This is a genomic window from Bradyrhizobium sp. CCGB01, assembly GCF_024199795.1.
Classification (GTDB): domain Bacteria; phylum Pseudomonadota; class Alphaproteobacteria; order Rhizobiales; family Xanthobacteraceae; genus Bradyrhizobium.
In genome coordinates this window covers 1,649,350-1,764,692 of the sequence record NZ_JANADK010000001.1, presented here as the reverse complement: position 1 = coordinate 1,764,692, position 115,343 = coordinate 1,649,350, and the positions used below count along the sequence as shown (strand labels likewise).

The following is a 115,343-nucleotide window of genomic DNA, read 5'->3' as shown; positions in this document are numbered from 1 at the left end:
CGCGTCCCGTTGACGCGCGAGGAAGCAGAGATCGTTCTTGCCGCCTTCAAGGAAACCGAGGCTGATATGCTCGCCAATCCCGTCGCCATCCACGAGCGGTTTCGCATTGCTGCGATGATGAAGGCACGTGAAGAGGGGATCGAGTAGCAGGAGTAGTGTTGACTTTTGTCTGCAACTCGCAGCGTCATATATGCGTGGAGCTGGCTTCAAGCGCTCCAAGTGCAGAATCCCCCGCGTCATCGGGAATTTTCACAGATAGGCGCGGGGAAGACGGTGAGAAGCGCCAAGATCAAGTACCCGCGTCTAGAGCGCCATCTCCCGACGCTCAAGCAGGAATGTGCCGCACTCCTGGCGCACCGATGGCCGCACTCATGCAGCTTCTTGCGAAGCCGCAACCACACCAGCATGAGCGGTGCAGCTCATGCCGCGACGCGTAGAAGCGCCGTATAGTCGCCAGATTGAAACAGTTACGCCAGGTACTGGACGATTCCATCGGTGGGCGCCAGATTTTCGGCGCCATTTCGTGCCGCCAGTCGCATGGCCTGCGAACTTTCGCGCACTCCACCAACACTCGCCAGTTGGAAAATCGATCGCCAGAGGCAGCGCCTTGCGAAACGTCATCAGGCCCTCGGATCTATCAGCGCGCCCTTCAGCCGTGATGCGGCCCGGTGATAGTCCGCCATAAGGAGAGATCCGTCGGCCCCGTGCGTCCACGGTTCTCTCAAACGCGGATTCCGCGACGGTGGCTCGGCCGGCGCCGCATATCGGCAAGCCATCGCAGCGGATCGTAGATGCAACGAGCCACCGTTGGAAGGTTTCTGCAATCTAACTTTTTTGTATGCCGACCCGGCGTGTACGGAGACCGAAATTGAAGACTGATCAGTCTTTGAGGCTCTCGTGGCGCAGTTCATCGAGCTTGTCCGCAGCTTCGGAAAGGGCGCACCGCTGCGCGTCGGTCAGAGCCTGCCGCAGCGGTCTCGGAATACGTCCCGCGAGCAGATCGTCGACATAGCGGGCTGACGCGCGCGCCGAGCGCGCCCGCCGCAAGCTACATGAAGGTTAAGACGGCGATGGAGCGGGGTTCGGCGCCGCGCATAGCAGCATCAGGCGACCGTGTCTCCGGTGTCAACAGGTTGCTCCGCTGCAGAAGATCCAAGGGTCTTTACCGCTTCTCTGTTCGCGATGGTTAGCCTGAAGCAGCTGAAGTGTGGGTCTGGCAGTTGGTCGGACACACCCGGGCGCAGGCGCCGCAGCCGATGCACGCTCCGTTATCGTTTAGCACCATGACCTTCTTCTCGACCTCGTCATCATCGTCTTCGAGATCAATCATCTCGCCGTTCTCGTTCATGCCCTTCAGCATCATGACCTCGCGGCCACACACCTTGTAACACCGGCCGCAGCCGATGCACTTCTTTGGATCGATGGAAACCAGATACTTCGGATTCCAGACGCGGCCGTCGCGCGTTGCAAATGACATGGTCACGATCCGTATGCTTTTTCCCGCGCCTTAAGATCCTCGCGCTTACGCTCGAGCTCGTCGAAGGCGTCGTGGACCTTTTGGGCAACACTTAGGATCGAGGTCCAGTTGACCGGCAATTCCTCGGCGAAGTCGTGGAGATCCATCTTTGCCTGAGTGGCTTTGGCCGACAGCTTCTTGATCTCGGCCTTCAGTGCCTCAAGATCGCTCATTCGTCACCTCAGTAATTCGCGACTTCCGGAAAACTGCGGATCATCTCGATTCCGCTGTCGACATATGTGTCACCGTCCTTGATCAGCTTTGAGAGAGTGTCAAAGCCGAAACGATGCACATCGCGCAGTTGCTTGTTTACGACAATGAGCCGTCCACCGATTAACACTATGCGGCCAAAGCCCTCATGGTGCATTTTCAGCATCGGCGAGATCATGACGCCGGTACCCTTCTCAATAGACACTGCAACGGCGTTGAAGAACAATTCCAGCCGCCAGATCGTGTCCGGATCGGGATCGCCGACGATGGGTAAGGCACGGCGCTTCTCCCGGTCGAGAACATAGGGCTCAAGCAGCTCGAGATCCTTCTTGCCTTCCCAAGCGCCATGCCCGTCCTGGGCGCGCCAGATCTTGACGAGCTCCTTCACAAAGGGCGCCTCCGCCTCAGAGCCGGGTTGGATCAATTCAGCCGCTTCAGTCATGATTATCTTCCTCAGTCCTCGAAATCAAACGAGCGATCCCCTTCCGTAGCGAGCACTTTGCGCAACCAAGGTGGCGGCGAGCCTTTCAATACACCTTCAAGCTTGATGCAAAGATCGTCGATCGCTTCAGGCTGGCTCACCTTGATCGGATGGATATTACTTGCGACGACGCGAGCGGCGCCGGAGCCGCCGATAGCAGCAACGTAGAGGATGGCGCAGTCTTTGATGGCTTTGACCTTCGGCGCCAGCTTGTCCTCATTGCCATCTTCGTTGAGTTCACCATCGAACTGAATAACCTCGACCAAGCGGTGGCCCTCGGGTCTGACATCATAGATGGCGATGTTTTTGGCCCAACCAAAATGGGCATCGACGTGCTTCAGATCCTGGGTGGCGAATGCGACTTTCATCGGCGTATTCCTCTCTTCCGTCAATCCAGCCGCGGCAGAACGACATGCGGGCCGTTCTAAGTGGTGCGCCAGGTGTCCGGCGTCGGCTGGCGGTTGTCCTCGCGATCGGCAACGATGAGATTGGCGAGTGCAAAGATCAGCTCGCGCGTGCCGCGATAGCCGACCGTCATCTGGTAAGCTGCGCCAAGGCGATCGAACATCGGAAAGCCGGCTCGGAAGAACGGAATGTTCAACCGCGCCGCCGCCTGGCGACCGTGCGAATGGGAGATCAAGAGATCGCAGTCCCGCGCCTTGGCAAGGTCCTCCAGATCTTCCAGATCGCCGATGACGACTTCTCCGATCGCCACGCGTTCGAGCACAGAAGACGCTGTTGTCGTCACCGCGGCCGTCACCTGCACGCCCATCTCGTAGAGCATGCTGGAGACGTCGAATAAGAGGTCGGGCTCCGCCCCGATGGCGAGCTTTCGACCGCCGATATGGAAATGCGCATCCAGCATGGCGTCCGCGAGTTGGCCACGCTGCCGGCGATATTTCGCGGGCACGGGCCTGCCGCTGATTTCGCTCACAAAAGCGATGAATACATCGTTGGGGACGAGGCCACAGACACGCTCGAACAGCCGGAACGGCACGCCCGTCTTCGCCTGCATCGCCTCGGCTGCGCACCTCATCTGGGCTCCGATTGCGATGGTCCAAGCCGCCTGCCCCATGGTCGCGATCTCGTCGACCCCGATCCCACCGATCGTGGTCGACGTGAACTCGTCGGGGATGTGACCGTCGAGCGAACCGGCGATGTCTGGGAGGAATGACGGCCTTAGCCCGAAGTCCTCAACAATCGCCCGTAGCTCGTCAAGGTCGCCGGGGGTGAGATGGCAGCCAGGCAGGACATTAATGCGCGAGGGATCGCGCGGTGCGGCCGCGTCGACAGGTTCGACAAGCACCTCAACCATTCGCGCCACGGTCTTTTCCCAACCATCCTGAAACGCCTCCTTGAAATCCGGCGTCGATACGTAGACGAGCGGAAGTTTTTCAAGCTGCGGATGCTTCTGCCGAATGAGGCGAATGAAGGCTTCGACGTCGTCGCCCTTGGTCTCGGTGACACCGGTCGAATTGATGCCAATAATTTCGGGGTTGGTGCGGTTGTAGATGTTGAGAATAGCCTGCTCGACATTCTCGTATCCACCGAGCACGGTCGCAACCTCGCTCATTGCGGTAGTTTGCAGCGGCACCGCCTCCTTGAAATGGCGGACAAACAGGGTCAAGCCGAATGATGTGCAGCCTTGAGAGCCGTGTAGGAGTGGCATGGCACCCCGAAGCCCCAGGAAGGCAAAGGAGCCACCGATCGGCTGGCTCATCTTCAGCGGATTGATCGAACAAGCCTTGTTGGAACTGGTAACGATAGCCATGGCTTGGACTCAGCTTTGCCGCCCCTACTCCGCCGCCTGCGGCATGGACGCGCAATGGGCGGTAACGTCCTGGATGGTTTCCTTACTCGCGCGGCAGACGCTGGCCCCTGTGCGCGGCGCGGCTCCATCGACAATTGTCAAGCGGTGGGCGGCACCGGCGTCTTTGATGACGCGGCGACCCACGGCCTCGCAGGAGCAGGGTCTCTTGACGGGGCTGGCCTTTTCGACGCGGAGCGGCTTCGGAGCAACTTCCGCGGACCGGACATCCATCTGCGCAAGCGCCTTGGCATGCCAAGTGAGGTCGTCATCAATCCACGGCGCAGGATTACGGAGCTGATCCCATACCGGGTTGTGCAGCGCCTTATCGATCTCTTCGATCAGCTTCACGATGCCGACATACCCCATATAGGCGTAGCAGCGCTCCTGATTGATATCCAGCCATGGTGTCGTAGCCTTCAGGGCGACAAACTGTGACTTTCCGCCCGAGAGCATGATGTCGGCTTTTGCTTCTTTGAGCATCTTGTACATTTCACGCGGCGCCAGCTCCTCAATCATGTGTGCATCATGGCCCATCATTTTCTGGATGCGCTCCTTGTCCTCCCTGGTTGATTTTTTTACGGAAGTACCGACGATCTCGAGCCCGACCTCCTGCAAAGCCGCAACGACAGACCACGATTTCACGCCGCCGGTGACGAGCAGCACCTTCTTGCCAGCTAGGCGTGGCTTGAAACACTCGATCGCAGCTCTGGCCTTTGTTTCCTCGCGAGTGACTGCGGCCTCAGTTCGTTCCATCAACTCGGTCGCTGCGCCGCGCTCGATCAACATGTGCGCGATCTTGCGCAGCGATTCGCTTGAGTCCTGAATCCCGTAGAATGAGCCCTCGAAGAACGGGATCCCGTAGCGCTCCCTCATCTTGCTCGCAACATTGATCATGGATTTGGAGCACACCATCATTGCGGCGCGAGCCCGGTGCGAGCTGGCCACCTCACGATACTTCCCATCGCCGGATATGCAGGACAGGATGCGAATGCCGAGTTCGTCCAGCAGCGGCTTGATCTGCCAAAGCTCGCCGGACAAATTGTATTCGCCGATAAGATTGATATCGTAGGGCGTGACGAAATCTGGCTCCTGCGTACCGATCACGCATCCCAGCAGCGCTTCGCCGGCGAGCTTGTTGCCGAGATTCTTCGAACCAAGAAAGCCCGGCGAATTGACAGGAATCACGGGCTTGCCGAGCTTCGTCGCGGCCACCTTGCAAACCGCATTGATATCGTCGCCGATCATGGCTGGAACGCAGGTCTGGTAGACAAAAATCGCCGCCGGGTCGTACTTCGCGATGATTTCCTTTATGGCTTTGTACAGCCGCTTCTCGCCGCCGAATAGGACATCAATCTCTTGCATATCAGTCGTGAAGCTCCGCCGCCAGAGATCGGAGCCTGAGGAGGCAGAGCCGCGATTATCCCACGAGTTGCCTTCGCACGCGATCGGACCATGAACAAGATGAGCGACATCAGTAAACGGCTGCAGCGCAATCTTAGCGCCATCAAATGCGCATCCTCCGGCGGCTCCGCCCGGCTGCAGCTGCTTGGTACAGCCTTTCTTGCGCACAGCCTGCGATTTGTTGGTGTTCTTGGCACAGTCCGCCTGGTTGAAGACGTCTTGGATGGTAGCCGATAGCGAAGTCACAATTTCTCCTTCCGCGGACGCTTCTAGTCCGGCCAGGGTCGACAGGCCGGCTGATGGGCTGATGCCCTGCATTCCCACCTCACGACCGCGACAAGCTGCATGAGGCATAGACACGCTCACCTCAACGAATTATGTCGAAGCTGTAATCGGTTTTGCCCACAACGTTGGTGTTCCTGTCGATCTCTTCAAAGATCTTGTCGAGTATCTTCACCAGCACATTCATACCACCCTGATAACCCCATACCGGATAGCGGTGATGATGGTGCCGATCGAACACTGGAAAGCCGATGCGGATCAGCGGCGTGCCCGTGTCGCGTTCCAGGTACTTTCCGTAGGTGTTACCGATCAGAAAATCGACCGGCTCGGTGAACAGCAGCGAACGCATGTGCCAGAGGTCCTTACCCGGATAGGCATGACAGTCTTTGCCGAATTGCGAACTGGCGAAGAGCGCCTGCATCTTATCCTCCCAGCCCTTGTTGCCATTGGTTGAGAGGACGTGGGTCGGTTCGGAACCGAGCTCGAGCAGAAAGGCCGCCAATCCATAGCAAAGGTCGGGATCACCATAGATCGCGAACTTCTTACCGTGAATGTGCGCGCTGGAATCCGCCATGGCGTCGACCAGACGACCGCGTTCCCGTTCGAGGAGTTTCGGAATCGCCTTACCGGTTATCCGCGACAGCGTCATAAGGAAGTCGTCTGTCGCGCTGACGCCGACCGGATGGTTGAACGCAACGACTTGCTGACCATGGCTCGCGATGAACGGCAGCGTTCTCTCCGTACAATATTGCTGCATGGAGATGGTCGCCTTGGCGTGAATAGCATTCGCGGTGTCTTCCAGCGTGGTGCCGCCATCATACATCCGGAATTCACCGTCCGTTGGCGTATCGAACACGTCACTGTTATCCGCCAGGATCGTGTACCCAATCCCCATCAATTCGAAGATGCGCTTTACTTCGCGAATATTGCCTACGGTGTAGCCGTCGAAGCCGCCGATGAAGTTGATCTTCTCGTTCGGCTCGCGCTCCAGTTTTGGCTCAGCCCGGGCCTTACCGTCCCAGAAATGCTCGATAATGCCTTTCAGGGCGTTGTCATAGCCAGTGATATGGCTACCGACGAAGGCTGGCGTGTGAGCGAAGGGCACGTCGAACTCGGCCGGCACCGACCCCTTCTCCTTCGACGTCTTGATGAAGGCGTTGAGATCGTCGCCGATCACCTCCGCCATGCAGGTAGTCGAGACCGCGATCATCTTCGGTTTGTACATGTTGTAGCTGTTGGCGAGTCCGTCGATCATATTATTGAGACCGCCGAATACGGCTGCGTCTTCGGTCATCGACGAGGACACACATGAGGTCGGCTCCTTAAAGTGCCGCGACAGGTGGCTTCGGTAGTAGGCTACGCAGCCCTGTGAGCCATGGACAAAAGGCAACGTGCGCTCGAAGCCGACCGAAGCAAACACGGCGCCTAATGGCTGGCACGCCTTGGCCGGATTGATAGTGAGTTCCTCGCGTGCGAAGTTCTTTTCTCGATATTCGGGTGTCTTGGCCCACTCGCGGATACGCTCGATCTCCGCGGGATCATGCGCATTCTCGAAGAGCGCTCTCTTGTTAGCCAGCATCTGCTGGTATTCCGGACCTCGGAACAGCTCGAAATGATCGAGCACGTTTTCGGCGTTCTGTGGCATCGTGGCGTCCTTGTTGAATTCCTGTTCGAACGACTGGTCCGGCTTATTTATTCCGCAGCCATCAGGCTTGGACGCGGGGTGTCCTTCCAGGGCGCCCTGGTCTTCTTCCAGATCGGGGAATTGATTGCCATGTCCATGTCGCGGGCGAAGATCGCGAACCCATCGTATCCATGATAAGGACCCGAATAGTCCCAGGAGTGCATTTGCCGGAACGGCACGCCCATCTTCTGGAACACGTACTTCTCCTTAATGCCGGAGCCAACGATGTCGGGCTGCATCTTCTCGACGAAGCGCTCGAACTCGTAGCCAGTGACATCGTCATAAATCAGTGTACCATCCTTGACGTAATGCCGGGCGGTGCGCTGATAATCGTCGTTGTGACCGAACTCGTAGCCAGTCCCGATGACCTCCATACCGAGGTCTTCGTAGGCGCCTATCACGTGCCGAGGGCGCAGGCCACCAACGAAGAGCATCACGGACTTGCCTTCTAGGCGCGGCCGGTACTTGGCGGTGACGGCATCCATTAGCGGCTTGTATTTCACGATGACGCGTTCGGCCCCGTCCTTAATCTTGTCGTCGAAGAAGCTCGCGATCTTGCGCAGTGACTCCGCGATTTTTGATGGACCGAAGAAGTTGTACTCGCACCAGGGAATGCCGAACTTCTCCTCCATGTGGCGAGAGATGTAGTTCATCGAACGATAGCAGTGTAGGATGTTAAGCTTGGCCTTTGGCGTCGCCTCAAGTTCGGCGAGGCTGCCGTCGCCGGACCACTGCGCAATCACCCGCAGACCCATCTCCTCCAGGAGAATGCGAGAGGACCATGCGTCGCCGCCGATGTTGTAGTCGCCGATGATGGCGACGTCATAGGGTGTTGGTTCGAATCGAAGCTCCGCCTCTGAGGTGATCTTGTCAAATACCCAGTCGCGTACGGCGTCGTTGGCGATGTGGTGGCCAAGCGACTGCGATACGCCACGGAACCCTTCGCAGCGCACCGGCACGATTGTCTTGCCATCATACTCCTTCGACTTGGCCCTCGACACTGCCTCTATGTCATCGCCGATCAGACCGATGGGGCACTCCGATTGGACAGTGATTCCGCGGTTGAGCGGAAACAAGGTCTCAATTTCATCGATGACCTTGGCGAGCTTCTTGTCGCCGCCGAAGACGATGTCCTTTTCCTGAAAGTCGGAGGTGAACTGCATGGTTCCGAAGGCATCGATGCCGGTGGTACCAACATAATAGTTGCGCCGCGATCCCCAGGAATACTGACCGCAACCGACCGGACCGTGGCTGATATGGATCATGTCCTTTATCGGACCCCACACCACTCCTTTCGAGCCGGCATAGGCGCAGCCTCGAATGGTCATCACGCCCGGGATCGATTTGAGATTCGATTTGACACCACAGTCGGGCTTGCCAGCCTCGTGCACGTTGAGGTGCTTGGCACGTCGCTTGGCCGTCTTCTCCGGATAAACTTCCAAAACTTCGTCGATCAACTCCTTGTTGCGGGCCTTGATCTCTGCAACGCTCTGGGTGGATGCCAGGCTCATACGAGTATCCTTCTGATTGTCTCTGCGCTTTACGGACCGACGCTTCGTCGAAACTGCCGAATGTGAGGTCCGACCTCAAGCCGAGAGAGCAGCAAGCTCTGAAGCGGTTTTGCCGACCTGGCTTTCGTCGATCTGCTTCATGATGCCGTGCTCCATCAGCATGTCCTCAAGCTCGTCCATGCTGATCGGGGTCGGGATGATGCCATTGCCGCCATTGTTATGGATTTTGGTCGCGAGATTGCGATAGTGGTCAGCCTGCTTGCAGTCCGGTGCATATTCCAGCACCGTCATGCGGCGTAGCTCGGCGTGTTGGACGACGTTGTCACGGGGCACGAAGTGGATCAGCTGGGTGCCGAGCTTCTTGGCGAGTGCTTCTGCCAGCTCCAGCTCCTTGTCGGTCTGCCGCTCGTTACAGATCAAGCCGCCGAGCCGCACGCCGCCGGAATTGGCATACTTCAGAATGCCCTTGGAGATGTTGTTGGCAGCGTACATCGCCATCATCTCGCCGGACATGACGATGTAGATCTCTTGCGCCTTGTTCTCGCGTATCGGCATCGCAAAGCCGCCGCAGACGACGTCGCCGAGCACATCGTACGACACGTAGTCGATATCCTCATAGGCGCCGTTCTCTTCCAAGAAATTGATCGAGGTGATGACGCCCCGGCCGGCGCACCCCACTCCCGGCTCCGGACCACCGGATTCGACGCAGCGAATGTCTTTGTAACCGACCTTCAAGACGTCCTCGATCTCGAGGTCCTCGACGCTGCCGGCGCTTGCCGCGAGACTCAAGATCGTGTCCTGCGCCTTGGCGTGCAGGATCAAGCGGGTCGAGTCCGCCTTCGGATCGCAGCCGACGATCAGGATCTTGTGACCCATCTCGGCAAGGGCTGCGAGCGTGTTCTGCGATGTCGTCGATTTGCCGATACCGCCCTTGCCGTAAAACGCGATTTGTCTCAGTGAAGACATGCTGTTCTCCATCAACCGATTGCCGATATGCATAATGCGCTTCGTCGTGATCCCATCGCGCGGTTCGCCGCCTTTGCAGCTAATGGAGATACAAAGGCCGACAGCCGCGCCGCTTGAGCAATGACTTTTGCAACGAGCGTGCCAGTGCCTGCTCGCGAGGAAAAAGCGGTGTAAATGGAGATAGATACAGGCGCAGATGGGCTTTGTTGCAAGTCCTACATCGGCAAGTCTCAAGACGTGTGCGTCGCACTCGCCTGTCCGAAACACGGCAAACCTTGCTTTACCCGGCTAGCGAAATCGGCAGTTTTCCCTGCGCAAACGGCTAATCACATCACGGCCCAGAGCTTGCTTGATGCCTATCAATCAATGATATCGAGGATATCATGCAGCATACCGAGGTCTACGCGAGGACAGCCCGTCCGGCCGTCTTCCTGATCGAACCTGAGCAGGTGGTACGTTCCGCGCTCGAATATATCCTGCGCGAGCGCTATGGGACACATGCTTTTGCCTCCATGGATGAGGCAATGGCCTCGCCCATGAAAGCTCCCGCTGTGGTGCTGATCGGCATTGCCATCCTGCGCGACCGAGGCGAGGAGGTCCTGGCGGAACTGAGCACGGTGTTCGCGACGACCAAGATCTTGCTCGTAGCGGAACGGATTTGCGATCCTGTCGCGCAGGCTGGGCTTAAACAAGGCGCCCATGGAGTCATCAGTAATCCAATCTCCTTTGATTCTGTCTGCGATGCCGTCCGGGTCGTCTTGGGCGCACCGGACTTTCCCGGCGCGCCATCGCGTCTCGTTCGTGTCGCGTTCGGTTAGGCGCTTCTTACTCGGCTTTGAATGGCGCCGCCTGCACCAGTTCGGGGATGCTTGCGCTCAGCATGAAACTCCGCCTCTCCTTGAAGGTTCTGCCTGCGGACATTCGGTCGAAGGGCCGGTTCGCCCTGCCTTTTTCGCGCCGACGATCACCAGCGTCGTGGAGCTCGCACAGGGAACGCCCAGCTTCTCCCGCGTCTTCCGGATAGCCGACTTTCTCTTATCGAAATCACGAGATGGTCTTTTCGGCTCCGTGTAGTCTGTCCTGAGACGTGACTGTTGGAATAGTCGACGTGCGCCCGGGGCGACGGGTCATGGTCAGCCGGTAGCAACATATCTACGCCATTACATGCAACCGGGCGAGCTCGTTCCTGCGGTACATTCCTCAACCGTCCGACAGACCCTCTGTCAAGACCTCACACTATGCGATTGGTCAAAATCCTTCACGCTCTCACTTCGACGAATTTGCAGGCCGCGCGTGCATTGCTGCGCATGCGAACCAATGTATCGGCGCGATACTGCCTTCGTCTTCGGTGTTTATTGGCCCGGCGGCCCCGTGGCATTGAACGCAATTTCAAGGCTGTCCGCAAGCTGCGCACACGCTGCTCGACGATTCCGCGTGCATTACCGACAATCACCGACCTGTCAGCGGCGGAATGATCCGTTCGAAATCCTCAGGCCGGGACACATGTGTCTTCGACTGGACAGACCACCGCACACTGCGGTGTATCGCAGTGCCCCTCGCACTCTGTGCACTTTTTAGGATCTATCACATAGGTATCGCGCTTTAGACTGATCGCGCCGTTCGGACACTCGAACTCACATGCACCGCAAGCCGAGCATTGCGAGGCGACGATCTTGTAAGCCATGAATTGAGACTCCCAGGAGTAAACGATGTCGTTGTACTTCGACAGCTGCCCTTCAAACCTCGTGCCACATGCGAGAGATCGACCATTTGGCACCAATCTATGAGAGGCGTATCGTCGCGAGCCCATGGCACGCCACATCCGCGACGGTCCCATAACAACTATTTGGCCTAAGGCGTGTAGCCGTTCGGCCACGACTCCAACACGAGGAGAGTGCGGCCGTCCCATGTTCGGTTACGCCACACTCGTGCTCTCGCCATGGACCGTGGCTCATGCAATGAGCCTCAATTTCCTCAACTTCGCCACTCCGCTTTGTTGCGAGGCATGTGGAAGGTCATACTCAGCCTGTCTTCTTACTGACAGTCTCTTGTCGCCCTCGCCGGATTGTTCTCCCAGTTTACAACATTGGAATTGATGCTGCACGGCAGGCCAAGAGATCTTCCGCCTAAACCAGCACGATCCAAGGATCTCGTTTGCGACTGATCTGTCCGCCAATATCACACGTGCTGTCCGCCATTGATTGGCACTTCCGCACCGGTGACGTAGCTCGCAGCATTTGAGCAGAGAAAGAAAATAACCTTTGCGACCTCGTCCGGCGTACCAACACGATGAAGCGGTATAATTGGTGCCAGCTTCGCTTCGGTTTCCGGCGAGAGGATGTCGGTCTTGATCTCGCCTGGCGCGATCGCATTGACACGAATTCCGAACGGAGCGTAGTCATGAGCCATCTCCCGCGTGAGGCAGGCGAGCGCGGCCTTGGATGTCGCATAGGCAGTGCCGGCAAATGGATGCACCCGAGTGCCAACGATTGAGGTGACATTGACAATCGAGCCGGATGCCGCTTTCAATTCTTCGAACAAGCCTTGAGCAAGGAGAATCGGCGCGAGCAAATTGACGTGAAAGACGCTCATCCAAGTTCCGATGGACGTCGTCTGCGAATTCAGCCGACTACCATCCGGCGCCTTTGGAGAAATGCCAGCATTGTTGATCAGCGCGTGAAGCGGCTCTCCGTTGAGCCGCTTCTTAATCTCGACAATCGCACGCGGCAACGCGCGATGGTCGCTCAAGTCAACCTGCACGTGGTTACTGACGCCTAATTCCCAGGGACATCGACGGCTATCGAAAGGCTGTCGGGAACAGGAGATAATTCGCCAACCAGCTTCCGAGAACAGCTTACCCGTAGCGTGGCCAATGCCGCGCGAGGCGCCTGTCAGTACGAGTGTCTTCCTTCCGTCCCGCCTCGTGTGCGAGCTGACATCGTGAAAAGGACAGAGTGCATGATTTGGCGCAGAGGACGACTCAACTGCACCGTCTCCATCTAATCCGTGAATGGACAAGCGAGCTCCTTTAGGACATCCGACATCTTCGGCAGGACGTTTTGCGAAATCCGGGCCGAGGGCGGCAACTGCAGGATTGCCCCCTCTCTTCCGAATGTCGGCTTAAGACATCTTCGTTGATTCTCTGCAAAAGCTTGTGGCCTTTCAGAACTAACTGCGGTGCCGAGATCGGCACACGTAGCGACCGGAGCTGACAAGACGATGTATTCTCGGCAGCATTGGTTTGAAAGTCGGCTTTCTGTTTGAGGCCCCGCGACGTCACTCGCGAACCAGACAACGCAGCTGCGCCCAGTTGCAAGCTTTCACGCACTGGGTTCGCGATCAACCGAGGCGCCCGGCGCACTTTGCCGTCTTCGTACGTAAAATGCGCCGGGTCCCACCTCTGCACCATCAGTACATCCGTGATGATGCTATCCTGACAGAAGCGACTAGCGTGGCAAAACTGAGGCCCTGGCTCTGCAGAAGCGAAACATACTCCATGCGAGCACTTCGAAAGACATTAGAATCGCGCCTAACGTCAGCTTGCATGCTCTGTTTTCACGGCAAGACGACTGCCTTCGAGCAATGACGCAAACGCTGCTCATACTTTCGATCCACAGCAATTCCGGCAAGCTAGACCTTTTCCATTCTGAAGGCACAAATGGCTCGCTAGATTCTCTCTCGCGTGCGTTAATCGCCGATGGTCACAGCTTGAAGAGAACAGTGGTCAAGTATGGCGCGGCCTTTGTTTCACGCATTCTTATGTCGCTCAATGCTCTCGATGACCTGATCGGATCAATGTGCTGCCAAGATCGCGCACCGAGGCAACGTCGATACTCATGAGAACATAAACGCGGCACCTCTTGTACCTTATCTCGCACGCAGTTTATGCTGCGGAACTAGAGCGCGCTACTGAACGATAGGAGGCACCTTTGTTGCTTCTAGATCGATCCTTCGGATCATTAGCCGTCGGTGTTCCGCCCGCAAGAGTCCGGAGAACGGTCATGGGAGATCACATCAAACACGTAGAGTACATAGCCGTCACAATGACGAAAGCGCGATTCCAGCGCGGCATATGCGAGCCCGAAGCTAGCAAAGAAAATGGAGACCAAGATGAAAAGGAGAGCAACACTCTCCTCTCTTCCCCACATGCACAGTGAACACGCCATATAATCGAGCCACCTTTGGCTGTGTCGGAGACGCCTACGATGCGATCTACAACTTGACGCTACGTGCGATTCAAGCTCCGTCGGCCCTCTTGTGTAGAATTTTGCAGAGACAACACCCTTAACCGATTGGCCAGCCTCAGATTTGCCAGGTTGCTTGATTGATTTGAGGGAACATTGTCAGAATGCACTGACGATGTCTGGCGGACCCGGCGCGCTCTTCCTGACGAAGTGCGCCGGGGCGTTTCGTTTTCTTCTTGCGGCGTCCTCCCGCGCCCCAAGGAGTAAGATCTTGCGGCGCAGTGTTGCCCGATAAGAACTTGGAAATTGTCACGATCTGCAGGTTAATACGATCAGCTCGCTCGACATCCGGGCCGCGCCGTGCAATCATTCCCCGGATTTCCAGCAACGAAGAATTCGGGCCGCCTCAACTCACCGCGAGCACTGACCGAATAGGCTGACCTTTCTGTCATCGTCCGTCATACTCGGCCCAAGCGTCAGATGTTTCACGACTCGCACGACCTGCTGAATTTTTCGATGTAATCTTTCCCAGATCCACATGGAAATATTTTCTGCCATAGGGTTCTCCAGGCCCTCACCTCCATTCAGACATCAATGATCAAGTACACGTAACTATTTCGGCAAAGGACTTCCCAAGGTCAGAAACAACTACGACAAATTCTGTAACCGGATCTATCGGCCCACCGACCTGCAATTCAGTTCGATAGGATTGCCCATGCATGCGGCTGCACTTGTGTGTGGCCGGCGTCTCCGGGAGGCGGTGGGCCACCTCGAACCTGAACGCTTGCGATATCTTCATTCGCGCTCAGATGCTTCCCTGTCATATTTCCGATGCGAACACGTCCAACATGAGCTCAGGTAAGTTCCGCAATGAGGTTCGCCATCAGTCGATACTTGCTGCCTTGGCAACAGGTTTCGCGTGAAACGATCGGAATCGCACCTGCACGCGTCGGATACTCGAAGGTGCCGCCCGCTGAAGCGTAATCCTTACAAGTGCGACGCCCGAGAACGATGTCCATAGCCTCAATGTTGGGGATGTCGGTTTCGTGCAGCGCTGGCATCAAAGGCTTGCGGGCTAGTGCCGCCTCTTTGTAGGGTTCCAGTTCCTCTTGTTTGCGTCGGACGCGTTCGTTTTGCCGTTCTTTCAGCGCGGGCATGACCTCATCGGCAAACAGCTCGCGTGCTTCGCAGATATGTTCGCGCTTATTTACCCCACATTGCTGAATGAAGATCATCTGGTCGATACAGACATGCGCATAACTTATCAGATGGTCGCAGACGATCTGGGGGCGTCCGATGCTACCTGAGTCTGCTGTGTCCTTGATGTCGTCCTTAATAGCTTGGAAGCGTCGCCACAACTTCGTGCGTCCAGGACGATGTGCGCCACATACCGCATAATGTGCGAGCGAGTATCCGAAGAACTTGAAACCCTCGATTCCACGACGCATCGCCTCTTCTGCACTCTCATGAACCATCATACCGTTGAGTGTTGCAATATTGGCGTTGACCGAATGACCGATTGGCACACATTCGTCAGAATTGATCATCTCATAGTATTCGTCGCGCAAACCCAAAGACCAGCGCTCCCACCCTGTGACGCGCGGCTCGCAAAATGCTGTCGCGCCGTGAGCACGCCATCCAAAGCAGTGGATGCGGTTTCTGTATCGGTTTTGGCACAATGTTACGGGGCGGCATTGTGAAGAATTGCCGTTCGTATCCCGGATACGACACATCGTCATTATATTGGCGGCCTGTTCAACGCCTTCCCGCCACATGGCATTCTTCTGCTCAGGCTCTATCCTAAATCCATCTCAATTAGCGAGGCGGATTCTCCGGTCCCCCACTCAACGTGTCCTCCAGAGATCAGATCGAGCGTCGCGAGGCGCTCAGTTAGCCGCGCGGGATGATTATGGCGGGGCGGGGAAGACAAATGCGTGGCCAAATGCGAATATTCTTTGTACGCTGCGAAACGCCACCCAAGAAAGACTTCTGGTGCGGACGAGTGGGAGTACTCCTTGAGGAAGTGGCGCTCAACTTGCCAAATATAATTGAATCCGATTCGATCAGCGAGCTCGATCTGTTCCAGCGCGTTGCTGAACATTTTCTGTTCGCCACCATTTTCGCAGGGCTGCGGCAATTGGTGCTCGTAGAACACTCCAAACTTCATCTGCTTTCCTCTATGGCGGAGTAGAGCGGCTTATATTATTCGGACGCGACGCGCATTATCGCGCGGTCGATCGATGACCAGGGGCACCATGTATCCCTCATTTCTTGGTTGAGACCGATTGGCACAAGATTCATTTCAAGACGCCCGGCTGCAAGGCCGCTCGGAACGTCGAGGTCTGGCAAGGCATCAACCTTGCTCATCGAACTCCGTCGCCGGCGGCTATAACGTGGCCATCGTCGTAATGGTCGTTTTCTGCTATCGAGCAATCGGGGTGCCAAGTCTGCGAGCCACGATTGAAAGGGAGACAATGATGTGCGTCGTTCGGACGGAACATTCTCGTCCTAATGTCGTGTTTCTGACATGGGCATCTCCAATGCAAGCATGACCAGACACGAAGACCAAAGGGCGCTTTCCGACAAATTTTGATGCGCGCTCTTACGCCAGAAGCGGCGGGGTGGGTCACGATTGCAATTACCCATCTGCTTTCCAGATGCGGGATGGGGAAGACGCTGATTCTAAACGTACACTTGGGCGCAGCTAGACGAAGCGTTGTCGAGATCGCGCCAGGTGAGTTCCAGGAGAACCGCTGCAACAAGCGTGAAGCTGGTCCAGCAAAAGGTGGAGACCATTATGCGAGACTTCCTGATTTCCGTTGCCATTCTGACCGGATGCTTCCAACTTTCAGAGGCAAATGCGGAGAGGCTTCTTGTCTCAAAATCCGACGGCTTGACCTATCGCTCGATCCAGGAGGCCGTAGATGCATTGCCGGCCCGAGGCGGCGACATTCTGATCGCGCCGGGCATCTATCGGGAGAAGATCAGGATTGGCAAACCTGCCGTTCACATCAAAGGAACCGGCAAGAAGCCGGAGGACACGGTGGTCGTCTATGGCGACGGTGCGATTAAGGCGGGTGGAACCATTCATTCCGCCACCATGGACGCGTCTGGCGACGACTTCCGGCTCGACAATCTAACGATCCAAAACGACTACTCCCTGAATCCATCCAATCCGCCATCACAGGCCGTGGCGCTGTCTCTTACAGGAGACAAGGACGTGATCACTCGCGTTCGCCTGCTCGGCGCACAAGACACACTATTTGCCAATATGGGGCCGAACGGCCGAACGGCACGGCAATACTTTTCAGACTGCTATATCGAGGGACATGTTGACTATATATTTGGCAACGCGAAGGCCTATTTCCAACATTGTGAACTTCACGGCATCGCCAGCCAAGCTGTGGTATATACCGCACAAAGCAGAACTTCGCCGGACGAGGACAGCGCCTATGTTTTTGACCGTTGCACTCTGACCGCCGATTCCGCCGCACGTGCCATCACCCTCGGACGCCCTTGGCGCTCTTACGCTACGGTGATCTTCTTATCCACCAAGATGAATGCGCCGGTGATGGCGGACGGCTGGAGCGAGTGGAAACTTGGCAAGACCAACAGATTAAAGACGGCTTACTATGCCGAATACGAATCCACCGGAATCGGCGCCAATCTTAGAGGACGTGAGCCTTACTCCCATCAGCTGAACGACAGCGAAGCTAAGCAATGGTCCCTCAAAGCTTTCTTTGCTGATGACACGAACTGGCTACCGAGCTCATCGTCAAAATAGGAGCTATGGGGCGGTCGTCGCGGACTTTTAATCCGTCCATGGCGAGCTGCGTCACATCCCCCTACGCGATTAGGCCCGGACGGTGCAACATGAGCCATGCCAAATTTCGTCTTGGGTTTAGTCAAGTGCGGGTGCTACAACGAAGCGAAGAGTACTATCGTGGCGCAAGGCCGTTCAGAGCTTTGCTTAGGGGCTGACGGAATGCACCCGCACAGCCGTCCCATGCACGAGACGATAGCGGGCCTTGTCCGCCCCGCAACGGCGGCCACACGCCGGAAATCACGACATTCGCATTTTCCACTTGCCAGGTCGCGCTATCGGAAAATCGCACATCGTCCAGCACAATCTCAAGGGCATGATCTCGATCAAGCCCGTGCATAACCAGCGCACCATCACCGCCACGCACGTGGCGCAGAGTGATCCGTCGGTAGACCGGAATTTTGTTGCCGTGCGCCTGCACGTCATAGCGTGTATCGAAATTGATCGGCCATCGATTGCCACGCAGACACACATTCTCATAGGTCACCCCCTCCACCAGACCGCCCCGTCCGACATCGCTCTTAATGCGCACGCCAGACGTCGTGCCGTCTAGGGTCAGGCCGTGCACCAGTATGTCGCTAATACCTGAGCTTACCTCACTGCCGATCGACATGCCGTGCCCCCAGCCGAAGTAGTTGTCGGTAATGGAAATATGCCGGGTGGGCCCATTGCTGCCGGCTTTGATAGCCACATTGTCGTCTCCAGTACGGATCTGACAGTGAGTAATCGTCACATCCTGGCTGGCGCCGAGATCGATGCCATCTGTATTGCGGGCGCCGGCCGGTGTATCGATCGTAACGCCCCAGAAGGTGGCACTTTCGACTCGGTTCATCGCCACGTGGAAATTGGGCGCATTGCGGAGTGTGATGCCGTGGAAGGTAATGTCATTGGCATGGTCGATCTGGATCAGGCGAGGGACGTTCTGGTTGCCGCCCTCGGCCTGCGCACGCCGGGCCAGTTGCCACCAACTCTCGGTGGCACCAACCATGAGCGCCCCACCTTGACCGTCGATGATGCCCTCGCCATAGATGCCGCCTCCACGTGCTTTTGAGAAGCTGATGAATGGCCGGCAGCCGTCGCCCTTGCCTTCGATACGACCACAACTTCCGCGGCCTTTGTCATAAGCATTCGGCTGGGCAAGTGCCATAAGAGTGGCGCCGCCCTCGATCCAAAGCGTTACTCCCGATTTCATCTCGAGCGGGCCGGACAGGAAGATCCCGCCTGTCAAATAGACGGCTGAGCCAGGAGGGCACTGAGCAACGGCGTCTTGCAGCGTAACTGTATCGTTTTCTCCGGACGGCGCTAGGCGGGCGCAAACATAATTGGGCGCGACAGGTTCGGCGACCGTGCGGCGATCTCTCGCCTGTGCGGGCAGGCACGTGATGGCAAGCATGGACAGCATTGCCCCACAGCGCAAACGGACTAGCATCAAAACACCTTCCCATCTTTCGGCGCTACATACGCGGGCTGATCTACTCCGAACGCCGCAGGCGAAGTTGCTTTACCACCTGGTAGGGAGCAGTGGCGTGATGAAATAAATAGCGGTTCTGTGGTACGTCGACGCGATAAGTATTGCTCGCTTTCTTTTTATCACCGGCGGAGCGGCGCAGGTCAGAAACCCGCAGTGCTGGCGATCGTGACGAGTCGACCGATGGCGTCGCGCTTACTCAACGGTGACGGATTTCGCGAGATTGCGCGGCTGGTCGACATCGGTGCCCATCACAACGGCCGTGTGGTAGGCGAGCAGTTGCACGGGAATGGCGTAGACCATAGGCGTGAAAGCAGCCGCCATGTCCGGCATTACGACCGTGGCGAGCGAAGCGACTGCCCTCTCAGCCGCGCCCTTGGCGTCCGTTACCAGGATGATGTTGCCGCCGCGGGCGGCGACTTCCTGCATGTTGGAGACGGTCTTCTCGAAAACGCGATCGTGCGGTGCAATGACAACGACCGGCATGGTCTCGTCGATCAGCGCGATTGGCCCGTGCTTAAGCTCCCCGGCAGCATAGCCCTCGGCGTGGATGTAGGAGATTTCCTTTAGCTTCAGCGCGCCTTCGAGCGCGAGCGGGAAACTGGTGCCGCGGCCGAGATAGAGCACGTCGCGCGACTTGGCAATTCTGTGCGCTAGCTTCTCGATCTGCGTTTCGGTGGTGAGCGCGTCCGCCATCAGGCGCGGGATCTCCACGAGGCCGTGCACGAGCTTTGGTCTCATCCTCCTCGGACAATTCGCCGCGCGCCTTGCCGGCAGCGACAGCGAGCGAGGCGAGTACCATAAGCTGGCAGGTGAAGGCCTTTGTGGACGCGACGCCGATCTCCGGACCGGCGAGCGTCTCGAGCACCGTCTCGCTCTCGCGCGCGATCGTCGAGGTCGGCACGTTGACGACGGCGAGCGTGTGCACGCCCGCGGCCTTGGCGTAGCGGAGCGCGGCGAGCGTATCGGCGGTTTCGCCCGACTGCGAAATGAAGATGGCCAGATCGCCGTCGCGCAAGGGAGACTCGCGGTAGCGAAACTCGGAGGCGACGTCGACGTCGACCGGCAAGCAGGCGAAGCGCTCGAACCAGTATTTGGCGACATAGCCGGCGTAGCCCGCCGTGCCGCAGGCCGTGATTGTGATGTGCTTGATAGCGCGGAAATCGAACGGCAGCTTCACGGGCAGTGATAGCCGTTCGGAAGCCATGTTGACATAGCGGGCCAGCGTGTGGCCCACGACATCGGGCTGCTCGTGGATCTCCTTCGCCATGAAATGGCGGAAATTGGCCTTATCGACCAGCGAGGTCGAGGCCGCGTGCTTGATCTTGTCGCGCTGGACGGGGCGGCCGTCCCTGTCGAAGATGGCAACGGTGCTCCGAGTCAGCACCACCAAGTCACCATCCTCGAGATAGATGATCGTATCGGTGAACGGGCCGAGCGCGATCGAGTCCGAGCCGAGGAACATCTCGCCATCGCCGTAGCCGACAGCGAGCGGCGGACCGTTGCGAGAGCCGATCATCAGGTCGCCTTGGCCCGCGAAGATGAAGGCGAGCGCGAAGGCGCCGCGCAGCCGGCTCAAGGCGAGCCTCACCGCCTCCACTGGCTTGTTTCCGCGCGTGAGCAGGTGATCGACCAGATGCAGCACGATCTCGGTATCGGTCTCGGTCCGGAACACCTTCCCCTTCGCTTCGAGCTCCTCGCGCAGCTCGCGGAAATTCTCGATGATGCCGTTATGGACGACCGCGACGCGCTCGGTGGCGTGGGGATGGGCATTGTGCTCGGTCGGCTTGCCGTGAGTGGCCCAGCGGGTGTGCCCGATGCCGGTCGTGCCCTTGAGCGGCTTGTCACGCAGCCGCACCTCGAGATTCTTCAGCTTGCCTTCGGCGCGACGGCGATCCAGGCGTTCGTCTTCGAGCGTGGCAACACCCGCGGAGTCGTAGCCACGATATTCGAGCCGCTTGAGCGACTCCACCAGTTGCTCCGCAACCGGTTCGCGACCGAGAATACCGACAATCCCGCACATTTAAATCACTACCCCCGAACTCACTAAACCAACTCTCAAAGCCGCTTCGCCTTTGTGCGACACTTGATTGGTTTGATAGTTTTGATTCCACGACTCGCTGTCGCGTCATTTAGGCTTATGATGCCTACGTGTGAGGCCGTTTCAGCTCTCTGATCTCGCCAAGCTGTAGCGCAGCTTCGGTGAGCGCGATCGAATACCAACACGTCACGGCAGCGAAGACAGCGACGGTTTCCAGGTGAGTAAAACAGACATGCACGAGGCGACGGATGCCGCATCTCATCGCGAGCCATGGCATGCATGGCCTCTCCCGACCTCGATGATAGCAATCGTAGTCGCAATAGAGCTGCCGCGTGGACATTTCTCGTAGGTAACCGATCCCTAGGGATCGATGACACTCGGCGCAATTCGATGAACTGCTAGGCGTCCTGTGATTGACCAATATGAACTTCATGGTCGCTCACGTTGCGCTGAGATTCTTCATGATGATACACCTGTCAGATCATCAAGGATGGGTCGCCGCTGTCAAAATGAAGCGCATAGCGGCATCGAGGATTTCTGGCTCGACGCTATCGCTCGTACTCGCCGCACAAAATGAAGCCCGACCACTTTTGATGGCCCGGCAGAAGTCAGCCTCGGAACGCTACTGCACGCCGCGCCGACTTCCGTCGGCAGAGGGAGGGCTCCTGCCGACGGTCCATTTGCGGCGAGGGCATTCGCCGCTAGCCATAAATCCTTTACGAATGAAATCTGGCGTTGCCTTTTCCGTTCGACCGACCCAGGGAAGGAACTCGGCCTGATGCTCGTCGGCGCGAGGATTTGGCGACCAACGCCCAGCCCTTTGGCTGCCGCCGATCGCCGCGAACGGCCAGTGTTAGCTGAGAGACCATCGAAAAGCGCGGCCAGACTGAACGAGCGCGCGGCTTGACACGCGACGTATACGGAGAATGTTTTTTCTTGCCTAGGCAAAGATCGATAACCATCGTGATAGGATCGAACCGACGCTTTTGTTATGCGACGTCCTGCAAAAATGGTAAAATCGATTGTGTTGATGGGCCATATCTACACAGTGGATCATTTGGTGACGTTGGCGACTTTGTGCTTCTGGAGCGTATGCGCGGAAGCTGAGTGGAACCATGCGCCCTGCGCCCATGTGAGCCGCGGCAAGCGCTGACGCCCACCAGGTGGAGATAAACGATACGCGGCGAGACGATTGTGCACAAAGAACGAAGAGCAGGATGCGGCGCCTGTGATCACAGGACTCTCCCAGTCGAGGCTCTAACTTGGCGCCACGCGCGTTGTTCGGCCGAGCCAGGCGCGGAATGAGCGGTGAGAGACGGCAACGTGCGGCCCGACGGACAGCAGTGCAGTACCTCCCCAGCGTCGTTCGACGGGCGGATCGCGCATGGTCGCCAGCCAAGCCGCACGGTAAACGCTACACCAGCCTTGTTACAGCCAGGACCGGCCGGAAAAAGCCAATTTCAACATCTGACGTTTTCGAATCAATAAGCTCGGGTTTGCCCGGAGGACCGTCTTCAGGTTGGTTAAGGGGCTACGATGCCGGGTGGATAAGAGAGCTTGATATGAAGGAAGGAGCAATGCCATCGGTGGTGACACGCTACGACTAACTTGTAACGAACTGCCCTCGACCAACTCGCTTTGTATATCCCAATGGCTGGCTGCGCTTAGTGAGCCCACGCCCCAATCACCAACGGATGCTTGCCTAGTCTCTTCTTCGCGCCCATATGCACCGTGGGATAGACGACGTCAGATTCTATGGGCAGGGTGAACTGCAGTCGCTCCGGACTATTCGGGTCCAATCCTGGACCCGACTCTCGTAAGCCGACCACCATACTATTTGAGACAGATCTGGCCATGCTGACTCTCGGGTACCTCGTTGCTCCGCTTAGCGCCTCGACGGCGCTGATGATCAAGTTGAGGACCACCTATCGGACTTATAACTCAATTTGCCCGAATGAGTGGCCGGGCTGTGACGAGCGCTGAGTCACGGGCGGCACCATTCGCCTGCACGCGCAGCATTCGCTCGCGCTGTCGGTTTCGAAGCTATTGCTCATGCGCGTCGCGTTCGAACCGCGCCCACCATACTCAGTCGCTCTCCTCGGGCAGGCGATAGATTGAGGCAAAGCGCAGCAGCCGCAGATCACCTTCGTGTTCGTCCGCGCCGCGAACTGCAACCACCTCAGTGTGGTCACGTCACGCGATCGGTGAGCAGCCCCCTTATCTAGAGCAGCAATCGGGCGAACCCGGGCTGATCATCAGCGTCATCGCTTGGCGAGGTGGACCAGCCGTCTATGAGGACGAGCTCGGCGGCCTTCTTGGCTTGGCCCGCGCTCGCTTCGAGACGGTGATCCGACGCGATGGCGACATAGACGGCCGGCAGCACGAACAGCGTGAACAGTGTGCCGATAGCCATGCCCGCTACGACCACAAGTCCGATCGAGAAGCGGCTCGCGGCGCCAGCACCCGTTGCGGTCAATAAAGGTAAAAGGCCCGTGACCATCGCCGCAGTGGTCATCAAGATTGGACGGAGTCGGACGCGCGCCGCCACTTCGATGGCCGAGCGACGATCAAGTCTCTTATTGAGCTGCAGCTCATTGGCAAACTCGACCATCAGGATACCATGCTTGGAAATCAGCCCGACCAGTGTCAGCAATCCGACCTGAGTGTAGATGTTCATCGTCGCCGCACCAAAAAATAGCGGGATCAAGGCGCCGACGATTGCCATCGGCACGCTGACCATGATGATGAAAGGATCGCGCAGACTTTCGAACTGCACCACACGCACCAAGGAGATAATGACGACTGCAAACGCAAAGGTGATGGCAAGTTGGTTACCTTCCCTCAGATATTGGCGGGCATCGGCGAGGAAGTCGTGATTGTACCCTTCGGGCAGCTCCTTTGTCTTTTCGTCTAGGAAGTCCACAGCCTGACCGATCGTGACGCCGGGCATCGGTACGGCCTGGAAGGTTGCGGAGTTGAGTTGATTGTAGTGGGTGAGCGCGTTAGGATCGATCTTAGTCTCAATGGAGACCACAGTTGACAGCGGCAGCATCGCGCCAGATGCAGCCTTCACATAAAACTTCCCAAGTGATTCCGGGGTCAGGCGGTGCTCGCGCGACACCTATGGGATCACCTGGTAGGAGCGGCCCTCTAGGTTGAAGCGGTTGACGTAGTTTCCGCCAAGTAGGGTCGCAACCGCGCTCCCGATGTTCTGCATGGTGATGCCTAGCCCATTTGCCTTAGATCGATCTACCCTCATTCGTACCACCGGCTGGTTGAACTCAAGGTCAGAGTCGCTGACCATGAACAGACCACTCTTGCGCGCGGCATTCTTCAGCTTCGACATTTGCTCATAGATGGACTGAAAACCCAGCGTCGAGTTGATCACCATCTGCACCGGCAAGCCGCCCGAACCACCCGGAAGCGGCGGCAGGCTAAAGGCAAATGCATTGGTACCTTCATTTTTGGACAGCTCCGCCTGCACTAACGGCTTCAGCGCGATCGATGAGCGTTTGCGCTCGTCCCAAGGCTTGAGCAACATGCCGGCCATGCCACCCTGCGCACCGCTGGTGCCGCTCACGAAACGCAAGTCGGTCTCGGGAAACTTCTGAAACGCCTTGTCGAGCTTACGGCGTAATAGTCGAGGTAGTCGATATTGGCGTATTTGGGCGCCTTAGTTAGTACAAATACGATGCCCTGATCCTCCTCGGGTGCGAGTTCCTTGGACGTATGCATGTAAAGAAAACCGACGAGACCTAGCATGGTCAGCGCAAACAACCCGGTAACCGGGCGATAGTCGAGCGAGCGGTCGAGCTTGCGGCCGTACCAGCGTGTCATGGCGCCGAACACGCGGTTTACGAATCTTGCAAACCGCCCCTCCTCAGCACTCTTCAGGAAAACCGCGCACATCATCGGGGACAGCGTCAACGCGATCACACCCGACACGATCAAAGATCCCGCCAGCGTAAACGCGAATTCGCGAAACAGCGCACCGGTGAGGCCGCCGAGGAACCCGATGGGCGCGTAGACAGCGGCCAGTGTAATCGTCATCGAAACGACGGGGCCGACGATCTCGCGCGCCCCTTCCCTAGCGGCCTGCGTGGGCGTCGCGCCTGCTTCCAGATGGCGATGAATGTTCTCCACCACGACGATCGCGTCGTCGACGACCAGGCCGATCGCAAGCACCAAGGAGGGTCAGGAGATTTAATGAAAAGCCAAGTGCCAGCATCATGCTGCAGACACCAACGAGCGACAGCGGCATGGTGGCGACGGGAATGATGACCGACCGCAGCGAGGCGAGGAACAGAAAGATCACGACATTACGATCGCGACGGACTCAATGAGCGTCTTTCCCACCTCATCAATCGACGATTGAATGAATTTGGGGAGTCGTAGGCCACTTTCATTTTCACCGATGGCGGCATGTTGCGTTCCATTTCCGGAAACAATGCCCGAACGCCTCGCACTATGTTCAGCGGATTTCCTTGAGGGCTCGCCTGCACGCCGATAAAAATTGCGTGTTCGCCGTTCATGGCGACGCTGACGTCCGCGGTCTGCGCGGCAAGCTCGACTGTCGCGATGTCCTCTATGCGAACAAAGCCGTCATCGTTGGCTTTGACGACCATGCTCTCGAAGTCATCGACACTCCGCAGATCAGTATTGGCCGTCACGTCAGAGACGATGAAATAGCCCTTGGCCTGGCCGGCTGCGGCCTGGAAGTTATTGGCGGCGATTGCAGCCGAAACATCAGCCGGTGATACGCCGTGCCCTGACATTCTCGCAGGATCGAGCCATAGTCGCATCGCAAAGCTTTGGCCGCCCAGGATGTCTACCGCTGCGACGCCGTCTACGGTTGACAAAACCGGTTGTACCATGCGCGAGAGATAGTCGGAGATCGCGCTTGCTGTTAGCTCCTCGCTGGAGAAGCCGATATACATGACAGCTGTCGTCTGACCGGTAGATTTGGCGACGACCGGATCGTTCGATTCCTTGGGGATTAAGTATCTGACCGAGTTGACCTTCGAGAGGACTTCGGTGAGCGCCTCGTTTGGATCGAAATTGAGCTTGATGTAGACTTGGATCGTCGAGGTACCGAGCACTGAGGAGGAGGTTGTGTAGTCGACGCCCTCGGCCGAAGCGACCGCCTGCTCCAATGGGGTCGTGATGAACCCCTGAATCATGTCAGCGGAGGCGCCCGGATAGGAGGTCGTAATATTGACGACCGTGTTCGACAGCTTGGGATATTGCCGAATCGGCAAAACGGTGGCCGCGCGAAGGCCTATCAGCAGGATCAGAAGACTGACGGCGACAGATAGCACCGGACGTTTGACGAAAAGTTCGGTAAATGCCGTCGCAACGCTCAGATTCAAGAGACTGACATCAGCTCGCAAGCAGACTCGGGCCACCGCCACAGTGATAAATGCGGCGACTGCGATTATGCCCGCAGCATGAGTAAAGCAGGATCGTTGCTTAAAGGCTCGTGTTCATGCGCAACACCTCTCCCTCCACTGGGTCAATCGCCCGGTGGCCGGCTCGAAACACTAGAACAGAGCGCCTGAAGAAACCCGAAGAGGACGCTCGGAGGCCCGTCACGTCGCAGCAGCCAATATCCACGTTCATCTGGATCTGGCTTCAGCAGGCAGAAACAGAGCGTTGATGGAGCTCTGACGCGGAAGTCGATTCGCGTATTTCCAACTTCGTCCTCACGCTTCAATGGCAGGTAACAACCTCCAGCAAACGCATCAAGTGATGTCAGCTTTGTGCCGCACGCCGATTGCTTCGAATTATCCCGCTGCGACGCCCGAAAGTAAGAACAACTCGACAGGTGTCTCGACCCTACAAAGGTAAGCGGGGCGATATAGAATTGGTTGCTAAACCTATACTAAGGTTGCCGACAGGAACTGCGCGAGACTTGCGCGGTGATCCCGGCGCCAAGAGGATCAGTCTCACAAATGCATTCTAGCGGCTAATAACGATCCTGGTCGTCCCCGACAATCCAACCGTGATCCATTCCACGGGCGGCTAATCCTACGAAGAAGCCGACGAGCATGACCGCGAATTGTCGAACACTTGAGAAACTGGAGCAGACATCCATGCGAGAGCAATCCTATTGCTCAATGTGTTAGATCCCTTGTTCGCCCCTCAATTCATCCATAAAATGAATGCGCTCCATCATAGAAATCTATTTTACCGATCCGATTAAACGCTGCTACTCAAAGCAGCGGTTGAGCTTGGGGTCGGAGGAAGTCGTGAGGATTTTTCGTCGACTGTTAAGTGCAGCCGCACGAGATCGCCCCGTTTGCTCGTCGCTCAACGTTGAGCTCCGGAAGGGCATTACGCACGGTGGTTCAGCGATCAGTAGGCAGGCAGCCACCCGCGCGCTGGAGGCCGCCCCATCGCAAAAGGATAATTCGTGCGCCAGAACGATGCATGAGGCAGCTATGACTATGACAGCGTACGGATCCGTAAACTCTAGGGCATTGGAGCGCTTGAACCAAGCATATCGAGTGATGGCATTTTGCTTCTTTACGCAACTCCTTCGATACTTCGCTCTTTCCCTACGCAAATTCGCACACTCACTTCGACGGAAGGCTGATACTGATCCACGTACCCCCCCTGCACGATCGCCTGGAGAACATCCACGGCACGTTCGTAGCTGCAATTCGCGGGTTCAATACCTTAAGCAGAGGATAGAGCTACAAGTCGAAGAGGTTGCAAGACTTATCTGCGATGACGAGAGCGCGCTTGAGGCGACTCTACTCCTCAATGCACTCACAAGCGAGCTGGTAGCGGCGAAACTCGGCATTTGCCCGGAACTCAACGAACAAGCCGACGGTGCTGTCATAGCAGGGGGCGCGAACCGTATCGAACAGGACCATGGTGCACTGTACGAGCCCGAACAGCTTTCGCCTCTGGGGACATTTTTTGATAAAGCAGTCTTGGAACTTCCACCAAGTATGCGAACTCCTTCCAACCGGACAGAGATCGCCAAACTTGTTTTAGGACGCTCATCTATTTCACAAATTGAGCTGGGTCTTCTTATTAAGTTTATAATCGCCCTTGTCGCTGCTGCTTGATGACACTAATCGGCCACTTGCCGGCGCCTCACGCTAAAGAGTCCAAACTGATGCGATTAAACAGATATCAATCATCCTTCACATCAATGTGGACGGCTCGAGACTTTCCAAGATGGCCATCAGCAGATCGCGGATATCTAGTTCTGCCAGCCAATCGCCGAGTCCCTGCCAGGCCGGACTGATTCCGGGCGCCGCCGGCGGTTCTGCCCCGACGGACGATAGAGGGAACATCGTAGGGAGAACTCTAGGCAGGACGAAATGCCACGCATCTGCAGGATCACAGATGCCCGCCTCCTTGTCGACGCTCTATCGACCCAGCACCAGTGCGTAAAGTACGCTTGCTCGTAGCGCCCCAAGTTGCGAAAGTTCAACTGGCTGCTCGAATCGCGAGGAGAACAATGGCTAACCATGTGGCAGCGCATAACGATAAGACGAAGCGCCACACCCTTACTCTGACTCGATCGCGCCAGTTAACTAGCTCCGACGCGCAACCGGTGAAGCAGCGCCCCCGCACGACGTCGATCATCTGACTGTAGCCGTCAAACCCAAACTGTGCGCGATGTTTGCGGATGTACTTGATCCGATCATAAGGTGAGAAGCAATAGGCCCATATCTTTTGCGCCTTCTCTTGTTCGTCGTCCTTACGTCGGCCGCATTCGTCAGCTAGGGGATAATCGGCTGCGGGCGTCATGATGCTGGTGGGCAGCGTGTGCAATTGGAACATGGGCTGAGGCATGGTGCGTACCCTTCATATTCTGCGCTCCACATCTACGGCGTGACGTTACGTGAGATTCAAGCCAATTCTTGTGATGCCTCCCAAATCTAGTGGGCTCCATCGGCGGCACTACTCTCATTGGCCAGCCTGAGGAGTCGCCTTCCAATGGCGACGCGGCAATTGCTGACGTCAACGTTACCCGACAGCGGATTGTTCGCTTCGCCTCGCAAGCGCCACCGCTTCTCACGCCATCGTCTCTGCCTATCCCCGGCCGTTTTCGTCCAATCGGCGCGGATGGACGGAGAACGGAACGTTCTTGTCTTAGGCCCGCCCGTGATGGCGCCCTCCTGGCGACGGATCAGTTGAGGTCCGCTTCTGCCTTGCGATCTCTCGAAATCGGCACGGCCCTCCGCGATTTGGCGTGGTGAGCCACGAGATCGTCTCTCATTCCTTTGTCGCCTTGCGCTCTCGACATTGCGAATGATGCCGCCGCCATACCAATCCACACAATTTTGTCAGGCGCGCCGCTTAGAGGCTTGTATCGTACGTAGCGTCACATTGTACGGTCTCGAACAAGTGGCGGCGGTTCCGGAAAGGCCAACGTCTCCAGTAGCTCAAGGATCGCCAATGTCTCAGCTCGTTCAGACCTACCCCGCACGATCTCTCGCCCAACAGTGCGTTTGCCGATCCCCTCTATACGGTGAATTTCCGACTGCGCCTGCATCCGATACGCCACCGCTCCAGGCGTCTCGGCAGAGACCGACACAGCACGTCGTGATGACAATAATGGACGTGCAGTGCGTCTCGAGCGCGAGTAGTAATTGACTCTCCTTTGTCGCGTTCCGATACATATTCGCTCAACTTGCAGCGATTTTGACGATTGCTCGAACCAGCCCCCCCCAGTAGATCGAAATGCGTCTGCCGCCACGAGCGTGGCAACTCTGCCCATTTGGCCTCCCTTCTTAACAAAGCCGCTGATTGTCTCGCACAACGTACAATACGGCGCCAAATACCTATCAAAGAGGATATCGTGACTCGAAGGCATCGCCCCCTCTCGCATTGGGCCTCTAGAGCAGGTCAACATGCAGCAGCTGTCCTAGTTCTTTCGGCTTCGACCGCTCTGATATCCGAACGCTCCGTCGCCCGAGACCAAACAGGGACAGAGCAGGAGCGACGGGCCTGCACCGCGGACGTGTTTCGGCTGTGCAGCAGCGTCATACCAAATGTCGAGGCAATCACTGCTTGTCTCCGAACCAACTTCGCCAGCTTGAGTGACCAGTGTCGCTACATAATGTCAGCACGGGACAGCGCGAAAGTAAAAGACGGCCCGAAATAGCCGCCTCGCGTAGCTTCGATGGTCGCGGCGGCGTCGCTCGCAACCTGATCCGAAGAGCTGTCACTGATGTCTCGCCTTTATCCGACTAGCGCGGGTATTTGCTTTTGGACCCACCAGCCCTCGCGTCGGGAATCCGACGTTGTTTGGATGAATAGGCGCATGCACACGCTCCCATTCGATACAGTTATGATCGCCAACAGGGGCGAGATTGCTCTGCGCATCATCAAAACCTTGCGTAAGTTAGGGTTACGATCAGCAATCGTTTACCACGACGTCGATTCTGGCACGCCTGCTGTTTCTATGGCGGACACTGCAATCGCCATAGACGGCTGCTCCCCGCTCGCAGCCTATCTGGATGCCGAGCAAATCATCGCTTCGGCCGGCAGAGCAAATGCCGGTGCTTTGCATCCTGGATATGGCTTTCTGTCGGAGAGCTCGGAGTTCGCGCGCGCCGTTTCAAGTGCAGGCATCGCATTCATCGGGCCCACCTCCGAAAACATCGCACTAATGGGCGATAAAGTCCACGCTCGCAGATTTGTTCAGCGGAATGGATTTCCGGTCGCACCTTCGGCTATTGAAGACGACGATCCAGAGACCTTCACTTCCAGAGCGCGAGCGCTTGGCTTACCCCTGCTGGTAAAACCTTCCGCGGGGGGCGGCGGCAAGGGCATGCGGATCGTTCGCAATATGGACACCCTTGATGACGCGATCGCTCAAGCACGCCGTGAGGGGTTGCGGTACTTCGGTGACGGTCGGCTTTACGTCGAGCGATATGTTGAGCGGCCGCGCCACATCGAAGTGCAGGTGCTAGGGGATTCCTTCGGAAATGTGGTCCATTTCTTCGAACGGGAGTGCTCCGTGCAACGCCGTTTCCAGAAGATCATTGAGGAGACACCCTCGCCTGCCTTGTCGCCACAATTACGGAAACGGGTCTGTGATACAGCGGTCGGCATCGCTCGTAGCGCCAACTATCGAAGTGCAGGAACTGTCGAATTCATCTTTGATGGAAACGAGTTCTACTTCCTTGAAATGAATACCAGACTTCAAGTTGAGCATCCCGTGACCGAAATGGTCACCGGCGTCGACCTTGTTGCCGAACAAATCCGCATAGCTGCGGGTCACTCTCTTGCGTTTTCACAAGCCGATATCGTCTCAAGAGGCCACGCAATTGAGTCCAGGCTATATGCCGAAGCTCCTGAGCGCGGCTACGCTCCGACGACTGGCAAGATATTAGTGCTGAAGTATCCGCAGAGCGAGGGCCTGCGAATTGACAGCGGCATCGTCCAAGGTCAGCAGATCACGACAGCATTCGACCCCATGCTCGCAAAGATCGTGGTACATTCGACCACACGCCGTGCCGCCGCATTGAGCTCAGAGCGCGTGTTGCGCGAGTTGGTGCTTCTTGGTTGCGAAACAAACGCAGACTTTCTCGCGCGTGTGCTGGCAGACGAGACCTTTTTGAGCGGACAGATCCATACCGGGTATCTGGACGAGAATCCGCACCTCGCCGTCAGCCAGTCTGCGAGCGACCTCCCAGCCGTCTTGGCAGCCGCTGCACTGCTGACCAGGTCCGTTCGAGATTCGGCCGACGCCGTGCCCTTGCTTCACGCAGAGCTCGGCAAGTGGAGAAACTGACATGAAGCATTCCTTTGCGCTTGGTGTCGAGAACTATGAACTGTGGCTCTCACCTGGACAGCACGGCTATCGTCTTCACTTGAAGGACGAGGCAATTTCGCCGGTTACGTTTTCACATCAACGCAACGGCAGCGGTACTCTTGTCATTGCGAGCGATACCGTTCCGGTCCACTTCGCAATCGACGGCGATATTGTTCACCTGCATATCCGTGGCAGAACGCACATATTGACATACCGTGATCAATTACGAACGCTTGCCTGCCCAGACGAGGAGCCGGGTCACCTTGTAGCACGCGCACCGGTGCCCGGTGTCGTTATCGCGACCAAGGTTTCGCGTGGCGACGTTGTTTCCGCGGACGCGATCCTCATGTTGGTCGAGAGCATGAAGCTGGAGTTTGTCGTACGCGCCTCTCGGGGCGGCGTTGTCGAGCGCGTTCACTTTGAAGTCGGCGAAAACTTCGAGCGAGACTGCGCGCTCGTTACGATTTCCGAAGTAGGACGCTGACATGCAGCGGATTGTTTCTCGGGCGGACACCCGCTCGCAAGACTTTCGCATCAACGAGCTCCACAACCGACAGCTTGCGGCCGAGCTGAAAGAACGCCAGCGTTCCGCTCGCTTCGACCGACCAGCTCGAAAAACTGAGCGTCTGCGGCAGAAAAATAAGCTATTCGTTCGTGATCGGATCGAGGCGCTGCTTGATCCCGAAACTCCGTTTCTCGAGCTTTCGACTCTGGCTGGCAACAACGCCTATGATGGCGAGGTACCAAGCGCAGCGCAGGTTGTCGGCATCGGCATCGTAGCAGGTCGTGAGGTCATTGTTCATGCAGATGACGCCAGCGTGAAGGGCGGCGCTTGGTATCCGCTATCCGTGAAGAAGATCGTGCGGGCATTGGATATCGCGATCGAGAACCGCCTGACCGTCGTCCATCTGTGCGACTGCGCTGGCGGGTTCTTGCCTCTGCAAGCAGAGTTTTTCGCCGACCGCTATCACGCAGGTCGAATCCTGCGCAACCAAGCAATGCTCTCCAAGATGGGCGTCCCTCAGGTCGCGATAGTCATGGGGCACTGCACCGCGGGAGGGGCCTACGTACCGGCGCTGAGCGACTACAACATTATTGTGCAGGGGACCGGAGCGATCTTTCTCGGCGGCCCTCCAGTCGTAAAAGCCGCTACCGGAGAGGAGATATCTGCCGAGGAGCTTGGTGGTGCGCGCATGCATACGAGCGTCTCGGGAACGAGTGACTACTACGCGACCTCCGAGATGCACGGGATTGCCATTGCGCGGGAGCTGGTCGCTCGCATGAGTCGTCCAACGAAGGAAGCGGTTGTTCGATCCCCTTCGGAGCCACCCGCCTACGATTCATCCGAGCTGTACGGCATCCTTCCAAAGGACCCTCGCACTCAGTTCGACATGCGGGAGATCATCGCCCGGCTGGTTGATGGTAGCCGGTTCCATGAATACCAACCACGCTACGGCCAAACCCTGGTATGCGGGTTCGCGCGCCTCCATGGCTATCAGGTCGGCGTTATCGCAAACAACGGCGTGCTGCAGAACGAGAGCGTCCTAAAGGGCGCTCACTTCATCCAACTCTGCGACAAAAACCGAACGCCCCTTCTGTTCCTGCAGAACACCACCGGCTTCATGGTGGGAAGGGAATACGAACAGCGAGGCATTACCAAGGACGGCGCCAAGCTCATCATGGCCGTCTCTGGAACATCAGTGCCCAAACTCACAGTGATCTGCAACGGTTCCCATGGAGCGGGGACCTACGCAATGGCTGGTCGAGCCTTCGATCCACGGTTTGTATTTTCCTGGCCGCAATCTCAGATCTCGGCCATGGGGGCGGAGCAAGCGGCTGGCGTGCTCACCCATGTCAAAGCACGGCAATTGGCCCGCAAAGGCCGGCGTTTGACTGACCAAGAACTAGCAGCCATTCGAGAGCCAATCTTGGAAGAATACCGACAACGATCGAGTTCTTACTATGCAACTTCCGAGCTTTGGGATGACGGCATTCTTGATCCGGTAGATACCAGAAACGCGCTCTCGATCGCCTTGAGCGCCTCGCTCAATACCCGAATTGATGCGCCACATTATGGCGTATTCAGAATGTAGCGCCGAGACTGACGGAATGCAGAAGCCTACACAACATCACCTTCCATCGTGTGGACGAATTTTCTCGGACAAGAGAGGAGATCCCTCCTCTTGGCCGATCGTCTTAAATCGATCCGACGCGCCACCTCCCTCCAACGAACCGCACTCGTTTCCTGACAAGAACACGCTCACAAACCGCGAAATGCCGAAAGTACGAACCATGCAGTGCCCGAAGTGTCATGCCAACGATCAATCCGCGTCGCATGATCCCTGGAGCGGTCGTTCAGTGATCGCTTGCAAGGCCTGTGGTGCCTTTGTCGAAGGCGAGTTGGCCGAGCGCGAGAGAGCATACGCCATAGTCGCGAACGTCGTGGCGTCTCGCCTGATGGGTGAGCACAAGGGGAACGCTCTGCCCGTTGCAAGAGAGGTCCTCGCGGCGTTTGACAAAGCGGGCCTGACCATCCGACGCGCCTGAAGCTGTACGAGCGAGCCAGTGCTCGAAACAGTTCTCCAGCACCTCGCCCGCAGGTGGGTCCTGATTAATTTTCCACTCGCGTCTGCGTGACCATAGCTGACGCATCCAGGTCTTCTTCGAAGAATGGACGAATCATGACAAGCGCCATTTGTCGCTGCGGGCCCCCTTCTCGGTCAATGCAGCTCTTCACGGGATGCAGGCGACAATGCCGATTTCAGGTCACACCACGACAACTATTGCTGCCGCATACATGCCCCAACCGGAGAAAATGCTCTGATGGTCACGAAGCAACTCAAACGTAGACACGTCCAAAGATGCGAGCGATGCCAACCGGGCAATAGGCGGCGTCATTACCAACAATAGCCACCGTCGATATCTCGCAAATCGAACTAGCTCCCGCTGTGTTTTGCATCGAAAGCGGGATCAGAGAAATGCTGATCGCGGGGTCCCGCGGTCAAACGGGTTGAACGAAAATCATGAGGGAAGTTCAATGGCAAAGCCAGTTGTGATTGTGGTTGGCGCGGACAAGGGTGGGGTCGGAAAAACGACCGTATCTCGAACGCTGCTTGACTATTTCAGCGCTAATAACGTTCAGACCCGCGCATTTGATACCGAGTCGCCTCGCGGAACGCTGAAGCGCTTCCACCCCGCGATCACCGACATCGTGGATATGACGAGGACCGCGGACCAGATGAAGATCTTCGACACGCTGAACTCGGGCCTATCCGTCACCGTGATCGACGTGCGCGCAGGACTGATGTCTCCAGCTCTCGCGTCGCTGCGCGATATAGGCTTCTTGGACGCGGCGCGATCAGGCCAAATCACCTTTGCCGTATTCCATGTCTTGGGATCGTCTATCGCCTCGCTCGATGAGATCGCCGAGACGAGCAATTTCATGGGCGGCGCAAAATACTTCCTGGTCAAGAACTTCATCAACGACACGCAGTTCTTCCAATGGGACCAGTCTACGTACAATTCCTATTTTCACCGCATCAAAGACGCGACCGATCTAACGATCCCAAAACTCAACGAGATGGCCTACGAGCAGGTTGAGGTTGCTTCCGTCCCGTTCGTCAGCTTCGTCGCGAATAAAGGACCGCACGATGATACCGAGAATTACTCCTTTGTGCTGCGTGGGTACGTCCGGCATTGGCTCGCCAATGTCTGGCGCGAGTACGATCGCATCAACCTGACAGAGCTCGCCGGCGCCAATTCGGTAACCCGCGAGGGCGAAAGATAGTCCCTCAAGGACTTACGCCCCACTGGATCGCAATCTTGGTAACTCCGGTCTACATCATCTGCTCTGCGAGCCCGCAGGTCGGCAAGACGCTGATCGCGCGGCTCCTGAGCGAGTTCCTGCTTTTGAAGAACGGTACGGTGCTCTCCTTCGACATCAACCTGAAGGAGCCGTCGTTGCTCGACTACCTACCCGCCATCACTGAGACAGCAGATGTCATGGACACCTATGGCAAGATGCAGCTGGTCGATCGACTGATTCTCAATGATGGCGTGGCTAAGGTGATCGACCTTGGCTTCCACGCTTTCGACGAGTTCTTCAAGATGTGTGGGGAGATCGACTTCGTGAGCGAGGCGATACTGCACAACGTGGTACCAATCATCATGTTCGTAGCTGACCTCGACCGCGTCTCAGCGCGCGCCCATGAGATGCTACGGCGGCAGGTACCGCCACGCATCTTGATTACCGTTCACAACGAATTCGTGGTCCGCGGCGAATTGTTCGAGACGATGGGTCGGGGCCGCTTGCTCCGGTTCGCGGCGCTTCCGGTGTTTCTGAGTACTTACATTCGCAGATTTGGCTTGTCTTTCACCGGCTATCTACGCCACGAGAAGGATTCGTCGACCGAACTGCACCAGTGGATTCGGCGGAGCTACACCGTCTTTCGTGATCTCGAGTTGAGTGTGATACCACAGTGTTCGTTTTGAGCCGTGCCCCACGCCGACACGGGAAATGCGGTCGATCGGCTTCACGAGATGTAAGGTCCTCATTCAGAGTCGGGCATGATCTGACCCGGGGGTCGCGACCTACCAAACCTAAGCTAGACAACACTTTGCACACCAAAAAGCCAAAGACAGTACGACGAATAACGTACGTCTCGAACGCCTTCGCTGTGCAGTTTTGCGAGACCGTCGTTTGGCTATGTCAGCCTCACAGAGGTGATACACAATCCCGACCTTCAAATAGGCGCGCAGACGAGCGCGGGTTCGACGCCCCGGGTATGAGCAGCTAAGAACCACATTTAGGGATGAGGAATGGCCGATCTCTGCACACTGATTGAGCGCAACGCAGCGTTTACTCCTAACAAGCCCGCGATCCACTTCGAGGGTGAGACCTTAACTTACGCCGACCTAAGTCGACGCATCAACGGTGCAGCTCGGGCTCTGAAAATTACGCTCGGCGTCAACAGAGGCGATCGCGTCGCACTGCTCGGCCTCAACCGCCCCGATTATCTCGTTCTCCTGTACGCTTGCGCGCGGCTCGGCGCGATATTGGTACCGTTAAATTGGCGGCTGGCCTTCACCGAGCAGCTTTTCATCTTATCCGACGTCGGCGCCAAGGTTCTGGTTGTTGAGCTAGCTTTTGGCGCAGTTCTGCCGATTCTAGAAGAGACACTGCCCCAGGTTGCGATTGTGGGCCTCGACTTTGCGGCTCCCGGAGCCAGCGCCTGGGATGACCTATTGGATCAGATACAGCGGGACAGATGCCACGACCCCTGCGCGAACCTCGGTGACCCGCTTCTGATCGTCTACACTTCAGGGACCACAGGCCGGCCGAAGGGAGCTGTGCTGCGCCAGGAAGCCCTGTTTTGGAACGGCGTGATGAGTCAGCATATGCACGCCCTCACATCCGACGACCACGTGCTCGCCGTATTACCACTTTTCCACGTCGGCGGGCTCAACATACAGACGACGCCAGCACTACATCTTGGCGCGACTGTCACCATCCACTCAAGGTTTACGACTGACGCTACCTTTGCCGCACTCAAGCACGATCGGCCGACTTTGACCGTCCTGGTGCCTGCGATCATCCAGGCCTTGACAGGGGACCATAGGTGGTCGACGGCTGATTTGTCGTCATTGAAAGCCATCTCGGTGGGCTCGACAACCGTGCCACAGCCTCTGATTGATCGCTTGGTTACAAGCGGGGTGACCGTACTCCAGGTGTACGGCTCGACGGAAACGAGCCCCATTGCGATCTATACGAGGCTCGGGGGTGACCTTTCGCGGGAGGGGTCGACCGGCCTACCCGGACTTTGCTGCGAAGCGATCGTCATGGACGAGGCCGGTAACGAGGTGCCCGCGGGGACGCCGGGTGAGATCGCAGTGCGCGGGCCCAACGTTTTGCACGAGTATTGGGGCGATCGACCCGCCACGCGTGAAGTGATGCATGACGGCTGGTATCGTACTGGCGACATCGCTAGTCGCGACGCCGACGGTTATTTTTGGGTTCATGACCGTAAGAAGAACTTGATCATTTCTGGTGGCGAAAACATCTATCCGGCAGAAGTCGAACGTGTACTTTTGGAGCACCCTGATGTTGCACAGTGCGCCGTCATCGGCCGGCCGGATCCGCAATGGGATGAGGTACCGGTCGCGTATGTGATCAAGCGATCCGGAGCCCAGATTAGCGCGGAGGCACTCCTAACACATGTGCAATCGCATCTCGCGCGTTTCAAAGTGCCGCGGGAAGTCATTTTCACGCAAGAATTGCCACGAACCGCCTTGGGCAAGATTCAGCATACTTTGCTCAAACAACTCAATGCTCGATCAGCCGAGCAAGACTTCAGCGATTGACAATCGAAACCTCGCTTGCTTGCACCGTTTCCTGTGCCACCCCAATGATGCTCACCCGCGCGCGGCCGCGCCATGCGCGCCTAACTCTCACCGATGCGCACTTGATGGGAAAAGCCGACCCGTTGCCTCAACATGACTTCGGCTGACGGCTCGTTTGCACCGTCTTCAGCTGCCGAAGTCTGCCCTATTGCTTGCCTGCTGCTTGCCCTCCTTTTGGCGTCTCAAATGAAAGACATCGTGCAGGAGTGCCGCTTATGCGACTTATTCGGTATACCAGCACTGGCGTCTATCACGCTGATTAGTTAGTTTGCGCCAGCTCGCGCCTGCCACAAAATTCAAGGGGTTTCCCTTGAGTGGCGGGCCATTACGCTAGGCGCCGATATACGCAGGGCCAACCGCTTTTCCCTCCGGGCTACTTCGTCTCGCTCCCGAAACACCGTTGGCCACGGACCAGATCAACGGCAGCGGTTACACATCCTCGCCAACTTTTCCGCACGAAAGCTGATGCACTTGTAACATTTGTCAGGTTTTGCCGATTTGTCGCTTCAGCAACCGCGCGAAGGCGCCACACTTGCCGCCTATGTGGGCGGCCGAACGTGCTCGCCGATTCGAGGGCAGACTCCACATCAGACAACAGGACCCATCGATGCCTGGTATTTCGGTACGAAAGGGCGCTCGAACAAACAGCAGCTCGGGCAGCTTTCCGGTTGTTCTGGTCCCCGATCCTCTTGCACCATGGCCGATCGATTTGAACAGTCTGAGTTTTCCAAGGTACCTTTCTCCGGACCCTTGGCCCGGCGTCCGGAATTCTCTGCAAATATGTGAACTGACGTTAAATATGGCGCTCAAGATCCATCCCACGTTCACTCACTGCATTTCGAGTTGTCATCGCCGGATCAGAGAGGTGCACAACCGAATGGCTGGCACATTCATCGCAATTTGATCCTTCTCGACCAGTACACACTCGGCCGCAAGCGCCTTTGGACGCAGCGGGTCACGCGTTGCATATGTCAACCTCGCACTTAACCGGACATTAAATGACCGAGCCATCTGAGATATGCAATCTATCGCCTTAGGTTTTGCCGCGGCGCTTCAGCAACGCCACTTCGCGTCCTCAAAGGCTCGTGCAGATAGTAAAAACTGAAAGAGATTGACGTGGGTCAGATTATACCGCCGAACTGGAGGACCACGATCCTGCACTGCTTGTCGGATCGCGAACCTTTTTTCAATTCCGTCCTAGTCTTCCTCGCAAGAAAGCGCCCATTACATGGGCGTTACTTGACCAGTCTAGACCGCCTCTCTCTCAGGCGATGGCAGCGCTGGCTGCTGGTCGAGCCCCTTTCGGAAGTCCTGACCCTCGTTCTTGGCGGACTGATTCTAGCGATGGCATTTGCGGTCTCCACTATTCGCGCTCCTCTGCAAGAGGATTGGCTAAAGGCCTCCAGTGTCACAGCGTGTCTGTTTGACCAGGCCGGTCTTCCGATTGGTCGCGGAACGGTTGACCATGGCGTTTCGGTCCCTCTCGGGGGCTTTCCCGACGCGCTGATCAAGGCCATGCTCGCAACCGAGAACCGCGACTTCTACGACCAATTCGCCATCGACTTTGCGGGCGCTCTGCGCGCTTTCCTGATGATAACGCAGAACGATCGCGTTCACCAGGTCGACTCTTCGATCACCCGGCAGCTCGTCCGGAGTCTGGTTTCAAACCCTAAGCGCAGTATCGAGGACACGGTCAAAGAGATCTTGCTTGCGGCCTGGCTAGAATGGAACCTGACGAAAGATGAAGCCCTGAGACTGTACCTGAACTGCGTCAATCTGGGTGGTGATGCGCTGGGTGTCGACGGCGCCGCCCGCTTTTACTTCAATAAGCCGGCCCGTCAGGTGAATCTCGCTGAAGCTGCGAGGCAGGGCGGCCTGATCCAGGCGCCGACGAGTTATGCCCCTCACTTCGAATTGACCGCTGCGCGTGCTCGCCAACGCGGTGCTGGACAACCTGGTCGAAAACCGGGTTCATGACTGAAGATCAAGTGCTCAGCACGCTCCAATGCTGCAACAGTAGTCGTAAGAGGCAAGGTGAATTCCCCGAATTAGCATTGTCGCTCAGAGATCCTCGGGCACTGGGGACCGAGGCACCCGCTCTGAAGCCCTTATCGACGTAGGCGAAAACAGCAGGTGGCCCCATCACGCATCGAACAACCACCTTTTCGCGCGTTTCCGAATGCTCGGTGCATCTGGAGAAAACGAAAGCAATGGCCGTCACACGCTGGAATCGATTTCCATCCCGTGAGGGCAACAATCTTCTCTAAAGTTTAATAGAACACCGCACTTAGCGAAAGTTCTGACGACACTTTGCACGGCCGCGGTCATCATGGCTTCAACAAACACCTGTATAGACCATTAGCAATCGCGTCCTACGAGCTGAATAACTATCGATGATCCGCTCGGTTAAGGGCCCGCTTGCGACCTACCATTTCTGACCAGCGGCGAGCCGTTGCTCGGATAATCTGTTGGAGTTTAGTATTCATGGATCACACTTCACTCAAGCACGAGACTCTGGTCCGCGTGGCGTTTGAGAAGTCATGGCGTTTTATTGAGAAAGATCCATTCTTGACGCATAATGCGGAGTCGTTGCTGCGCGCTCGCTTGCGAGTCTACCTGGAACGTTCATTGAGAACAGGTGAGAAGAACGTACTGCATCTGGCCAACAGCGCTATTTGCAATCTGCGAACCGAACTGGGACGACGCCCCGAGGCATAGCGTCGCGCTCACTGGAGGCCGCGAACTTGGGCCGCAACTCCAACTGCTCTCATCTTCGCCCTTCCGCAGGGCTACAGCCCTGGTAATTGCAGCTCTCAATGCTCTGTCCTTCCTCCCAATCTGTACCGTCCACTGAGGACACGGCCAGAGTGGGACTTTGTCTGCACCCCGGATGATCTGATCCTCCGGCACAAAGATCTGATTTACGGGGAGCAACTTGCCGCTACAACGACTTCAACAACCGCGCCGGCTCGCTTAGCCTTTCGAGAGACGAGTTCTTCAGCGAAACTCCAGGCCCCGTGCCGGCATGGAAGAGTCATAGCGACCCCGACCGCCGAAATAGCAAAGGATCACCAAGTATCTCATTGACACCTACGTGGCATGAGTGTCGTCCAATAGCCAACTTGGCTAAAAGTCCTCTAGCATCGCAGATTCTGGCACGCTCGGGTCCAGGATTGGAGACCTAGTCCAGCAGCTGCTCACAAACGTTTGATTTCAATGCCATACTTCCTCAGCGCGTAACCTATTTGGCGCGGCGTTAGTCCGAGTAGACGCGCTGCCTTCGCCTGCACCCAGCCAGACTTTTCCATTGCAGCAATGAGGCGCTCGCGATCCGTCAGTTTCGCACCATTCAAGACCGCATGATCGGCCGACGTAGCCTCGACAGGCGGAGCCAGAACGGCAATCGACGAAGCTGCGTCAGGGGTTGACATGGGTGGTTTCGCCGATTGCTCACCACTTAGCGCCGCCCGCGGCTTCGGTTCACCTAATCCGCTTTTCCACAGCAGGGCAGAAAGGCATTGACCATGGCAGCAGGCAAAATCGCTCCTAAAAATGAATGGCCCTGGGGCAAGTGTCGCAGTCCGCTGCACGCAATTTTCGAGTTCTCGCACATTGCCCGGAAAACCGCAATTCATCAGCACTTCCATGGCGCTCGGATCAAACGTTAACGTACGGCTGTTCTCGCCGTTAAAACTTTTGAGAAACTCAGTCGCAAGCAGCGGAATGTCGCTGCGCCTCTCGCGCAAGGGCGGCAGCAGCAAAGGAACCACGCTAATGCGATAATAGAGATCTGCGCGAAACTCGTTCTTTGCCACCGCCCCTTCCAGATCCTTGTTGGTTGCAGCAATCACGCGGACATCAACTTTCATGGTGTGGCCGCTACCGACCCGCTCGAACTCTTGCTCCTGAAGAACCCGCAACAGCTTCGCCTGAAACGAGCCCGAGATCTCGCCGATCTCGTCCAGAAACAGAGTGCCCTTGTCGGCGAGTTCAAAGCGTCCTTTGCGTGAATTGAGAGCGCCGGTAAAGGCTCCCTTTTCATGACCAAACAATTCGGATTCCAGCACTGTCTCGGGCAGCGCCGCGCAGTTCATTTTGATGAACGGCCGCTTGGCGCGGGGGGATAGCTCATGAATTGCTTTGGCCACCAGCTCCTTGCCCGTGCCCGATTCACCCCGCAATAAGACCGTAGCGTTCGACTTGGCTACCACAGCGATCTTGTCGAGCAGTCCCCGCAGCGCTGGACTGGTACCGATTATACCATCGATGTGAACTCTCTTCCGTTCTCGCGCTTGCTGCTTAAATTCAAGAAGTTCCTTCTGCCATCTATAGCTCTCGGCCATAAGGCGCTTGCGGTCGCGCGCTACCAGGCGATGAAGCTTCACCGCCTGCCCAACTAGGTTGGCGATCATGGTGAGTAGCCGGACATCGGAATCCAGCGGGAACATCGCGTCGATGTCTGGCAAACGTTCGATGGATAGCGTGCCCACCACTTTTCCATCGACGCCGATGGGAACCCCGATGAACGACAGCCGCATGTGATCGGATGCGCCGAGCACTTCCATATCAGCTGCGCTAAACGCCGGATTAGTAGCAACGTCCTCAGCCACGAACGGCATGCCCGTGGAGACAATCTGCTCAATCGCTTTTTGGGGCAGGCGCATGCGGTAACGCTCATCGCTTCCTTCGCTCCAGCCCGCTCCGACCGCAATCTCCGCGACGTCATCGTCTGCCAGGAGAGAGACGACACCGTGCCGCATCTGCAGAGAGGACTGCAGCAGATCGATGACGCTTGCCAGCGCGACTTCGAGCCGCGAGGGACTGGCGAGCATGTTCGATATTTCGAGCACTCCTCGGAGCGCGATTTCGTTCAACGGCAGGTCCACGGGATAACTCACCCCGCCTTCCGAGCCGGGCCATTCGCATTCGGAAGCAATTTGCACCGTGACAACGTCGACGCCGCCCTTCGTCTCCTTGCTTGCACTTAGTTCGAACTTCGAAACATTGTCTTGCATCTCACTCTCGATTTCGCGCTAACTCCGATAGCGGTGGGAGATAACACCTTTTCATGGCACGACGGTAACCAAGAGGCTTTCATTCGATTCGCACTCTTTCCCAAAGTCGAGCAGACACTTCATTGAAAACCCATCAGCGCAGTGCAACACGGGGCTGGCGGCATCTCGTCGTATGCACATGTCGTCACATATGTTCTACGCTACGAATTGAGACACTGACGTGATTTCTTTCATTCAAGAAAACGATTTGCTTATCGCTTTCTCGCCATTGCGCTTCAGGCTATTTGAGCTGGACATGCCAACCTACGAGCGATTGCGTGCGAGCAACTACTTCGCGCTGCAAAGACGCGATCAGAACACCGAGCGCTGCCGCGATGCCGACAAGAATGGCGCCAGAGGACTGATGTCGGATGGCCTCTTCCACATTTCGACTGGCGTTATCGACAATGTAAGCGGCGCGCCATCCGGGCCTTCGGCTGAGACGGACGCGCTGCACAACGCCAGCAACCGTATACGCCGAGACCTTTCGAGTTCGGTCATGCGGAGCGGCAGCGTTCACCGCTCTATAGATCGTAGTGGGCCGCCACATTCTACCGATACATCCGGCCGAAGCCGCGACGCCTAGGCGACAGAAGCGTGTTTCGGCCTCCATTTGCACGCGAGTCACAGCGACGTGAAAGGGATATTGACGTCCGCGCAAGACAGGAGCGCAGCATTGGCAAACATGTCCAGAACTCAAACGCATCTTATGTTGCCCTTGCCACATCCATTTACGCGTAGATCGTGCAGGATTTGGGCCAGTGCACTGCGAAGCCGACAAGATTGCGCAAGCCGCGCTCCCAAACAGCTTAGCGGGTTGACGACATAGCGGGTCTGCTTCCTGTTCGCTGAATTAGGGAAATACGGTCCCTTGTGTCGGAAACACTTCAATGCGTCCTGAAGCAGGCATTTTGTCGTTTGTCAGCCAAATTGAACGAAGATCAGAGCCACTGGCACGCGTTTTAAGTTTGATCGCCGATCGATGCGCAGGCAAATAAAGTCTTAGCTTTGTCAGCGCGTCCTGAGAACCTGGCTTCTGCCGGCACATTTCGATCTATCGTCCCTCGACCCAATTGACGCCACTCGGCCGCAGTAGCGAGCCCATGGACAACGAGCGTCTGGTGCATGCTACCACCGCCTCATGGCAGGATGCTCGCAACTTCTGCTGATCGGACGTGGCTAGCCTTATACGTCAGGTTCGTCGAACTGGTGGTCCAACAAGTTCAAGCTACAAGGACCCGAGCTACGTGTGGTCCGACGTTGACGGTTGTTTTGGCGCATTGGTTGTTTACTGGAGCAACGCCGCCGGTCCCATACTAGCCTGTACGCGAAAGACGCGTGTGTCTGCCCCTACCCAAAAGGTACATCCAGCAAACATTCTGCCGGAATCACTGCGTCGCCCTCAGCTCTCCCCAACGCACTAGAGCGTTTCAAATTTTGACTGAAGCATCGGCGTTGGCGAAGTAGTTGGCGCATTCGCGAGGCTGGATGTCCTGAACGAGGTGACCTACGTGGCGCCAAGTGTCCTGGATGGTGCGCTTCTGAGCTTGCCGCATCCAGTGTTTGATCTTGGAGAAGGCCTGTTCGATCGGGTTGAGGTCGGGCGAGTATGGCGGCAGGTACCAGAGCCTGGCGCCAGCAGCCTGGATCATCTGTCTGACAGCTCTCGACTTGTGGCTTCCGAGATCGTCGAGAATGACGATGTCGCCTCGCGCAGGGTTGGCAGGAGAGAAGATGCTTCACGTAAGCGCGAAAGCATTCGCCGTTGATCGGGCCGTCGAAGACGCAAGGTGCCGTGAGTTGGTCATGGCGGAGTGCGCCGAGGAATGTGAGGGCACGCCAGTGACCGTGCGGGGCGAAGCCGCGCAGGCGCACCCCTTTGGGGCCCCAGCCCCGCAAAGGGGCCATGCTGGTCTTGATCCAGGTCTCATCGATGAAGACGAGCCAGCCCGGATCAAATCCGGCCTGCCAGGATCGCCAACGCCGGCGCTTACGAGAGGCGTCGGCGCGAACCTGTTCGAGCGCGAACAGTGGTTTTTTCAAACCGCAGCCCTTCCCGGCGCAGGAGCTTGCGGTGACCGCCGATTTTGCCAGGCACAACCGAGCCGGTCGCCCGCCGCCGCTGCGACCACTTCACAACCGACGAGACCGCAACACCAAACCGTCCCGCCACAGACCGGCAGCTCTCGCCCGCCAAAACCGACGTCACCACACGCTCGCGAAGATCCAGGGAAAGAGGTCGGGTCATGCGATGCTGGCCTCCAATCCAGTCAGCATCTTGAATCACAATCCGCCAAAACCGGAATCCCCTCCAATCCAATTAAGCAATGAAATGCTCTAACGGCACGATTGTCGAGGCTCATCTCGAACCCAGGAAGATTGTTCCCCTCACTCGGCTCGGTGGTCCTTGAAAGATCCCTTGCCAACGCACCCGGCGGCGTAACGACACAGCAAATGCAAAAGGCGGCATGAGCCGCACGCGTGTGGCTCTGCAGGTTACGAGTTCTTGCGAACGGCCTCCCCATCGAAGACGATCAAACGGCTCGGATCGTTCAAATCGAACTCAATAACGCGTGGCGCGACAAGGCGCGCATAGCGCGTGAAGGCGCTGGTCGGCGGAAAACGGATTACGGTATCGCATCGACCGAGGAGGTACATCTCGATCAGGGCAGAAAACCCACCCTCCGCGCCCAGTTCTGCACTGTGTAATGGTCCTGCCTGATCCGCTTGAAAGCGCTTTGAGATCGAAAAGAGGTCGGGAAACCAGGCGGACACCTGACGCAGCACTTTCGGGCTGTCCGTACACAAAAATACTGTAACTGGCTTTGCGTGGGGCAACGCCTTGGCCTTTTCAATGGCAGCGCATACCTGCCCCAAGGCCAGCTGCGGATCTACCCAGTAAGGTGCGTGCCCCATGACATCTTCACCGTTGCCGTGTCGAACATGAACACCTATTACGCTGCGGCCGCCAAAGTGCTCCTGATAAATTGCATCAATCCGCGATTGAATTTCCGACCGCAGCTTGACCGCCTGAAATATCTGTCGCTCCGCGTCCTGATCACAACCCCACATCAAACAAGCATCACATACTACAGTATTCGCGTGAGTATCATTTTGATCTTCGAAGAGCCTCCGGAGCTCGTCACGCTCGCGAAAAATCTGCTCATTTGGTCGATAAACGCAGTCGATGGATGGCCTATTCCACCAAGCTGGAAAGAATGGCCCCGGAAATGAGAGCTGATTGATCTGTTCATCGCAAATCACGCGTACGCCCGCGATGCTTTGAATTGGCTCGAAGAAGACCCCAAAGGCGTTGGTGAAGGGTTCATCGAGATAACAAGAGCCGCGCCAATCGATGACCAGTGTACGCCCTGTCCGCTTGGCGTACTGCCAGGCAGCCGCGAGGGACCACAAGCAATCACCAAAACCAGTACGTCGTCGAGAAACAACGAACCTTTCCTTCATAGGCAGATCAACAAGCATGTTACTTTCCTGGACATCTCGGCAGTATTCGGGATCGGGTAACTAGACGCACGGCCTCGCCCGACGGCCTCATCCGTCATCACCGTTCGCGGTGCCAGCAAAGGGCCTCCTAGAACAGCCTCAACCAAGCGGCGATCCTCTCGATTGTGATTAAGCACGCGCGATCACCGACGTGCGTTCTCTTTATGGCCCCCCAACGCTCACATTTCGAACAATGAGTGGCCGTATGCATTCATCGAGCTTTATGCTGGCTCTTCATCTGATCACGACCATCCTCCGCGCAAGTCGCGCGTGAAGGAGGGTGCAGACGAATACGGCGCTGTTCCCACAAGCTGCAGAGCTCTTCGACGAGAGCTTCGCGATCGGCTTGATCCAATGCCATCGAGTTGAATAGGTCGCGGAGGACGGCCTCGCCTTTGACCTGCATCAGCAGATCGAACACCTCATCTGAAATGCGCACACTGTCACCGCCGGAGAATGTCGTGCGGATCTCGCAGACTGTCTCCTGCCGGTCTCGTGCTGTATGAGCGCGGACGCGGTGCAAAGATGCATAAAGGGGCAATGAAACCGCGAGCGAGCACCAATCGTCAAGTGTTGCAGTCCGCTTTTTCACCAGAAACGGCCCGACTACGAGAGCATCGAGCTTGGTCGTCAAAAATGTCGCAATAGCGTCTGCAACGGAAGCTACGATCGGTTCGGCATTATTGTTAAACGAGGTATTCAACAGAACTGGAATGCCGGTTCGTTTCTTGAACTCATCGATAAGACCCCAGTAGGTTGGATTTGATCTGCGGGACACAGTCTGCAGCCGCGCGGTGCCATCGACATGTGTAATGGCGCCCAGCAAGCCGCGCTTGGCCTCGCGCACGCGAACTACGAAATTCATGAATGGGATTTCTCTTGTCCTGGCTGGGAGCTCGAAATATTCGGATGCATCTTCCTCCAATACAGAGGGCGCGAACGGTCGATAGCCTTCGCGCTTCTTGACTATCGCGTTTATGCGATCCTTGTTCGCTGCAGGTCGGGGGTCCGCTAGGATACTGCGGTTGCCAAGCGCACGTGGTCCGAACTCCGATCGACCCTGCACCCATCCGATCACGGCGCCGTTTGCCATCCAATCGGCCGCTCTGCCTGCCACGTCATCGCTGCGTTCAATGACGAGGTGCCCAGCCCATGCATTCAGTTCCCCCTCCACGGCCCGGTCGGGCCCGAGACCGGGGCCCCAATAGACCTCCTGAAGCCGCTCGCGTGGCGCGGGCTGACCGACCTCTTGGGATGCCATCAGTGCAGCGCCTAGGGCGCAGCCAGCGTCATGCGCTGCAGGCTGCACGAAGATCTCCTCGAAGAGCTCTGAATACAGCAGCTTACCGTTCATGGTGCAGTTGTGGGCCACTCCACCAGACAAGCAAAGCCGCTTCAGGCCGGTGTCTTCGCGATAATGCCGCAATATGTGAAATACGATTCGTTCAAGTGCTTCCTGCAAGGACGCACTGACATCTCGATGCTGCTGAGTAAATGGCATTCCTCTTCGCCGGACCTGAATAGCGCGGACCAATGCAGGACCGATGCGATCGAGGTACAGCCTGTATCGCCCGTTCTCGGAGAGTTCGTAGAACTGCTCAAACAGCTTGCGATAAGGAGCGGGATCACCATAAGGGGCAAGGCCCATGACCTTGTACTCATCGAACAAGCCGTAGCCCAGATATCGGATCGTCTCTAGGTAGAACAAACCCAAAGAGTTACTCTCCGGGAAGCTCTCGAGTTGATTAACTTCGGTTCCAGACCCGATCGCAACGAGGCCAGAGAGAAACTCACCCCCGCCATCGATCGCAAGGATCAGACCCCGCTCAAATCCGGACATCGCGAATGCACTTACCGCATGCGCTTGGTGATGACTGACGAACGAGACGCGAGAGGGATCCACTTCGGTGCTGAACTCCTGCGCCAGCATGCCCCGCAGCAAAAGCCGGGCATCCATTGGAATAGAGTCTGAGGGCTGCAAAACAAACAGCCGCTCGAGCATGGCATTGCAGTAAGCTTCGGTCGCATAGAAAGCGATGCGATCCACGTCGCTCAGTCGAACACCTGCAGCATCGAGGCAATATTGGATCGACTGGCTTGGGAACTTGTTAGAATGCTTAATCCTATTGAGGCGTTCTTCTTCGACGGCCGCAATCACACGTCCATCCCGTACGAGCACAGCAGCGCCGTCGTGAAGAAATGTGCTTGGAAGCTCGGGTCGACATTCATAAACCTTGTCTAGTCCACCGCTCACTCCGAGACACAGCATGTTACTCTCCATTCACTGTAGGCATTCTATTGGGGCATGGCGCGCGGTCGCTCGCCGCTTCATGCATCGGGCCGGCATTACCGATCCAAGAAACCGTGCGAGATTACCGTTCACACCAACGACTCTACGTTCATCATATTTGCCGCCACAGTCTCTCAGCGCATGAGACGCCGAAGAAGCAGTGCAACCGAGGACAAGAACGGCACGACCGCATAGATGCAGAGTGCAACAATATGCATGCCAACGCCGTCCGCTGGCCGACCAAGCATCGCCGGGCGAATGAGCTCAATCGAATGCTGCAACGGCAACAGGCTCGCCACGAGTTGAAACGCGGCGGGCAACTGAGTCGTCGGAACCACAGCGCCGCAGAGGAAGATCATGGGTGTAACGACCAGCGTCTGATAGAATACGAAGTAGTCGTAGCTTGGCGCCATCGATATGACGACCATTGCCAAGCTGGCGAAGACGACCCCAGTAAGAACGATTGCCGGTAGCGCGTAGAGCATGGATGGCCATGCGGCATAGCCAAGTCCGGCAGCAACGATAGTAATGCCTGTGCCGGCCAGCAGGGCCTTGCTGGCTGCCCATGCCACTTCACCGAGCAGGATATCGCCAAGCGTAAGCTGTGTGCACAGCATTGCCTCCCAAGTCCGTTGGGTGTGCATGCGGGCGAATGTCGCGTAAAGCATTTCGAAGCTCGCGGAGGTCATCGCGCTGGTCGCGACCATGCCGCCCACGAGAAAATCGACATAAGAAGTCCCGTTCACACGACCAACGATTAATCCGAGGCCAAAGCCAAGTCCGAGTAAATTCGTCATTGGATCGGCGAGATTCCCGACAAGCGAAGCAAGAGCAACCTTTCTCCATGCCAAATAATTGCGACGCCATACCGCGACCCAATTGAGCGCGTTGGCAGGCATGGCCGCGCCAAACGTTATCCTCATCATATCTCTATCTCGCGTCCTGTAAGTCGCAAGAACACATCTTCGAGATTCGGCGGACGCTCGAGAAGGCGCAAACCAGCACACCCCCGCAACTGCTTCCGTACCTGCTCCAGATTCGGCGCATAACAAAAGATGGTCTCGCCGCTCAATTCAATGCGTTGTGCGTAAGGCCTGATCAGCTCAACCGTTTCGCGCGGATTGCCGCCATAAATCTCCATAACGTCACAGCCAATCTGCTCGTTGATTAGGCTGTGAGGCTCTCCCTCGGCGATCTTGCGCCCTTCCTCCAGGACGCACAGCCGATCGCACAACCGCTCGGCCTCTTCCATAAAGTGGGTCGTCAGCAGAATAGTCTTGCCGCGCGAAAGTAGCGAGCGCAGCCGCTCCCAGATCAGATGACGCGCGTGCGGATCGAGACCGGTCGTTGGCTCGTCTAAAATGAGCAGATGCGGGTCGTTGATGAGCGCACGAGCCAGCACCAGCCGCCGCTTCATGCCGCCCGATAACTCAGCAACACGCGCGTCCGCCTTGCTTTCGAGGCGAGCAAACTCGAGCAGTGATGGAATGACCGCCTCGACTTCGCGCGCGCTCATGCTGAAGTATCGCCCGAACACCAGCAAGTTCTCGCGTACCGTAAACCCGTTCTCAAGATTGTCGAACTGTGGAACCACGCCCACGCCTGCGCGTGCCAAGCGAGCGTGTGTCGGTACCTGCTTGCCGAGCACCGTGATCTTGCCAGAATCCGGCGGCGTCATGCCGAGTATCATACGCACAATGGTACTCTTACCGGCGCCATTCGGTCCGAGCAGTCCGAAGCATTCTCCCGCCGCAATAGTGAAAGTCAGCCCGTTGACAACACTTTTGCCGCGGTATGATTTGGTTACAGCGGCGAGATCGATCGCTACGCTCGACATGCGCTCATCTCAGCTTGTCCGAACCAGTTCGGATGGTGGCACCTTGCCTTCGAGCGTTCTGGTCCAGAGCAGACCGTCGCACCAGATGTGTTCGACGCGACCCCATTTGCACGCAGCTGCGACATTGGGAAAAAACCCACGTCCATGGTGGTTGGCGCTGGTATTGCAAAGCAGCGGAATGCCGGTGAGTTTTTCATATTCAATGAGCAGTTCAGCAACCTTATGCTGGGATGTTCTGCTAATCGTCTGCAATCGTGCAGATCCATCAAGGTGCACAATGGCTGGAATTCTGCCTCGCCACTCTGACCGAGTCTGATGATCGAAAAGCATGTAAGGGTCCGGTGATCCGGGATCGAAAATGTCGGTTGCTCGGTCCTCCAGGCATATCGGCGCAACGGGGCGGAAGTGTTCACGAAGTTTGGTGTCGTTGAGATAGTTTTTCATTCCTTGCGATGTCGCTGCGGCAAGAATGCTTCTGCCACCCAAGGCGCGTGGTCCCAGCTCGGCGTGACCAGCAAGGAACACCACGGGCTTATTGCTCGCGAGGAGCGCAGCAAGCTCACTTATGCTGCACGGCGAGGCGTCCCAGTCCGCGGATGCATCGCTGCATGTGAGGGCGGGGCCACTATAGACCGACCACTCCAGTGGCACGAAACCTCTGTCGACTGCCATGGCCGAGCACGCGGCTCCGATTGCTGAGCCACTGTCGTTCGGGAATGGTGGGACCCATACAGCGTCGAACAGGCCGGTTGCACGGAGGGCGCTGTTCCATTTGATGTTAAGACCACAACCTCCGGCTATGCATAGATTGCGCGGTCCCGGAAAGTACGAATGCCGAAGCAAAGCAAGTCCCATCTCCCGCACGAGCAGACGCTCAAGGAAGACATGAAATGATGCGAGTATATCTTCGGGTCGCTTGGCGTCTAGTCGAAGTGCGCTCTCCTCGAAGAAGTCGTGCGTAGCCGCAAGTGAGGCCTCGGCGTCACTTATGTTCGCGCGGTAACGCCGAGCGGACTCTGTGTCGGCCGCAAAGCACTTCTCATAAACCTCCCTAAACACTGTCACAATGTCTTCATCGGGCGCCCCCAGGCCGATATAGGCCATCAGCTTTCCCGCAACACCAAGGTCCCAGTTGGTCCGGTTCGGCTGCCGGTAGGGCCCAAAGTAGTGGCCCGCCACAGCATAGGCGTGGCCTATGATCGGGAAGAGGCATTCGAGGAACCGGCCGCCGCTGGGTTCTACACGATAGAGCCGCGGAAAGATGCAGCCGTCCCACACTAGGCAGAAAGCGGGTTCTCCCGCTTTCGCAAACGGGCTAGTGCAATACGCGGAGGCAACATGGCCTGCGACGTGTGCATAGCTCCTGTAGGAGAAACTCCTGCCGTCGAGCACAAGACCAACTCCCTCGCGTGAAGAGAGGAGTCCCTCGGGTCGTTCAACATACGGAGCACCTTTGAGAGTGAGAAGTTCCGTCCCACTCGGGACTTGAAATTCCGATTCGATTTCCCCGTCCCAGCCGTCAATGACGAACTGATCAATATCGCGAGGATCCAGGCCGTGCTCTGCCAAAGTGCGAACAACCGTGTCGAGGTTGTCGATGGTTGAGTACCGCCGATTGTTGTCGCGTTTCTCCTGCTCGATGCAAAAGACCAGACGTCCATCCTCTACAAGAGCGATGGATCCGTCATGCGTCAACTTGATGCCACAGATGCGCATAGTGCCTCAATGCTAAGGTCGTTTTCGGAGTGGGAACGAAGACCGGATCGAATTGCGAAAACAGGCGAGCAGGCAATCTTCGTTGGCCGACTCACCTTGACATTGTACCCGCTCGACCTCGAGCAATGTTTCGCTCAACATTGTGATGATCGTCTCCGCACCGGCAGCATGTCCCCAGCCCTGGCAGGTGGCATCACGCGCTGACCCGAAAATCAGATGACCGTCCGGCGTAAGCATTCGCACCAGATTGCCGATGGCCTTACGCATCTCCGCGACGTCGTGCAGGTAGTAGAGCACTTCAGCGACCACGATCAGATCGAACCGCTCCGTTCTCGAGAACTGTTGAATGTCAGACACTATCCATGTGATGTGCGACCATCGCTTCGTTCGTTGGCTCGCCCGACCGATCGCTCGCGGTATGACGTCGACGACCGTAAGTCGTTCGCAGTGTGGAGCTAGCTTTTCCGTGAATGCGCCAGCTGCGCACCCGACCTCGAGTGCGTTTGTGATAAAGCCGTTAGAAAGCGAAAGCCGGAGCATTTGCGTGTGACGCTCGCGCTCGAACGGATTGCCGTCCAGGCGCCACGGATCATCCGCAGCCAATTCTCGCTCTAAGGATTGGTAACTATCATCCAGCTTCATATCCGCTCCTTACTCCGCGCGATCACTCGCCGCTGCAAGCGCAGTCGCGTCACCGCCGGAGGTACGGTACGGACTATCCCACTTCCGAATCGGCACTGCGCGACCTGAAGGTTGGATGGCGTCTGGTTGAGGCTCCTGGCTCTGGTTGAGCGTCTGGTCTTCGGCAGATCCGGATGCCTTGGCTGACTTTCGTGAGAGCCAATCGCTGTTGCTCAGCGTACACAACGCATATGCTTTGACCGGAAGTAGCAGAAAGATATTGATGGGCGTATGCAGAGAAAACGCGAGAAATCGCGACTGACGAGCCCGCAAGGCTGCTACACTGCATCGCACCATGGTCATTGATGCGATAATCAAGACTGTCCACCAAGGCACGGTAGCCGTGAGTGCGAGCTGCGCAATGCCAGCGACTACCGAAAGAGTCAGAAGGAGTGGTCCGAGGTTTTGCCCGACAACATCCAATGTCAGGTATCGATCGAGACTTGGCAAAAGGCGCAATCCAAGCAAGGTGTCTCGGAAAGTGCTCCGCGCCCAGCGGAGCTGTTGGCGCAGATAGGGCCCTAACCTGTCCGGAACCACTGTCGCGGCGAAGGCGTCCGGAACGTACTCAGTTCGAAATCCCGCTTTCAGCATAAGAATCGTGAGATGGCGATCCTCACCGAAATCGCTCGGCTTGCCTCGAAAGAATTGCGCTTCGTACTGATCCAGCAGCAAATCGAGAGCCGATCGCCGGTACATGGCACATGGTCCGCAGCAACACATGACCGCGCCGAAACGAGCTTGAGCCGCACGCTCTTCGTTGCACGCCAACCAGTACTCCATGTCAATCAAACGAGTTAACCAGCTGGCGCTCCGGTTGCTTGCTGTCAGCTGCCCCATGGCCGCGCCGATCCCAGCATCTTGCATTCTCAGTGCAAGCTTCCTGACGACATCGGAAGCGAGTATTGTGTCCGAATCGACGTTGAGCACCAACTCTCCGGATGAGCGGCGGATCGCGGCAATCTGCGCCTTCCGTTTTCCAACGTTCTTTTGCAGAAGAATAAAATTGAACCGCGCGTCGCGCGCGAAGTCCTGGTGGACTGGCGCCACATCCTCGCGATTTCCAGAACCGTCATCGACAACATAGACGCGCAGCTGCCCGACGTAGTCTTGGCTTGCAATGGATTCTAGGCACTTCGACAGCGTGCGCGGATCCTCGTTGAAGCATGGTACGATCACATCCACACTCGGCATGGATTCAGGGGTGACTGCATCCGAAGATGCCGACGACACTTGGGTCGGCGAGGCATGGAGCGCCTGGACGGTCTTGTAGACTGCGGAAAGCAAGGCATAAGACGAGACGACGACAGTGCTGGTTGTGGCAAGCAGGTTCATAGGGCGCCGATTGTTCAGTGAAGTTGAGGAAGTGGGCAGATCGCAAATCCGCGATCGCGCAGGGCGGGGATTAGGTGGCAGAGCGCCTTCAGCGTCTGATTGCGCAGACCGGCATCAATGCCCCGCCCCAACTCGTTGGGCGGGCATCCGTCATGGAGGAGCACAATCGCACCAGGATGGACAGATGCTAGCACTGCATTGACGATCGCATCGACGCCGGGGCAGGACCAGTCGCGGGGATCTACCGACCAATAGAGAGCCGCCAGTCCGGCCTTTGCTGACTTGTCCAGCACTTCTTCGGTCCAGATGCCATATGGCGCCCGCACACGTCGCACTGCCGCCTGCGGGCACGCGCTCATGATGGCACTACTCGCCGTCAGGATTTCATATTGCACTTCGGTTGACTCGCATTTTGACAGATCCGGATGAGTCATCGTGTGGTTTGCGACCTCATGCCCCTCCGCGACCATCCGCCGAATCAGCTTCGGTTCATTCGCTGCGTATGTGCCAAGAACGCAGAACGTCGCCGGCGCGCGGTATTCCGCGAGCACATCGAGAATACCCGGCGTGCAATATGGATTAGGCCCGTCATCAAACGTCAGATAGACGCTGCGGCGGACGGCGTCGCTGGCGCACTTACGGTGCGCTTCGAAGGAGCAATTGGCGTCTTTCACAACTCTGGCCCGTTTCGCTCGATGATAGCGCCCGCAGGCCACTCGCTCAGGGACCGCGCGATAGGAAAAACCACGAGCAGCACGTCATCGACGCGAGTTGGCGGCAAGTTGTCATAGATATCGGGGAGACTGGACCGCACGCGAATCCCAGAAACAATTGTCGCCAAGCCCGGTCGGCCGAGTAGCCTGGAGATATGCTCTTTCAGTTCGTGTCGAACCGTACCGAACCCGAAGGGAACACCAAGCTCACGCAGCACCGGATACATCACGCGCATAGAATGACTGATTCCGAGTCCCTCGAGATCCGGACGTACCGCGTACAATCCAAGTTCAGCCACCAACAGGTCGATTTCGCCGACCTTGATGAACCGGCGCAGCGCGCCGATATGAGCCGCCACACCGCGATCATCATAGCCAACTACGCGCAGCTCAGGTCGCGCGCCAGCCCAGCTTCGATTGCCTTCAAAGGGTATTGCGTTAAATGCGCCGGTCGGCCCGTAGGTATTGCGAAAGAACTCGGAGATTTCAACGTGGTCGGATAATTGTAAGTCGTTTTCCCAGCACGTCCTCCACTGGAGCTGAGGGCGCATGAAAGACTCTCCTGCTTTTTGCCGCGTTCCTGAGGCACGCATCAGGTGAGCAACGAGCCCGGTGACGGTGCTCGTTCGATGGTGTCGTCAGCGAATGGGGATGATGTTGTTTTGTTGACGGCGCTCAGGCCGCGCCGCGTATGGCGCTCGCCTTTGCGGGCGCCCGCGATTTCGGGCGTGCTACCGCTAAGTGCCGCTAACGTTTCCGGACCAGTAGCTGTCGGCTGTGCTACAGGTGGCGCTCTGTGTACTGTCCTGCATGCCCGTCTTCGTTCATTGCTCGTTAACGTCCATTCTCCGCGCGCAGCAAGCAAGCTATCGAATGACCGCGCATTTACCCATTCATATCGGGGTAGACACGTTCGATTGAAAGGTATGTAGGGGCTATACGATGGTTTAAACCATGATCCTGGCGACATTCTCGAGCGGCGTGCAGTTGCCACGGGCGACGACACCGTTGTAGAGATTCTCTCGCACGAGCAAAGGTGCGGCAACTCCGCTGCACACGACCTCAGGCTCCTCTGGCCACATAGCAAATATGCCGATCGCGCGCATGGAGAGCGGCACACGATGATGTTGATCGCGGCTTCATCTGCCTCGACCGATATCTGGCACTGAGCTTGGTGCACGCGACCACTCTGGTGCCGCCTATTTGCTTTGTTTATGGGGGCATAATGGCTCGCCGCGCGCACAGGCGGCGATTGTTCGCACGAGCGGTTAAGACTGGAATCAGTGCAGTGTTTTGGGATGTGACAATACAATGACGAATGTTCGGCCAACCAGTTGCGCGCGACCACGGAAACAACTCCATCACCGATTGTTGGGGTCTGCGGTGCCACGCCCTGCTTCTCCGAAACCTGCCCTATTGCTCAGGGACTGGAGATTTCCTAACCGGTGCGGCGCGAACTGGTAAATCGATTGTTTGGATGAGAAACATCTACACTGCGGATAGATGACAATGCGTTTCCGAGGACTTGATCTGAATCTCCTCGTCGCGCTCGATGCACTAATGACCGAGCGCAGCCTCACGGCAGCAGCACGTAGCATCAACTTGAGCCAACCCGCCATGAGCGCGGCGGTTGGCCGCCTACGGACGTATTTTAAAGATGAGCTCTTTACGATGAGAGGGCGCGAGCTTGTCCCGACTCCACGTGCTGAATCTCTTGCGGCCCCAACTCGCGAGGCTCTGCTTCACATCCAGTTCTCCATTACTTCCAGGGATACGTTTAATCCGAGCGACTCCAATCGGGTCTTTAGGATCTGCCTGTCGGACTTTGCTACGATCGTTTTGTTCCGAAACGTCGTTGAGCGTGTCGCGCGAGACGCTCCCGGCATCAGATTCGAATTGATGCATCTCGGGGATCCGTTCGATCACCCTCTCCAACGCGCGGAAGTCGACTTTCTGATCGTGCCCGAGATATACACGTCGGACGTGCACCCCAAAGCCACACTCTTTGACGAGACACTCGTGTGCGTCGGCTGCCGCTCGAACAAGCAGCTATCAGGGCCGCTTACATTCGAAAGGTACATGTCGATGGGGCATGTTGTGGTCAAGTTCGGACGCTCTCGCGTGCCCGCCCTAGACGAGTGGTATTTGCAACAGCACGGCCTCAGGAAACGCATTGAGGTCGTCGTGCAGAGCTTTAGCATGATCCCTCCCATGCTATTGGGCACCAATCGAATAGCGACCATGCCCACAACGCTGGTGAAGTATTTCGCGAAAACAATGCCACTGCGAATCACCAGACTTCCCGTACCGCTTCCGGGCTTCACCGAGGCCCTCCAATGGCCTTCCCTTCACAACTCCGATCCAGCAAGCATATGGATGCGCGAGGTTCTGTTGCAGGAGGCAGCCCGGCTGGCTCCTCAGCGCGCCGGTTCTAAGACTCGACCAGGGCATCGGGCGAGCCACTCTTCGCTGGCTACAGACACGGCTGCAGATCCTTCGGAATGACAATCGCGGTTCGTGAGCCATTTCCCGCTCCTCGGCCTCGATCGGATTCTAACGGACGGCACCATCCGACAGATCATGTACGATATCGGGCTACTCAATCACCTCAATGGCGCTGTCTCGCCAGCGATTGACTGCGAGGCCGGCAGACGCATTTTTACCTTTGGCATCAAACCGCACTTAGCCAACCACGGTCTAAGCCTCTTGTGAACGAAGTACTTTCGCCACGCGCGTCGCATTGAAGGAGCCCGCCCGCTTCACCGCCTCGGCCCACGTTTGTGCGGCGGCATACGCGTGAAGCGTGTAGCCTTCCGCAGACAGGTTTGATTTTTCAATCTGGCGATCACGTCGGCCGCCCGCGCGTTTTTGGTGAGATCTTGCATGAATGTGAAAAGACTGCCGCTTGCGGCACCGCTTGCAATCGCCCGGAACTCGCCGGTCATCAAGGGATCGTTAGCTATGACCGTGAGACTAGCGTGTGCGTCTGAGGCTTGCCTTACGAACAAGCCCATCTCCGTGTAGTAGCCCCCCATATAGGCGATTTCGATCCCTTCCCTCTTCATCCTGGACACCAGGGCCGTCTAATCCTTTTCGCCAGCATTATAGCTTTGCCGCATGATGATCCGCAGGCGTGCATCATGAAGACGAGCGGCAACGACATCTGCGACGCCCTTGCCAGCGGTGCTTTTGTCGTCAAGGACGGCAATCTTGCTTGTGGAATGGTGGCGCAAGATATAGTTGGCCGCCACTACGCCTTGCTGATCGTCGCGGCCGCAGATGCGAAAAACCGTCTTGAGACCTCGCTCGGTCAGCTGAGGATTGGTTGATCCAGGCGAAATCTGAACAATTCCAGCTTCGGAGTAGACGTCGGAATTGAGGAAGAGGAGCAATAGAGGCCAACGATCAGCCTAACCTGGTCGGCAACCAACCGATTCGCCACCGCGACCGCCTGCTTCGGATCGCAAGCGTCGTCGGCGACGGTCAATCTGATGTTGAAATCGCGAGGCAGTCCGGAAGAGTTCAAGTCGTCCACACTAGCGCCGTAAAGCATCTGCGCACCGACCGCCGCATTGCTACCTGTCATGGGGCCTGCCGCGGCAATATAGACATCGTCCGCCGCCGCAACGGAGATTAGGACAGAAGCAAGAATCGCTGCACCGGCAACTGAACTCACACTAAAGCACGCCGCCATTTGAGGCCCCTGACGTCGATTCTCTTATGCTCTAAGGCTGCTCTGACTTTTCATCAGCTGAGTTGCGGTTTTCGCTAGTCGCACGAACGTCGCGCCATCTGGCGGGGAGCCTGCGAAATTCGCATCCCTTTACGCCACCACGACTAGCGATCAGCATCATCCGGGGCGCGCGCACGCCGCCGCGCTTGTCCACGGCATTCTTGCGACATTGCATCAAGGCGAGCAGGCAGCTCATCTACACTGACTTCGGATTCCGTACCCTTCGTGATGTTGCGCAAACGATCGCGCAACCGGGTTGCACGCGCGACTTGAATCTCCGCCCGTTCCAGTTGCTCGGTCAATAGATCAGGAAGCGAAGTTCTACCCTCCATCGCTTTCCGGATCTCTCGAAGAGAGAATCCTAGCTCACGAAGAGCCAAAATGTGATAAACTCTTCTGACGCTATCGCAGTCGTAGATCCGATGACCACCGCACGTGCGCTGCGAGGCTGCCAGCAATCCCGTGTGCTCATAGTGACGCAGAGTGCGCACCGTCACGCCGGTCGCATCCGCAAGTTCACCGATGCGTCTCCATCGACGCCTGAATACTGTAGATCTGGTCATGTTTCTCAGTTTTCAAAACTACAACCTGACGTCACGTGAGAATCAAGCGGTTTTAACCTGCAGACCGCGTTTGCCAACTTTCCGTCGGCGAATCGAACCGCGATTTCCAGGAAAACCCATCAGCAGGCGGTCGTGACATGCCAGATGCAAGCAACCGCCCTACTAGACTGGCGTCGGATGACGTCGCATGGGCGCATCCACCGAAGAACCGCTGCCGGGCCTAACCGGCGGACGCGATGGCCATCATCAGCTTTTTTAGGAGGACCAATTGGGCCTCACTGGCGGCTGTACGCCCAAGCACAAGCTTGGCGATCTCCGTTCGATTGACGGGAGTTCGCATACTCACCGGTAATGCCGCTACCGCTTCGTCAAAGATCGCCCCCATCATTGAAAGATCTTCCGGATCGAAAACACCGATTTGTACTTGCAACATTTGCACTGTCTGTCCTGTCAAACATCGCGCCAACGGCCCGGCTCCTTGCAAGGGCGTTTGGCAAAAAGAAGACCGACCTGCGGCGCGAGACCATGCACATGGTCGCTCGATCCAACATGAATACACACCGGCCCGATAGAGACGCGCGAATGCATTTTTTACTAATGAATTTTTACTACTGAATGCGCATGCGGAGCCGTTACACCCCTGATGTAATCCAAACCATCAGGGGCATTTAGGTGGGGAGATCAGCGCCGCGGCATTTATCGCGCGGGCTTTTACAGATTCTCCCGCGGGCGTTGCTCGTACCGAATCACCCACACTTGATGAACGTCCCAAGGAGTTAGCACTCTTCGGACGCCTAACGCTGCAGGCGCCGTTATTCACGCTCCCCGAAACAAAAGGTGGTATTCACCGGAACGCCGTGCCGCTCGACCTATTCATCATGTCGAGGAGGCCCTTACCCGTTTTCCGCAAACGCCTCAGCAGCGCGCCGCGAGGTCTAATCGGGCCCGTATTGCTCGACTTTGAAAACAGACGACGTGGAAGGTGCCGATCCGAGAGGCTCAGCCGCGCTGAGCCGATCTGGTTTCCCGATTGCATTCAAACGGAATGCTGCTACTAGCGGAAAATGAATCCGCTGTTGCGCTGTGGCGGCACCAACATGGCACCACGCTGCGACACTCGCATCATGCAGCGAGACGGGCGGGCTCACGCTCTCGCCGCAAACTTCAAGAGCATGATCAATATGTACGACAAACTCTATCAGAAGAGAGAGAGCGGCTCTAAACGAACCAGGAACGAGGATACAATTCTTCAGCCTGCATGTTGGGCTGTCGCGCGGTGCGGACTCTCGGATCTTCACCGAATGAATTGATCGACTAACGTCTATTCGAATTTGGAATGCCGCATGGAGCTTCGGACATTACGCGCTTTCGTGGAGGTCGTACGACGAGGCGGGTTCTCCAAGGCCGGCAAAGTCGTACTCGCGACCCAATCTACAATCAGCAAGGCGGTGAGGCAGCTTGAGGAGGAGGTTGGCGTGCCATTACTTGATCGCATCGGCCATCGCAGCAAGCTTACCACTGCCGGCGAAATTGTTTACCGGCGTGCGGTCAAGATACTGCTGGAGCGGGACGATCTGATTTCGGAACTGGACGAGCTACGCGGCCTTAAATGCCGCGTTCTGAAGCTCGGCTTACCGCCGATTGGCAGTGGCATCCTCTTCGCAAAGCTATTTGCGATCTATCGGAAACGTTATCCAGGCGTCGACATCCGGCTCGTGGAGTGCGGATGCGAGCGGCTCGAAGAGGTTATGCTATCGGGGGAGATTGAACTTGCGGCCTCGCTCCTCCCCGAATTAGAAAGCTTTGAATGGCAGGACGTCAAACGCGAGCCCCTCACTGTTCTGCTTCCCATTGGCCACAAGCTCTCTCAGTGCCGATCCGTTGAACTTCCGGCATTGCGAGAGCTGCCGCTCATCCTCTTCGACACCGGATTTGCATTGAACCGCGCAATTTTGGACGCCTGCCGTCGGCACAGCTTCGAGCCGCGCATCGCCGCCCGCAGCAGCCAAATCGATTTTATCGTCGCTTGCTGCTGCGGGCATGGGGGCCGCCTTTCTGCCACGAATGATCGCAGAGCAACGCAAGCATCTTCCGATCGCCCAGGTGCCGCTCGACGAAGCCGGTACGGACTGGCACATTGCAATGATCTGGCGCCGCGGCGCCTACCTGTCGCATGCCGCACGGGCCTGGCTTGATCTGGTGGCTTGCACGCGCGGAGAAAACCATTCCGGCGAGGACTGAATTGCGGTCCAATAAGCATGTCAGGCTTGGCACAGACCGAGCTGATCAGCTCGCCAACCCTTGCTGAGGTGAGGTCAAGCGCGTCAGGGACTCGTCGAGGATCGCCTGAACGGCTTTATCGATGCGATCCGATGATTAGAACATGTCGATTGGCTTTAAGCCCGACGCGAGCAAGTGGCGGCTTTCGCGGCCAGTGCAAAGGCTCGTCCGATCGGCGCGCTCGCGTTCTGCGCCGGAAGCTGCGGGTCAGGCAATCCACACCTCATCAACGGCCTTATTGTCGTCGATCGCGCGTGCCGGTGCTGGCGATTGCCGTTCACATTCTTTCGTCAGACATCGAGACATCATATTTCCAGGAAACAACCCGAGATCCACTTCAAGGAATGTCGCCACTATGTGCGCTCGCTTCTGGCGCCAATCAGCTGCCACGCGTTCTTGAGGCAGCGATCGCCGAGGCGAGGGAAAGCGGTCATTTCCGTTGTTGTCGTTCCAGGTGATGGCCGATGCGCCGCGACCTCAGCTCGCTCGGTTGCGACTTCCGCTCCCGATGGTCTTGCCAATGGCCACCGAACTCGATGAGCTGGCTGCAATATTAAACAGAGCTCAGCGGATCACTTCTTTGCCGCTCCGGTTCCACATGGGCCCATGATAAACTGCTGGCGCTCGACGAGCGTCTGAACTCGCCGAGCAAGCATGCTCCATGTGGGAAAGAGCACGTGGACTGTACCTTAGAAACGTGGCATGGCCGGCCTCATCGGGCCTTCTTCGGACGACTACTCCATGGTCGATTGTGAGGGTCTTCTGTGCCGCAGTCTCGAGGCGCCGCCTGCGACACGACCTAGGATCAAAATCGCAATGTTAGCTGACTATTTGGCATTGACTTACGAGTTCGCTCATTTCCGAGCGCACAATCTCATCAACTGCAGCGCCGCAGGCGGCGTTCAGCGCGTTATGCATGTCCGCGATCAGCTCATTGGGGCTCTCCATGCCCGCATGTATGCGAATCAGCGGTCCTGCCAACGCAAGCGGAACTTCTGTTCGTTTTGGCGGCTCGACAAGCAACGCGAGGCTTTCATACCCGCCCCAGGATAGACCTATCCCGAAGAGGCGCAGGCTATTGAAGAGAACCGAAAGTTGTTCCCGCGATATTGGCTTTAGAACAATCCCAAAGAGGCCACTGGCGCCCAGAAAATCCCTCTTCCATATGATGTGGCCGGGATGCTCAGGAAGGGCCGGGTGCAACACTCTGTCGACAGCTGGATGCGTCCGTAGGCTTTGCGCCAGAATGAGACCATTTGCCCAATGCTGCTTCATGCGCAAAGCTAGAGTACGCAGTCCTCGGAGGGCCAGATAAATGTCATCTGGTCCGCCGATTTCGCCGAAATGGTGGGCAGTCGATTTCAGCGCGGGCCATGCCGCTTCATTCGCAGTAGCAACGCCAAGAAACGCATCGGAATGGCCGACGATGTACTTTGTCGCCGACTGGATCGAGATATCGACCCCATGCTCAAAAGGTTTGAAATACAGAGGTGTCGCCCACGTATTGTCCATGATTACAAGCGCGTCCGACTGACGTGCAATCGCCGCGAGTGCTGGTACATCTTGAACTTCGAAGGTCACGGACGACGGGGATTCCAGATAGATGGCTCGGGTACTTGCGCTGATCTTTGCCGCCAGGTTCTGCTGGCTGGATTGGACAGAAATACTGTACTTTGATCTGCAGCCTCGCAAGATCGTCGTCCGCAAAGGCTCTCACAGGCCCATAAACGCCGTCGCTGATCAAAACAGAATCGCCTGCCTTCAGACACGCAAGCAGCGCGTGAGTGCAGGCAGACTGCCCTGATGGGAAAAGAATCGACCGGAAGCCGCCCTCCAACTTACAAACGGCGGCTTCAAGCGCACGGGACAGCGGCGAGCCAAAGCGACCATAACTAGGGTTGCCTCTGTTTCGGATATCCCACTCCTCCAAGGTCTCCGAAACAATGGTGGAACCGCGGTAGATCGGCACATTCACCATCCCCGCATGCTCTGCCGGCGCACGACCTAGATGACAAACTAGGGTTTCCGCGTCTCGTTCGCCCTTGTCGGGTTCAGATCCTTCATCAACAGTTCTCTTCCATCGCATTCCCTTCCCGCTCAGTCGCAACACCATCTGGGCGCTTTTGACTGCATGGCGGGTGCAACATCAATGCCAATATTCACGCGATGCTACTGCAGCTTGATCATCATGCCTCTTGAGCAATGAATCCGATGCGACTTTGCCAATTTGTGGTTCGCCTGATTTTGTCGGCTGGATGCTGCGCTGCGCTTTTGGTCACTCAGACGATAATAGTCTGGCGATGCAGTGCGCTCTTACTGCGATAGGGTCCGCTGTAGCGAGTGTGGCACATTCTCCAATGCTAACGACCCCCTTGAAACGAACGTAAGGTCAAGTTGTACACTACCAGAATTGGGAGGCATGGGTGCCTTTCATAATTTCGAATGAGGACTGTGAATGTTTCAAACGCAAATGTTTGCGCCGCGTCGATCTGTCACGCTACTCGATAAAGAAAGCACCCGAGAGCATCTGTGTGTGTCTGCTAGACAGCAACCACGTTGCCACTGCATCGAAAGCATGACCAGCTGCCGCCCCGCGGGCATACGTTATGTCCACCGTTGTCGAACATCAGACACCGTTCTGTCCGAATTCTCAGTCAGCAGCCTTCATCGAGACAGCGATGAAGTTCTTCAGTCCAACAATGGACCTTCGCTGAAGTCGAACAAGAACCTGCTCGGCTATTTTCCGCTTGTTGATCATGGGCACACGTCCGACCGGCTCGCCCGTCGCAAGACAAGCCTCGACCGACACACGTTTAGGTCAGACGATCATTACAACTATTAGATTGCTACTAAAACGCGTGACTTTCCGCTTCCACCAACTGTGAAGAAGGTCGACCTGCAGGCACGCACGTCATAGGCCAAATACCCGCGTGTTCACCCAGATCGGACCATCGCCATGCTCAGAACCATGCTTTTCGACGGAGCGACCACATGTCAGACGCAAGGCTGCTAAGCGCACTCTCGTCCCTTTCACACGTGGCAAAGCAGTTGGATGTTCCACCGCCCGCTCCCATCGGGCCCGACGCAAATTGCGTCAAACTCAATATGAACGAGAACCCATTTCCGTTGCCAGCGATCGTCCGACAAAGCGCGATTTCCGCTCTTGAGCGGCATTATCTGTACCCCGAGGATGAAAACGTCGGGCTAAGACAGGCGGCGGCCTGTGCCTACGGCCTCTCCGTCGATCAGGTGATCGCTGGGAACGGATCGTCTGAACTCCTCGGCCTCATCTACAAAGCATTCCTTGCGCCAGGCGACACTGTAGCGATGGTATCTCCCGGATTTTCGTTCAATCGCAAGCTCGCCATGTTGCACGAAGCTCAGTTTCTGGAGATCGGGTGGGGCAAGACGCATTCCTTGCCAACGCATCAATTGCTTTTCGGTCTCGCCAGAGACGCAAAGTTCATCGTGCTAGCCAATCCGAACAATCCGACCGGAACGTTCGTTCCGATCGCCGACGTCGAAAGGCTCGTAGCACAATCGGAACGACTGATCGTCCTCGACGAAGCTTACGTCGATTTTGCGCCTGATAATGGATTGCGGCTCGTCAATCGCTATTCGAATCTTCTGCTGCTGAGAACTTTTTCGAAAAGCTATGCCAGCGCGGGCCTTCGCGTCGGATTCGGCTTCGGTCACCCCGAGCTTGTCGGCAGACTTCGTACCATGCAGAACCTCTTCAACATGAATGTGATCGGACATGCGGTCGGCGCGAGCATCATTGCACATCGAGGCGCGTTCGAGGAAAATCATCAGCGTATCATGCTTGAAAGAGAGAGAACGACAATTGAGCTGTCGAAACTTGGATTCACTGTCTTGCCCTCCCACGCAAATTTCTTACTTGCTCGCGTGCCGGGCGGACACGATGGCGCCTGGTGGCAAGCCGCATTGCGGAGGCAGAACGTGCTTGTTGCATTCTTTCCGGAAACAGGTCTCGAAGACTGCATACGCATTGCGATTGGCACAGAAGTGCAAATGGATACGTTTCTTTCAGCTGTCAATGACATCTCCAGGTCGTCATTCTGAATTAGGCCGATAGCTCTCCTGCTGCAATCGAGGTGGTTAAGTGAACAATACTCTTTCTCCAATGCTGGCGTTCGGCATCTTCGATCATCTGGACGCGGACGGTCGTGATGCCGCCAAGCAATATGACGATCGCCTCCTGCTCGCCGAGGCATGCGATCGGCTGGGATTCTATGCCTATCATCTAGCAGAGCACCATTGTACGCCACATGGCAGAAGCCCTTCACCGAACCTGTTCTTGTCGAGTGTCGCACAACGCACAACACATCTTCGCATCGGCCCGATGGTTATGCTGCTTAGCCTTCATCATCCGCTGCGAGCCTTCGAAGAAGCATGTATGCTGGACCACTTGAGCGGCGGCCGGCTTGAGCTTGGAATCGGACGCGGCTCCCTTCCGGTTGAATTGGGATATTTCGGGGTCAGTGTAGACGCGGCACCAGGACGTTATACTGAAGCCAGCGAAATCCTTGTTAAAGCCATGCGGGGCGGCGCGCTATCCTATGAGGGTAGTCATTATCGATTAGACAACGTTCCATTGACGTTAACGCCGCATCAGCGGCCGCACCCGCCGACATGGATCGCCGTAAATCAACCAGACTCGGCTCGTTGGGCTGCTGAGATCGGTGCAAACATCGCGAGCCTTGGTCCTTCAACGTCCGTTAGAAGGGTCACTGACGCATACCGCTTTCATCGGGAACAGCACTCAGAGGCGAATGGTCAGCCCCCGTTTCTTGGCTTGCTCCGCATGGTCGTAGCCGGAAGGTCTGAAGCGGATGCTTATTCACTGGCTGCGCCTGCCTACGATCGATGGCTCAACAGCTTCAAGTTTCTTTATGATCGCAACAACATCCCCACTCCGCCGAACCTGCCCCTAACCTTCGATGCAGCAATCGAAAGTGAATTGTGTGTTGCCGGGACGGCCGCGTCGATCCGCCAAACTCTTCTTAATCATCTCGAAGAGGCGGGAGCCAACTATCTTCTTTGTCAGCTCGCATTTGGGGACCTCCCCCTAGGTGCTTCGTTGAACACCGCTGCCATTATCCGGTCTGAAGTCGCCGCGGGTGTTGGCTGAACATGAGGCTTGCCATCCAGCGATTTCGTTTGATGAACTAGCAAACGGACATGCGCCATGCAGGCGGCACTATGACGCCTGCATAGCTCCGTTCACCAGGCCTCATCTCCGAAGGAACGCACCAACTAATGTGCGGCATCAAAATAAATTTTCGCTTCTCCTCCTCTGAGCTACGGTCTGCTGTCCGCAATCAGGACGAAGTCCGCCGCAAGATCTCGTCCCTGAGAATGAAGCCGCGCATCCTCATTCTTGGCACTCACGTTTTGTAGTGCGAGGCCGTGACGCAAGTTCCCAACCCGCCTTGACGCCCGGCCAGTCTTTTGAAGCTCGAAAGTCGGGGAGCCATAAAGGGCGACATGGGTCTCTAGAACATACTAGGAGATGCTCACATCGTCCATGCGAACGCATTTGCGATCTATTGCAGGCCGGACACCCGAGTATCACAATTCGCTGGCTGCGGCGGCGATCCACTCCAGCATAGCGATCTGCGGAGGCATCACAAGCAGGCAGCGCGTCCCACAGTTCTGTTGGCGCAAATCGCACGACTTGGCTCTTTCAGTCGGAAGTCGTGACTTTGAAAGGTTTGACAATGGCAAGATGAAAGGTTTAAGCCCATGGTTGCATAAACGTCTTGCTGTTCGGAGGCGGCGGAAGCTCTCTGGTCAGTCCTCTCTTTCGACATGTGCGCGGATCGCGTTTGTTGTGAGATCTATCCAGCCGTTTTAGCGTGCGCCAGCGATCATCTCAACATATGCTAGGTCCCACCCTCGATCGCCCTTCGGGCACTCAGGCAGATTGGGCAACAGATCGATAGAAACCAACGCATTGTCCTGATCGACGATCGCAATTCGTCGCAGCGTCGGGACGCCGCCGAGCAGACCTTTCAACACGAGCTTAAACCCGCAAAAGTCGAAGGGATCCGTTAGACGGACGTCGCTCTCCGGCGTGTATTCAACGATCATAACTCAGCTCCATCACTCTTCTTCCAGCCACGCGTGTAGCTGCCAGTGTTGAAACGCCACTGAAAAGACTGTTCAATCGTGTAGTAATGTTCGAAGTTCGCCGCGACAGTTGATAAGCGGATTGCCGTTGCCTGGGCGTACCGCAACGGTTCGGCCGATAAAAATCCCGTGTGTGCCAACGACCTGGTAATGGCATAAAACGCACTCGAGAGCATGGATTGCGCCATGCAATAGAGGCACGTCGAGAATCCCCTGATCCCAGGGAGCAGTATCAAACCGTTCGGTACCTTTGGAGCCGTCTCGGCCGGCAAACCGCAACGCGAGGTCCTGCTGATCAATAGAAAGAAGGCTCACGCCGAATCTGCCGTGCGCCCGTATTGCGTCGTGAGTCCCGGAATTGATATTAATGCCGACCAGCAAACAGGGAGGCTCTATGCAAATAGAGGTGATAGAACTCACCGTTAACCCACGCCGCCCAAGTGCCGCGCCTGTCGCCACAATTGCAACGCCACTGGCCAGATTCCGCATCGCTTGGCGAAACTCGATCGCCTCGACTGAATGAATATCGCTCATATGGCGGGGCGACCAAGGATCAGCAGTCCGCCAACTAGGCCAGCCCCACGTTCGAGCGCTCGCGCTACGCAGAGATTGCCGCGCTCGCAGCTGTCGGCTCTACGGCCCGACGTCCGATCAGTTTGTGCATTATCGCACGCTTTAGTTCTCCTGGCCGTCGAGCGATTGAGCGGGACTTCGGGGCTCACCCGGCATTGCCGAGACTCATCGATACCGCAACCTGAGATGGCTCGGCAACGGGGGCCGGGGTTCGCAAGTAATCGATCTCGATATTTCGGGCGAGGCGTGCGCGCTTGCACGTCGTTTCCGTTGTCAGATGGTTCGAGATCGCGCTGCCCTCGACCGATACGCGCCCTTTTAGCTTCGCCGAACACATTACGCAGGCTTCTCCGTTGAAGCAATGACGCGCCTCTGTTTAGCTTATCACTAGTTAGCTCCTGGTCATCCATACGGGCACTCCCCTTGTGAGAGCGGGCGCTGTGGACCTGACGTTGGTTGACACGAGCCCAATCGTCTTCCAGATGCAAGCGCCGACATGCAGCTAAACTCGCTCCAGAAGTGCGCAAGCCAGTCTTTCGGTGCGCCGATTTCGAGTGATCCAGGACATGCAGAAGCGCGATCAACACTCGCGGATCCCGCCATCGTCCCACGGTCGATTTCGCACGTCGCAGCAGGACCTTTCGTTGCGGTGGCTTGCACGATCGAGCGCGCTCAAGATCTACAGACCATGCGAATGGTTCCTCCTTCAACGAGTGGACATGAGGGCGGTGCATCAACTGGGTAGAGTGTCTGCGTGTCATTGATGCGCCCTAGTTGCTGCAATTTGGTTGGGTGAAAGCAGCGCGCTAGTTGCCGCCGTCAGGTCGGACTGACGCATCAGACTTTCGCCCACAAGGAACGTCGAGATACCGGCGCGCGAGAGCCGCGCGATATCGCTGAACGCACAGATGCCGCTTTCGCTCACAACCAGCCGATCCTTCGGAACGGATGGCGCCACCTTTTCACTTGTCTTAAGGTTTGTTACAAAGCTGCGCAGGTTACGATTATTGACGCCAATCATCCGCGAGCGAAGCTTGAGGGCGCGATCGAGGTCGGAGCGGTCATGGATCTCGATCAACACGTCCATACCGTATGCCAGGGCCGTCGCCTCAATGTCGTGGGCAGCCCCATCGTCCAGCGCTGCCATAATTAATAGGATGCAATCAGCGCCGCGGGCGCGCGCCTCGATTACCTGATATGTGTCGAAAATGAAGTCCTTGCGCAACACTGGTAGGTTTGTGGCCGCGCGTGCAGCCTCCATAAAGTCAAGGCTGCCCTTGAAAGACGGTTTGTCCGTCAAGACTGAGAGGCAGGCGGCGCCCCCTGCTTCATACGATCTGGCAAGCGACGGCGGATTGAAGTCGGCGCGAATGAGCCCCCTGGACGGCGACGCTCTCTTGATCTCTGCGATGAGAGCATAGCTACCCGACGCGCGCTTCTTCTCAATTGCGCTGAGAAAGCCTCGCGGGGAAGGCGCACGGCGCGCGCACTCGTCGAGCTCGCCACGCGGTAGCGCGCGCTTTGCAGCGGCGATCTCGTCGCGCTTATATGTCTCGATCTTCGTCAGAATGTTGGAATTGACCATATCGTCCATCTGGCGTTGGAGATTGCGACCAGCTGATTCAAGCGCGCCGCGGCGGCGCCACTATCAAGGGATTCCTGCGCGATGGCCGCGCCTTCCTTTAAGGTTGTAGCGCGACCGACCATTATGAAAGCGCCTGCCGCGTTCAAGTCAGCAACATCACGAAATGAGCCTCGCATGCCGTCGAGCACGCTCCGCAGTACAATCGCGTTCACATCGGAGTCCCCGCCCTTTAGCCCCTCCTTTTACCCGTCGCTGCCGCGCACCACCCAGAGTCCCGCTATCGTTACTGCTTTCCGCTTGTCCGATGCGGTTCCTAGCCGCCCCGCAAATCGCTGCAATGGTCGCTGGCATGGTCCAACAGAGCGCGCAACGACCGTAAGATGCTTCAAATCCCAATTCCACCATACCCATCACCCTCACATTGGCATTCACGCGCAGGACAAGCCTCGCGCGCGCCATTGGAGCGCCAGTCGCCTGGTCACGATTGTTCTGAAGCCTACAACTTGACGCTGCGGCAGTTTCAAGCCTTTTGAGCGAACGCGCGGATGCTACACGTTCGCAAGCCAAAGGAGGAGCAGCGCCAAGACGGGCGTCAGTCAGCCAGACCAACCTTTGCCAAACTCGTCACGAGGCCCCCGTTCGGGACTGCCACTTTTTTGATGCGAGTCCTTATGGTATCGATTCGAGTTCCGGATGGCGCTTGAACTCTCAGGAGTCGCGCGCTCGATCCGCGCGTTCCCAGCAGCGCCCGCGATCAGAGCACGCTTCGCATATGGCACCGATCTCGTTCTGCACCGAGATTGAAGCCACGGCTTCAGAAGAAGCCCCGCCGGCGCGCTCGGCGGGACTCTGCAGGTGATGACGCGAGGCTCGCGAACGAGGTGTCTCATCACGGACCTGTACTCATTGAACGCCGTATCGACGAGCTCGGACGTTATTGTTCGTCCGTCCGGCACTTTCCACCCATAGTCACTTGGGATCAGGAACATTTTTGGCCGAAAATTGCTCCATGCGCGGTATCCAATGAACCGCCAGCCTGCAGGCTGTCTCGTAATTTGCTTCATTTCTCTGAGGGCTTGAGCTTCGTTTCGACGACGCATCAAAACGCTCTCCGCTTGGGCAGCTCGCTAGGGCGTTCCGTGACGCGGGAGGTCGGCCGAAGGGAAGCCGCAGATAAGCGAAAGCGTTCACGCTGCTTTTGAGAACGCCATGCGTGCACGGCGTACCCACCCCCGAAACCCACGAGCAAAATCAGAACGAGAGCTAGAAATATCGTCATAGAGAAGCCTCAGTTTGCAACGTGGCTGCGTTTTCCGTGATGAGCAGCGAGCACATCATGGTGCGGCCCATTGCCCTTATTGGAGTTGAAAACACTCTGCGAGAATACAACTTGACGCTGGGTCCGATTCAAGCCTGCGAGGTTCTCGCCCTGGAACAATATCCTGCCGGCAGAATCCGCAGCCAACACAGCTCACTCAAAGCTCGCATTGCCACGGACGAATCTGATGTCGAGCCGCTTGGCTCACCGATTCACCTGAGGCAACTCCCTATTCTCGCATCAGTTGGGCAGTGAATAACGTTGCGTGAACGGGCGCTCGACGAGCGGAGAACGTTTCTGTTGGTTGACAGTTCAGCTGGGCACGAATTTATTGGCATAGGCACTTGAGCGCCGTGCTGCCTTGAAATTTTCACGCAACAGGCGGAGATGATGCCAATCAAATTCAGAATTCGAGCGCGGTTCTTGTTCGATCGGTCGCCTGCAGCTTGACGCGGAGTTCACCGATCCTTCAGAACGCGTAGACGGACACCTCTCAACTGCGATCCGAAGGCTGCCAAATGAAGGTCAAAGAGCTTATTGAGCTTCTATCAGGATGTGAGCAGGATGCTGATGTCATCATTCCGGACTCGTCCTCGCCCCGCGAGGCTTTCGCAGTGGTGAGAGCTGTCCAGACTGGATGGACTTTTAACCCACAGCTTACAATCGACGATATGTCCTTTTGGATTGATGGTGTCGACTATGTTGAACCGCCCCGCGGTAGCTATATAGCCCGTGGAGTGAGGTTGCTCGGCCCAAAATGTGGGCCTGTACTGACCGTCCAATAGATTTCAAGCAGCGGCTGAGCGTTTGATATCTCCAACTTTGAGCCGTCGATTTCTTCGTAGCTTTCTCCAGCTCCGTTGTGGCGCGTCTCGCCGTTCTTAATGAGCTTATTCGTTTCGCGACCCTCGTCTTGTCGATTATTTCGCGAGCGATTATCTAACGATGTGGAATTTCCAGCATGGCAGATCGCAATGAAGATGACTGGCCTGAAGTCAATGAGTGTCGATGAGTTGTGGAGTCTCCACGAGAAGGTCTCCGCGGCGCTAGCTCGACGTATTACGGCGGAAACGGTCAGACTAGAAGAGCGCCTGCGAACAATCGGAGCGGTCGACAAGCTCGCCCGGACCGGCCGGAAGCGTCGGCCCTACCCGCCTGTGCGGCCAGAGTATCGAAATCCGAAGAACCCGGTGCAAACTTGTTCCGGGCGTGGGAAATTACCCCGATGGCTCAGCCCACAACTTCGTGCCGGTCGGACGCTGGAATATTTCCTTATCGACCGATCTGCTCGTAAGCGTCGCCACAAGGCCTGACATGCCCGTCAGCAATTGCGCTTCGATCGACCGGACTATGCGGCTACTAGCTCCGAGCGACTACAACTTCCTTCCTGAGTGGGTCTAAATGTTCGATATCTCGACCTTGCCGGGCCTCGGCTCTCGCCTAGCCACTTTCCCGGTCGATGGTGCACGTAGAGCAAACAACCCTGCGCAGCGAGACGCCGAGGGCTAGGAACTTCCGCACCGTCCCTCACGAAAGGAGTTCGGTGTCGCGGCTAGAATCGAACGCCCTTCCGTGGCAAGGGTAACTTGCCACGGATCTTTCGTTGACTAACAAGGCCTGCTCCAACTGGTTGCGCATCTGTGTTCGAATGGCTTCTCGCGCAGCAAACATTGGCAGAGACGCGGCTAACAGCTCTTACTCCTAAGTAATACGTCACCCTCCACTTCGCGAGGATAGAGCCTTACCACTTCAAATGACGGCAAGAGCTCAAGGATGGCTTGCAGGGAGAGCTGGCCTTCGTAAAGCTCGCGGTCGCTATATTCCGTGTAAATGAAGCGCGTATTGCTTAAGGTCCGACTGCCGCCGGCGATGACATCGGACTCCGCTCCCTGAACATCCATCCAGATCAAATCAATCTTGTTCAGGTTAGCTTCGCTGCTCCAGTCATCCAGCCTTCGCGTCTCAACGGTGATTGGCTGATCGAATCGCACCCAATCATACTCAGCAAGATGGTTCTTTGGCCGGCGAATTGAGCCAGAGAGGTCCCATCCCTCCGCCTCTCCATCCCCATTGCTTGGGTGGAATTCAATCTTTCCATTGCGATCACTGATCGCGAACTCGAACAGCCTCACATTGTTGATATCCTGCATGTTCTTCTTGAACCGCCGCAACGCTCGAGGGTCGGGCTCAAAGCAGTAGAACTGCGCTTGCGGGCGTAGCTGGAGAAAACGTCGCGCATCGGTTCCATCATAAGAGCCGATATCCAAGATAACGGGGCTTGGATTTTCCAGAAGTGAAACGATCTGGTGGTGTACTTCCAAAGGGTTGGGGTCTAGCATGCGTGTTAGGCCTTTCGCACGGATCGATATTTTAGACTTTCTGGGAACTGCGGCAGTAATTCAGTGAACGCCTGAACTTCTTAGGTCACGAGCGTCTCCTAGTATGCGATGCTTTCGACTGCGCCCTGGTTCCTTGAGTTGATCGCCTATTGATCACTGGATAAGGTGGGATCGTAGACCGACATGAAGCAAGTTCGGCGGCGCCGCTACAAGGCGGCATCTGGTCAGAAGCTTATTCCGCAGGTCACGCATGAAGAGGCGCCGAGCTGAGCATGATCTTACTCAATGGCGCCTTCGAAGCATGGTTCAGTCTTAGGGCCGCTGTGATGCAGGCGAGCAGCTCACCATTGCTGAATGGCTTGCTCAGAGCACACGACACGCCGATCTCCAGCGCGCGCGCTCGGTTGTCGTCGTCGGGACCGGCCAGAAGCAGAATAGTGGGAATTGCGTTTCCGGACGCGACGAGTGTCTCATATATCTCTAGCCCACTTGCGTTCGACAACTGCATGTCAGCGATCAAACAAGACGTGCTGATGCAACGCTTTGAACGCAAGAACTCATCTGCACTCCGGAAAAGATTTGGAACGTAGCCTCCTGAAATGAGCATGTCCAATGTCGGTTCACACACCGCCGGATCATCGCAAACGACCGAGATGATATCGAGTTTATGGGCCATTCGAACTAAATCTAGGAGGGACGTCTTCGGCAGCTTCGGCACGATTTGACTAGCAACTTGACCGTGCCGCACACGATCCTTTTTAAGGAGCATTAGACACCCGCCATGAACCGCTCTTGCCTTCGTCGCGAGGCTAAGGCGGCATCGAGGGGAGGCACAATCCTACCTAGGTAGGTTACCGATATCGAAGGGGTTGGCAGACCTATACGAAGGTTTACTGACAACCGTAGACCACTGGCCTCTGGCAACACGTCGTGCGAGTCGGAGAGAACACGCGCGGCAATTCGCATCGCCCCTCGATGTTCGTAGACCTGAGAATTCTTCTCGGTGCCAATCATCCTGGTACGCCTTTGAGTTCCGTCGCTTCGGACCGGAGCCAGTTATCCGTCCCTCCAGGTGGTTCGTAAAGTCGATTCTATCGATAGAATGTATCCGAGCAGTGGATGGGTTCGGTGACGGAAACAAAGGCGAATGACGAAGAGAGCGGGACCGTACTGTCCGACAGACTATGCATCAGTGCGCGGAGCTTCGGAGAACCACAAAATGGAACGATGGAGATTCATTGCAGTTCTCCGGAGACTCGGCATGCAGCGCGCCAGCCATCGCGAACCGCACGAGCTCCCCCGCCAGACCATTTCAATGGCCAGGGTCACCTGACTCGTATTTGAGCGGCCAGGGTAGCCGCTTCAGATGGATTGATCCCGACGATGCCGACGAACTCCGACGGTGGCATCGGAATGCCCTGATTGGTCGGCCTCCAGAGATGCAAGCAGTATCGGCTGTTGTTCACGTATTCGGACTGGGGCGGATGCAGCTGCATCACGCACTCTTCCTCATCCCAAAACAGGTCCTTGACAAAGCACATCTCCTGCCAATTCGGACAACGCCGCAGTGTCGAGACGGAGACATGCTCCCAGCGCGGGCGGAGCAATCCTATGATCTTGAGCTCACACCCGCAGGGCCCCTGCACAAAGAACAAGCCACAAGGACCTGATCCCGGCGCGCTCGCGAATTGTCCATATCGCACGCGACCAGATTCGAGCTGGTCTCCAATCTGCGCTCTCATGTTACCTCATTTGCCTCGCAGAAAGATTACGTCGCACATCTGCTCAGGCCTTCTTCGCTTCAGACGGGCACCGTCGAGCGCTGCCAGTACGCCCCTATATTGTCAAGACATGCAGGCACATGTCGCAATTGCCTCGCCTCGATGAAGCAGCACAACCCCCTGAGCAGATGACCCTGCTCCGCGATTGGCTCGACTCTTGCGCTGCGCGTACGTCTCAGGTTGGCTGCTCGTAGTTCGATTGGATCTATTTGAACCCAATCCCAATTCGAACTTTCCAGGCAGACGCATCAGCTACTCATAACTGATCAGGGCAGCTTTGACGTCGAGCTTCACTGCTGTTTACCGATGCTCTCACATGCGCTACCTCGCGGGCAGCAATGTTTTCCCGAGTGACGACTGCGTCGACACCGTGAAGGCTGCACACGATTGTCTCTAATCGTACAACCTGACGTAACGTTAGATTCAAGTCACTCAGCAGCCTAGCTACGTTTACTTTTGTCAGCTGGCCAGCAACGCACTTTATCGATGGCTACGTTTTCTGATAGACTTGACGGATACAAGAGTGGGTTCGATGCGACGTCGGCTCGTCGGGCGGTAGAGGAGAACTGCCAATTCCGCCCATTACGAACATTCCCAAGAGGTTGGCGCGAGCTAAGAAGGGGACGAATCATGCAAGCGCAGCGAAGCTGGACCATCCCCCTCCAACAACGCCGAGACGCGAACATTGAACTCTTCAGATTCAGCTCGAAGAACTGAGCCAACGCTTGAATTGGCTTGAATGCCACGCGCTTAATCCCCCGCATATAGCTGCTATCAAGGCTAGAGCGATCACTTTGTCTCACGACATAGACGAAGTCCGTTGCTCGGCGAGCGCGAGTGACGCGTTAACAGAACTTCTCCAGAGATGATTCTTGGCTCGTTGCAGCTGCCGTGACAAAGCAGTTCTGCCGGAGCATGGAGCGTCGCTCAATTTCTGGAGCTGGATGGGACCGCCTCGAGATGACCGCTCTGCTTCTTTCGCGAGCTGGCGACGACGCTCACGAGCTCTGAAGATCCTCGGCGTCATCGGCTGCGCTCCGAGCTTAACGCCGGCCTTGAGATCTTATGGCATCTCGCTCTCGTTGACAGAATACCAGTGGCCGCCCCCCCCTCTTTCCTTAGTTCGGCAATGGCCGCGCTATTTGCTACTCGCACGGCAAGCCTCGACCTAGCTCCTTCTGTCGGGGCCGCAGAGACAAGCGCCGCGTGCTGAGCGGACCGTCACGGCGGTACGGGCTGGTCGCGAGGACGCTCATCCTCGGCATCGAGTGCATGGCGCCCGCCGATCCCGGTCTCATGTTGATCGTCCGATGGATTTCCAGCAGACGCGTCCACTGAGTTCCTTTCGATTGAGCTCACCTTCCCACCAGGCGACGATCACGCAGGCGACACCATTGCCGCAGAGATTGGTCAGCGCGCGACATTCGCTCATAAATTTGTCGATGCCAAGCACGATCGCCATCCCCGGCACCAGCCGCGGATCGACCACCGCCAGCGTCGCAGCGAGCGTGACGAACCCCGCGCCGGTGATGCCGGAGGCGCCCTTGGAGGTCAGCATGGCGACGATCACGATCGTGATCTGCTGGCTCAGAGTGAGATCGAAGCCGAGCGCCTGTGCGATGAAGAGGGAGGCCAGAGTCATGTAAATGTTGGTGCCATCGAGGTTGAACGAGTAGCCCGTGGGCACCACGAGACCGACCACCGATTTGGAGCAGCCGAGTCGTTCCAGCTTCTCCATTAGGGACGGCAGTGCGCTTTCTGAGGACGAGGTGCCGAGCACGATCAGCAGCTCGTCCTTGATGTAGGCAAGAAAGCGGAAGATCGAGAAGCCGGCCAAACGCGCGATTACGCCAAGCACGATGAATACGAACAATGCCGCAGTGGCGTAGAACGTTGCAACCAAGCCGATCAAATTGAGGATCGCGCCGGAGCCGAACTTGCCGATGGTGTAGGCCATCGCGCCGAATGCACCGATCGGCGCGGCATGCATCACGATCGCGATGACGCCGAACACTGCATGCGCGGCATCATCAATGAAGTTGCGGATCGCGTGGCCACGCTCGCCGAGGCCCATGATGGCGAAGCCGAACAAGACCGAGAACAGCAGAACCTGTAGGATCTCGCCTTGCGCGAAGGCGCCGACAACGGTGTCAGGGATGATGTGGAGGATAAAGTCGACGCTCCTTTGTCCTTCGGCCTGCTTGGCGTAGTTGGCCACCGCTTGGGCGTTGACTGCGCCGCTCCCGAACCCGGCACCCGGCTTAACGAGATTACCCACAACGAGGCCGATCAGGAGCGCAAAGGTCGAGACGATCTCGAAATAGATTAGCGCTTTGATGCCGATGCGACCGACTTTCTTGGCGTCCTGAATATGGGCGATGCCTGAGACCACGGTACAGAAGATGATCGGGGCGATCACCATCTTGATCAGCTTGATGAAGCCGTCGCCCATCGCCTTGATCCAGTCGTTGGTGGCGAGCGCGGGCCACCGCCAGCCAACGATGGTGCCCAGGACAATGGCGATCAGCACCTGGGCGTAGAGAGTCTTGTACCACGGCTTCATAACCCACCACGGCGCGACGATCGCAAGAGATTCACTACGGCGCCTGCTCAGAAGCGCGCGCCAGGGCTGCAAGTTCAGTTTCAAGCTTTGGCCGGTGCTTGAATATCTCGTCTATCAACGCTGGTACAGGTTGCTCGGCGCCTTCCACCAACACTGCTCTCTCGGCACGCTGCGAAGGGCCGAAGACTCGCTTAACGATAGTCGGTGAGCCTTTAAGACCACATTTTGAGATATCTGCGACGCCTGCATCATGTGCGCTCCACTTCACGATGGGAGTGCGCGCCGCACGTAAGGCGTCGATCATGCTTCCTCGCCTAATCTCGTTTGTCGCCTCTAGCATGGTAATAAGACATGGCAGCTTTGTGCGCAGCACCTGCACACCGCCCTCCGCGCGTCGTTCGACCTCGATCGCGCGCGCTTCAAGATCGAGCCTGGTGATCCCCGCGACATAAGTGAGTTGCACCACCCCAAGCCGCTTGGCGATCCCAGGCCCAACCTGAGCGGTGTCACCATCAATCGTCTGCTTGCCCGTAAATATGAGGTCGGCCGGGCCGTACTCCTCTCCAATTTTGCGAATCGCCGTTGCCAGCGCGTAACTGGTCGCAAGCGTATCGGCCCCTGCGAAAACACGATCAGTGAGCAACACCGCGCGATCTCCACCGAACGTCAGTGCCTTCCGCAGCGAATCTTCCGCGGCTGGAGGTCCCATGGTCAGAATAGTGATCTCGCCGCCAAACTGGTCGCGGAGCTCCAGCGCAGCTTCCAGCGCGAACAAGTCGTAAGGGTTAACGATAGTCGGTACGCCCTGGCGCATGATGGTGTTCGTCACGGGATGTACGCGAATCTGCGCTGAGTCCGGCACTTGCTTTATGCAGACGACGTTATGCATCGATCCTCTCTCCAAGAGCTGCAAGGAATTGATTCGAAACAGCATGTCTCATACCAGTAGACGTGGTTCAACACTTAGATGTTGATGCAGGTTGGCGTGAGTTCACTGAGGGCGACGTTGGTGTCACCCGCTCAGCGATTCTGACGGCACGTCTCAGATCCGACAATCTGTTTCGCATGTTCAGGCCGCATGCGACCAAGCAACGCTTCGGCTGCAGTCCGCGCCGACCTTCCATACGACGATCCCTCCGGGCGGCCCTGAATCTAAGACCGCGTCAAGTTATGCATTTCTTTCCGCCAAACCGACGGGAGCCTCTAAGTCAGAGAGTAGGGCGGGCGTGACGTACAAGCGGGGCGCGCCAGGCCCGCCCCTGCATCACCAGGCTGGGCGGCGATGCTACGTTGTCAAAGCAAGTAGCGTGCCACACACCCACAACGCTGATTCCAAGAGCGCACGAACGGCATTGAAGGAATGGCTGCTGAAATATCAACTCAATTCGAATTGTCAAACGCGGTTCGCAGATAGTGGGCCCGGACTGCCTAGCAATCCGAGCCCATAGCCTCAGCAACCCGAGAGGTCGGTTGTTCGGCTACAAATGCAACGTAGATGGAGACGCTCTGGAGCCGCATTGATGTCGCTCAAGAGCTCGGTGTCAGCAAGTGGGGCGCAACTAACATTCGCGAATGGCGACCGCTCTTAGGCCGGACAACTTGATTCCACGTAGGCATCAAGTGTTCTTCTGAGCTCAAGCAGAGCTTCTACGAACCGGCTGTTAGGAATCTCGTTCGGGGTTAAATCAAACGTAGCGTCAGGTTGCAGGACTTTCTCTTGGATGAGTAAGCAGATTAAACGGAACTTGGCTTGCCTGGACCGGACACAGTTGTTTGCATGGTTGCACATTCAATTGCCCTCTCGGGTGGCCGTTCGCCTGACGGCTTTTTCCTGTTCGCCTCGGCGTCAGCGCTGACCTCCTCGCCCGCACGCGAGCTGCAATAGCTTCCGAGCTTACCGAGCTTGTTCGGAAGCAGACACAGAGCATTTCGGAAAAAACCAACAGGAACACAATGGCAGCATTGGCACGCCCGGTTGAACGGAGCGCCTATGGAAGGCATTGATTTGTTTTCAATTGTGATGGCAGGAATGAGCTTGGGCGGCTTGGCTGCGGCGATAGCGCGTGAGACGTCCGAGCGCCAGTTGTCCTGGTGGAAGCACGTAGCGCTGTGGGTCGCCTCAATTTTCTGCTTGGTTTTATAGCCCACGACATGAGCGGCGCGGTGTGACCGCGGATTCGAATTGGGCGTAATCGCATCACGCGAGAGGCAAGCTACCGGCGGCTCTAGGGGGTTCTCCACGGCCTGCATCCTCACACGCGTTTTCTGGTTCTCGGTGTGAGACGCGGGTAGTCGCGCAGAGCGATCGAGTCTGTCCGAAGTGCGTTCCGTGATCGTTACATCAGTCGGTATATGCGCCCAGCGCGGGACGATACAGGCCTCGCAGGGAGCGCACTATTCGATGGCTTCAGCCGATCTCCGGCTTATCCGCCAACGAGGTAAGTCCGATTACCCTATGCGGAGAACGAACTCGGTTGAGTGATAGAGGGATAATAGGGCGGCGTCGGGCTTGGATCATCGGCCCTGACCGATCGGCTCATCCTCGGCTTCGGCGGGCGGGCACAGATGGGTTTGTCTTGAGCGGCGCCTCCGCAGCGGCCGCACGCGCTTCCATCAGATCGAGCAGGGCACGTCCCTTTTCAGTGATGCGCCAGCCACCATTGCCCCGCTCAACAAGCTTCTGCGAAAAAAATGTCGAGGTTCGGGACGCGCGCGACCATTCTCTTGGTGCGCTCGGCCCAGTCTCGACCGCTCGTGGCCAGAATGGCCATGTCGCTCTTAAGCTCAGCCATCGGCGCGAAACCGTCGGGGTAGCTCACAAGGATCTTTAGAACGGTAACCTGGAAGTTCACCTGAGTGGGGAAACTAGTTTGTCCGCACCTACCGCCACATCGTCGGTGCATCGCGAAGCGCTTCGAGGCCAATCTGTTTTTAACGGTCGGGCATCGTTTCACCTCTAATGGCGGCTTCCAGAAGCTTAGCAGCGACATGCGCGCGCACGCCTGTCTCATAGCGCGAAATGCTCGCGCAGACCTCTTCGAGGACAGCGCGCAGAAGCCCTGCGGTAGCCGTATCCAGCATTTGGAGATCTCCCCGGTTCTGCCATGATGATAATACGGACCGTGCGTTCCTGAATTCAAGTGGGATAACTCACGCATCGTCTGACGCTTCTTCTGCGCCTGCAAAAGAGTCCGTGGACGTTTGTTCAAACTCGTCATTCGATGGCGGCGCGTTCGGATCCGACCGCGTTTGCCGTTGTCTCGTACTCCGGTTCGAGTTTTCAGGCTGGCGCATAAACCTGAACGATGCCGGCTTGCAGCCCTCGAAATGCTTTATCTTGGGGACCATTTCTTTTCAGCAAGCGCTCACGCTACCCCTCGCTCCCTCGAACGACAGCAGGGCACTGCGCGGAGGCTCGCTTTCGCTTGGAACCAAGCACAAGGCGGCGATGGAAATGGCTGGCCGTGGCCTGATCCGATGCCGCTTGGCCGTCCCTGCATCCTAACGGCTCCCAAACCATCGTGCGAGAAGAAGGGTTGGACGACACTGCTTGCTAGGCGGATTCTGATTTTGATTGATCCAAGGAGTTATGCATCGGCGCACAAAATCCTCACCTAGCGTTCAAGGAAGTTAGCGACACCACGCGGACTGTCCGGCACAGCTGTTCTGAACCGCCTTTCCGGCAGGCAAGAACACCGAGACAGACAAAAACTGCTGCGAAATCATCGCTGTAGATGTCTATTGTCCTTCAGCACTCAATTCCTTATCAAGGAAGTGGTTTTGACGCGGCTCGATGCAGCTCCCGCCAGGTACTCGCGGCCAGAGGGGGCTGAGGGACGCGCAAGCCGATCGGTTCGGTTGCACCAGGATGAAACTTGACTAATCAAAACTCTCAACGGCGTGTCGCTTTGATCACCGGCGTGACCGGGCAGGATGGCGCCTATCTCTCCGAACATCTCCTGTCGCTTGGCTATGTCGTGCATGGCATCAAGCGGCGGTCCTCTTCCTTCAACACCGCGCGCGTCGATCATCTCTATCAGGATCGGCATGTCGGAAGTGTGCCATTTCTTATGCACTATGGCGACATGACCGACTCGACCAATCTGATTCGCTTGGTTCAGCAGATCAGACCGACCGAGATCTACAATCTTGCCGCCCAGAGCCACGTCGGCGTTAGCTTTGAAAGTCCGGAATATACGGCAAATGCTGACGCGATCGGCGTGCTGCGCCTTCTTGAGGCGATCCGGATCCTTGGCTTGGAGAAAGAGATCCGCTTCTACCAGGCTTCTACGTCCGAGCTTTACGGCCTGGTTCAGGAAGTTCCCCAGAAGGAGACAACGCCGTTTTATCCGCGCTCACCCTATGGCGTGGCCAAGCTCTATGGCTATTGGATCACGGTGAACTACCGCGAAGCTTACGGCATGTTCGCCAGTAACGGCATTCTGTTCAATCACGAGAGTCCAGTCCGCGGCGAGACTTTCGTCAGCCGTAAGATCACCCGCGCCGTCGCCCGCATTGAGGTTGGTCTCGAGGATTCGCTTTATCTTGGCAACCTCGAGGCCAAGCGCGACTGGGGGCATGCACGTGATTACGTCGAAGGCATGCACATGATCCTGCAGGCGGACAGGCCCGATGATTTCGTGCTCGCAACCGGCGAGACGCGGTCGGTGCGCGAGATGGTCAATCTTGCCTTTGCCGAGGTCGGCCGCAAGATCGAGTGGCGCGGCAAGGGCGTCGATGAGACAGGCGTCGATGTGAGGAGCGGTAAGACCGTGGTCCGCATCGATCCGACCTATTTCAGGCCGACCGAGGTCGACCTCCTCATTGGCGATGCCAGCAAGGCACGGCAAAAGCTGGGGTGGAAGCCGAAGCGCAGCTTTGCACAGCTCGTGCAGGAGATGGTAGCAAGCGACCTGGACGAGGCGAAGCGGGAGGCCGTTGGTGGCCGTAACACTGTTTGAGCTGAGGGGTCAGACGGTCTATGTCGCCGGCCATCGTGGTATGGTCGGCGCCGCGCTGATGCGTCGGCTTGCGCAGGAAAACGCGCGCCTTGTCACTTTGGACCGAAGCGAGATAGATCTACGCAATCAGGCTCAGGTGTTCGGTGGTTCGTCCAAACACCCCCACAGGTCGTGTTCTTGGCTGCCGCCAAGGTCGGCGGCATCGTCGCAAATGATACACTGCGCGCCGAGCTTATTTAGGACAACATCGCGATTGCCGCGAATGTCGTCCACGCGGCGAACCTCAACGGGGTCGAGAAGCTGATGTGACCGCGCTCCTCTCGCATCTATCCAAAACTTGCAATCCCAACCGTTGCGCGAAGACATGCTGCTGACCGGTCACTCGAGCCCTGCAATGAGCCCCATGCAATTGCCAAGATCGCCGCCATCAAGATGGTGAAAGCCTATCGTAGTCAGTACGGAAGCGAATTCATCAGCGTGATGCCGAGCAACCAGTACGGCTCAGGCGACAACTACCACCCCGAGCATAGCCACGTGATCGCAGCGCTGATCGCCGCTTTCACGTGGCCAAGATCTCTGACGCAAAAAGTGTCGTGGTGTGGGGCACGGGCATGCCACGCCGTGAATTTCTCTATGTGGATGACATAGCGAATGCCTGCGTACACCTGATGAAGGCCTATTCCGGCGCCGAGCTCGTCGAAACTGGCACAGGAGAGGACATCACCATCGGAGAGTTCGCCCGCGTCGTCGCAAATATCGTTGGCTATCGCGGTGAGATCACTTTCGACAGCTCTCGGCCCAACGGGGCGCCGTGTAAATTGCTCGACGTCACCCGACTCGCAGAGCTCGGCTGGCGCGCGAAAAACCTTTCTGAAAGACGGCATCCAGCAGGCTTACCGAGCCTTTCTGACATCAAACGAGGACTGAAGAAGATTTAAGCTAGCGCTCGCCCCTCGGCGCTCGCACCGCGAAGATTTTAGGACTACCGCGGTCCTCGAGAAACGACCGCGCCCATTTCGTTCAAGTCCTTGCGATTCTGACTGCAGCCAGGCGGTACCTCGATAACATTCCTCGGAGAGCGAACCGATCAGGTCCAACGCGTCAACGCAGCCAATACCGCGGCCGAGCATTTGGTTCCCATACTCTACGCTCATGCTCCTCACTGCTAATGTGGGCTGCGATCCTGGCGTACACGAAATCAATCGAAAATGGCACTTTGACGTACTCTCAACTAGAGAACTCGATACCCTGCCGTTCGGCTTCACGATGAGCACGACCGGATTCGCTGTCCTCCATGCCGCACGAACGCCTCGCCCGTTAAGGTTTGATTTCCGCACATCCCTGCTCGATCCCGTTCTCGCATGGAGTACTGATGGCGAAAATTTCCTGTCTCCGCGCCGACCCAAGCTTGCACTCGCCCGCTAGAGCCGAGTGGACAACTCCGAGGCGACATTCAAGATTTTGCTGAATGTTTCAGGTCCTGCAACGCCTCGTCAAAGTATCCCCTTCTCTGTATTGGTATCACCAAGAACGCGATGGGCATCTCCGATGTTTATCCATCTTATGACCCATTCAGTTCGGCTTATGGCTGTGGAGGCGGCTTCCAGATTGTTGAGGAACGCTGCGGCGCCCCATCGGTGGATGAAAGATCGCCCGAACCTGAGGCCACGCAGCGCCGTCCATCCCATTCGCCCCTTAGTACGGATCTCAAGAGATAGCCGGGTCTCCAGCGCCAGCGTAGCTCCACGTGTTGCGCAGATAGTAGCGGGCAATCGGAGGAGAACTTCGCAGTATAAGCTATGTGCCGCCGAAGTTCCGCCAATGGCCGCGAGAGTGCGCGGCATTTCATCGCATTAAACTAGCAGGCGCTCCCCGGCACGAGATCTGAGGTGCGGCAACTTCGGGCGAAGCGCCCACCGACGCCTTCGAAAAATGTCTCCCGCCAGGAATGCCGCTTCCAAAAAATATCCTCCACCTGTGAATCTTGATGAAAGCGGTCTGGTTCGCGAATCGGCAAAACGAGCGGCGTGCCTCAAGAGTCCATTCGGGATGCATTCTATTTCAAGCTAGCCTGCCCATCGAGGCGCCTTGTTCCCGTTCACGGCGAGCCCACATTCAAGGCAAAAGCAGCGTTTAGAATGCTTCAGCGTAGTCACCCGTTCAAGCAACCCAGACAATTGCCGCCCTATAGGGGCACTAGCAATAAAGTGCCAGATAAGAATCCGGACTCAGCCGCTCTGCGAAGATATGCTGATGCTGAGGCCGAACCTCCGCCTCGCGGACCAGCCGGAGGCGGCGCCAGAACGACCATGGCGCGGTTGCTTTTTGCTTACGCGAGCAAGACTATCCAAGCCGAAGATTATCGACGGACATTTTGCCAGAACGTCCGGCTATCATCTCGTAGCTGATCTTTGTACCCTCTGCCAGCGCGGTGTAGCCGCCTTTTTAACGGCACGAATGTGCACAAAGACATCACGGCCGCCATCATCTGGCTTGATGAACCATAGCCCTTAGTCGGATTGAACCATTTCACAGTACCTAACGCCACCCACAGCAACTCCAATCTGAACCCACGCGATTTTAGCCAAAAGCTCCTACTGGCATCAAGGCCATCCGCAGCGTGGAACCGTGCGTATTGTAACATCGAGCGATGTCATGGGAGTCTGAGCGGCGTACAATGGCGATGCCACAACGTGATGATCTGCGTTGTAGCCCACACGCGCACGGGAAATCCACGGCATGCGGCCGTGAGAACGATTTCCATGTCACTTCTTATGAAGTCAGTTCGGTTGATGACGGTTTCAGCCGCATCGTATCCATCTAAGGCTTGTCCATCGCGCTGAACCGTTGCTCGATTGCGCGAGTTGCCGGAGATCGAGCAAGCCTGTTGTTGTTGCCAATGACCATCAATGTGCCCGTCGCGGTGTTGCGAAGATAGACCCCCCCGGGGCGAACTCCATAGCGCTTTGTTCGTCAAGAGCTCTCTTCGTGGCTTTGGTGAATTGCACGAGTGACCGAAGCGGCCGCGGCCATGTTACAATTGCGCTGAGCGCAGGCTATGGGCGACTCCGGCTCTGACTACAGAACGGGCGAGCGAGCGTTTAGGACAATTGAAGCGCCAACCAAATCGAGCTTGATCTCGTTGCCGCTCGTTTCCACAAGAAATGCCCCTTTCGCCCTTTAGTCAGACTCACCACGAACGATTCGTGCTTTTATCCGCCTTTCGTTGCTTCATATTGCGCCTTCTCTTTGCTTCTCGTCAGAGCCCCTCAGGTCTTTGCCTCCGCGCGAAGACGAGTTTTCGTGGAAACTGCCAAGGTAACACTGTCGTCTCAACTACCTGATTTAGTAGGCTCGCATTCACATACAGTCCTCACTTGGTGGGTAGATTTCAAGTACATATTGGCGACTTCGAGTCGGTCCGATGGAATCGCGTTGAATTGGGGCAGTGTGCATGGCTGTGCATGGGCGCGGAATGCGAGACGCGAAAGAACTTCGGCGTCTGGAACGAATCTATTTGGCGGAATCCGAGCGATCGACGAGAGATCTTGAACGAGACAAGTTACTCATGATTGCTCGCGATTGCGGATATGCGGCCGACAAAATCGAAAGACGTGCAGTGATCAACAGGACAATGATCATCTGTGCTCTTGCCGCGCTCGCGCTATTTGCCGTCTGGTACATTGCCTAGGCGATGGAAATCTCAGGCTGCCAATGCCGGCGAACAGGCCAAGAAGCGGATACCGGGAGCATGCGGAGGTTCTTGGGCGGAAGCGATTGTCGACGTCCGTCGCAGCTGGTAGCGCGAGCTCATAGCGACTGCCAATCCTTGCCTTTCCGCCCATCATGCACGGGACCGATCCTTAAGAGTATCGCTATGCGGCGTTCGAACTATTCTCCCTTCGTAGAACAGCTCAAGCGGCGGCCGACCAGCGGTTTGCCAATCCAGTCCCGAGCGATGATGTTAGACGGCCCCATGCAGTGGCTGCACGAGAGCCGCGGAAGGAACGTTCGCTCGGCCCTCGGTGATAGCCGTAACCTCCTGTCACCGTCAGTGCAGCGGCTGCGACCTGATTCGTGACCTCGGCGCCGTGCACCTTGAACTCCCTTAGCGGGATCAGGATTTGCCTTTTCGGCTTGAGGGCGTTCCAAGTTTTCGTTTCGTGGGAGATCTGCCGTCCGCGATGAAGAAGACAATGTCGGCTTGGTCCTACGGCGGGCGCGCGTGTCTGAACCGCATAGAGGTCGGCTTGACCGGAGCTCGTTGTGAATGATTTCTTGCCATCGAGAAGATATTCGCCGCCATCACGCGACGCCTTTGACAGATTATACCACCAGTGTCCGCCGGTCGCGCGTTCGCTGGTCGAATATGTGCCCAACAACGCGCCGTTCTCCGCCTTCAGCCAGCGCTCCTTCTGGTCGTCGGTGCCATAGATTGATGGTCTGAGCCGCGCCGACATGCATGACGTAGGCTAGGCCTGTCGATGCTGACCGATACGATAGGCAGCTCAGCAAAATCGACATGGCCAAGCCCAAGGCCGCCCAAGCGGGTTTCGTTCAGAATGCCGGTCCACCCCGCATCCGCCAAGGCCGTTAGATTCTCTTTGGCGAAGCGGCTTTCGAGATCATTGCTATCGGCATGGACTCTCACGGTCGCATCGATGGCAGCATGCGGACTTGATCGACTTGTGCGCCAGCTTGGCTGTTCCCATTGTCAGTCCGGCCCTTTTTCTCGCGAATCCAAGCAGCGGGCGTGCATAGGCACTGTTTTTCCGACGTGCAGTGCGCCGCCGAGGTAAAACGCCTTGATCTCGTCAGCGTTGCGCGAGGCGAGTGTTGCGCCAGGGTTCCTCAAGGGCGACCGCGCAATCGGAACAGCGTAGCGCCACGTCGAATTTTGTTCAGCTACCAGGATCGAGGGCACAGCTCCTTGTTTAGCTGCTCGAGTGCTCGGAAGAGGAGCTCAACGACAAGCGGGCGAGGCCATCGACGGCCTGTCGAGCAGCAACAGCCGCCGCCGCGGGTGTGCGGCCTATCACGTCAACTGCTGCTCGCCGTCCAAGTCAGCCCGGAGTGCCACAGCGTGACTGGTCCCTCCTGCACAGGCTCAAGGACTCGCCTCTATTGGCTCGCAAGCCGACTGAAGACCTCGTTGAATGCAATCCGATTAGAAGCAGGCTCAGGCGAGCACCTTTGCCATTTGCAGCAGATCGCCGAAGACAGCTGGGCCGATAGCCATATTCAGATCGTCACTCTTCCGTGACCACGATCCTATGGTGTTCTTGCCGGAACATGGCTTCGACGCCAGCGACTCATGACACGGCTCAGCGAGCCTAAAGGCAGACGACAGGGCGGTCGCAAAGGCAAGGACATTGGGCTGAATTCGCTAAGGCATGTACGAGTCGGCAAGCAGTGCGAGCACGGGCAGACCGGAGATTAGAACTGTCTTCTCGATGAATGTACGTCTTGCGCTTTTATCGTCATCATATGCAACGCTTGCGCTTTCGGGTAAAACGTCTCGCTTTGGCCTTCCGCTCAAGCGCAGCGCCTGTAGCAGATAGATCTGGCCGCCGAAGACCTTTCGCATCTCGCATTCCACGCTCATGCGCAGCTATGCGTTTGCGTTGTCCCAACAACGAGCGCGGCTCACGCTGGGGCCAATTTGAAGTCGCCGTTATGAGATGCGCAAAAGCGATAGGCGAAGTGCGGATTGCATGTGAATGCCAGCCCACCGGATTAGGTAGTTGAGGCGACAGTGTTACCCTATCATTCTCCGCCGAATCAGTCTCTCGCGCGCGAAGGAGAGGCCATGAGGGTCGGCGATGAGAACAAAAGAGAGTACAAAAAGGGGGCAATCGGGCCAAGGAAAGCACGAATTTTTCGTGGTGAATCTGACCAAAAAAAAGCTGAAGGGCCATGTTTTGTGGAGAAGCAGCGGCAACGAGATCAAACTAGACGTCAATGGTCTTGAGCCTGGCAAGGGCTCGCTGCGAAAACAGTTTTATCCCTCCAGCGGCAGCCGGAACTATTGGCGCTGGTCGCACGGGGACGGGGAGTACCAGCTGAACTGTGACGATGGCTACACCTATGCCATTGTCACCATCAGCGATCACGGAATCCGGGTACTTGCCACCGATACGAGCCCCGATACGTGGAAATGGTAACGCAACTTCGACTCTGAAAGCTTTCCGCGTCCGCTTCCATTTCAGGACGCGCCGGACGCAAGTGCGCCATGAACGTTCCGGAGAGGAAAGGAGCAGACATTATCGGACAAGCGTACGCGGTGCGCGAGGCCGACCACCTGAGCGAATAGTCGTTGAACCGATAGAAGTCGCCCATCAGCTTGTAAGTTTCCTCGGTTCAGAGCCCGCGCAGGGCGGTGATAACTTTCTCCGATCAGCGCTATCGCTCGTCATGATCCAGCCAGGGCTTGCCGATCGCATAGAATTCGCCCCGGAACCAGCCTGAGACGATGTTGACCGCAACGCGCGCGTTGGTGAGCTGGTCGATCGTCGCCATCTGCTTTGCGGCCAGCGCCGGATTCCAAGGCCCGGAAGGAGAGCGGCAACAACTTTGAGCTTTTCGGTCGCGGCAAGGAGCGGGTGGGAGAAGCTGACGGGCTCGCGCTTCGTGTCGGCGCCATAACCTGCGGTGAATCTGATCTGGTTCTAGGCATAGTCGAAACTACCCTTCTCGGCGATCCGGGCAAGCTTGCGATTGTAATCAATATCCCAGCTAGTGCGCTGCGGGATCGACGAAATCATGAGGCCGGCCCAGAAGGCGAACTTGACCGGATTGTTGTCGCAGTCATCCTGTTTGTCCCTCAAGAACTGGGCTTTGCGTGAAGAAGAGCGACGGTCCGAGGCAGGCAGCATCGTGCCGCCGCGTCCATCGAGACCGCGCGGCTCAGGCGTCATTCATGATCATCGGTTATGTTTTTGATTCAGAAGCGCTACAGTCGTCTCGGAACCGTCCCGGCGTACGCATTTCCGCCTCATTAGCCCATATACGCACAGCAGCATCAGCAAGCTGTCGGCTTGGTGAAATGAGTCACTTGGTCGACGATGTGGTTGCGCATCATGAGCGTCTCTGCTTGGCATCATCTCCTCAGCATCGTCTCAGAGAACGCTGGCATGCGGGAGTCGAAGACGAGCTATTTTCCTAAGAGCCTGACCGAAAAAGGTGAGCGGTTTTGGCGGGCCTGCGATTCCTTCGGATTTGCAAAGATTCCAGGGAGGACACCATGCCGTGGACCAAAGCCGCTCGTATCCAATATCAGCGCAGTGGACTGCGTTACGCAAGCGATCTGACCGATGCCGAGTGGACGCGGATCGCTCGGAAGATGCCGCCTCGATGCCGATTGGGCCGGCCGCGGGAGGTCGATCTGCGCGAGATCGTGCAGGCAATCTTTTATATTTTGTCGAGCGGCTGCCAATGGCGACCCTTGCCGAAGCAATTCCCGCCATACTCGACGGTGCAGGGCTATTTTTACGATTGGCGCGACAGCGGCAGGTGGCACCGGATCGTTCGAATCCTGGTGCGGCGGGCACGGAAGAAGCTCGGCCATAAGCCAACGCCAACGGCTGCCGTCATCGACAGCCACACTGCTTCGACAACGCAGGCCGGAGGGCCTCGCGGCACATCGATACCGATACCAATGGCCTTCTGCTCGCCTTTCCCAGGCTCCAACATGTCTTTGCCGATAGGGTTTTATCGCGGCAAGCAGTTGACTAACCCGCTGTCCCCCTGCGGGCCGAGGACAACTCGTCCAGCGACCACCTAGGGTCAAAGGCTTCCAGCTCTTGCCCAAGCGCTGGGTGGTCGAACGCACCTTTGCGTGGCTCGGCCGTTGCCGACGCTTGACCAGAGACTTTGAAGGCTCGGTCGCAACGGAGCTTGCCTGGCTTCACGTTGCCCATCTCAGGCTGCTGACAAGGCGCCTCGCCGCGCCCTGAAGGTTCCTCGAGCTTATTGAGTCAGGCTCTAAGGTGGAGATACTCAATTTTTTAATTCTCCATCCGACGCGATATTTATTGCGCGAATGAGATTATCGCCCGATGAATACTTACAACCTTGCCGCAAAGCGATCGTCAGTCAACGTCTCTCTTGTTCCTCGAAAGGACTTCCGCTGTTTTCTAACAGTGAGGCTCACGACTTTCTCATCGTCCCACTGGTCCTCGCGGTTTCACCTGGATGTTGGAGCGACCTGTTGACTGGCTCCCGAGATCCGCATGCTACTCAACAGCTCAAACACGAAAGTCGCAAAGAGCGCATGACTAGCTGTCGTAAACAAAGCAGGCATCTGGAGCGGACAACAGTTCGATGTTTTCGTAGCGCCGTAAATAGACGCCGCCCCATGACAGGAGACACTTCGCAACATCGCATCTTGAGGCGTTCAGCGCTTGCGCAGCGCTTTTTAATGGGCAAATCGCTCATCGGAAACAATCATGAAGGATAGCGGACAAACGATGTCCGCCGCCGACGGCGAGCGGATCGCGCGCCTGCGAATTGCGGTGGTCTCCAGCGGAGCCGTACGCCTTTGGGCGGCCGTGCACCGCGCGTTGGCACGAGGTTGAACCTGCAGTTCGGGGGCAAAGAATTCGCGGAGGCGGGTGTCGGAAAACTCCACCACGAAGGCGGGCATTCGGACAAGGTCGGCAACGAAGGGCAGCACGATGGACTGGATGCGGCTCACAGCGCACCTCCACGCATCGGATTCTGATTCCACTGAAAGCGATCAATTTTGGCGCTTTCATTAGTCCAAACATCCCTAGGGGACCGGAAACGTTAGCCGCCTCGGCGTTCTCATCTGCGACCGGCTCAAACGCCTCAAGCTTGGTCGGTCAACGCTGGCCAAACGCATCGGCACCCGAACCAATCAGTCCTAGCAGCTCGACATCAACGTCATCGTGACAATAGCCGGGACCATCAGAGCGACCTGATGGGCCACTTGCAGCAGGCTATCCGCGGCCGGCATTTGGATGGACATTGGTTCACTAGTGAACCATTATGAATTGCGGTCCTGTTATAGATCAACTTACCTTGACGCGCTTCGCGAGCGAAGCGGCGGTCCTCTTAGGTCAGCACAAAGGCAGATTGCGCTCTAAGATCCGCGTTGTTGCGCGCGAGATCACCATTCCACTGACGCGGGGACTGATGATGTCCAATTGCATCCGCGACGCCGCCCCTGATGCCTGGGGCACCGCGTCATCATCAGTCGCAGGTTCGGAAAGAGCGGCAAGGATATTGATGCGGCGGAGATTGATGAACTTACCTACTTGCTCGAATTTAGCTCGAACGTTTGTCTCGCGGGAAGCTTCAGCGGCCTCACTCGAAGAGCTTCAGGCCACGACCGACCTCGTCGGAAGGGATGCCACTGACGCAGGACCTGGATCGCGCGCTCATACATGGAAGCTCGATCGGCGGCGCCCGGCCCAAGGCGATGATTACCTCAAACAGCACGAAGTACATCGCCAAGTTCTCCTCACAAAACGACCTCTACAAGGTGGTAAAGGCCGAGTTCGTAACCATGCGACTGCCCACCGAAGCGGGGCTTGCGCTGCTTTGGTCAGCCTTGAGCGCGCCGCTGGCAAGGATGTACTGCTGATCGAGCGCTTCGATCGGCAAAAGGCCAATGGCGCATGGGAGCGCCACGCCATGGTGTCAGCACTGCTCCTGCTTAGGTTCGACGAAATGATGGCCCGCTACGCAAGCTATGAAGATCTCGCCACCCTCATTCGGCACCGGTTCACTTCACGCAGGTCACTCTACGCGAGTTGTACGGCCGGATGGTGTTCACCATCCTTTGGAGCAACACAGCCGATCATGCCAGCAACCACGCGGCGCTCTGGAACGGAAAAACTTATGCTGACGCCAGCCTACGATATCTGTCCACAAACCAGGACTAGGAGAAACAACGCAGGCGATGCATATTGTTGGCTATCGCCGCACGAGTCAGATAACCGTTTGCGTTGAAGCGGCTCCGTTGCTTCTGCTCAATAAGAATGACGCTCTCGACCTCATCGCTCGCCAAATCAAGACGCCTTGGAACGAGATATGCGATGCCGCATCGCTGATAGTCGTTGACCGCGACTTCCTATGGAGACGCTAATTCCTCAATGCGTTCGGCGTTCGTCGATGCTCCTGCGGCTCTCGCTGAACTTTCCAACTAAAGCCCGCCTTCGTCACCCAGGGTACGGCAACACATCGTCACCAGCAGCACCAGCGAAACCGCTCGATTAGCGCGCTCTCCGAGCAATTTTCATCGGAATGGGCCTAGTTTAGGCTTCGGCTATTGAATTGTCTTCGCCGTTGGACCGACGGGCAGCGGCTTCGCGTCCCTAACTGTGTCTCGCCGCCAAGTCTTGGGGTTCTCTCGAAACGCTATTCAGCGCGGGGCTTCGATCTCGCGCTTTGTCACATCAATTGAGAGGTCGACTTAAGTTTTGGGAGCACGATCGCAAATGCTTGAGCCGCGGAACGACAGTCTTTTGCTTCTCCCCAGAAGGCGCGCAATTCGCTTCGGTATCTCGTTATTTGAGGCGAACTCGAGCAGGCGCCGTCTTTCTTCCTTGCTCCATCGCCGAGACCCGTTCCTAAGCATGTTTCACTTTATCCGCCTATCCATTCCACGAATGTCTACGTTAACCGCGCAGGGTAGCTCTTAAGATAAAACTCTCTGGATCACAGCCATGTCGTACATTCTGACGGCCGAACCTTGTACTTTTGCGGGGCATCACCCTGTATCGTCACTCGCGTACAAGAACGCATTTTGAGCGACACGGTTGAAGTCGGCGCACTACATCTGCGCCTTCGTCGATGAACATAATGCTGAATGACTTGGTACCGTTGTTACGAACGTGATGAAGAGACGACCGTTTTTCTCAGCCGATGACGAACTCCATAGGAGACTCCATCGGAGGAGCGGCGACACCAGTGGGGCCACCGTCTAAAGCACGCCAGTCGGGACCGTGAAGGCGATTCATCTCGCGATGCGTACGTTTGATGAAGACGCGCTCGACGCAACAGCCGACACTGAATGAAACGACAAGCGCGAGGACGCAGGCGAGATAGCTATTTGCAAATTTCCAGGTGATTTGTGCGGCGACGACTGTCACGAAAGTTCCGACCATCGCAGCATTGCGAACGCTCTTCATTAATCTGATTCCCAGCTAATCAGTGTAAGTCCGTACCACATGGCGATAATTAGCGCAGATTGAACGCCATGCGCCGTCTTTCTACTCGGTAAAGCTGCTAAGCTGCGGATTGTCTGTTCTGCGGGTGGTGATCATCTGGTATGCCAAAACTTCTTTCTGGACCACACGCTCATTGGGTCATGCGGCACACGCCGACTCCTAGTACGCCGGCCACTTTTTACGATTTTCCGTTCCTCTGAGCAAAAGAAGTGTGCAATAGGCAACATCGAGGCCAGGTACAGAATATCTTTTGGCGCCTTTGGATCTTGCGCCGCGGCACCTTGTTGCGGATTGTGTGCGTTCTCTCGCCGACGAGCTCGGCGTTCCGCAAGTTTCTGAAACTCTGACGGCTTCGGCCTGACGACGATACTGAAGCCTTGAAGATAGCGCGTCACAGATCGCCCTTGCGCCTTTCTTCCCGGACACGTCACGAGATCTGTGCCGACGAGTGGCGACCTTCAAATCGTAGAGAATGTCGGATTCGATCGGCGAGGACTTCCAGAGCGCCTCCTCGATGTCGCATAGCAAGCTGAGCAGCATTACGGTCTCTTCGTCGATGTGCGTCAGCAGCAAGAGAGAGAGAGAGAGAGAGAGAGAGAGAGAGAGAGAGAGAGAGACGGCCGCAGCTCGACCAGGACCCGGTGCCCGAGTTGCCCAACAACGATGCCGCCGCGAGGCCGGTCTGCTCGCAGCCGACGACTGCCACATCGAAATCAGTCTGCGCCAGAGTGTCTTTCCTGAGTTTTCTCTAGCTTGTGACGGTCCGAGGCGTAGGAACACTCCATTGTCTTTATGAAGCATATCCGCGGTGTTGGTGCGACATGCGTTTCAAAGGCCTCGATCCGACTCTTCTCGGCGCGCTCGACGCGCTGATGACCAAGCGCAGCCTCACAGCGGCGGCGCGCAGCATCCGTTAAGCCAGCCGGCCATGAGAGCGTCCGTCACCACACTGCGTACCTATTTCCGCGACGAGCTCTTTACGATGCTGGGCCGCGAACTGGTTCCGACGCTGCTTGCCGAAGCGCTCCCGCCCTGGCCCCCGAAGCGCTGCTCCGCATCCAGCTCTCTATTGCGGCGAGTGACACATTCGACCCGGGCAAATCGGACCGCCGCTTCCGGATCGTGCTGTCTGATTTACTCGTTGGCGTTCTTCGGGAAGGTGATCGCGCGTGTTGCTCGCGAGGCCCCCGGCATCACGTTCGAGCTGATTTCGTTTGACGACCAACCGAGCGAGCCGCTACGGCGCGGCGAGGTGGATTTCCTGATCTTTCGGAAACGTACATGTCAAACGCACACCCCCAAGGCAATGCTGTTTGACGAGATGCTGGTGTGCGTGAGCTGTTGCACGAACAAACAGCGTTCACGCAAGCCCACCTTCGAGCGGTACATATCGATGGAACACGTTGTTGCGCAGTTCGGACGAACGGGTAAGCCTTCGATCAAAGGCATGGCTCCTGCTCGAGCATGTTACAAGCGGCGTATCGAGTTTGCAGTGCCGAGCTTCAGATTCATCCCGCCCCTGCTGCTGGGGACCGAGCGGCGCGATCGCGACGATGCACTCACGGCTAGCGCAACATTTCGCAGCGATGATGCGGCCGCGGATCGTTGATCTTCCAATTCCGCTGCCCGCCTTTGCAGTGGCTGTGCAATGGCCGGCTCATTCGCAACAATGATCCGGAGTGCATCTGGATGCGGGAGATCATTTTACAGGAGGCGTCCCGCATGGCTTGAATTCACAGGACCTCGCACGCACGGTAAAACTTTGCTTGAATGCGGAGCGTTTTGGCACCCGCTCTTCGCCAGTCATCTATCCGAGAGTGTTATCCGAAATATATGGGCCTTCGGCGCTCGACCTTGATTTGCGAGATCAAGCAACAGGAGCGATTTTCGCAATCGGCTTGAGGCCGAAATCTTACTCACATGAAGGTACGCCTCCTCTATCGTGCGGCCATCGATCTGCCGAGCTGAACCCTCTAACGCGTCCTCAGCATTTCGCCGACGCAATCACCAATCAGTGCGCTTCAATTTGACGCCTCCAGTGCGTCCTCCCGCCCGCGACGGGCGATGAGCGCGTAGGCGACCGGCACAACGAACAGGGAGAAGCGCGTTCCGACCGAGAGGCCGGTGGCAATCACAAGCCCATATTGTAGCGGTATACCGCGCCGGCACCCCCCGCCGTGACTAGCGGCAGCACGCCCAGGACGATGGCCGTTGTGGTCATGAGAATGGGCCGCTACCTGATCGTCGCCGCCTCGATGATGGCCTTCGTGCAGCTCCTCCCCTCGACGCGCAGTTCGTTCGCGACCTCCACCATGAGAATCCCGTGTTCTCTGACGAGACCACTGAGGTTGCGAGCCCGACCTGGCCGTAGATATTGAGGCTGGCGCCGCCGATACCGAAGCCGATGAACATCAGTGCGCAGGCGAGCGACATCGGCACCGATATGAGGATGACGATTGGGTCGAGGCTGTTGAACAGCGCGGGAAGCGAAAGGTAGATGATGATCAAGGCGAACAGGAACATAGTGATGAAGCCGCCCGACTCCTGTTCGGGTTTGGCGGGAGGCGCCTGCGAAATCAGTCGAGTAGCCCGCCGGAAGGGAGTTGGCGAGCGCCTTCAAGGTCGCCAGCGCATCGCCCATCACAACGCCGGAAATGGTCGCGGCGTTGATCCGCTGAAAATGGTTGAGCGCCTGCGGAGCGGCTATAGTGTCGAGGTGGGCTACCGTCCAGCGGTACCATCGCGTTGTTGCTGGTGCGATCTGGTAGCTGAGCTTCACCTGTGGTTGCGGAGCAGTGCAGCGGTCCGGCGGCGCTCGCCGCCCCTGCTCCCTCGGCGCGCACGTCGCGATTGCGGGCGCATCAGATGATCCGTGCCCAACTCTCCGGAACCTTAAGTTTTCTTGTGACGACGCGCAGGATAGCTAATATTTCAAGCAACTTCTCTTGCGACACGCGAGCGACAGCGCGCCGGTGACAGCCTCGGCGGCGCTTTGGGACCACATCAATGGCGCAGCGTCTGTGACATCGACTTGGATCCAACTGAACGAGCTGCATCTGAACTCGCGGGACAGGTGCCTGCGATGTCACGGCTTGCAATTGACGTGCCGTTAGAGGTGCGCCGGAAGAAGGGCGGCATAACGAATATGCCTCGTGCCGCGCTGAATTTACCAGCGTCGGCTTGCTGCGAACGTGTCGCGAAGCCGACGTCGAAAGGGAAACACGGCAGTGATTCAGGCGAGGGGTTGGCTCAGTTTCTGCATAGCTGCAGGCGACCTGTAGTAAGTGCCCTAAAAAGAACTCTTGTTCGGTAGTGGGGCGAACGAGGCGGAAGTCTCATATGATGCGCAAGGTCTCCATTGCTACAGTTCTAGCGCTCGCCTCATTCCATGCTATTGAATGACGAATTGATGACGGAAGCCAGACAAATTTTCAAACCGATTCCCTTTGCTATCCCTACGATTAAGGACAATCCTGTCACCATTGAGAAAGCCGAGCTCGGGAAGATGCTGTTTTTCGACCCACGCCTTTCGGCAAGTGGGATCATTAGCTGCAATACGTGCCACAACCTTGGCACCGGCGGCGTCGACGCCGGTCCAACGTCCATTGGTCATGCCTGGCAAAAGGGGGCGCGTCGGGCGCCAACCGTCTACAATTCAGTGTTTAATGTCGCGCAGTTCTGGGACGGACGCGCGCCGGATCTCAAGGCCCAAGCCAAGGGACCCGTTCAGGCGAGCGTCGAAATGAATGCGACTCCGGATCGCGTGACAAGCACGTTGAACTCGATGGAAGATTATGTCGGAAAGTTCAGGCAGGCATTCCCAAATGATACACCACCGGTCACCTTCGACAATTTCGCGAAAGCGATTGAAGCGTTTGAAGCCACTCTCACTACGCCGGGGGCTCCGTTCGATCAGTACCTGAATGGCGATGCCAACGCTCTGGATGATCAGCAAAAGGCGGGATTGACGCTGTTCATAAACAAAGGATGCGCCTCCTGTCATAACGGACTCAATATTGGCGGATAAGATTACTTCCCGTTTGGTGTGGTCGAAAAGCCTGATAGCAAACTGCTTCCTGCTGTCGACAAGGGACGATTCGCAGTCACCAAGACTGCCAGCGACGAATACGTGTTCCGCGTCGCCCCCTTGCGCAACGTTGCCTTGCGGGCTCCCTACTTCCATTCAGGTCAGGTTTGGACTCTCAAGGAAGCCGTAAGAATCATGAGTGAGGTCCAGCTCGGCACAAAGCTCAGCGAGGAGGAGAACGACGATATTGTTGCGTTTCTCAAATCACTGAGCGGGCGTCTACCCAAGATCGAATATCCGATACTGCCAACGCGCACAAAGGAGACGCCACCACCCTCCTTAGGCAGATAGCGTCATCTCGCATAAACGGGGTCACGCACAATCAAATCAATTATGGATGATGAGGCCGATCCTCTATGCACTGCGGACCGCCGCTTTTGCTTGTTGCAGCAGCCGCGCGTCCGAGTGCTGTCTGGGCCATCGACGTGATTGTCTCTAGGCATTGCGACCGGCCTGTCGCGGCAGGCAGAGGCGCTGCACAAGGTGAGAACAGCCTACAACCTAGGCATGAGTGGCATCAGTAACGGAGGTCAGATGTCGACGGTCATAAGAAATCTTCTCGACCGAAAGCAAAAGCTCCTCGAGCAACTTGCTTCGGCCATAGACATCGAGCAACGTGAGAAGATCGAGCATCAGCTCGAGCAAATAAGCACTGCACTTGACTTTCTCGATCGACCTAAGAATCCGCGCGAGTGAGATCGCGAGACCAAGCTCGGCGCGATCTAATGTGGAGCTTCTGCCCTTACAGCAAAGGCTGACTTTAGAACCTCTCCGTCTAATCTCATCGCAATCGACTCGTCCAAACGATGATCTGTTGTCCACCCTCGCTGACATAGCGTTCGACTGAAGTGGACCGCTATGGCGGTTCCAGATTTGTCTTGCAGCGACGACAAAAAGCTTAATGATAGGCCTGATTGCGGTCGTATTCAGGGTGGCTAGGCTCCACGTACCCGACATTGCCCCGTCCGGGTCCACAAGGCGAAATCAGTGGTTGCGCTAGCTACTGCGCGATCGTCGCAAGTCCGGCTTCGATAACTGCGATTTCTTGGCATATTTGCGCAATGGCTTGTCTCGGATCGACACCGGTGACGTTCTTTAGTCGCGTCAGCAGCTCCCGCCGATGCGCAAGAAGGCGCTCCAGTGCGCCACGATCATTTAGCCTGACATAGCCGTTGACGATCAACTCAACTGAATGCGACATCGATCTCTCAAATTGATAATTGCCCGGATTTGGTAGATATATCGAATTACACAGCAGCGCGCTGTATCAGCGAGCAAGAACCTTGATCAGTAAGGCAACGAGCAAAGCTCCTTGCCGCCGTACAGCAACCGCGCCCATTCGGAGCGGTCGCGGAGATGCCAATGTTTCGCGTAACCGGCTCCTCTCGGTAAGGAGTCGTCGCTCCACCCGGCCCAACGGAGCGACCAATGGGTGAGGGGCAGCCAAATTGCAGGAAACGCGCCAGCCTATCACTCGAGACTTTTCTTTCGAAGGCACTGCCATACGACTCAATGAAACGACGCTGCCATCTGTCCTGGCATGCACGTTCCCACTCGAAGCCGGCAAGCTCCCGTGAAAATAGTTGCAATGTTCATGCCGGGCCGTCGTACGCAACGAGTATGATGAGCGCTCAAACAGACGCTTATTCGAATGCAAGATCGCCGCAGCTCTCACGCCAGCGAGCGCAGTCCGATGGTTGGGCGCGATTTTGTAGGGCTATCGTGGCGGGAGCGACATGAAGATCAGTTGTACGAAATGTGGAAGCGCCAGAGAGTTCCGCGCGTTCGGGGACGGCTTATTCGAACCGATCAGCGCGCCACCGCAGGATGCGATCGACGGGTCGTGCCGATCTTGGGGCCACATCGCTCGCTCAGTCCAGGCTTTTCTCGATGGAAATTTAAGGATCGTCTCGCGCTAACATGCTTATGGCCTCATTTCGTCCCTGAGGAAGGCTCGCGGCGTACGGTTTAAGTGACAGCATCGATAGCAATCGGAGCCCTGTGGCACTCCATGCCAGGAGCTAGGCCGCTCGCAACCAGCTAAACCATTTATGATCGGCCTCCCGCCGGATCCTCAAACGGTCGACGCATTTCTTCGAACAAAGAGCCGTTCGCCAGCAGTAGTAGCGGATCAGACCGAACCACTCCACCGCAGATCGCACAGCAACTTGCTGACCCGCGCTCCGCACTTTGGAAGCCATTGCGCATTCTCGCCTCCTGACGGCGTTTGGAGGATTGCCCCTCCCTCAGCATTTTCCTCGGCACAGCCTCGGGCCACACGCGAATCGGCCAGCGCCGAGTCCTACCCGTCCGGACGCCGGTCGCGTACGTTTCATGTGCACCGATTTGACGATGCAACATCTCCGTTGGAGGGCGTCGCCGAGGCTGCTGACTATACGCGCAATTCAATCTCGATTAGTGCAATCGGCAGCGAACCTAAGCCCAAATCCTGCGCTCATTCGCTAATTTTCGACGGATTTCGAACAAAACCGATCGAGATGATGTGTCAACACCGCCGTGGCGCGTCGTCTTCGCCGTCCATCCGGTTTCCATTTCGAGCAATTCTATCACTGAGGACCGGCTGGAACGTCGCGTTTGTGGCTTCCTTCCGAAGTGGGCGCTTTGGACTCCTCAGGAATGGGCGACACGGCGGATCAAGTTCGCCCGCCGGAAAACCGGGTAAGGACGGAAAGGCAATATTGCCGCGTCGAAATGTATCACTCAAAACTACTGTCCGACAAGACCGGCCGATTGGAAAGCATGACGCGGAGGACCTTCAGCCGTTCATAGCTGGTTAAAACAGTCGGCACGCACCATCAACGGGCGGAGAACAGCATCCCCCCATTGGCCGCCCATGTCACCATCTGGTTGATATTGTGACGCCGCATTCATGCTCAGTGAGCATCGCGCGCCGCGGTTGGGCCGTTTTGCGGCGCAAAGTGGTCGAGCTCCGATGTCGTCAGTCGAGCCCGATCGCTGGTACTAGTCGCTCACTTGCGGCTTCAGGATGACGTTGTCAATGAGCCGCGTGGAGCCAACGTAAGCCGCGGCGCATAGAGCAGCTGGATGGGTTAAGGGATTCGATGCCGGCTCAAGCGTTTCGGCATCAACGAGTTCGAGGTACTGCAGCCGGTCGATTTCATCCAAATGCCGCCGGGCCATTGCGATAAGCTTCTCGCATTCGCGCTCGCCTGCGCGCAGTTCGGCCTCCGCCGCGAACAGACCGCGACTGATCGCAAGAGCCCGCTGGCGCTCTTCGTAGTGAGATAGCGATTGCGGCTACTCATGGCGAGCCCGTCCGGCTCCCGAACCGTGGGCACTGTGACGATCTCGATGGGGAGATTGAGGTCAATTGCCATCCGACGCACGACCGCGAATTGCTGGAAATCCTTCTGTCCGAAGAATGCGATATCCGGCTGCACCATGTTGATCAGCTTGCAGACGACGGTTGCGACGCCGCGAAAGTGTCCAGGTCTGAACGCCCCGCACAATGATTTTGCGAGTTCGCCGGCTTCGACGAAGGTGTCATACTGAGCCGGATAGACCTCTTGTGCCTCTGGAGCGAAGACGATCGCAACACCGGCATCGCGACACAGCTTTTCATCGCGCAAAAAGTCGCGCGGATACGTGCTGAGGTCCTCGGTTGGCCCGAATTGAGTGGGGTTGACAAAGATACTTACGACCGTGACGTCGGATTGTGCACGACTCGCCTCGACCAATGCCAGGTGGCCGTCGTGCAGGTAGCCCATTGTCGGCACAAAGCCGACACGTTGGTCACGCGCTTTTGCAAGAGCGGCACGGAGTTCGGCGACCGTCGTAATTGTTTGCATGTTGAGCTTTATCTCAGTTTGGATTGGAAGGCGCCCAATTTGCGATTGCATCGCTCAAGGCTTGAGGAAGCCGATAAGATTCCTTTTGCGTCGGGAATGCACCATCGCGAACATCCGTCGCCCAACGTGACAGCGCCTCCTGAAACAGCCGAAAACCCTCGACATATGTGCGAACGAATTTCGGCCGATGGCTTTCGGTCAGGCCAAGCACGTCGTGGAACACAAGTACCTGGCCCGAACAACTAGGGCCAGCCCCGATTCCAATGGTCGGTATTGTCAGGGTCTCAGTCACTCGGGCGGCGAGCTCTGCCGGGATACCTTCCAGAACGAGAGCGAAACATCCGGCCTCCCGCAGACGGTGGGCGTCGTCGAGCAGACGCAAGGCATCATCAGGGCTCCGACCCTGCACCTTGAAACCACCCATAACATTGACGCTCTGCGGCGTCAGGCCGAGGTGGCCCATCACGGGGATCTCGCAATCGACCAAGGCGCGTACAATTTCGGCGCGCTTGGCTCCGCCCTCGAGTTTCACGGCGTCGGCCCCACGTTGCAAGAAACCTCCGGCGTTGCGGATCGTCTCCTCGGGATTGAGGTGAAAGCTAAGAAATGGCATGTCGGCTACAAGCAAGGCATGAGGTCTTGTGCGTGCGACGGCTTCGAGGTGGTGGTTCATCATCGCCATGCTGACCGGCAGCGTGCTATCGAACCCGAGGCAGACATTTCCAACGCTATCGCCGACAAGGATAATATCGACAATGGGGTCGGCGATTCGTGCCGTGATCGCGTCGTAAGCGGTGATCATTGCAATACGCCGCCCGTCGCCTTTCCACCCCTGCAGCACTGGAATTGTGACGCGTTCAATAGGCGGGGCAGAAATGTGGCTCATCTTAGCTCCGATCCGACAGCCGACCCGCACACAGAGAGTCGTGATTTCGTAGGGAAGACAGCAGAAAATTGCCGATGTCAGCGTGAAACAACAAACGTGCGCCTGAAAAGTCAAGAACAGATGCACCGAAGCATCCAATGATTGCGCGATCATCGAATGAAGAGTTCCGGTCACTATGGCAAGTGACTGGCTGCTTGTTAGGGCAGGCCTCGCCTGGAAGAGAGGAAACGTAGTTTCTTCCTCACCCGCCGGCGGGATTTGGCCAAGTTTAGCTCGAAGCCGCGGCATCTTGCTTTCATAAATAGGAATGCCCGGGCGAGGTCGCCCCTCTGGCCTTCGTGCGCGGCGCAGGAGTTAAGACGATGGATTCCATGCTCAGGAAGTGCAAGGGCCAGTGTAGAGGCGATTTACAGGAACATTCGCCGCCACGGCACACCCCTCAGGTGGCCTTTCATATGATGCACGATGGCAGGCATTTCTGACATCCCCTGAGAGAGAGCTAATCGTACCGCCAAACCGCTCCGCAGGACTGCTGCTTACGACGTGATCCCGACGATAAAGTGATCAACCTCAAGTTTACGACGATGGTTGCTTTGGGCAGTGCATTGCAGGTGTCAGCACCTACGAGGACGACGCGCCTGTGCTCGAGGCGCTCAATACTATCTGCCGGATGTTCCCCGCGACCTGCGTCGACAGGTCTTCCGCATGCAAGATTCTGCGCAGTATCCGTGGTTGCCGCAACCTGTGATTCGATCGCAACAGCTCGATGCGAATTGCGAGATCCTGCCAATACTGCTGCCGATTTCCGAGTCGCGAGCACGGAGAGATGCTCGCGACCTCGCAGTTTGAGGTCTATCACAAATCGTCGACAGTGAGATCTGAGGGGCCCCCGTGACGAAAGCGAAAGGGGTTTGTTTTGCGTCCTTTGTCCCTCGGGGGTCGTGGGCTCTGCGCGTTTCGCCGCTGATTGACCGATCGCGGACAGCCCAAACAAACGATTACAAGATTTGCATGTCTCGTCATCTCTCTGCCGACTCGCGCCGCAAACGGCCAGCTGGCGCATAAATTGCGCTGTCTTTGGTGTAGTTGCGCAAAATTTGATATCACAAGATCGACGTGACTGTTTCGGCAGGCGCCCAGGACATTGGATCCTGCCTGGCTCGCTTGGAAAACCGACGGACGCTATCGGGCAGATAGACGCCGGCAGGGCACAACCCAAGGCGCTTGATAGTTTGGCAACTGACACCATTTATTCGCCGCGAGCGGGGGTGTGCGGGATGGGACCCGGTGCGTGGCAATGGCAGCACTGTCTCAGATCTTTGCTGAGCCTACTGCACGCTGATCTTCAGGTGAGCAAGACTATCCGCGCTACTCCTTGGATCGTTAAGAAGGTGTGCTCCTCACTCTATGCACGCAAGGCGTCCCTTCCCGACAGCGCATCGGCGGCATCCCAGATGCCGGCATAGATTTCATCAAGGTCTGCCGCTGTCGCACAATACGGCGGCATCACGTAAATCGTATTGCCGAGCGGCCGCAGCAGAAGATTGCGCTCTCTGAAGAAAGCGTGAAGCTTCGGACCAATATGTGCCAGGTAGCCCGCATCGTTCGCGTTCAGATCGAGTGCCGTAATCGTGCCAGTTCGACGAACGTTTGCGAAGCGCGCATCGGCCCGGAACGGCTCAATTGCCTGTTCTTGCATCGCGGCAATCGCCGCCATGCGTTGGCGAGTTTCGGCACCTTGCCAGAGATCCAGATTGGCCCTTGCAGCCGCACAGGCCACCGGATTTGCGGTATATGAACTTGAATGAAAGAACGTGCGCGTCCGATCTTTCGAATAGTGGGCATCGAAAATATCCGCGCGACAGAGCGTTACCGCAAGGGGAAGCGCTCCGCCCGTAATTCCCTTGGAATAGCAGACGATATCGGGTGTGACGTTGGCCTGCTCGCACGCGAAGAGTGTTCCCGTTCGGCCCCAGCCTGTCATGACCTCGTCGGCAATGAACAGGACGTCCGATGCCTCGCAAATCCGCTTCATCTCTGTGAGCACCCAGGCTGGATACATCAGCATTCCGCCGGCCCCCGCTATGAGGGGCTCCACGATGAAGGCTGCCGGCATTTCGCTCCGACATACAGAATCGAGGGCGTCAAGCGTGTCCTGCTCTCGACCCGTTGCGGGGAAAGGGACCGAGGTGACGTCGAATAGCAAGGGCTCATACGCCGCGTTGAATGCGCCTCTCGCACCAACCGACATTCCGCCTACCGTGTCGCCATGATAGGAATGTTGCATGACGACAATGCGTATGCGCTGCTTGCCGATATTATGCCAATAGCCGAGCGCCATTTTAAGCGCGACTTCCACGCTGGCTGAACCGCTGTCGGAAAAGAAGACATGTTCGAGCCCGCGGGGCGCACATTTCAGAAGCTGCGCCGCAACCTCCTCCGCAGGATAATGAGTATGCCCGGCAAAGATGATTTGGTTGAGCTTGCCTGCCTGCTCCTGGATCGCGCGCACGATATGAGGGTGACAATGACCATGCGTCACCACCCACCAGGATGATATCGCATCGATGATACGGCGACCATCCGCGGTGTGGAGATAGGCCCCCTCGCCCCGAACAACCCTCGTCATTTCGTCTTGAAGAGCGTGTTGCGTGAAGGGATGCCAGATCGGAGATTTATTCTTTGGCATACAATTTGAAGCTATCTGCACGAAAAGAGGTCTTGAACGTTGTCTGCAGCGTATCCGCGGTGAGGGGAGAGAGCCATGGCAATCGTCCGAGCCAACGTACCCGCCCCATCTCGCGAATGACGGTCTGAGTCTCGGCATTTCTTTCGCCAATGAAGGCCATGCCGAGAATAGGAATCTCACGCTTTCGAAGAGCCTCTATCGACAGCAGTGAATGATTGATAGTGCCAAGCGCTGTGCTCGCGCAAAGCACGATTGGAAGCCGCCAGCGCTCGAATACGTCAATGTAGAGTGTGTCGCCGCTCAGCGGCACCATAAGCCCGCCGGCGCCCTCGATCACCAATGGCTGCCGACCGGTATCTGGCACATCGAGCGAAGCTGCTTCAATGCGAACTCCATCAAGCTCGGCAGAATAGTGAGGCGAGGCTGGCGTGCGAAGGCGATAGCACTCCGGCACGATCCGACCGGGTGAGAGACGGCCAAGACGAGCGACGGTCTCGGCATCAGTCTCTCCATCGAGGCCGGCCTGAATCGGCTTCCAATATTTCGCGCCAAGGAGGCTAGACAGCCCCGCGGCAAACACCGTCTTTCCGATCCCGGTATCTGTGCCCGTCACTACGATCCCTGCACTCATCGAAGTGCGCCTTCCTCGACCAAGGCGTCGAGCATTGCGCATACGTGATCTTCGACGACATTGAGAGTTAGCGAGATCCGCAAGCGGGCCGTGCCCGCCGGCACCGTTGGGGGACGGATTCCGCGAATGTCGAAGCCGCGAGCCTGAAGTGCAGAGGCGAGCCGCATCGCACGCACATTGTCGCCGACCATGAATGGCACGATCTGCGAATCTGAGGGACTCTTGCAACCACGCTCTGTCATCTGCCGATGCGCGAACGCGACCAGCTTGGCCAGACGTTGCTGAAGCTCAGGTTCCTGCTGCAGGATCAGAATCGCCTGCCGCACTGCGATCGCTAGCAACGGCGAGGGTGCGGTGGTGAAGATGAACGGACGGCAACGATTGACCATGAAGTCTCGCAGCATCTTGGACGCGGTGACAAGCGCGCCCGCGGCACCCAGCGCTTTGCCGCAGGTATGAACAACCAGGAGGTTCTCTCGCCCCTCGTAAGGAGCGGTGAGCCCCCGGCCCTGCTCACCGTAGACACCCGTGGCATGCGCCTCATCCACCATCAGGAATGCATCATGCCGGTCGGCGATCGCAACCAGCTCTTTGAGCGGCGCAAAATCTCCGTCCATGCTATAGAGACTTTCGGCCACGATCCAGATGCGGCCAACTCCGCCATCTGCCCGCCAGTCACGAATCGTACCTTCAATCGCCTCTGGATCATTATGCGCGCTCATCCGGAAGTCAGCGCGGCCGGCTCGCGCGCCTTCATGGATGCTCGCGTGCACCAGATCATCGAGAACGAGCAGATCGCCTTTCTGCGGCACCGTCGTCAGGATCGCAAAATTTGCGACGTAGCCGCCGCCAAAGAAGAGTGCTGTCTCGGCGCCAAAGAACCTGGCAGCTTCAGCTTCCAGGCTTTCGTGCTCCTCACAATTGCCGCGCAGGAGCCGCGACCCGCCGGCCCCGATCGGCGTGCCGGCCTCGATCGCGGCCAAGACAGCCTTCTTCATGCGCGGCGCGCTCGCGAGCGCCAGATAGTCGTTCGATGTGAAATCGACTCCAGCACGCGGCTTGAGGCCGCGCAGTCGGTGATCTTGTTTGAGGACATTCAAAGCTGCGGCATATCCGGCATATTGTGCTGGGTGGATCGAGTTCATTCTGCACCTTGAGGGCATTGAAATTGCGCAATATTCCGACATGCGTGAAGAAAGACAGCTTCCGGCCGGCGTCTTGACTATCAAACCGGCACAATGCGATTTTCGCGATCGACTAGTACAATACGGGGCCTGAACGTTTTGGCTTCCGCCTCATCAAGTAAGACGTAGGCAAGGATGCTAATTGTCTCCGGGTAACGCGAATCGCGCGGCCGCACCATTCAAGTCTACGGTCCCCGAGCCGCAGGGCGCCTCGGTCGCAAACGTGGCGAAGTGCGCGCCGGTTTCGGCATTGTGACTTTTGACGCGTTCGTTCGCCAGGAACCCTGCCGCGTCCAGTAGCGCGCGATCGATTGAAATCGAGCCTTCATAGTGCAGATCGGCTTCAGTCACTGATGCGCAGTGGATTTTGCCTTTCAGCAAGGAAATTTGCATTTTTTTTAACCTAATCCTCATATCTGCAAAGCGTGCTTGCTGCCGATTTGGTCCAGCCAAGGGCGGATGTGATGTCGAGCCTGGACAGCGACTTGGCGTCCCGCTCGGTTTCGGATTCTTGGTCGTGAGCAGCACGTCCCCGATGAAAATCGAGTTCGCACCGGCTAAAAAACTCAACGCATGCCATTCATCGGTGATGTCACGTCGTCCCGCGGACAAGCGAATCACGCTCTTCGGCATCATGATCCGGGCGGTCGCGATCAGACGCACCAGCGCGATCGGATCGGGAGCCTCGGCACTGCCAATGACAGGAACCCGCTTGACCTCGTTCCACAGATTGATCAGCAGGCCTTCCGGAGGCTTTGGGAGATTGGCGAGCAGGACGAGCAGCTCGAGCCGATCCTCAGCACGCTTGCCCATGCCGACAATGCCGCCGCAGCAGATCTTGATGCCTGCCTGGCGCACGTGCTCGAGCGTGTCAATTTGATCCTGCAGCGTGCGAGTGGTGATGAACCTGCCATAGAAATCAGGTGAAGTGTCAATGTTGTGGTTGTAGAAGTCGAGCCCCGCATCGGACAGCAGCACCGCCTGTTTCGGCGTCAGCATGCCGCGCGTGACGCAGGTTTCCAAGTCAAGATTCTTGACGGCACGGACCATCTCGCAGACTCGATCGAGGTTACGGTCTTTCGGACTGCGCCAGGCCGCGGCCATGCAGAAGCGGGTCGCGCCTGCTTCCTTGGCCCGCGGTGCGGTGGCGACCACTTCAGGGCGATCCATCAGGCGGGTCGCTTTCACCCACGCTCTCGTAGTGCGCGCTCTGCGCGATAGCCGCAGTCTTCCGGGCAGCCCCCCGGTCTTGATGCTGAGCAGGCTAGCCGTTTCGACGTGGTTGGGATCGAAGTTATCTCGGTGAACGCGTTGCGCGCGAAACATCGCCTCGGCAAACGGCAAACCATAGAACGCTTCGGCTTCGATACGTTTCCATTTCCCGCGAACCTGCGCTGACTCGCAGCCTTCGTTTCGGTCAACTCGAGTACAAACCTTCATAAGCCTCCAGTCCGCAATCATAGATAATTGCGCGAATTATCTATCGTCATTAAGATCGGATCGATGCTAATCGATGTGCTCTGGGGGCGCACTCACTATTCCGGTAGATAATCTACGATGAGCGAGAACAGGACGACTGCTGGGCGCATCGCTAAGTCGATTGGCGAGCGCATTATCAACGGCGCGCTGCAGCCGGACTGTCCACTCCGGCAGGAACACGTCGCGCGGGAATTCAACTCAAGTCATGTCCCGGTGCGCGAAGCTTTTCGACAATTGGAGGCTCAGCATCTTGTCGTGAGTGCGCCGCGCCGCGGCGTGCGGGTTGCTCCGCTCGACACGAATTCGGTGAAGGAGATCGCTGAGATGCGCGCCGCGCTCGAGGTAGTCGCGCTGCGCAATGCAGCCCCAAAGCTCTCATCCATCCACCTCGCACGCATCGAACTCGCCCTGATTGAAGGAGACAAGGCACAAACCATTGAGGATTTCGAGATGGCCAACCGGGCCTTTCACTATGCCCTGGTTGCCCCCTGTGCGATGCCGCGCCTGCTTGCCAGCCTCGACGAACTACAGCTTGCAAATTCTAGGCTGGTGTTCGCGAAGGCGCGAAGTGCCGGCTGGCGCCCACGGACCAGCCAAGATCACCGCCTGATTTTGCAGGCCCTGCGGGCGCGCAACCTTGATCAAGCCTGTCACCTGCTCGCGCGTCACATTCAGACCATTGAGCGTCTGGCCCTCCCGACATCCTGATCGGAAGGCGTTTCTGACGGGGTGAGTTACGGTGTGCGGGGTACAACGAGCCGCGAACAATGGATCATAAACCCGCGAGGCAGAAGAGTTGCGTTGCGGAGAGCGCGATCCCAAGCTAGCTATGCACCCATCTCTGGAAACACTTATAGAGACATCCATGATCCGCCACATCGTTTTGTTTACCGCCAACGATAAGGGACACATTGACGAGATCATCGAAGGCCTATTGGTTCTCACGAAGATCCCGCATGCGCGCCGGCTCGAGGTCGCTTGCAACCGCAAGAGCGACCAGCTTGGCAACGACATCGACGTCGTTGTATATGGTGAGTTCGAGACCGAGGCGCAACTTGCAGCTTACAAAGCGCATGATCTTTACCAAGAATCAATCAAGCGGGTACGTCCACTACGCGAGTTGCGGTTCGCAGCAGACTACGACATATCGACGGATGTGCGATTCCTCACCCGCCGCGCGGGCGTCTATTGGCGAAGGCCAAGTTGGTCGTAGGTCTCACGAGCTTGCGTGCGTTTGAAGGTCGCTCACGTTTGGCAGCCAGCAATCGCAGCGCGCGAACGCCGCTCGCTGGTGACAGATAGCCAATGCACGTCCACGAACTGCAATGGATTGCCCCTGTCACGGCAATGCAGCGTCTCGCCCACCGCTCCCATCTTACATTTCTTGATAGCGCAGCAAGCGGCGAGCCACTTGGGCGCTACTCATATCTGACCTGCGACCCGTTCGGTACCTATATGGTCGCGGACCGACGGGCGAGTTGGAACGGACAGGGTCTTGACGGCGATCCATGGGACGTCCTTCGCAGCCTGCTCGCCAACTATCCGCAACAGCATCGCACCGACCTCCCGCCATTCCAGGGAGGAGCTGCCGGATTCTTTGGTTACGATCTAAACAGGACAATAGAGCAATTGTCAGTTCCGGCAACCTCTGGACGCCGCTTGCCTCAATCCGTCCTGTCCTTCTGTGACGTCGTCGTCAGCTTCGATCACCACAACGGCAGATGCTGGATCGTCTCCACAGGCTGGCCGGAACAGGATCCCGCGTGCCGACCCGCGCGTGCACGCCATCGAGCCGATGAGTTAACAGCACTTCTTGCCAATTCAGAATCGCCGCGGAATGGCGCCTGCGGCGCAATCGGACCATGGCATTCGAACTTCAGCCGCGCGGGCTACATTGCGGCGGTACAGCGCGTCATCGACCTGATTCTGGCTGGAGACGTCTTTCAAGCCAACATTGCGCAGCGTTTTAGCGCCCGGCTACCAGCCTCATTCGATTCAGTTGCCTTCTACTGCCGACTGCGGTCAAAGAACCCCGCGCCATTCGCAGCACTCCTTCGTTACGGCAATGTCACGATTGCATCAAGCTCGCCGGAGCGTTTCCTGAAGCTAGACGGACGACAGGTCGAAACGCGCCCGATCAAAAGGCACGATCGCGCGCTCCGCTGATTCCAGGGAAGATCAGCATCGCGCTCAACTCCTCGTCACATCCGACAAAGATCGTGCCGAGAACATCATGTTCGTCGACCTGCTGCGGAGTGACCTGTCATGCGTTTGCACTCCCCATTCAGTCGATATTCAAGCGCTGTGCAAGCTGGAGTCGTACGCCTCGGTGCACCACCTCGTGTCGGTCGTTACGGGGTGAACTTGAAGGGGGCCAAGACGCCGTCACTCTTCTTCGCGCCTGCTTTCCAGGTGGCTCTATCACCGGGGCGCCAAAGGTGAGGTCAATGGAAATCATTACGGAAATCGAGCAACTAGCACGAGAGGTCTACTGCGGGGCGATCGGCTTCATCGGCTTCAACGGGCACATGGATACCAATATTGCGATTCGCACTGTCGCGATCGACAACGACTTGGCTGTGTTTCACGCAGGCGGCGGGATAACGGCCTTGTCGGATCCAGCGGCCGAATACGAGGAGACTCTGGCTAAAGCCCAGCGAATGTTTGCCGCATTCCGCGCCCGTTCTTACGGTGATTCTTGATTGTTATCATCGACAATTATGACTCCTTCGTCTTCAACATTGCCCGCTATTTCCGCCGGCTCGGTGAAGTCACGGAGATTGTCCGGAATGATGCGATCAGCGTCAGTGATATTGCCCGCCTCAAGCCGCGCGCCGTGGTCATCTCCCCCGGTCCCTGCTCCCCAATAGAAGCCGGAATATCGAACTCGATCGTTCGCGAACTTTCAGGCCGTCTCCCGATCTTAGGCATCTGCCTTGGGCATCAGTGCATCGGGAGTGTTTTCGGCGGACGCGTGGCACGTGCGCGTCGCCCCATGCACGGTCGGTCATCATACATTACGCATGATGGGGCGACGCTATTCGAAGGACTTCCTTCTGCTCTTCGCGTGGGGCGCTATCATTCCCTTATTGTTGAGATCGATCAGTCGTACACCCCGCATCTTAACGTAACGGCGCATTCAGACGAGAGTGAGATCATGGCCCTTGCGCCTCGCGATCAGCGCACGTTTGGCGTGCAGTTCCACCCTGAATCGATACTGACCCAAGAGGGAGACGTTCTGCTCGCAAATTTTTTGCGGCTCGCAGAGAGCTATCGATTGTGAGGTTAGGCTTTCAGACCGAACGCCTCCGCTGCAATCAGGCGGCGGCATCTCGAACACTTCAATACGCATTATCGGCTATCTATTTCCGCCAGCAGCATAGAGCGCGCTTTCAACAAACGAGACGGCGCTTAGCTCGCTAAAGGACAAAGCAGGTCACCACGACAACCCATGTCACGGCAGAGCTTTACGCGGTCCCGATCTGTTCGCTGTCCATGAGACTGCTCCGCAGGACGCGTTATCCAGGTGGCGAGGAGACCCACCCTGGTCAAACCATCCGGTTCAATGAGCGATAAAACATCTTGTATCTCACGTGGCGTCAGATTGTAAGCTTTCACACGCATCAACTGACGCCTTCCTCAAGCGGGACGGCCTTACACAAGCCTGAAAGAGAGCTTCGTGGATACGCTGGATGTCATTAGCGTCGGGATTCGATTCAAGCTCATTCTCTGGAACTTAATGTCGCGCCGCAGTTCTCCGCGGCCAGGGCTTTGCACCACATAAGCAGCTGTACCATCTGCGCATTGAGGGCGGGATGCAATCAATCGCGCGTCTGGCTGCTTCGTGTGAAGGCTCGCCTGCAGCCAGGCTTCCGATGCTGCCGGGCCTCCACTTGATTCGATGTTGATGCAGGCAAGCTTTGCACCTCTCAAACTCAAACGAGACGGTCGACCGATCGTCGACAGGGCCAAGCAAAGTGGTGTTGCCGCAGCCGGAGCGACCATGACTCGATCGCCGCTCGATGACACGAGGTTTCCAGGTCATGTAGCGGATGCAATGGACCGCGCAGTCCTCGTTGTGCTCGAGCAAGATCGCGCGGCCGAGGCAAACGATGGCGCGCCTCACTTGAGGACGATGCCGAGATAACGCCGCGCACTTGCTCGCGTTATGGGCACTCGATCTGGACTGGTGGGTTGATCGCAGCTGCGGGATAAACCTCATGCAGACCAGTACTTCGGGCTCGGTCTCATCCACGCGGATTGCAAATTTGGGCAGCTTGGGGCGACACCGGCCCGCAATGAGACGTCGCTGCAGCTTTTGCATTGTGTTGCGCAAGATTGCCTCGAAAATGACGGACACAACGCGCCACTCGCTCCTTTCCGGCACGGGACACTTCGTCACAATGAAAGACAAACAACTCAATCTGCTTATTGCAGCTTCGGTGTCCTCATCGCCTGAGAAGCGACACTTCGAGCACTCCGCGGCCGGAGAGCCCCCCGGAGTGGACGTCATCCACCGCTTCTCGGCTTGCGACAACATTTTGGCGAAGGCCGCCGCTGTTGGCGCCGGTTGCAATGCTGATCGCGACCTGCTTCGGCCGCTCGATGTTTATCTGCGTCGCGAGAACGGCTTGCGAATCATTGTCGAGAGCAACCAGGCGTCCCGCGCAGTCTCCGAGCGCAGCAAGCCCTAGCAAACCTGATCCGCATCCGAGATCCAGTATTGTCGCGCCGCGTTTGATGTGCCACTCGACATCAAGGCGCCTGGACCGTGACTTGAGCGTGGTAAAAAAACTGGGCAGGATAAGTAAAGGCATGCCGCGCATGCTCAACATCGTGCGGGAGTTCGCATAGTCGCAGCACGGCTATTTTTGCGTCTACGTCCCTCATTTGGCATCGTGGCGATGCGCTTGCCGACGCGATCATCTGGTACTTCCATCTTTGAGCACCAACACCGCAGACCATCGGAACCGCTCGCGTAGCAGACCAAGGCGTTGCGAATTGCTTCAGCGCACCGGCAGTTTTGGTGCGCGCTAGAAACCCGAGAGATGCGGCGTCTTTCTCTCCCGCGGACCAATTGCAATCGATAGTGCAGCTATCGCCGCTCATACGCAGCGCTCAAGCCGGGCGGCCTGCTCTGCGCCATCGGCTTCTCTGCGAGCGTGCGGGCACAGCGTCGCATGTTCCACGTCCTGATGGAGATCGCGCGCCTGTACCTGTGGAGACTGTTGCCCAGCGGCAAGCGCGCTTGCTTTTACTCGGTCAATGCGATGCGAGCGCGACACCCTACCTGGTTCAACGATGACCTGGAACGGTTGTTCAGGCTCTTGGCGACTGGCGCCATCCGGCCGCGCGTCGCCGAGCAGTCGTCTTCGACGAGGTCGCCGAAGCTCACCGCCGGCTCGAGGCGAGCAGTCTCGAGCGAAAGCTCGTGCTGTGCCCGGATCTTTCACGCGACACGATCGGCGCGCCGCCAGACATGGCGCGCGGCTAGGAGGACCAATCTGAACAAAGTGGCTCGTCAACTAAACGAACGACCACGTGAGACCTTGAAACCCCAGCAGAGAGATTTAACGCCTGTGTTGCGTCGACCGGTTGAGCGGGCCGCGTCAAATAGGGCGCAACAAGCGCCCACTCGTCATCGGAAACGTCAGAAGGATAGGCTCGCGGGGAATCGACATCCCGCAAACCTCAACGTCTACGGTTAATCAGTCCTAATAGCCCCTAGATCTGGGTGCTTAGCAGGGTGATCCGAGTGGCAGAAGCCACGATACCGTCGAGCGATCTCACGCCGCTTGCGAGAACGCCAGCTACGCACGGCGTA

At 57.0% G+C, this 115,343-nt stretch carries 75 protein-coding genes and 19 pseudogenes (1 of these 94 running past the window's edge); 33 read left to right on the top strand and 61 right to left on the bottom strand.

Features of this window, described 5'->3' with window-relative positions:
• On the top strand, positions 1-147 hold the final stretch of the coding sequence (locus tag NLM25_RS07960; protein WP_254116371.1) for a hypothetical protein. It extends 168 nt beyond the left edge of the window; 147 of the gene's 315 nt are visible here — the last part of the coding sequence; its start codon lies off the left edge, out of view; it ends in the stop codon at positions 145-147.
• Between the two features lie 750 nt (positions 148-897).
• Positions 898-1,020: a hypothetical protein gene (locus NLM25_RS43870; RefSeq protein WP_256570671.1), complete on the top strand. Its 123-nt coding sequence runs from the start codon at positions 898-900 to the stop codon at positions 1,018-1,020.
• 166 nt (positions 1,021-1,186) lie between these two features.
• Here the strand turns inward: NLM25_RS43870 and fdxB are convergent, their stop codons facing one another.
• The 9 genes from fdxB to nifH form a co-directional block, all read right to left on the bottom strand.
• Entirely contained in the window at positions 1,187-1,477 is a 291-nt protein-coding gene (gene fdxB / locus NLM25_RS07955) for a ferredoxin III, nif-specific (RefSeq protein WP_254136602.1), read from the bottom strand.
• Positions 1,478-1,479: 2 nt separating this feature from the next.
• Positions 1,480-1,689 carry a CCE_0567 family metalloprotein gene (locus NLM25_RS07950; protein WP_254116369.1) on the bottom strand — a complete coding sequence of 70 codons (210 nt, stop codon included), beginning with the start codon at positions 1,687-1,689 and terminating at the stop codon, positions 1,480-1,482.
• A gap of 8 nt (positions 1,690-1,697) precedes the next feature.
• The gene (locus NLM25_RS07945) at positions 1,698-2,168 is read right to left on the bottom strand and encodes a NifX-associated nitrogen fixation protein (protein WP_254116368.1); all 471 of its coding nucleotides are present in this window, start codon (positions 2,166-2,168) and stop codon (positions 1,698-1,700) included.
• An 11-nt stretch (positions 2,169-2,179) separates the two neighbouring features.
• A complete protein-coding gene (nifX, locus tag NLM25_RS07940; RefSeq protein ID WP_254116367.1) occupies positions 2,180-2,575 on the bottom strand; it encodes a nitrogen fixation protein NifX in 396 nt (131 codons plus the stop codon).
• Positions 2,576-2,631: 56 nt separating this feature from the next.
• Positions 2,632-3,978 (bottom strand): nitrogenase iron-molybdenum cofactor biosynthesis protein NifN, encoded by a 1,347-nt coding sequence (nifN, locus tag NLM25_RS07935; RefSeq protein WP_254136601.1) that lies wholly within the window; start codon positions 3,976-3,978, stop codon positions 2,632-2,634.
• Positions 3,979-4,002: 24 nt separating this feature from the next.
• Positions 4,003-5,664: a nitrogenase iron-molybdenum cofactor biosynthesis protein NifE gene (gene nifE, locus NLM25_RS07930; protein WP_254124170.1), complete on the bottom strand. Its 1,662-nt coding sequence runs from the start codon at positions 5,662-5,664 to the stop codon at positions 4,003-4,005.
• 121 nt (positions 5,665-5,785) lie between these two features.
• Positions 5,786-7,345, bottom strand: coding sequence for a nitrogenase molybdenum-iron protein subunit beta (gene nifK / locus NLM25_RS07925; protein WP_254136600.1), 1,560 nt, complete (start codon positions 7,343-7,345; stop codon positions 5,786-5,788).
• A 47-nt stretch (positions 7,346-7,392) separates the two neighbouring features.
• Complete coding sequence (gene nifD / locus NLM25_RS07920; protein WP_254136599.1) at positions 7,393-8,895, bottom strand: nitrogenase molybdenum-iron protein alpha chain; 1,503 nt, start codon at positions 8,893-8,895, stop codon at positions 7,393-7,395.
• Positions 8,896-8,970: 75 nt separating this feature from the next.
• Positions 8,971-9,861 (bottom strand): nitrogenase iron protein, encoded by an 891-nt coding sequence (gene nifH, locus NLM25_RS07915; RefSeq protein WP_254116363.1) that lies wholly within the window; start codon positions 9,859-9,861, stop codon positions 8,971-8,973.
• Positions 9,862-10,244: 383 nt separating this feature from the next.
• Between nifH and NLM25_RS07910 the strand changes: the two genes are divergently transcribed.
• Positions 10,245-10,679, top strand: a complete 435-nt coding sequence (locus NLM25_RS07910; RefSeq protein ID WP_254136598.1) for a response regulator — start codon at positions 10,245-10,247, stop codon at positions 10,677-10,679.
• A 671-nt stretch (positions 10,680-11,350) separates the two neighbouring features.
• On the opposite strand, the gene NLM25_RS07905 is transcribed toward NLM25_RS07910, so the two are convergent.
• From NLM25_RS07905 to NLM25_RS07880, 6 genes and pseudogenes are all read right to left on the bottom strand, one after another.
• The gene (locus NLM25_RS07905; protein WP_254116361.1) at positions 11,351-11,545 is read right to left on the bottom strand and encodes a 4Fe-4S binding protein; all 195 of its coding nucleotides are present in this window, start codon (positions 11,543-11,545) and stop codon (positions 11,351-11,353) included.
• Between the two features lie 494 nt (positions 11,546-12,039).
• The gene (locus tag NLM25_RS07900; protein ID WP_375166933.1) at positions 12,040-12,873 is read right to left on the bottom strand and encodes an SDR family NAD(P)-dependent oxidoreductase; all 834 of its coding nucleotides are present in this window, start codon (positions 12,871-12,873) and stop codon (positions 12,040-12,042) included.
• Between the two features lie 1,290 nt (positions 12,874-14,163).
• Positions 14,164-14,415 (bottom strand): hypothetical protein, encoded by a 252-nt coding sequence (locus NLM25_RS07895; protein ID WP_254116359.1) that lies wholly within the window; start codon positions 14,413-14,415, stop codon positions 14,164-14,166.
• A 78-nt stretch (positions 14,416-14,493) separates the two neighbouring features.
• Positions 14,494-14,844 (bottom strand): annotated as a pseudogene (locus tag NLM25_RS07890) (6-pyruvoyl tetrahydropterin synthase family protein).
• Between the two features lie 55 nt (positions 14,845-14,899).
• The gene (locus NLM25_RS07885; protein ID WP_254136597.1) at positions 14,900-15,820 is read right to left on the bottom strand and encodes a hypothetical protein; all 921 of its coding nucleotides are present in this window, start codon (positions 15,818-15,820) and stop codon (positions 14,900-14,902) included.
• Between the two features lie 20 nt (positions 15,821-15,840).
• Positions 15,841-16,212 (bottom strand): LLM class flavin-dependent oxidoreductase, encoded by a 372-nt coding sequence (locus NLM25_RS07880; RefSeq protein ID WP_254116357.1) that lies wholly within the window; start codon positions 16,210-16,212, stop codon positions 15,841-15,843.
• 630 nt (positions 16,213-16,842) lie between these two features.
• Here NLM25_RS07880 and NLM25_RS07875 point away from each other — a divergent pair.
• Entirely contained in the window at positions 16,843-17,829 is a 987-nt protein-coding gene (locus NLM25_RS07875; RefSeq protein WP_254116355.1) for a pectinesterase family protein, read from the top strand.
• Positions 17,830-17,983: 154 nt separating this feature from the next.
• Here the strand turns inward: NLM25_RS07875 and NLM25_RS07870 are convergent, their stop codons facing one another.
• From NLM25_RS07870 to NLM25_RS07860, 3 genes and pseudogenes are all read right to left on the bottom strand, one after another.
• Positions 17,984-19,261, bottom strand: a complete 1,278-nt coding sequence (locus NLM25_RS07870; protein WP_254136596.1) for a glycoside hydrolase family 28 protein — start codon at positions 19,259-19,261, stop codon at positions 17,984-17,986.
• 270 nt (positions 19,262-19,531) lie between these two features.
• A pseudogene (glmS, locus tag NLM25_RS07865) lies at positions 19,532-21,359 on the bottom strand (glutamine--fructose-6-phosphate transaminase (isomerizing)).
• A 2,239-nt stretch (positions 21,360-23,598) separates the two neighbouring features.
• Positions 23,599-26,740, bottom strand: a pseudogene (locus NLM25_RS07860) (efflux RND transporter permease subunit).
• Between the two features lie 1,125 nt (positions 26,741-27,865).
• Between NLM25_RS07860 and NLM25_RS07855 the strand changes: the two are divergent.
• Positions 27,866-28,453, top strand: coding sequence for a hypothetical protein (locus NLM25_RS07855; protein ID WP_254136595.1), 588 nt, complete (start codon positions 27,866-27,868; stop codon positions 28,451-28,453).
• A 367-nt stretch (positions 28,454-28,820) separates the two neighbouring features.
• Here the strand turns inward: NLM25_RS07855 and NLM25_RS07850 are convergent, their stop codons facing one another.
• Positions 28,821-29,189, bottom strand: coding sequence for a hypothetical protein (locus tag NLM25_RS07850; protein WP_254136594.1), 369 nt, complete (start codon positions 29,187-29,189; stop codon positions 28,821-28,823).
• A gap of 1,501 nt (positions 29,190-30,690) precedes the next feature.
• On the opposite strand from NLM25_RS07850, the gene NLM25_RS07845 reads away from it, so the two are divergent.
• The 8 genes from NLM25_RS07845 (at position 30,691) to NLM25_RS07810 (ending at position 41,277) form a co-directional block, all read left to right on the top strand.
• Positions 30,691-32,139 (top strand): acetyl/propionyl/methylcrotonyl-CoA carboxylase subunit alpha, encoded by a 1,449-nt coding sequence (locus NLM25_RS07845; RefSeq protein WP_254136593.1) that lies wholly within the window; start codon positions 30,691-30,693, stop codon positions 32,137-32,139.
• 1 nt (position 32,140) lies between these two features.
• A complete protein-coding gene (locus NLM25_RS07840) occupies positions 32,141-32,644 on the top strand; it encodes an acetyl-CoA carboxylase biotin carboxyl carrier protein subunit (protein ID WP_254136592.1) in 504 nt (167 codons plus the stop codon).
• 1 nt (position 32,645) lies between these two features.
• Positions 32,646-34,253, top strand: coding sequence for an acyl-CoA carboxylase subunit beta (locus tag NLM25_RS07835; RefSeq protein ID WP_254136591.1), 1,608 nt, complete (start codon positions 32,646-32,648; stop codon positions 34,251-34,253).
• Between the two features lie 944 nt (positions 34,254-35,197).
• A complete protein-coding gene (locus NLM25_RS07830; protein ID WP_254136590.1) occupies positions 35,198-35,947 on the top strand; it encodes a hypothetical protein in 750 nt (249 codons plus the stop codon).
• A gap of 32 nt (positions 35,948-35,979) precedes the next feature.
• Entirely contained in the window at positions 35,980-36,651 is a 672-nt protein-coding gene (locus tag NLM25_RS07825; protein WP_254141128.1) for a hypothetical protein, read from the top strand.
• Positions 36,652-36,978: 327 nt separating this feature from the next.
• Complete coding sequence (locus tag NLM25_RS07820; protein ID WP_254136589.1) at positions 36,979-38,520, top strand: class I adenylate-forming enzyme family protein; 1,542 nt, start codon at positions 36,979-36,981, stop codon at positions 38,518-38,520.
• Positions 38,521-39,798: 1,278 nt separating this feature from the next.
• Positions 39,799-40,536 carry a transglycosylase domain-containing protein gene (locus NLM25_RS07815; RefSeq protein ID WP_254136588.1) on the top strand — a complete coding sequence of 246 codons (738 nt, stop codon included), beginning with the start codon at positions 39,799-39,801 and terminating at the stop codon, positions 40,534-40,536.
• A 507-nt stretch (positions 40,537-41,043) separates the two neighbouring features.
• Positions 41,044-41,277 (top strand): hypothetical protein, encoded by a 234-nt coding sequence (locus tag NLM25_RS07810; RefSeq protein WP_254116345.1) that lies wholly within the window; start codon positions 41,044-41,046, stop codon positions 41,275-41,277.
• 479 nt (positions 41,278-41,756) lie between these two features.
• On the opposite strand, the gene nifA is transcribed toward NLM25_RS07810, so the two are convergent.
• Entirely contained in the window at positions 41,757-43,574 is a 1,818-nt protein-coding gene (gene nifA, locus NLM25_RS07805) for a nif-specific transcriptional activator NifA (RefSeq protein WP_254136587.1), read from the bottom strand.
• 220 nt (positions 43,575-43,794) lie between these two features.
• On the opposite strand from nifA, the gene NLM25_RS07800 reads away from it, so the two are divergent.
• Positions 43,795-44,199 carry a hypothetical protein gene (locus tag NLM25_RS07800; protein WP_254136586.1) on the top strand — a complete coding sequence of 135 codons (405 nt, stop codon included), beginning with the start codon at positions 43,795-43,797 and terminating at the stop codon, positions 44,197-44,199.
• 844 nt (positions 44,200-45,043) lie between these two features.
• Here NLM25_RS07800 and NLM25_RS07795 read toward each other — a convergent pair.
• From NLM25_RS07795 to NLM25_RS07750, 10 genes and pseudogenes are all read right to left on the bottom strand, one after another.
• Positions 45,044-45,861: pseudogene (locus NLM25_RS07795) on the bottom strand (IS630 family transposase).
• 248 nt (positions 45,862-46,109) lie between these two features.
• A complete protein-coding gene (locus NLM25_RS07790; RefSeq protein WP_305887579.1) occupies positions 46,110-47,096 on the bottom strand; it encodes a nodulation protein NodZ in 987 nt (328 codons plus the stop codon).
• A 232-nt stretch (positions 47,097-47,328) separates the two neighbouring features.
• Positions 47,329-49,386 carry a carbamoyltransferase gene (locus NLM25_RS07785; protein WP_254116342.1) on the bottom strand — a complete coding sequence of 686 codons (2,058 nt, stop codon included), beginning with the start codon at positions 49,384-49,386 and terminating at the stop codon, positions 47,329-47,331.
• 155 nt (positions 49,387-49,541) lie between these two features.
• Complete coding sequence (locus tag NLM25_RS07780; protein ID WP_254124167.1) at positions 49,542-50,330, bottom strand: ABC transporter permease; 789 nt, start codon at positions 50,328-50,330, stop codon at positions 49,542-49,544.
• Positions 50,330-51,244, bottom strand: a complete 915-nt coding sequence (nodI, locus tag NLM25_RS07775; RefSeq protein ID WP_254136585.1) for a nodulation factor ABC transporter ATP-binding protein NodI — start codon at positions 51,242-51,244, stop codon at positions 50,330-50,332. Before nodI ends, NLM25_RS07780 begins: the two co-directional genes overlap by 1 nt.
• Positions 51,245-51,253: 9 nt before the next feature.
• Positions 51,254-52,960: a nodulation protein NodU gene (gene nodU / locus NLM25_RS07770; protein WP_254116340.1), complete on the bottom strand. Its 1,707-nt coding sequence runs from the start codon at positions 52,958-52,960 to the stop codon at positions 51,254-51,256.
• A 12-nt stretch (positions 52,961-52,972) separates the two neighbouring features.
• On the bottom strand, positions 52,973-53,602 hold the full coding sequence (gene nodS / locus NLM25_RS07765; RefSeq protein WP_254136584.1) for a nodulation methyltransferase NodS: 630 nt from the start codon (positions 53,600-53,602) through the stop codon (positions 52,973-52,975).
• A gap of 9 nt (positions 53,603-53,611) precedes the next feature.
• A complete protein-coding gene (gene nodC / locus NLM25_RS07760; RefSeq protein ID WP_254136583.1) occupies positions 53,612-54,976 on the bottom strand; it encodes a chitooligosaccharide synthase NodC in 1,365 nt (454 codons plus the stop codon).
• 14 nt (positions 54,977-54,990) lie between these two features.
• Positions 54,991-55,650, bottom strand: a complete 660-nt coding sequence (nodB, locus tag NLM25_RS07755) for a chitooligosaccharide deacetylase NodB (RefSeq protein ID WP_254136582.1) — start codon at positions 55,648-55,650, stop codon at positions 54,991-54,993.
• Positions 55,647-56,240, bottom strand: a complete 594-nt coding sequence (locus tag NLM25_RS07750) for a NodA family N-acyltransferase (protein ID WP_254136581.1) — start codon at positions 56,238-56,240, stop codon at positions 55,647-55,649. The genes nodB and NLM25_RS07750 overlap by 4 nt, the downstream gene beginning before the upstream one ends.
• 958 nt (positions 56,241-57,198) lie before the next feature.
• Between NLM25_RS07750 and NLM25_RS07745 the strand changes: the two genes are divergently transcribed.
• On the top strand, positions 57,199-58,194 hold the full coding sequence (locus NLM25_RS07745) for a LysR family transcriptional regulator (RefSeq protein ID WP_254116335.1): 996 nt from the start codon (positions 57,199-57,201) through the stop codon (positions 58,192-58,194).
• A 254-nt stretch (positions 58,195-58,448) separates the two neighbouring features.
• Here NLM25_RS07745 and NLM25_RS07740 read toward each other — a convergent pair whose 3' ends face one another.
• On the bottom strand, positions 58,449-58,634 hold the full coding sequence (locus NLM25_RS07740; RefSeq protein WP_254136580.1) for a hypothetical protein: 186 nt from the start codon (positions 58,632-58,634) through the stop codon (positions 58,449-58,451).
• A 195-nt stretch (positions 58,635-58,829) separates the two neighbouring features.
• Here NLM25_RS07740 and NLM25_RS07735 point away from each other — a divergent pair, with 195 nt between their 5' ends.
• A complete protein-coding gene (locus NLM25_RS07735) occupies positions 58,830-59,018 on the top strand; it encodes a hypothetical protein (RefSeq protein ID WP_254116333.1) in 189 nt (62 codons plus the stop codon).
• Here NLM25_RS07735 and NLM25_RS07730 read toward each other — a convergent pair.
• The 3 genes from NLM25_RS07730 to NLM25_RS07720 all read right to left on the bottom strand — a co-directional run bounded on the left by NLM25_RS07730 (position 59,000) and on the right by NLM25_RS07720 (position 60,418).
• Positions 59,000-59,383: an ABC transporter substrate-binding protein gene (locus NLM25_RS07730; protein ID WP_254136579.1), complete on the bottom strand. Its 384-nt coding sequence runs from the start codon at positions 59,381-59,383 to the stop codon at positions 59,000-59,002. The two genes, NLM25_RS07735 and NLM25_RS07730, sit on opposite strands and share 19 nt — an antisense overlap.
• 143 nt (positions 59,384-59,526) lie before the next feature.
• On the bottom strand, positions 59,527-59,985 hold the full coding sequence (locus NLM25_RS07725; RefSeq protein ID WP_254116331.1) for a MerR family transcriptional regulator: 459 nt from the start codon (positions 59,983-59,985) through the stop codon (positions 59,527-59,529).
• Positions 59,986-60,205: 220 nt separating this feature from the next.
• A complete protein-coding gene (locus tag NLM25_RS07720; RefSeq protein ID WP_254116330.1) occupies positions 60,206-60,418 on the bottom strand; it encodes a hypothetical protein in 213 nt (70 codons plus the stop codon).
• A gap of 910 nt (positions 60,419-61,328) precedes the next feature.
• Between NLM25_RS07720 and NLM25_RS07715 the strand changes: the two are divergent.
• A pseudogene (locus NLM25_RS07715) lies at positions 61,329-62,226 on the top strand (LysR family transcriptional regulator).
• Positions 62,227-63,084: 858 nt separating this feature from the next.
• On the opposite strand, the gene NLM25_RS07710 reads toward NLM25_RS07715, so the two are convergent.
• Together NLM25_RS07710 and NLM25_RS07705 are read right to left on the bottom strand one after the other, a co-directional pair.
• Complete coding sequence (locus NLM25_RS07710; protein ID WP_254141126.1) at positions 63,085-63,957, bottom strand: PLP-dependent aspartate aminotransferase family protein; 873 nt, start codon at positions 63,955-63,957, stop codon at positions 63,085-63,087.
• 31 nt (positions 63,958-63,988) lie between these two features.
• A pseudogene (locus NLM25_RS07705) lies at positions 63,989-64,243 on the bottom strand (PLP-dependent transferase); the annotation flags it as partial.
• 1,013 nt (positions 64,244-65,256) lie between these two features.
• On the opposite strand from NLM25_RS07705, the gene NLM25_RS07700 reads away from it, so the two are divergent.
• Both NLM25_RS07700 and NLM25_RS07695 read left to right on the top strand, forming a co-directional pair.
• Positions 65,257-66,348: a histidinol-phosphate transaminase gene (locus tag NLM25_RS07700; protein WP_254136578.1), complete on the top strand. Its 1,092-nt coding sequence runs from the start codon at positions 65,257-65,259 to the stop codon at positions 66,346-66,348.
• A gap of 61 nt (positions 66,349-66,409) precedes the next feature.
• A complete protein-coding gene (locus NLM25_RS07695) occupies positions 66,410-67,417 on the top strand; it encodes an LLM class flavin-dependent oxidoreductase (protein ID WP_254124166.1) in 1,008 nt (335 codons plus the stop codon).
• 722 nt (positions 67,418-68,139) lie between these two features.
• Here NLM25_RS07695 and NLM25_RS07690 read toward each other — a convergent pair.
• The 4 genes and pseudogenes from NLM25_RS07690 to NLM25_RS07675 all read right to left on the bottom strand — a co-directional run.
• Positions 68,140-68,379, bottom strand: coding sequence for a hypothetical protein (locus NLM25_RS07690; protein ID WP_254116326.1), 240 nt, complete (start codon positions 68,377-68,379; stop codon positions 68,140-68,142).
• A 72-nt stretch (positions 68,380-68,451) separates the two neighbouring features.
• Positions 68,452-68,952, bottom strand: coding sequence for a flavin reductase family protein (locus NLM25_RS07685; protein ID WP_254116325.1), 501 nt, complete (start codon positions 68,950-68,952; stop codon positions 68,452-68,454).
• Positions 68,953-69,748: 796 nt separating this feature from the next.
• Positions 69,749-70,585 (bottom strand): indole-3-glycerol phosphate synthase TrpC, encoded by an 837-nt coding sequence (gene trpC / locus NLM25_RS07680; protein ID WP_254136577.1) that lies wholly within the window; start codon positions 70,583-70,585, stop codon positions 69,749-69,751.
• Positions 70,555-70,815, bottom strand: a pseudogene (locus NLM25_RS07675) (hypothetical protein); the annotation flags it as partial. The pseudogene NLM25_RS07675 and the gene trpC, both read right to left, overlap by 31 nt.
• Positions 70,816-72,778: 1,963 nt before the next feature.
• On the opposite strand from NLM25_RS07675, the gene NLM25_RS07670 reads away from it, so the two are divergent.
• A complete protein-coding gene (locus NLM25_RS07670; protein ID WP_309143584.1) occupies positions 72,779-73,207 on the top strand; it encodes an H-NS histone family protein in 429 nt (142 codons plus the stop codon).
• Positions 73,208-73,579: 372 nt separating this feature from the next.
• On the opposite strand, the gene NLM25_RS07665 is transcribed toward NLM25_RS07670, so the two are convergent.
• From NLM25_RS07665 to NLM25_RS07645, 5 genes and pseudogenes are all read right to left on the bottom strand, one after another.
• On the bottom strand, positions 73,580-74,233 hold the full coding sequence (locus tag NLM25_RS07665; protein WP_254116322.1) for an FkbM family methyltransferase: 654 nt from the start codon (positions 74,231-74,233) through the stop codon (positions 73,580-73,582).
• Between the two features lie 244 nt (positions 74,234-74,477).
• The gene (locus NLM25_RS07660) at positions 74,478-74,909 is read right to left on the bottom strand and encodes a response regulator (RefSeq protein ID WP_254136575.1); all 432 of its coding nucleotides are present in this window, start codon (positions 74,907-74,909) and stop codon (positions 74,478-74,480) included.
• Between the two features lie 2,399 nt (positions 74,910-77,308).
• Positions 77,309-78,577 carry a dicarboxylate/amino acid:cation symporter gene (locus tag NLM25_RS07655; protein WP_254116320.1) on the bottom strand — a complete coding sequence of 423 codons (1,269 nt, stop codon included), beginning with the start codon at positions 78,575-78,577 and terminating at the stop codon, positions 77,309-77,311.
• A 34-nt stretch (positions 78,578-78,611) separates the two neighbouring features.
• Positions 78,612-79,466 carry an electron transfer flavoprotein subunit beta/FixA family protein gene (locus NLM25_RS07650; RefSeq protein WP_254124165.1) on the bottom strand — a complete coding sequence of 285 codons (855 nt, stop codon included), beginning with the start codon at positions 79,464-79,466 and terminating at the stop codon, positions 78,612-78,614.
• A 1,647-nt stretch (positions 79,467-81,113) separates the two neighbouring features.
• A pseudogene (locus NLM25_RS07645) lies at positions 81,114-81,429 on the bottom strand (hypothetical protein).
• Between the two features lie 1,023 nt (positions 81,430-82,452).
• Between NLM25_RS07645 and gmd the strand changes: the two are divergent.
• Positions 82,453-83,538 carry a GDP-mannose 4,6-dehydratase gene (gene gmd / locus NLM25_RS07640; RefSeq protein ID WP_254116318.1) on the top strand — a complete coding sequence of 362 codons (1,086 nt, stop codon included), beginning with the start codon at positions 82,453-82,455 and terminating at the stop codon, positions 83,536-83,538.
• Between the two features lie 132 nt (positions 83,539-83,670).
• On the opposite strand, the gene NLM25_RS44300 is transcribed toward gmd, so the two are convergent.
• A complete protein-coding gene (locus tag NLM25_RS44300) occupies positions 83,671-83,811 on the bottom strand; it encodes a hypothetical protein (protein WP_375166959.1) in 141 nt (46 codons plus the stop codon).
• Positions 83,812-83,862: 51 nt separating this feature from the next.
• On the opposite strand from NLM25_RS44300, the gene NLM25_RS44295 reads away from it, so the two are divergent.
• On the top strand, positions 83,863-84,186 hold the full coding sequence (locus NLM25_RS44295; RefSeq protein WP_375166932.1) for an NAD-dependent epimerase/dehydratase family protein: 324 nt from the start codon (positions 83,863-83,865) through the stop codon (positions 84,184-84,186).
• On the top strand, positions 84,102-84,476 hold the full coding sequence (locus tag NLM25_RS44290; protein WP_375167813.1) for an NAD-dependent epimerase/dehydratase family protein: 375 nt from the start codon (positions 84,102-84,104) through the stop codon (positions 84,474-84,476). Before NLM25_RS44295 ends, NLM25_RS44290 begins: the two co-directional genes overlap by 85 nt.
• Positions 84,477-85,881: 1,405 nt before the next feature.
• Here the strand turns inward: NLM25_RS44290 and NLM25_RS44285 are convergent.
• Positions 85,882-86,086: pseudogene (locus NLM25_RS44285) on the bottom strand (cold-shock protein).
• 1,366 nt (positions 86,087-87,452) lie between these two features.
• Entirely contained in the window at positions 87,453-87,998 is a 546-nt protein-coding gene (locus tag NLM25_RS07625) for a hypothetical protein (protein WP_254116317.1), read from the bottom strand.
• A gap of 1,362 nt (positions 87,999-89,360) precedes the next feature.
• Here NLM25_RS07625 and NLM25_RS07620 point away from each other — a divergent pair.
• Positions 89,361-89,702, top strand: coding sequence for a hypothetical protein (locus tag NLM25_RS07620; protein WP_254116316.1), 342 nt, complete (start codon positions 89,361-89,363; stop codon positions 89,700-89,702).
• Positions 89,703-89,838: 136 nt separating this feature from the next.
• Here the strand turns inward: NLM25_RS07620 and NLM25_RS07615 are convergent.
• Positions 89,839-90,302, bottom strand: a pseudogene (locus NLM25_RS07615) (LLM class flavin-dependent oxidoreductase); the annotation flags it as partial.
• A 479-nt stretch (positions 90,303-90,781) separates the two neighbouring features.
• On the opposite strand from NLM25_RS07615, the pseudogene NLM25_RS44280 reads away from it, so the two are divergent.
• Positions 90,782-91,493, top strand: a pseudogene (locus NLM25_RS44280) (transposase).
• A 461-nt stretch (positions 91,494-91,954) separates the two neighbouring features.
• On the opposite strand, the gene NLM25_RS07600 reads toward NLM25_RS44280, so the two are convergent.
• A complete protein-coding gene (locus tag NLM25_RS07600) occupies positions 91,955-92,233 on the bottom strand; it encodes a hypothetical protein (RefSeq protein ID WP_254136574.1) in 279 nt (92 codons plus the stop codon).
• Positions 92,234-92,908: 675 nt separating this feature from the next.
• Here NLM25_RS07600 and NLM25_RS44275 point away from each other — a divergent pair.
• A pseudogene (locus tag NLM25_RS44275) lies at positions 92,909-93,513 on the top strand (HipA domain-containing protein).
• Positions 93,514-94,421: 908 nt separating this feature from the next.
• Here the strand turns inward: NLM25_RS44275 and NLM25_RS07590 are convergent.
• The gene (locus NLM25_RS07590) at positions 94,422-94,694 is read right to left on the bottom strand and encodes a hypothetical protein (protein ID WP_254116314.1); all 273 of its coding nucleotides are present in this window, start codon (positions 94,692-94,694) and stop codon (positions 94,422-94,424) included.
• Between the two features lie 860 nt (positions 94,695-95,554).
• On the opposite strand from NLM25_RS07590, the pseudogene NLM25_RS07585 reads away from it, so the two are divergent.
• Positions 95,555-96,464, top strand: a pseudogene (locus NLM25_RS07585) (LysR family transcriptional regulator).
• Positions 96,465-96,754: 290 nt separating this feature from the next.
• Here NLM25_RS07585 and NLM25_RS07580 read toward each other — a convergent pair.
• A pseudogene (locus NLM25_RS07580) lies at positions 96,755-97,492 on the bottom strand (efflux RND transporter permease subunit); the annotation flags it as partial.
• 629 nt (positions 97,493-98,121) lie between these two features.
• Here NLM25_RS07580 and NLM25_RS07575 point away from each other — a divergent pair.
• Both NLM25_RS07575 and NLM25_RS07570 read left to right on the top strand, forming a co-directional pair.
• Positions 98,122-99,111, top strand: a pseudogene (locus NLM25_RS07575) (cytochrome-c peroxidase).
• Between the two features lie 243 nt (positions 99,112-99,354).
• Complete coding sequence (locus NLM25_RS07570; protein WP_254116312.1) at positions 99,355-99,516, top strand: hypothetical protein; 162 nt, start codon at positions 99,355-99,357, stop codon at positions 99,514-99,516.
• A gap of 304 nt (positions 99,517-99,820) precedes the next feature.
• Here NLM25_RS07570 and NLM25_RS07565 read toward each other — a convergent pair whose 3' ends face one another.
• The 8 genes and pseudogenes from NLM25_RS07565 to bioB form a co-directional block, all read right to left on the bottom strand.
• A complete protein-coding gene (locus tag NLM25_RS07565) occupies positions 99,821-100,021 on the bottom strand; it encodes a hypothetical protein (RefSeq protein WP_254116311.1) in 201 nt (66 codons plus the stop codon).
• A gap of 1,781 nt (positions 100,022-101,802) precedes the next feature.
• Positions 101,803-102,650 (bottom strand): annotated as a pseudogene (gene panC, locus NLM25_RS07560) (pantoate--beta-alanine ligase).
• Between the two features lie 13 nt (positions 102,651-102,663).
• Entirely contained in the window at positions 102,664-103,536 is an 873-nt protein-coding gene (gene panB / locus NLM25_RS07555; RefSeq protein WP_254124164.1) for a 3-methyl-2-oxobutanoate hydroxymethyltransferase, read from the bottom strand.
• 1,405 nt (positions 103,537-104,941) lie between these two features.
• On the bottom strand, positions 104,942-106,225 hold the full coding sequence (locus NLM25_RS07550; RefSeq protein ID WP_254116309.1) for an adenosylmethionine--8-amino-7-oxononanoate transaminase: 1,284 nt from the start codon (positions 106,223-106,225) through the stop codon (positions 104,942-104,944).
• On the bottom strand, positions 106,212-106,856 hold the full coding sequence (gene bioD / locus NLM25_RS07545) for a dethiobiotin synthase (protein WP_254116308.1): 645 nt from the start codon (positions 106,854-106,856) through the stop codon (positions 106,212-106,214). The genes NLM25_RS07550 and bioD overlap by 14 nt, the downstream gene beginning before the upstream one ends.
• Entirely contained in the window at positions 106,853-108,001 is a 1,149-nt protein-coding gene (locus NLM25_RS07540) for an 8-amino-7-oxononanoate synthase (protein ID WP_254116307.1), read from the bottom strand. Before NLM25_RS07540 ends, bioD begins: the two co-directional genes overlap by 4 nt.
• Before the next feature lie 80 nt (positions 108,002-108,081).
• Positions 108,082-108,433, bottom strand: a pseudogene (gene panD / locus NLM25_RS07535) (aspartate 1-decarboxylase).
• A 165-nt stretch (positions 108,434-108,598) separates the two neighbouring features.
• Positions 108,599-109,366, bottom strand: a pseudogene (bioB, locus tag NLM25_RS07530) (biotin synthase BioB); the annotation flags it as partial.
• Between the two features lie 231 nt (positions 109,367-109,597).
• Here bioB and NLM25_RS07525 point away from each other — a divergent pair.
• The 4 genes and pseudogenes from NLM25_RS07525 (at position 109,598) to NLM25_RS07510 (ending at position 112,802) form a co-directional block, all read left to right on the top strand.
• Complete coding sequence (locus tag NLM25_RS07525) at positions 109,598-110,227, top strand: GntR family transcriptional regulator (RefSeq protein WP_254116305.1); 630 nt, start codon at positions 109,598-109,600, stop codon at positions 110,225-110,227.
• A gap of 157 nt (positions 110,228-110,384) precedes the next feature.
• Positions 110,385-110,732, top strand: coding sequence for a Dabb family protein (locus NLM25_RS07520; protein WP_254116304.1), 348 nt, complete (start codon positions 110,385-110,387; stop codon positions 110,730-110,732).
• 92 nt (positions 110,733-110,824) lie between these two features.
• Positions 110,825-112,221: pseudogene (pabB, locus tag NLM25_RS07515) on the top strand (aminodeoxychorismate synthase component I).
• Positions 112,218-112,802: an aminodeoxychorismate/anthranilate synthase component II gene (locus NLM25_RS07510; RefSeq protein WP_254116303.1), complete on the top strand. Its 585-nt coding sequence runs from the start codon at positions 112,218-112,220 to the stop codon at positions 112,800-112,802. Before pabB ends, NLM25_RS07510 begins: the two are co-directional and overlap by 4 nt.
• Positions 112,803-113,967: 1,165 nt before the next feature.
• On the opposite strand, the gene NLM25_RS44270 is transcribed toward NLM25_RS07510, so the two are convergent.
• Positions 113,968-114,336, bottom strand: a complete 369-nt coding sequence (locus NLM25_RS44270; protein ID WP_375167879.1) for a 50S ribosomal protein L11 methyltransferase — start codon at positions 114,334-114,336, stop codon at positions 113,968-113,970.
• Between the last annotated feature and the right edge of the window lie 1,007 nt (positions 114,337-115,343).

Bases quoted from the DNA above. Each gene is read 5' to 3' on its own strand.
- fdxB (WP_254136602.1), bottom strand. From the start codon at position 1,477: ATGTCATTTGCAACGCGCGACGGCCGCGTCTGGAATCCGAAGTATCTG.
- NLM25_RS07950 (WP_254116369.1), bottom strand. From the start codon at position 1,689: ATGAGCGATCTTGAGGCACTGAAGGCCGAGATCAAGAAGCTGTCGGCC.
- NLM25_RS07945 (WP_254116368.1), bottom strand. From the start codon at position 2,168: ATGACTGAAGCGGCTGAATTGATCCAACCCGGCTCTGAGGCGGAGGCG.
- nifX (WP_254116367.1), bottom strand. From the start codon at position 2,575: ATGAAAGTCGCATTCGCCACCCAGGATCTGAAGCACGTCGATGCCCAT.
- nifN (WP_254136601.1), bottom strand. From the start codon at position 3,978: ATGGCTATCGTTACCAGTTCCAACAAGGCTTGTTCGATCAATCCGCTG.
- nifK (WP_254136600.1), bottom strand. From the start codon at position 7,345: ATGCCACAGAACGCCGAAAACGTGCTCGATCATTTCGAGCTGTTCCGA.
- nifD (WP_254136599.1), bottom strand. From the start codon at position 8,895: ATGAGCCTGGCATCCACCCAGAGCGTTGCAGAGATCAAGGCCCGCAAC.
- nifH (WP_254116363.1), bottom strand. From the start codon at position 9,861: ATGTCTTCACTGAGACAAATCGCGTTTTACGGCAAGGGCGGTATCGGC.
- NLM25_RS07910 (WP_254136598.1), top strand. From the start codon at position 10,245: ATGCAGCATACCGAGGTCTACGCGAGGACAGCCCGTCCGGCCGTCTTC.
- NLM25_RS07905 (WP_254116361.1), bottom strand. From the start codon at position 11,545: ATGGCTTACAAGATCGTCGCCTCGCAATGCTCGGCTTGCGGTGCATGT.
- NLM25_RS07895 (WP_254116359.1), bottom strand. From the start codon at position 14,415: ATGATTGCACGGCGCGGCCCGGATGTCGAGCGAGCTGATCGTATTAAC.
- NLM25_RS07885 (WP_254136597.1), bottom strand. From the start codon at position 15,820: ATGTGGCGGGAAGGCGTTGAACAGGCCGCCAATATAATGACGATGTGT.
- NLM25_RS07880 (WP_254116357.1), bottom strand. From the start codon at position 16,212: ATGAAGTTTGGAGTGTTCTACGAGCACCAATTGCCGCAGCCCTGCGAA.
- NLM25_RS07875 (WP_254116355.1), top strand. From the start codon at position 16,843: ATGCGAGACTTCCTGATTTCCGTTGCCATTCTGACCGGATGCTTCCAA.
- NLM25_RS07870 (WP_254136596.1), bottom strand. From the start codon at position 19,261: ATGCTTGCCATCACGTGCCTGCCCGCACAGGCGAGAGATCGCCGCACG.
- NLM25_RS07850 (WP_254136594.1), bottom strand. From the start codon at position 29,189: ATGCCTCAGCCCATGTTCCAATTGCACACGCTGCCCACCAGCATCATG.
- NLM25_RS07845 (WP_254136593.1), top strand. From the start codon at position 30,691: ATGATCGCCAACAGGGGCGAGATTGCTCTGCGCATCATCAAAACCTTG.
- NLM25_RS07840 (WP_254136592.1), top strand. From the start codon at position 32,141: ATGAAGCATTCCTTTGCGCTTGGTGTCGAGAACTATGAACTGTGGCTC.
- NLM25_RS07835 (WP_254136591.1), top strand. From the start codon at position 32,646: ATGCAGCGGATTGTTTCTCGGGCGGACACCCGCTCGCAAGACTTTCGC.
- NLM25_RS07830 (WP_254136590.1), top strand. From the start codon at position 35,198: ATGGCAAAGCCAGTTGTGATTGTGGTTGGCGCGGACAAGGGTGGGGTC.
- NLM25_RS07820 (WP_254136589.1), top strand. From the start codon at position 36,979: ATGGCCGATCTCTGCACACTGATTGAGCGCAACGCAGCGTTTACTCCT.
- NLM25_RS07810 (WP_254116345.1), top strand. From the start codon at position 41,044: ATGGATCACACTTCACTCAAGCACGAGACTCTGGTCCGCGTGGCGTTT.
- nifA (WP_254136587.1), bottom strand. From the start codon at position 43,574: ATGCAAGACAATGTTTCGAAGTTCGAACTAAGTGCAAGCAAGGAGACG.
- NLM25_RS07790 (WP_305887579.1), bottom strand. From the start codon at position 47,096: ATGCTTGTTGATCTGCCTATGAAGGAAAGGTTCGTTGTTTCTCGACGA.
- NLM25_RS07785 (WP_254116342.1), bottom strand. From the start codon at position 49,386: ATGCTGTGTCTCGGAGTGAGCGGTGGACTAGACAAGGTTTATGAATGT.
- NLM25_RS07780 (WP_254124167.1), bottom strand. From the start codon at position 50,330: ATGAGGATAACGTTTGGCGCGGCCATGCCTGCCAACGCGCTCAATTGG.
- nodI (WP_254136585.1), bottom strand. From the start codon at position 51,244: ATGTCGAGCGTAGCGATCGATCTCGCCGCTGTAACCAAATCATACCGC.
- nodU (WP_254116340.1), bottom strand. From the start codon at position 52,960: ATGCGCATCTGTGGCATCAAGTTGACGCATGACGGATCCATCGCTCTT.
- nodS (WP_254136584.1), bottom strand. From the start codon at position 53,602: ATGAAGCTGGATGATAGTTACCAATCCTTAGAGCGAGAATTGGCTGCG.
- nodC (WP_254136583.1), bottom strand. From the start codon at position 54,976: ATGAACCTGCTTGCCACAACCAGCACTGTCGTCGTCTCGTCTTATGCC.
- NLM25_RS07750 (WP_254136581.1), bottom strand. From the start codon at position 56,240: ATGCGCCCTCAGCTCCAGTGGAGGACGTGCTGGGAAAACGACTTACAA.
- NLM25_RS07745 (WP_254116335.1), top strand. From the start codon at position 57,199: ATGCGTTTCCGAGGACTTGATCTGAATCTCCTCGTCGCGCTCGATGCA.
- NLM25_RS07740 (WP_254136580.1), bottom strand. From the start codon at position 58,634: ATGACCGGCGAGTTCCGGGCGATTGCAAGCGGTGCCGCAAGCGGCAGT.
- NLM25_RS07735 (WP_254116333.1), top strand. From the start codon at position 58,830: ATGAAGACGAGCGGCAACGACATCTGCGACGCCCTTGCCAGCGGTGCT.
- NLM25_RS07730 (WP_254136579.1), bottom strand. From the start codon at position 59,383: ATGGCGGCGTGCTTTAGTGTGAGTTCAGTTGCCGGTGCAGCGATTCTT.
- NLM25_RS07725 (WP_254116331.1), bottom strand. From the start codon at position 59,985: ATGACCAGATCTACAGTATTCAGGCGTCGATGGAGACGCATCGGTGAA.
- NLM25_RS07720 (WP_254116330.1), bottom strand. From the start codon at position 60,418: ATGTTGCAAGTACAAATCGGTGTTTTCGATCCGGAAGATCTTTCAATG.
- NLM25_RS07700 (WP_254136578.1), top strand. From the start codon at position 65,257: ATGTCAGACGCAAGGCTGCTAAGCGCACTCTCGTCCCTTTCACACGTG.
- NLM25_RS07695 (WP_254124166.1), top strand. From the start codon at position 66,410: ATGCTGGCGTTCGGCATCTTCGATCATCTGGACGCGGACGGTCGTGAT.
- NLM25_RS07690 (WP_254116326.1), bottom strand. From the start codon at position 68,379: ATGATCGTTGAATACACGCCGGAGAGCGACGTCCGTCTAACGGATCCC.
- NLM25_RS07685 (WP_254116325.1), bottom strand. From the start codon at position 68,952: ATGAGCGATATTCATTCAGTCGAGGCGATCGAGTTTCGCCAAGCGATG.
- trpC (WP_254136577.1), bottom strand. From the start codon at position 70,585: ATGGACGATATGGTCAATTCCAACATTCTGACGAAGATCGAGACATAT.
- NLM25_RS07670 (WP_309143584.1), top strand. From the start codon at position 72,779: ATGAGCTTATTCGTTTCGCGACCCTCGTCTTGTCGATTATTTCGCGAG.
- NLM25_RS07665 (WP_254116322.1), bottom strand. From the start codon at position 74,233: ATGCTAGACCCCAACCCTTTGGAAGTACACCACCAGATCGTTTCACTT.
- NLM25_RS07660 (WP_254136575.1), bottom strand. From the start codon at position 74,909: ATGGCCCATAAACTCGATATCATCTCGGTCGTTTGCGATGATCCGGCG.
- NLM25_RS07655 (WP_254116320.1), bottom strand. From the start codon at position 78,577: ATGAAGCCGTGGTACAAGACTCTCTACGCCCAGGTGCTGATCGCCATT.
- NLM25_RS07650 (WP_254124165.1), bottom strand. From the start codon at position 79,466: ATGCATAACGTCGTCTGCATAAAGCAAGTGCCGGACTCAGCGCAGATT.
- NLM25_RS07625 (WP_254116317.1), bottom strand. From the start codon at position 87,998: ATGTCGGCGCGGCTCAGACCATCAATCTATGGCACCGACGACCAGAAG.
- NLM25_RS07620 (WP_254116316.1), top strand. From the start codon at position 89,361: ATGAGAACAAAAGAGAGTACAAAAAGGGGGCAATCGGGCCAAGGAAAG.
- NLM25_RS07590 (WP_254116314.1), bottom strand. From the start codon at position 94,694: ATGAAGAGCGTTCGCAATGCTGCGATGGTCGGAACTTTCGTGACAGTC.
- NLM25_RS07570 (WP_254116312.1), top strand. From the start codon at position 99,355: ATGTCGACGGTCATAAGAAATCTTCTCGACCGAAAGCAAAAGCTCCTC.
- NLM25_RS07565 (WP_254116311.1), bottom strand. From the start codon at position 100,021: ATGTCGCATTCAGTTGAGTTGATCGTCAACGGCTATGTCAGGCTAAAT.
- panB (WP_254124164.1), bottom strand. From the start codon at position 103,536: ATGAGCCACATTTCTGCCCCGCCTATTGAACGCGTCACAATTCCAGTG.
- NLM25_RS07550 (WP_254116309.1), bottom strand. From the start codon at position 106,225: ATGCCAAAGAATAAATCTCCGATCTGGCATCCCTTCACGCAACACGCT.
- bioD (WP_254116308.1), bottom strand. From the start codon at position 106,856: ATGAGTGCAGGGATCGTAGTGACGGGCACAGATACCGGGATCGGAAAG.
- NLM25_RS07540 (WP_254116307.1), bottom strand. From the start codon at position 108,001: ATGAACTCGATCCACCCAGCACAATATGCCGGATATGCCGCAGCTTTG.
- NLM25_RS07525 (WP_254116305.1), top strand. From the start codon at position 109,598: ATGAGCGAGAACAGGACGACTGCTGGGCGCATCGCTAAGTCGATTGGC.
- NLM25_RS07520 (WP_254116304.1), top strand. From the start codon at position 110,385: ATGATCCGCCACATCGTTTTGTTTACCGCCAACGATAAGGGACACATT.
- NLM25_RS44270 (WP_375167879.1), bottom strand. From the start codon at position 114,336: ATGCCTTTACTTATCCTGCCCAGTTTTTTTACCACGCTCAAGTCACGG.